General features: G+C 70.9%; 72 protein-coding genes, 2 tRNA genes and 2 pseudogenes. 51 read left to right on the plus strand and 25 right to left on the minus strand.

What is annotated here, in order from left to right; translation table 11 throughout:
* Window positions 1-219: 219 nt before the first annotated feature.
* From ACFY0P_RS45250 to ACFY0P_RS45265, 4 genes are all read right to left on the minus strand, one after another.
* Entirely contained in the window at window positions 220-1443 is a 1224-nt protein-coding gene (locus ACFY0P_RS45250; RefSeq protein WP_388927852.1) for an MFS transporter, read from the minus strand.
* 92 nt (window positions 1444-1535) lie between these two features.
* On the minus strand, window positions 1536-2324 hold the full coding sequence (locus ACFY0P_RS45255; RefSeq protein WP_388927855.1) for an SDR family NAD(P)-dependent oxidoreductase: 789 nt from the start codon (window positions 2322-2324) through the stop codon (window positions 1536-1538).
* 151 nt (window positions 2325-2475) lie between these two features.
* Complete coding sequence (locus ACFY0P_RS45260; RefSeq protein ID WP_388927857.1) at window positions 2476-3210, minus strand: HAD family hydrolase; 735 nt, start codon at window positions 3208-3210, stop codon at window positions 2476-2478.
* A 43-nt stretch (window positions 3211-3253) separates the two neighbouring features.
* Window positions 3254-3880 (minus strand): ScbR family autoregulator-binding transcription factor, encoded by a 627-nt coding sequence (locus ACFY0P_RS45265; protein WP_388927859.1) that lies wholly within the window; start codon window positions 3878-3880, stop codon window positions 3254-3256.
* 219 nt (window positions 3881-4099) lie between these two features.
* Between ACFY0P_RS45265 and ACFY0P_RS45270 the strand changes: the two genes are divergently transcribed.
* Complete coding sequence (locus ACFY0P_RS45270) at window positions 4100-5032, plus strand: ScbA/BarX family gamma-butyrolactone biosynthesis protein (RefSeq protein ID WP_388927862.1); 933 nt, start codon at window positions 4100-4102, stop codon at window positions 5030-5032.
* 90 nt (window positions 5033-5122) lie between these two features.
* On the opposite strand, the gene ACFY0P_RS45275 is transcribed toward ACFY0P_RS45270, so the two are convergent.
* A complete protein-coding gene (locus ACFY0P_RS45275) occupies window positions 5123-6154 on the minus strand; it encodes an aspartate-semialdehyde dehydrogenase (RefSeq protein ID WP_388927864.1) in 1032 nt (343 codons plus the stop codon).
* Window positions 6155-6471: 317 nt separating this feature from the next.
* Between ACFY0P_RS45275 and ACFY0P_RS45280 the strand changes: the two genes are divergently transcribed.
* Together ACFY0P_RS45280 and ACFY0P_RS45285 are read left to right on the plus strand one after the other, a co-directional pair.
* The gene (locus ACFY0P_RS45280) at window positions 6472-6999 is read left to right on the plus strand and encodes an RNA polymerase sigma factor (RefSeq protein WP_388927867.1); all 528 of its coding nucleotides are present in this window, start codon (window positions 6472-6474) and stop codon (window positions 6997-6999) included.
* 2 nt (window positions 7000-7001) lie between these two features.
* Window positions 7002-7760 carry a hypothetical protein gene (locus ACFY0P_RS45285; protein ID WP_388927869.1) on the plus strand — a complete coding sequence of 253 codons (759 nt, stop codon included), beginning with the start codon at window positions 7002-7004 and terminating at the stop codon, window positions 7758-7760.
* A 60-nt stretch (window positions 7761-7820) separates the two neighbouring features.
* Here the strand turns inward: ACFY0P_RS45285 and ACFY0P_RS45290 are convergent, their stop codons facing one another.
* Window positions 7821-11138 (minus strand): S8 family serine peptidase, encoded by a 3318-nt coding sequence (locus ACFY0P_RS45290; protein ID WP_388927871.1) that lies wholly within the window; start codon window positions 11136-11138, stop codon window positions 7821-7823.
* 211 nt (window positions 11139-11349) lie between these two features.
* Between ACFY0P_RS45290 and ACFY0P_RS45295 the strand changes: the two genes are divergently transcribed.
* The 5 genes and pseudogenes from ACFY0P_RS45295 to ACFY0P_RS45315 all read left to right on the plus strand — a co-directional run bounded on the left by ACFY0P_RS45295 (window position 11350) and on the right by ACFY0P_RS45315 (window position 15885).
* Window positions 11350-11814: an NUDIX hydrolase gene (locus tag ACFY0P_RS45295; RefSeq protein ID WP_388927873.1), complete on the plus strand. Its 465-nt coding sequence runs from the start codon at window positions 11350-11352 to the stop codon at window positions 11812-11814.
* A gap of 244 nt (window positions 11815-12058) precedes the next feature.
* The gene (locus ACFY0P_RS45300) at window positions 12059-13846 is read left to right on the plus strand and encodes a TIGR03767 family metallophosphoesterase (protein WP_388927876.1); all 1788 of its coding nucleotides are present in this window, start codon (window positions 12059-12061) and stop codon (window positions 13844-13846) included.
* 58 nt (window positions 13847-13904) lie between these two features.
* Window positions 13905-14150, plus strand: a pseudogene (locus ACFY0P_RS45305) (YciI family protein); the annotation flags it as partial.
* Window positions 14132-14355 (plus strand): annotated as a pseudogene (locus ACFY0P_RS45310) (RNA polymerase subunit sigma-24); the annotation flags it as partial. The pseudogenes ACFY0P_RS45305 and ACFY0P_RS45310, both read left to right, overlap by 19 nt.
* Before the next feature lie 369 nt (window positions 14356-14724).
* Window positions 14725-15885: a glycosyltransferase gene (locus tag ACFY0P_RS45315; RefSeq protein WP_388927878.1), complete on the plus strand. Its 1161-nt coding sequence runs from the start codon at window positions 14725-14727 to the stop codon at window positions 15883-15885.
* On the opposite strand, the gene ACFY0P_RS45320 is transcribed toward ACFY0P_RS45315, so the two are convergent.
* The 3 genes from ACFY0P_RS45320 to pepN form a co-directional block, all read right to left on the minus strand.
* A complete protein-coding gene (locus tag ACFY0P_RS45320) occupies window positions 15785-16486 on the minus strand; it encodes a GNAT family N-acetyltransferase (protein WP_388927881.1) in 702 nt (233 codons plus the stop codon). The two genes, ACFY0P_RS45315 and ACFY0P_RS45320, sit on opposite strands and share 101 nt — an antisense overlap.
* A gap of 86 nt (window positions 16487-16572) precedes the next feature.
* The gene (locus ACFY0P_RS45325) at window positions 16573-17622 is read right to left on the minus strand and encodes a hypothetical protein (protein WP_388927883.1); all 1050 of its coding nucleotides are present in this window, start codon (window positions 17620-17622) and stop codon (window positions 16573-16575) included.
* A gap of 207 nt (window positions 17623-17829) precedes the next feature.
* On the minus strand, window positions 17830-20415 hold the full coding sequence (gene pepN, locus ACFY0P_RS45330; RefSeq protein ID WP_388927886.1) for an aminopeptidase N: 2586 nt from the start codon (window positions 20413-20415) through the stop codon (window positions 17830-17832).
* A gap of 149 nt (window positions 20416-20564) precedes the next feature.
* On the opposite strand from pepN, the gene ACFY0P_RS45335 reads away from it, so the two are divergent.
* Window positions 20565-21227: a DsbA family protein gene (locus ACFY0P_RS45335; protein ID WP_351495350.1), complete on the plus strand. Its 663-nt coding sequence runs from the start codon at window positions 20565-20567 to the stop codon at window positions 21225-21227.
* A 236-nt stretch (window positions 21228-21463) separates the two neighbouring features.
* On the opposite strand, the gene ACFY0P_RS45340 is transcribed toward ACFY0P_RS45335, so the two are convergent.
* The 7 genes from ACFY0P_RS45340 to ACFY0P_RS45370 all read right to left on the minus strand — a co-directional run bounded on the left by ACFY0P_RS45340 (window position 21464) and on the right by ACFY0P_RS45370 (window position 28671).
* Window positions 21464-22144, minus strand: coding sequence for a superoxide dismutase (locus ACFY0P_RS45340; RefSeq protein ID WP_388927889.1), 681 nt, complete (start codon window positions 22142-22144; stop codon window positions 21464-21466).
* 148 nt (window positions 22145-22292) lie between these two features.
* Complete coding sequence (locus tag ACFY0P_RS45345; protein WP_388927892.1) at window positions 22293-23183, minus strand: TauD/TfdA dioxygenase family protein; 891 nt, start codon at window positions 23181-23183, stop codon at window positions 22293-22295.
* Window positions 23184-23197: 14 nt separating this feature from the next.
* Window positions 23198-24538, minus strand: a complete 1341-nt coding sequence (locus tag ACFY0P_RS45350) for an LLM class flavin-dependent oxidoreductase (RefSeq protein ID WP_388927895.1) — start codon at window positions 24536-24538, stop codon at window positions 23198-23200.
* Window positions 24539-24668: 130 nt separating this feature from the next.
* Complete coding sequence (locus tag ACFY0P_RS45355; protein WP_388927898.1) at window positions 24669-25382, minus strand: ABC transporter ATP-binding protein; 714 nt, start codon at window positions 25380-25382, stop codon at window positions 24669-24671.
* A complete protein-coding gene (locus ACFY0P_RS45360; RefSeq protein ID WP_388927901.1) occupies window positions 25358-26203 on the minus strand; it encodes an ABC transporter permease in 846 nt (281 codons plus the stop codon). Before ACFY0P_RS45360 ends, ACFY0P_RS45355 begins: the two co-directional genes overlap by 25 nt.
* Complete coding sequence (locus ACFY0P_RS45365) at window positions 26200-27267, minus strand: ABC transporter substrate-binding protein (RefSeq protein WP_388927905.1); 1068 nt, start codon at window positions 27265-27267, stop codon at window positions 26200-26202. The genes ACFY0P_RS45360 and ACFY0P_RS45365 overlap by 4 nt, the downstream gene beginning before the upstream one ends.
* A 195-nt stretch (window positions 27268-27462) precedes the next feature.
* Entirely contained in the window at window positions 27463-28671 is a 1209-nt protein-coding gene (locus ACFY0P_RS45370) for an ROK family protein (protein ID WP_388927908.1), read from the minus strand.
* Window positions 28672-29106: 435 nt separating this feature from the next.
* Between ACFY0P_RS45370 and ACFY0P_RS45375 the strand changes: the two genes are divergently transcribed.
* Complete coding sequence (locus ACFY0P_RS45375) at window positions 29107-29691, plus strand: biotin transporter BioY (protein ID WP_388927911.1); 585 nt, start codon at window positions 29107-29109, stop codon at window positions 29689-29691.
* 65 nt (window positions 29692-29756) lie between these two features.
* Here the strand turns inward: ACFY0P_RS45375 and ACFY0P_RS45380 are convergent, their stop codons facing one another.
* Window positions 29757-30488 carry an LPXTG cell wall anchor domain-containing protein gene (locus ACFY0P_RS45380; RefSeq protein ID WP_388927914.1) on the minus strand — a complete coding sequence of 244 codons (732 nt, stop codon included), beginning with the start codon at window positions 30486-30488 and terminating at the stop codon, window positions 29757-29759.
* A gap of 297 nt (window positions 30489-30785) precedes the next feature.
* On the opposite strand from ACFY0P_RS45380, the gene ACFY0P_RS45385 reads away from it, so the two are divergent.
* Window positions 30786-32477 carry a protein kinase gene (locus tag ACFY0P_RS45385; RefSeq protein WP_388928014.1) on the plus strand — a complete coding sequence of 564 codons (1692 nt, stop codon included), beginning with the start codon at window positions 30786-30788 and terminating at the stop codon, window positions 32475-32477.
* A 3-nt stretch (window positions 32478-32480) separates the two neighbouring features.
* Here ACFY0P_RS45385 and ACFY0P_RS45390 read toward each other — a convergent pair whose 3' ends face one another.
* Window positions 32481-33923 carry an amino acid permease gene (locus ACFY0P_RS45390; protein WP_388927917.1) on the minus strand — a complete coding sequence of 481 codons (1443 nt, stop codon included), beginning with the start codon at window positions 33921-33923 and terminating at the stop codon, window positions 32481-32483.
* Between the two features lie 204 nt (window positions 33924-34127).
* Between ACFY0P_RS45390 and ACFY0P_RS45395 the strand changes: the two genes are divergently transcribed.
* Window positions 34128-34622: a ribose-5-phosphate isomerase gene (locus tag ACFY0P_RS45395; RefSeq protein ID WP_388927920.1), complete on the plus strand. Its 495-nt coding sequence runs from the start codon at window positions 34128-34130 to the stop codon at window positions 34620-34622.
* 148 nt (window positions 34623-34770) lie between these two features.
* On the plus strand, window positions 34771-35574 hold the full coding sequence (locus ACFY0P_RS45400) for an Fpg/Nei family DNA glycosylase (RefSeq protein WP_388927922.1): 804 nt from the start codon (window positions 34771-34773) through the stop codon (window positions 35572-35574).
* On the opposite strand, the gene ACFY0P_RS45405 is transcribed toward ACFY0P_RS45400, so the two are convergent.
* A complete protein-coding gene (locus tag ACFY0P_RS45405) occupies window positions 35571-36812 on the minus strand; it encodes a GNAT family N-acetyltransferase (protein WP_388927925.1) in 1242 nt (413 codons plus the stop codon). The genes ACFY0P_RS45400 and ACFY0P_RS45405 overlap by 4 nt on opposite strands.
* A gap of 174 nt (window positions 36813-36986) precedes the next feature.
* Between ACFY0P_RS45405 and ACFY0P_RS45410 the strand changes: the two genes are divergently transcribed.
* Both ACFY0P_RS45410 and ACFY0P_RS45415 read left to right on the plus strand, forming a co-directional pair.
* Entirely contained in the window at window positions 36987-38150 is a 1164-nt protein-coding gene (locus ACFY0P_RS45410) for a PP2C family protein-serine/threonine phosphatase (RefSeq protein WP_388927927.1), read from the plus strand.
* A 274-nt stretch (window positions 38151-38424) separates the two neighbouring features.
* Entirely contained in the window at window positions 38425-38877 is a 453-nt protein-coding gene (locus ACFY0P_RS45415) for an HD domain-containing protein (RefSeq protein WP_388927929.1), read from the plus strand.
* A gap of 15 nt (window positions 38878-38892) precedes the next feature.
* Here the strand turns inward: ACFY0P_RS45415 and ACFY0P_RS45420 are convergent, their stop codons facing one another.
* Window positions 38893-40023 carry an acyltransferase family protein gene (locus ACFY0P_RS45420; RefSeq protein WP_388927931.1) on the minus strand — a complete coding sequence of 377 codons (1131 nt, stop codon included), beginning with the start codon at window positions 40021-40023 and terminating at the stop codon, window positions 38893-38895.
* Window positions 40024-40483: 460 nt separating this feature from the next.
* On the opposite strand from ACFY0P_RS45420, the gene ACFY0P_RS45425 reads away from it, so the two are divergent.
* Entirely contained in the window at window positions 40484-40678 is a 195-nt protein-coding gene (locus ACFY0P_RS45425; protein WP_089107496.1) for a hypothetical protein, read from the plus strand.
* Window positions 40679-40879: 201 nt separating this feature from the next.
* Here the strand turns inward: ACFY0P_RS45425 and ACFY0P_RS45430 are convergent.
* A tRNA-Gly gene (locus tag ACFY0P_RS45430) sits at window positions 40880-40950 on the minus strand.
* A gap of 186 nt (window positions 40951-41136) precedes the next feature.
* Here ACFY0P_RS45430 and ACFY0P_RS45435 point away from each other — a divergent pair.
* The 5 genes from ACFY0P_RS45435 to clpX all read left to right on the plus strand — a co-directional run bounded on the left by ACFY0P_RS45435 (window position 41137) and on the right by clpX (window position 45941).
* Window positions 41137-41213 (plus strand) — tRNA-Pro (locus ACFY0P_RS45435).
* 187 nt (window positions 41214-41400) lie between these two features.
* Window positions 41401-42795 (plus strand): trigger factor, encoded by a 1395-nt coding sequence (gene tig / locus ACFY0P_RS45440; protein WP_388927933.1) that lies wholly within the window; start codon window positions 41401-41403, stop codon window positions 42793-42795.
* 312 nt (window positions 42796-43107) lie between these two features.
* Entirely contained in the window at window positions 43108-43713 is a 606-nt protein-coding gene (locus ACFY0P_RS45445) for an ATP-dependent Clp protease proteolytic subunit (RefSeq protein WP_351500155.1), read from the plus strand.
* Between the two features lie 73 nt (window positions 43714-43786).
* On the plus strand, window positions 43787-44452 hold the full coding sequence (locus ACFY0P_RS45450) for an ATP-dependent Clp protease proteolytic subunit (RefSeq protein ID WP_189261441.1): 666 nt from the start codon (window positions 43787-43789) through the stop codon (window positions 44450-44452).
* Window positions 44453-44654: 202 nt separating this feature from the next.
* Complete coding sequence (gene clpX, locus ACFY0P_RS45455) at window positions 44655-45941, plus strand: ATP-dependent Clp protease ATP-binding subunit ClpX (protein WP_093503035.1); 1287 nt, start codon at window positions 44655-44657, stop codon at window positions 45939-45941.
* Between the two features lie 69 nt (window positions 45942-46010).
* On the opposite strand, the gene ACFY0P_RS45460 is transcribed toward clpX, so the two are convergent.
* Window positions 46011-47006 (minus strand): hypothetical protein, encoded by a 996-nt coding sequence (locus ACFY0P_RS45460; protein ID WP_388927937.1) that lies wholly within the window; start codon window positions 47004-47006, stop codon window positions 46011-46013.
* A gap of 139 nt (window positions 47007-47145) precedes the next feature.
* Here ACFY0P_RS45460 and ACFY0P_RS45465 point away from each other — a divergent pair, with 139 nt between their 5' ends.
* The 12 genes from ACFY0P_RS45465 (at window position 47146) to ACFY0P_RS45520 (ending at window position 65513) form a co-directional block, all read left to right on the plus strand.
* Window positions 47146-49776 carry a valine--tRNA ligase gene (locus ACFY0P_RS45465; protein ID WP_388927939.1) on the plus strand — a complete coding sequence of 877 codons (2631 nt, stop codon included), beginning with the start codon at window positions 47146-47148 and terminating at the stop codon, window positions 49774-49776.
* Between the two features lie 190 nt (window positions 49777-49966).
* Window positions 49967-52447, plus strand: a complete 2481-nt coding sequence (locus ACFY0P_RS45470) for a SpoIIE family protein phosphatase (protein WP_388927942.1) — start codon at window positions 49967-49969, stop codon at window positions 52445-52447.
* Window positions 52448-52456: 9 nt separating this feature from the next.
* Window positions 52457-53983 carry a bifunctional folylpolyglutamate synthase/dihydrofolate synthase gene (locus ACFY0P_RS45475; RefSeq protein ID WP_388927944.1) on the plus strand — a complete coding sequence of 509 codons (1527 nt, stop codon included), beginning with the start codon at window positions 52457-52459 and terminating at the stop codon, window positions 53981-53983.
* A gap of 2 nt (window positions 53984-53985) precedes the next feature.
* Window positions 53986-54342, plus strand: a complete 357-nt coding sequence (locus ACFY0P_RS45480) for a DUF4233 domain-containing protein (RefSeq protein WP_388927947.1) — start codon at window positions 53986-53988, stop codon at window positions 54340-54342.
* 276 nt (window positions 54343-54618) lie between these two features.
* On the plus strand, window positions 54619-55032 hold the full coding sequence (gene ndk, locus ACFY0P_RS45485) for a nucleoside-diphosphate kinase (RefSeq protein WP_351493051.1): 414 nt from the start codon (window positions 54619-54621) through the stop codon (window positions 55030-55032).
* 329 nt (window positions 55033-55361) lie between these two features.
* Entirely contained in the window at window positions 55362-56381 is a 1020-nt protein-coding gene (locus ACFY0P_RS45490) for a rod shape-determining protein (protein WP_099928866.1), read from the plus strand.
* A gap of 194 nt (window positions 56382-56575) precedes the next feature.
* Complete coding sequence (gene mreC / locus ACFY0P_RS45495; RefSeq protein ID WP_388927950.1) at window positions 56576-57523, plus strand: rod shape-determining protein MreC; 948 nt, start codon at window positions 56576-56578, stop codon at window positions 57521-57523.
* A gap of 20 nt (window positions 57524-57543) precedes the next feature.
* On the plus strand, window positions 57544-58221 hold the full coding sequence (gene mreD / locus ACFY0P_RS45500) for a rod shape-determining protein MreD (RefSeq protein WP_388927953.1): 678 nt from the start codon (window positions 57544-57546) through the stop codon (window positions 58219-58221).
* A gap of 115 nt (window positions 58222-58336) precedes the next feature.
* Window positions 58337-60592: a penicillin-binding protein 2 gene (mrdA, locus tag ACFY0P_RS45505; RefSeq protein WP_388927956.1), complete on the plus strand. Its 2256-nt coding sequence runs from the start codon at window positions 58337-58339 to the stop codon at window positions 60590-60592.
* A complete protein-coding gene (gene rodA, locus ACFY0P_RS45510; protein ID WP_388927958.1) occupies window positions 60589-61788 on the plus strand; it encodes a rod shape-determining protein RodA in 1200 nt (399 codons plus the stop codon). The genes mrdA and rodA overlap by 4 nt, the downstream gene beginning before the upstream one ends.
* 132 nt (window positions 61789-61920) lie before the next feature.
* Window positions 61921-63426 (plus strand): CHAD domain-containing protein, encoded by a 1506-nt coding sequence (locus tag ACFY0P_RS45515; RefSeq protein ID WP_388927961.1) that lies wholly within the window; start codon window positions 61921-61923, stop codon window positions 63424-63426.
* 104 nt (window positions 63427-63530) lie between these two features.
* A complete protein-coding gene (locus ACFY0P_RS45520; protein WP_388927964.1) occupies window positions 63531-65513 on the plus strand; it encodes a TIGR03960 family B12-binding radical SAM protein in 1983 nt (660 codons plus the stop codon).
* Between the two features lie 98 nt (window positions 65514-65611).
* On the opposite strand, the gene ACFY0P_RS45525 is transcribed toward ACFY0P_RS45520, so the two are convergent.
* Entirely contained in the window at window positions 65612-66421 is an 810-nt protein-coding gene (locus ACFY0P_RS45525) for a hypothetical protein (RefSeq protein ID WP_388927967.1), read from the minus strand.
* A 355-nt stretch (window positions 66422-66776) separates the two neighbouring features.
* Window positions 66777-67160 (minus strand): 4-oxalocrotonate tautomerase family protein, encoded by a 384-nt coding sequence (locus tag ACFY0P_RS45530; protein WP_388927970.1) that lies wholly within the window; start codon window positions 67158-67160, stop codon window positions 66777-66779.
* A gap of 102 nt (window positions 67161-67262) precedes the next feature.
* On the opposite strand from ACFY0P_RS45530, the gene ACFY0P_RS45535 reads away from it, so the two are divergent.
* The 8 genes from ACFY0P_RS45535 (at window position 67263) to ACFY0P_RS45570 (ending at window position 74842) form a co-directional block, all read left to right on the plus strand.
* Window positions 67263-67742, plus strand: a complete 480-nt coding sequence (locus ACFY0P_RS45535) for a MarR family winged helix-turn-helix transcriptional regulator (protein WP_388927973.1) — start codon at window positions 67263-67265, stop codon at window positions 67740-67742.
* A 393-nt stretch (window positions 67743-68135) separates the two neighbouring features.
* A complete protein-coding gene (locus ACFY0P_RS45540) occupies window positions 68136-68435 on the plus strand; it encodes a hypothetical protein (RefSeq protein WP_388928019.1) in 300 nt (99 codons plus the stop codon).
* 48 nt (window positions 68436-68483) lie between these two features.
* Entirely contained in the window at window positions 68484-69233 is a 750-nt protein-coding gene (locus tag ACFY0P_RS45545; protein WP_388927976.1) for an SDR family oxidoreductase, read from the plus strand.
* Window positions 69234-69287: 54 nt separating this feature from the next.
* A complete protein-coding gene (locus ACFY0P_RS45550) occupies window positions 69288-69896 on the plus strand; it encodes a VOC family protein (protein ID WP_388927979.1) in 609 nt (202 codons plus the stop codon).
* A 91-nt stretch (window positions 69897-69987) separates the two neighbouring features.
* On the plus strand, window positions 69988-70269 hold the full coding sequence (locus ACFY0P_RS45555) for a DUF6400 family protein (protein WP_388927981.1): 282 nt from the start codon (window positions 69988-69990) through the stop codon (window positions 70267-70269).
* Window positions 70270-70447: 178 nt separating this feature from the next.
* Window positions 70448-71464, plus strand: coding sequence for a polyphosphate kinase 2 family protein (locus ACFY0P_RS45560; protein WP_388927984.1), 1017 nt, complete (start codon window positions 70448-70450; stop codon window positions 71462-71464).
* A gap of 39 nt (window positions 71465-71503) precedes the next feature.
* The gene (locus ACFY0P_RS45565) at window positions 71504-74233 is read left to right on the plus strand and encodes a cation-translocating P-type ATPase (RefSeq protein ID WP_388927987.1); all 2730 of its coding nucleotides are present in this window, start codon (window positions 71504-71506) and stop codon (window positions 74231-74233) included.
* Between the two features lie 144 nt (window positions 74234-74377).
* On the plus strand, window positions 74378-74842 hold the full coding sequence (locus ACFY0P_RS45570) for a hypothetical protein (RefSeq protein ID WP_388927989.1): 465 nt from the start codon (window positions 74378-74380) through the stop codon (window positions 74840-74842).
* Between the two features lie 57 nt (window positions 74843-74899).
* Here ACFY0P_RS45570 and ACFY0P_RS45575 read toward each other — a convergent pair whose 3' ends face one another.
* Complete coding sequence (locus ACFY0P_RS45575; protein WP_089106823.1) at window positions 74900-75253, minus strand: DUF805 domain-containing protein; 354 nt, start codon at window positions 75251-75253, stop codon at window positions 74900-74902.
* A gap of 169 nt (window positions 75254-75422) precedes the next feature.
* Here ACFY0P_RS45575 and ACFY0P_RS45580 point away from each other — a divergent pair, with 169 nt between their 5' ends.
* The 10 genes from ACFY0P_RS45580 to ACFY0P_RS45625 all read left to right on the plus strand — a co-directional run bounded on the left by ACFY0P_RS45580 (window position 75423) and on the right by ACFY0P_RS45625 (window position 91289).
* A complete protein-coding gene (locus ACFY0P_RS45580; RefSeq protein ID WP_388927991.1) occupies window positions 75423-76283 on the plus strand; it encodes a hypothetical protein in 861 nt (286 codons plus the stop codon).
* 108 nt (window positions 76284-76391) lie between these two features.
* The gene (locus ACFY0P_RS45585; protein ID WP_388927993.1) at window positions 76392-77156 is read left to right on the plus strand and encodes a TIGR03936 family radical SAM-associated protein; all 765 of its coding nucleotides are present in this window, start codon (window positions 76392-76394) and stop codon (window positions 77154-77156) included.
* A 276-nt stretch (window positions 77157-77432) separates the two neighbouring features.
* On the plus strand, window positions 77433-81617 hold the full coding sequence (locus tag ACFY0P_RS45590) for an Rne/Rng family ribonuclease (protein ID WP_388927996.1): 4185 nt from the start codon (window positions 77433-77435) through the stop codon (window positions 81615-81617).
* Between the two features lie 270 nt (window positions 81618-81887).
* A complete protein-coding gene (gene rplU / locus ACFY0P_RS45595; protein ID WP_007381993.1) occupies window positions 81888-82208 on the plus strand; it encodes a 50S ribosomal protein L21 in 321 nt (106 codons plus the stop codon).
* 14 nt (window positions 82209-82222) lie between these two features.
* A complete protein-coding gene (gene rpmA / locus ACFY0P_RS45600) occupies window positions 82223-82477 on the plus strand; it encodes a 50S ribosomal protein L27 (RefSeq protein ID WP_023550764.1) in 255 nt (84 codons plus the stop codon).
* Between the two features lie 137 nt (window positions 82478-82614).
* Window positions 82615-84054 (plus strand): GTPase ObgE, encoded by a 1440-nt coding sequence (obgE, locus tag ACFY0P_RS45605; RefSeq protein WP_388927999.1) that lies wholly within the window; start codon window positions 82615-82617, stop codon window positions 84052-84054.
* 275 nt (window positions 84055-84329) lie between these two features.
* The gene (locus tag ACFY0P_RS45610; protein WP_388928002.1) at window positions 84330-85880 is read left to right on the plus strand and encodes an alkaline phosphatase D family protein; all 1551 of its coding nucleotides are present in this window, start codon (window positions 84330-84332) and stop codon (window positions 85878-85880) included.
* Between the two features lie 114 nt (window positions 85881-85994).
* On the plus strand, window positions 85995-87224 hold the full coding sequence (locus ACFY0P_RS45615; RefSeq protein WP_388928005.1) for a hypothetical protein: 1230 nt from the start codon (window positions 85995-85997) through the stop codon (window positions 87222-87224).
* Window positions 87225-87523: 299 nt separating this feature from the next.
* Window positions 87524-89023 carry a D-ribitol-5-phosphate cytidylyltransferase gene (locus tag ACFY0P_RS45620; protein WP_388928008.1) on the plus strand — a complete coding sequence of 500 codons (1500 nt, stop codon included), beginning with the start codon at window positions 87524-87526 and terminating at the stop codon, window positions 89021-89023.
* Between the two features lie 181 nt (window positions 89024-89204).
* Window positions 89205-91289: a hypothetical protein gene (locus tag ACFY0P_RS45625; protein WP_388928011.1), complete on the plus strand. Its 2085-nt coding sequence runs from the start codon at window positions 89205-89207 to the stop codon at window positions 91287-91289.
* Window positions 91290-91653 lie beyond the last annotated feature (364 nt).

The raw sequence follows: 91653 nt of genomic DNA on the forward strand, positions 1-91653 counted from the left end.
CGCCGCTGCCGAAGACGGTGTCCGGGAAGATCCGCCGGATCGAGCTGCGCGAGGCCACGGCCGCCGGCTCGGCCGCCGAGTACCGCGAGGAGGACCTCCGCTGACCGGAGCCCCCTGACGAAGAAGCAAGAAGAAGCAGCAAGAAGAAACAGGACGAAGAAGCAGGACGAAGAAGCGGCCGTCACCCACCGCGGGTGGCGGCCGCACTCGTCTCGTCGCTCACTCCGCTGTCGGCCGCACCCGCCGCAGCATCCACACCAGCGGCAGCGTCGCCGCGCAGATCACCGCACCGGCGAGCGGCAGCCCGGTGAACCCGTGCGCGGTGCTGTACCAGCCCGCGACGGCGGAGCCCGCCGCGATACCGGCGTTCCCGGCCGAGGCCCCCAGGGTGGCGGCCAGGTCGCCGCCGGGGCCCGCCAGTTCGATGGTCCGCAGTTGCAGCGCGGGGGCGAGCCCGAAACCGAACAGCCCGAACAGAGCCAGGGAGACGGCCACGGCCCAGGGACGGCTGCCGACGGCGTACAGCAGCGCGAGGTCCGCGGCCAGCACCACGCCGGCCACGCGCAGCGTCGTACCGGCGTCGCGGTCGGCGAACCGGCCGCCGGCCAGGGTGCCCACGGTCCCGGCGGCGCCGAACACCAGCAGATAGCCGCTTACCGCGCCGCCGGAGACCCCGGTGACCCGCTGGAGGTAGGTGCCGAGCAGTGTGAACACGGTGAACTGCCCGCAGAAGAGCAGGACCGCCGTGCCGAGGGCGAGGAGCGAGGGCCCGGACATGACGTACCGGGTCTGGGCGCGCAGGGCGCCCAGGCCGCTGCCGGCGACCGGCGGGACCGCGACGAGCGTCAGGGCCAGGGCGACGCAGGCCAGGACGGCGATCCCGGCGAACACCGACTGCCAGGGCAGCACATGGCCGGCGTAGGTGGCCAGGGGCACGCCGAGCAGGTTGGCGGCGGCGATGCCCCCGAAGACGACGGCCACCGCGCTTCCCTTGCGGTCGGGGCCGACCAGGCTCGCCGCGGCGGCCGACGCGACCCCGACGAACAGCCCGTGCACGGCCCCCGCGACCGCCCGGGCACCGAGCAGCACGGCGAACCCGGGAGCGAGCGCGGCCAGCGCGTTGGCGGCCGCGTACACCGCCAGCGCGCAGCACAGCAGCGGGCGGCGCGGCACCCGGATGGTCAGCGCGGTCAGCGAGGGCCCGCCGACGCACACCCCGAGCGCGTACGCGGTCACCAGCAGGCCGACGGTGCCGACGGAGACGTGCAGCCCGGCGGCGATCCGGTCCAGCACGCCGACGGCCACGAACTCGGCGGTGCCGACCACGAACGCGCTCAGCCCGAGCACGGCGAGGGCGGCCCGGTTCCGGTCGGCCGGCGGACGGTGCGGCGGGCGGACCCTGACGAGATGGGCGGTGGCGACGGACCGGGACGCGGCGGACACGGCTGACTCCTTCGTACGACGGGGAACGTGCCGCAAGGACATCAGCCGGGGTCCGGCATGTCGCCGCCAACCACCCCAAGTCGTACGGTGTTTCAGGCGGCCGTCGTGCCCCCGTCGACCGGGACGGCGGCGCCGGTGACGAAGGAGGACCGGTCGCTGCACAGCCAGAGCGCCGCCTGCGCCACCTCGACGGGGTCGGCCATCCGCTTCTGCAGCGTCTCTTCCTCGAACTGCTCGCCCAGCTCCGGCAGTTCGCGGACGACCTGGTCCATCATCTCGGTGCGGGTGCTGCCCACCACGAGCGCGTTGACGCGGATGCCGCGCTGCCCGTACTCGGCCGCGGCGGCCCGGGTGAGCCCGAGGACGGCGTGCTTCGCGGCCACGTACGCGGCCGACGCCCCGGTGGCCCGCTGCCCCGCGACGCTGGAGGTGTTGACGATCGCGCCGCCGCCGTTGCCGAGCAGCACGGGGAGCTGGGAGCGCAGGCAGTTCCAGACACCGCGCACGTTGACGTCCATGGTCTGCTCGTAGACGTCCTGGCCCGTCTCGTGCAGCTCGGTCCCGGCGGTCGCGAACCCGGCGTTGTTGAAGGCGCAGTCGAGCCGTCCGAAGGTGGAGACGGCGGCCCGGACCACCCGCTCGACGTCCTCGGCGGAGGCGATGTCCCCGGGGACGGCGAGCGCCCGCCCACCGGCTCGGCGAATCTCCTCGGCCAGCGCCTCCAACCGTTCCGCCCGCCGCGCGGTGACCACGACAGCGGCCCCCTCCCGGGCGAACAGCCGGGCGGCGGCGGCCCCGATCCCGCTGGAGGCCCCGGTGATCATCGCGACCTTGCCGTCGAGAGTGAGTGAAGTCCCGGATGCGGGCTGGATGTTGCTCATGGATGCAATGACTCCCCGTGACTGGTGATGAACGTGACTGTCAGCGCCCCTTTTGGGGGCGCTGGGGGTGACCCGGCCGAAGGCTGGGGGAGGAACTGCGCGACCGGCCACGACGAACCCGCAGCCGCCGACGGTCAATCCCCCCATCCCTCTAGGCGACCATCGACCCGCCCGACACCCAGAACTCCCCCAGCGCCAACTCCCCGTCCACGGCCTTCAACAGCCCCTCGTCCACCTCGTCCAGCGAAGACACCACGTGCCGCACCCCCGCCTCCCGCATCAGCTCCCGCTGGTGGCTGTGCACGAAGTCCGTCGGACGCCCGATGAACCCGGCCCCCAACTCCCGTGCCACCTCGGCCACCCGCGCCACGTCGTCGACGAACACCGCCTCGTCGTACCGCAGTCCGAACACCTCGGTGGTGATCTCGTGCACCCCCGGCCGGAAGCCGTTCGTGCACACGTAACCCGGCCCGTCGAACAAGCCGCCCCACTCCCCGAGGAACCGCTCGAAGTGCTCGGCGCCCAGCCCGCCGTAGCAGACCGTGCGCAGCCCCAGTGCCCGCAGCCGTTCCAGCAGGGCGACGGCGCCCGGTGTCACGGTGACCGGGTGGTCGGCGAGGTAGGCGTCCCGCTCCTCGAAGTACGCGGCCAGCGCCTCCTCCCCGGTCATGCCGCCCGGCAGCGCCGCCGCCATGTTGCGGCCGGCGACGTCCTGCCGCTGGGAGAAGACGGAGCGTTCGAGGTCGGCGGTGTAACGGCCGCCCCGGCCGGTGACGAACCGGTGGATGACGGGGCTGAACGTGTCGTTCAGCAGCACCCCGTCGATGTTGAGGGCCACGAGCCTGAGCCGGTCGAAACCGTGCGGGGCGGACAGGGAAGGGGACATGGAAAACCTCCGTGAGCGATCGGTCCGTCGAGCCGTCAGCCGGTCAGGCCGTCGCCCGGACCCGGTCGGGGCCGATCTCGGTGCGGGCGACGATCGACGGGACCGCGATGCCGGGCAGGAGCAGCCGCCACATCCTCGTGACGCGCTCCATCAGGTCGGTGCGGCCGCTGGCCACGGCCGAGAACATCTGCATGCCGGTACAGGCCTCGACGACGAACTCGCCCACTTCGTCCGGCTCCACCCCGGCCTGCAGTTCGCCGCGCTCGTGCGCGTCCCGCAGGCAGTCGGCCATGATCCCCGCCCATTCGCGGTACGGGGTGGCGTCCTGGAGCCCGAAGGAGGCCTGCTCGTTGGTGAGCCGGACGCCGGCCCGCAGCAGCGGGTCCTCCTGGAGCCGCCGGGCCCAGTTGAGGGTGATGTCCACGAGACGCTGGAGGCCGCGCGAGTCCAGCAGCGGGACGATGGTCTCGGGCTGGCTGTTCATCACCGCCCGGGCCAGGTCCTCCTTGGACTGGAAGTGGAAGTAGAGCGCTCCGGCGGTGAGCCCGGCCCGTTTGAGGATCCGGCTGATGCTCGCCCCGGAGTAGCCGAACTCGTCGAAGACCTCCGCCGCCGCCAGCAGGAGTGACTCCCGGGTCTGTACTGCACGCTCCTGCTTCGCGCCGGCCATCGGCTGCACCTCCCAAGAAGTAGAACGCTCTTTATGTTATCGGCGGCCGCCCCCAGCCTGGCAATCCCCCTGTCAGGGCAAATACGGCCCCCGCTCCCCTCTCTTGATCCAACACTGAAGAATCCTTTGCTCATGCTTGACCACCTAAAACAGAACGCTCTTTATGTTGTTGGGGGCGTCTGAAGACGTCTTCACACATCCGAACTTGTTGGGGGAATCATGTCCGGAGTGTTTCAGCAGCAGATATCCGGTCCCGTCATGGCCGTGCACCAGAACCACGTGCACAAGACGAACGGCGCCGAGGTACTGCTCTCGTCCTGGCGGGCTCTGGGCCGCGACTCCTACGCCGTCACCGCCCACTGGCCGAACGCGCACTCCTTCTACCGCCCGGTCCACGGGCTGTACGACCCGCTGCTGCTCGCCGAGTCCGTCCGCCAGGCCGTGCCGCTGCTCTCGCACGTCGCCTACGGCGTCCCGTTCGGCCACCGGCAGGCCTGGGAGAACCTGCGCTTCGACGTGAACTCGGTGGCGATGGTCGCCACCACCGCCCCGGCCGAACTCGGGCTGCGCATCCGCTGCTCGGACGTCGTCCGCCGCGGCGAGCGGCTGGCCGCGCTGACCATGTCCGTGGACGTCGCCCTGAACGGCCAGCGCCTCGGCACCGCCCGCACCCGCTTCAACAACCAGCCGCCCGCCGTCTACCGGCGGCTGCGCGGCGCATACGCCGACCTCGCCCGGGCCACCGCCCGCGCTCTGCCGCCCGGCCCGCCGATCGACCCCCGGCGGGTGGCCCGCACCCGCGCCGCGGACGTCGTGCTGTCCGACGGCGACCGGCCCGGCCGCTGGCTGCTGCGCGTCGACCCCGCCCACCCGGTCCTCTTCGACCACCCCGTGGACCACGCGCCGGGCATGCTCCTGCTGGAAGCCGCCCGGCAGGCCGCGCACGCTGCCGCCGACCGCCCCTCCGCGGTCGTCGCGATGGAGACCGAGTTCCTGCGGTACGCCGAGTTCGACGCACCCTGCTGGGTCTGGGCGGACCGGCTGCCCAGCGATCCGCAGGGCCGCCGCCGGACGCTGGTCACCCTGGAGCAGAACGGGCGGCGCATCTTCTCCGCCGACGTCACTCTGGAAGCCGCGCCGGATCTGATGTGACACCGAAGGGCGGTCACCCGGACCCACCCGGGTGACCGCCCTCCTCGGACCTTCTGAGACCTTCTGAGGCCTTCTCGGAGCCGGTACCGCCTACTCGGCGGAATCGCCGCCGGCCAGCTCCGCCGCCACCAGCTCCGCGATCTGCACGGCGTTCAGCGCGGCCCCCTTGCGGAGGTTGTCGTTGGAGACGAACAGCGCCAGCCCGTTCTCCACCGTCTCGTCGCGCCGGATCCGGCCGACGTACGACGGGTCCCGGCCGGCCGCCTGGAGCGGGGTCGGGATGTCCGACAGCTCGACACCCGGGGCGGCCGCGAGCAGCTCGGTCGCCCGCTCCGGGGAGATCGGGCGGGCGAAACGCGCGTTGACCTGCAGGGAGTGCCCGGAGAACACCGGGACGCGGACGCAGGTGCCGGAGACCTTGAGCTCGGGGAGCTCCAGGATCTTGCGGGACTCGTTGCGCAGCTTCTGCTCCTCGTCGGTCTCGTTCAGACCGTCGTCGACGAGGTTGCCGGCGAAGGGCAGCACGTTGAAGGCGATGGGCCGCTTGTAGACCTGCGGCTCGGGGAAGTCGACCGCTGCGCCGTCGTGCGTGAGCCGGTCCGCGTCGGCGGCCACCTTCTGCACCTGCCCGTGCAGCTCCGCGACGCCCGCGAGACCGGAGCCGGACACGGCCTGGTAGGTGGTGGCGACCAGCGCTTCGAGACCCGCCTCCGCGTCCAGCACCTTCAGGACCGGCATCGCCGCCATGGTCGTGCAGTTCGGGTTGGCGATGATGCCCTTGGGGCGGTCGGCGATCGCGTGCGGGTTCACCTCGGAGACGACCAGCGGGACCTCGGGGTCCTTGCGCCAGGCGGAGGAGTTGTCGATCACGACGGCACCCTGGGCGGCGACCTTCTCCGCGAGTGCCTTCGAGGTGGCCCCGCCCGCCGAGAACAGCACGATGTCCAGGCCGGCGTAGTCGGCGGTCGCCGCGTCCTCCACCGTCACACCGTCGAGCACGGTCCCGGCCGAGCGGGCCGAGGCGAACAGGCGCAGCTGGGTGACGGGGAAGTTACGCTCCGCGAGGATCCTGCGCATGACCGTGCCGACCTGACCGGTGGCTCCGACGATTCCGACCCTCACGGCGACTCCCTGTGCATACGTTGACGTGTCTGCGGCCTTTCCATCATGCGGCCGACCAGGGCCAGCCTGTCCAATTCTTTGCGCGCCATGCCCACCGACTGGACCACCCGGCCTGTGGAACTCCCGCCCGCACCGCCGCTGAGCTGCAGAAATTACCTCGTCTTGGCCGTCGTACCGCAAGCTGTGCTGCGCCGCGCGCCGGTGTGACGTACGCCTCGGAAGCCCCCCGGGACGCCGCCGAGAAGATTTCCGGGAACCGGGGCGAACGTTTCCGGGGGCTGCGGCGTCGTAGGAGAAACGCGGTGAGGGGGTGGGTTGTGCTGCGCAGAAAGGCCCGCCGCGACCGGGGGGACCAGCACGGTGATCCTCTGGACGCGGACCAGGAGCGCCGGGTGCGGGCGGTGCTCGCGCTGGGCGGCGTACCGCAGGCGGACCTGCTGGACGGGGTACAGCAGGTACGTCTGCGGTTGCTGGAGCGGGCCGCGAGCGGCCAGGAGGCGCCGCGGGACGTGTCGGCGTGGGCGGCGGTCGTCGCCTCCCACCTCGCCATGGACTGGCACCGCGCCAAGCGCCGCCAGGAACGCCTCGGCGAACGGCTGGCCTCCCTCCGCCCGCCCGATCACGCCCTGGGCGAGGACAGCAGACTGCTCTCCGTCGCCGTCGCCCGCGGTCTGGACGAACTGCCGGACGCCCAGCGTCAGATCCTCGTGCTGCGCTTCTACGCCGACCTGCCGGTCCGCGACATAGCCGGGGAACTCGGCATCCCCGAGGGCACGGTCAAGAGCCGGCTGCACACGGCGGTACGGGCCCTGCGCGCCCGCCTGCACGAGGACGAGGTGGTGTGACCATGCCCGCCGAACACGACGGCAACCCCGGTGCGCCGGGCGAGACCGACGCCCTGTTCGCCCTCCTCGCGGACGAGCCGCTCACCGGTGACCAGCGCGCCGACCCCGCCTTCATGGCCGAGCACCGGGCGGCCGCCGCCGATGTGGCGCTCCTGCGCGAGCACCTCGGGATCATCGGGGACACCCTTGCCGCGCCGCCCCCGCGGCCGGAGCCCCGCCCCCGCCCGGCCGGACGCCGCCGCCCCTGGCAGCACCCCGGAGTCCGCGCCCTCGGTCTCGCCGGTGCCCTCGCGGCCGCGTTCGCCGGGGCCGTGTTCGGCATCGGCTGGCTCGCGGCGAACAACGGTTCGGGCGCCATGTCGAACGGCGCCAGCGCGGACAAGGCCGCCGGCAGCACGGCGAGCTCGGCGGGCCAGGGCGGCAAGGAGCAGGCCGGCGGCCCCGGCTACCTCGCCTGCGCCCGGCTGGTCGTCGAGGGTACGGTCACCGGAGTGCGGCAGCTCGCGGGCTCCGGCCAGGAACGCGTCACCCTGCGCGTGACCCACGCCTACAAACCGGCGAAGACCGCCGAGGAGGTGCAGTTCCTCTTCGAGTCCGGCACCGACGCCCGGATCCGCACCGGCGCCCGCCTCCTGGTCGGCATCACGGGCGGTCGGCAGGTGCCCGACCGGTACGCGGTCGGGGAGGCGCAGATCGCGTCGGAGCGGTCCTGGATCGTCCGCGACCTGCCCGCGTCGCGCACGACGACCTGCGGAAAGTGAAGGAAGAGCGAAGGGGCGGGCGCCCCGCAGGACGCCCGCCCCCCTCCAGCACCGGACCTGCTACGGCGTGACCTTCTCGATCCGCACGCTGCCGACGCCCGCGACCGTGCCGCGCGCGTTGACCAGCTGCACCCGGCCGAAGAACTCACGTCCCTCGGGGGCCGCCGCGGCCGCCGTGACCTGGCCGGCCACCGTGGCCGAGGCGCCCGTGGCCAGCTGGACCGGCGCCGACCCGTCGACCGTGACGGAGCCGAGCGCGGCGGAGAAGAACACGTCCCGGTAGTCGTAGTCGGTGGAGCCGGCCGGGACCGAGTAGCCCACGACCTTGATCGTGTAGGTTCCGGCGGCCGGCGAGGCGATGGAGACCGCCTCCTCCGAGTCGCCGTCGGCGGACTGCGCGACCTGCTTGCCGGACGCGTCGTACACGGTCAGGTCCAGGTCGGCCGAGGCGTCCGACACGTTCCCGATCGCCACGTCCAGGGAGTTCGCGCCCGCCGGCACGGTCACCGTCGTGGTCTGGGTCTCGCCCTCCTTGATGGCCGGGCGGGTCGTCTTCGAGGAGCCGAGCGGGCCGCCGACCAGCTTGCCGTCGAGGGCGGCGAACTCGTTGGTCACCTTCCAGGAGGCGGTGACCGGGGTGCCGACCTTCGCCTCGGGCACGGTCACGGTCGCCGGGTCGAAGGCCGCGCCGAGCACAGTGACGCCCAGCTGGTACGGGTTGTCGAGCAGCGGCGAGGTGCGGCGCGCCTCGACCTCGATCTCCCAGACCCCGGCCTGCGGGTCGGCGTACGAACGGACGTCGGGCGTACAGCCGTTGCCGTTCAGGTAGTTGTTGTAGCAGTACGGGGTACCGGTGTTGTCGACCGGAGTGCCGTACGGGTGGATGGCGATGAACCGCGTCTGGCTCTTGTCGGCGAGCCCGCTCATCGCGACCTCGAGGGAGGTGGCGCCCTCGGGCACGGTCACGAAGTACGAGGTGGAGCTGTTGCGCTGCACCGAACCCGACGCCGAGTAGGCGTAGTGGACCGGGTCCGACACCACGACCGTGGTCAGGATCTGCTTGTCGACGCCTTCGGTCCGCGGGTCGTCGACCTCGAGGATCGCGGACTTGATGCCCGAAGTCTTCGGCTTGGCCTGCACCTTGACCGTCACCGGCTGGTTCAGCGGCAGCGTCACCTCGTCGGAACCGAGGATCTTGAAGGTGTGCCCGGCGTTGTTCGCCAGGTGCAGCTCGTGCCGGACCGCCTTGTCCGCGCCGGAGGTACGGGTGATCGTGACGTCGTACGTCTTCTTCTGCCCGGCCTTGAGACCACCTTCGCGGTCGTACAGCCCTGTGCCGTAGCCCGGGGTCTTCAGCGCGTAGTCGATCGCGGTGTCGACGGGCGCCTTCACCGTGTAGTCGTGCGCGGTGGCGTGGTCGCGGACGGACTCCCACGCGTCGACGATGTCGATGCGGCCCGCGCCCTCCTCGTACGCCTGAACGCCCTTGATGTGGTGGGCGGTCGAGGTCAGCGCGGTGCGCAGGTCGGCGGGGGAGAGGGCGATGCCCTTCTCCTTGGCGGCGCTCAGCAGCAGCGCGCTCGCGCCCGCCGCCTGCGGGGACGCCATCGAGGTGCCCTGGAGCATCGAGTAGCCGGCCGGGAGGGAGTAGCCCGCCTCGGCGACCGGGGAGCCCTTCAGCCAGGTCTGGGTGGAGTTGATCGCGGCGCCGGGCGCGACCAGCGTCGGCGTGAAGCCGCCGTCCTCGCGCGGGCCGCGCGAGGAGAAGGGCAGCAGCTGGTACTTGGTCGTCACCTGGGAGCCGTAGTTGGCGGCCCAGGTGTCCTTGGAGATGGCCGCGCCGACCGAGATGACCTTGTCGGCCAGCCCCGGGTCGCCGATGGTGTTCGCACCCGGGCCGGAGTTGCCGGCCGAGATCACCAGCTGCACGCCGTAGGTGTCGATGAGCCGCGTGTACAGCTCGGCGCGGGCGTTGTTGCCGTCGTTCAGCGCCGGGAGGCCGCCGATCGACATGTTGACGATGTCGACGCCCCGGTTGGCGACCAGGTCGATCATGCCCTCGGTGAGGGCGACGTTGGTGCAGCCGCCGGTCCAGGTGCAGGCGCGGGAGGAGACGATCTTCGCGCCGGGGGCCGCGCCGTTCATCTTCCCGCCGAACAGGCCGTTGGCGGCGGTGATGCCGGCGACGTGGGTGCCGTGCTCGGACTCGATGACGCCGATGTTGACGAAGTCGGCCTTCTTGCCGACCCAGTCCCCGCCGTACGGGTCCATGGGGACGTCCTTGCGGATCTGCACGACGAACGGCTGCCGTTCCACGACGTCGGTCGCGGGGTTGTCGGTGCCGAAGTAGCCGATCTGGTAGCCGTCCTTGTACGGCTTCATCGGCGTGTCGTCGGAGAAGTCGTTGTTGTTGTTCAGGTCGACCGTGACCGTGCCGGCCGCCGGGTCGTAGAGCACGCCCCAGCTGTCGGTGGTGTCCCCGTCCCGGTTGGCGTCACCGGCCGCGTCGCCGCCCGTGGTGTACGACTCCTTGAAGGTGCTGATCTCGTACGACCCGGCGGGCGCCGTCCAGCTCTTGCCCCCGTAGGTGAAGCTCGGCCCGGACACGGCCGTGACCATCGGCCGCCAGGTCTGGTCGCTGTCCACGATCGGGTCGGTCGACGTCACCCAGTCGACGATCTTCCGCTCGCCGGTGGTGGTCTTCTGCAGCGCCGGGTGGCCGAGGTCCACTCCGGAGTCCAGGATGCCGATGGTGATGCCCCGGCCGTCCGCCTTCGGGTGCTCCTTGACGAAGTCGACGGCGCCCGTCTCGAAGGAGGGGTTGTAGGGGTTCTCGGCGGGGGTGTTCTTGTTCGGCCCCGAGTAAGTGGTGGACTTGCCGGACTTGGCGGCCTTGCCGTCGGTCCCGCTCACCGTCGGGTCGTCGAGCTGGATCTCCTGGCGCAGGTCGATCGCGTGCACCGAGGACAGCTTCGCGGCGGCGGCGATCGCCGAGTCCGCCCGGCCGGTGGGGACGGTCGCCCGGACGTAACCGAGCTTGTCGTACGTACGGCCCACCGAGCCGCCCTTGACCCCGTCCAGCTCCTCGGCGACCTGCTCGGTCTGGCCCGGCGCGGTCGCGATCATCATCGTGACGTTCTTGGCGTTGTCGGCCTTGGCCTCGGCGAGCAGTTCGGCGTCGTCCGCACCGAGCTTGTCGTGGGCCGACTTGACGCCGGGGTCGGTGGTGCCGGCGGACGCGGCGGGGGCCGCGGCCGCGGCGGCGGCCAGGGGCACCGGCCCGGCCGCGGCGAGCGCGGCCACGACACCGACGGCGACGGCTATTCGGCCCAGGCGTCTGTGGCCCGGTATCGGGTCGTGCTGGGGGCTGAGGGTCATCTGCATCCCTTGTAGGTAAAGGAACGAGCATGGAGCTGCCGGAACTTGGTCAAGTAACGGCACGTAGGCGCACAGCTTCACCCAACGGAACGGCCTTTTGGGAACGTTGACCGAATCGATATGAACGGATGGGGAAAACCCCCTATCTGTGTCCCTGTCGTGGGAGGAAATCCCGTTGGCCGCCGGCCACCGCGGGCCCTACCGTGCCGATGTGCGCGAGAAGCTCAGGGTGGCGGCCTACGCCGTGTGCGTCCGTGACGGCCGGATCCTGCTCGCCCGGTCACCGGCCGACGACGGCACACCCGAGTGGGTCCTGCCCGGCGGCGGCATGGAGCACGGCGAGGACCCCTACGACACGGTCCGCCGCGAACTCATGGAGGAGACCGGCTACCGCATCGAGGTGACCGGGCTGCTGGGCATCGACTCCAACCGCCTCCGCCTCCCCCGCGCGGGGCTGCGTCGCCCCGCCACCGACCATCACGGTGTGCGGATCGTCTACTCCGGCGAGATCGTCGGCGGTGAACTGCGCAACGAGGTCGGCGGCTCCACCGACATGGCCGCCTGGCACGACCTTGACGCCGTACCGGACCTCCGGCACGTCCGGCTGGTCGACGTCGCGCTGCGCCTGTGGCGGGAGCGGCCGGCGGCGGGACGGTTTGCAGAAGAGCACTCGTAAGCGCTGGAGACCCTCCCCTACCCCGGCAGATGAACGCGGAGTGACCGGATCCCGGACGCCCGCAATCCGCTCCATGGCCGGTCCCCACCTCGCCTGATCCACGTACGGTGATCGGCGTTGCGCGTTGCCGCCGCGTTCACGCGCAGGTCACTCCCGGTGCCAACGATCCACAGTGAGCGGGAAGTTCGCGGAAGCGATCGCCCGCGACCACTGCCGACGCGTTCGTACTCGGGGAGATCGCGCCATGTCGCGCATACGCTCTGTCGCCACCTCCGCGGCCCACAAGGGCCGCGAGGCACTGGAGATCAACCGCCGTACCGTGCTCGCCGCCGCCGGAGCCGTCTCGCTCTCCGCGGGTGTCGGATTCGCGCTGCGTCCCACCGACAGCGAGGCCACCCCCGCATCCCCTGCCGCGGCCGAGGAGCAGCAGCCGGTCGCCGAGGGCCGCAAGGCCGCCGCGGCCCCCCTCGCCCCGTACACCAAGGGCACCACGCTCGCCTCCGTCGCTGCGCCCCGCAACAGCTCCGGCTACCGGCGGCTCGGTGACGGCGCCGGCTGGCCGCGCGTGCTGCGCTCCGACCTGGCCGCCGCCAAGTCCGGCCGGGCGAGCCGCCGTACCGCCCTCGCCGCGTTCGTGCAGTTCACCGACCTGCACCTGATGGACGTCCAGCACCCGCTGCGTCTCGAGTTCCTGCGCGCCCACGACCCGCACGCCTGGCGCCCGCACGAGGCGCTCACCGTGCCCGGCGCGATCTCGCTCGTCGAGCGGGTCAACGCGCTGCGCGGCGCCCCGGTCACCGGCTCGCCGCTGCACTTCGTGATGACGACCGGAGACAACACCGACAACAACGCCCACTCCGAACTGGAGTGGTTCATGAAGGTGATGAGCGGCGGCCGGATCACCCCCAACACCGGTGACCCCAGGCACTACGAGGGCGTCCAGAACAGCGGGACGAAGCTGTACTGGCAGGCCTCCTCCACCGTCCGCGACAACGACAAGGCGCTCGGCTTCCCGCACCTCGCCGGCTTCCTGGCCGCCGCGATCCGCGAGGTCAAGAGCCCCGGACTCAACCTCCCCTGGTACTCCACGGTCGGCAACCACGACGCCCTGCCGCTCGGCTGCTTCGGCTCGCACGCCGACCCGTACCTCGCCGCGGCCGCGATCGGCGGCAAGAAGCTGATGACGGTGACCGACGCCGAGGCGAAGAAGCTCCAGGACTCCATCCGCAAGGCCCAGGACCCGAAGGGCAGCGGCTACCGCGACTTCCTCAAGGCCCACGCCCGGTCGATGCGCTCGGTCACCGCCGACGAGAAGCGCGCCCCCTACACCGCCGCGGACTATCTCAAGGCCCACCTGGACCCGGCCTACCAGGGCCTCGGCCCGGTCGGGCACGGCTACTCGAGCGCCAACGTGGCCGCGGGCACCCAGTACTACGCCTTCCGCATCTCCGAGGACGTCATCGGCATCAGCCTCGACACGACGGACGCGGGCGGCCACTACGACGGATCGGTCGGCACGACCCAGCTGACCTGGCTGGAGAAGACCCTGAAGGAGAACAAGGACTCCTACGCGGTCGTCTTCAGCCACCACACCAGCCAGACGATGACCAACACCCGCCCCGACCCGGCCCACCCGAGCGACCGCCGCCACACCGGCGCCGAGCTGGTCACCCTGCTCAACCGCCACGCCAACGTGCTGGCCTGGGTGAACGGCCACATCCACCGCAACCTCATCACCCCGCACAAGGCCTCCAACGGCAACTCCTTCTGGGAGATCACCACCGCCTCGCACGTCGACCACCCGCAGCTCGCCCGGGTCGTCGAGCTGGTGGACAACAAGGACGGCACGGTCTCCCTCTTCACCACCCTGATCGAGTCCGCCGCCCCGCACCGCACCGACTTCTCCGACCTCTCCCAGACCGGCCTCGCCGCCCTCTACCGGGAACTGGCCTTCAACGCCCCCGGCTCCAGCAAGGCCCTCGGCGGCAGCACGACGGACCGGAACACGGAGCTGGTCCTGAAGAAGGCCTGAGAAATCCTCGGCGGCGATGTCGAGAACCCGTGGCCGGCTCCGTCCCCGGAGCGACGGCTCGGCCCACATCCGGTACATGAACGACTTCGCGGCCGGGCTGGAGAAGACCGGCGAGTTCGTCGACGGCCAGGCCCTCGCCCCCGACGGGATGTGGGTCCGGTACGACGGCGAGGGGCGCCCGCCGGCCACCGACGGCCCGTTTGCCTAGACCAAGGACGTCATCGCCGGCTGGACGGTGATCGACGTCGGCGGCCAGGAGCGCGCGGTGGAGGCGGCCGGTGAACCGTCGTCCGGCTCCACCGCGCGGTCGCCGTCGGCGAGGCCGACGGCCCCGGGCGGGCCTCGCCGTGCTCGCCGAGCTGGACCCCGCCCTGCCCCGGCACACCGCGGTCGCCGCCTACCTGCACGAACGCGACGGCGACCGGACGACCGCGGCACGGCTGTACGCCGAGGCCGCCCGCAGGGCCCCGAACCTCGCCGAGCGCGACCACCCGACCCGCCGGGCCGCCCACCGCGCCCGTGACATCGTCGCGCGTCCGGGTGCTTCACTTGCCGATTTTTTGCCGTCGGCCGCGCTCGTCCGGAGGGCGCGGGGGAGCCGAATGCGCTTGTAAAAGCGCAGGTCAGAAGGGTGGCGGCGGGGGAAGTGGAATGATGTTGGCGGCAGCGGGTCCGGTACTGATCCTGTAAACGCAGCCGACTTCGAGACGAGACACTCCGTTCATCCGAATGAAACGTCCGTACCGCCTCATATCGGCTAACCCGCGGTTAGCGGGGATGGCTCGATCTGGTGCAAGGCAGGTGGTCGTGTGGGCGCTCGGCTCGGACTTCGTGTGCTCTCGGTCTACGAGGGTTTTTTCTCCGGGGGAGCCCGGATCGTGCACAGCGATGTGCTGCTCGGCCTGGTAGAGGGCGGACAGCAGTGGCATCGGGTGCTCAGTCTGCACGGTGAGGTCCACCGAGAAGCCACCACGCAACGTATGGAGGACGACGCGTGTTACCGGGCCCTTACGGCCGGTGGCATCGAGGTCACGTCGCTCGGCCGTACCGCAGGACTCGTGGACGGCACCGTCGCGGCGTCGGTTTTCAGCGGCCCCGAGCTGGCCGACACGGCGCGTGCCATGGCCGGCGCCGACGTCATCCTGTCGCTGAAGGAGCAGCCGCTCGCGCTGCTCAACCAGGCCGGGCTGCCCCGTCGCCCCGTCGTCGTCTGTCTGCACCGGTCCGACCCGGAGAACCAGGGCCAGGCGCTGGACGAACTCAAGGCCGCCATCGCGGACGGCACGGTCGTCGCCTGCGTGTGCTGCGCCGAGTCCACGCGGGACGCGTACGAGGCCGCCGGGATCCCCGGCGAACTGCTGCACGTGATCCCGAACGGCGTCGACCTGCTCCGCTTCCGGCCGGACGCGGCGCTGCGGCTCGCCTTCCGCGAGTCCCTCGGCATCCCCGCCGGCGCTCCCGTCGTCGTGTTCGCCGCCCGGTACGCCGGGATGAAGAACGTGCCGCTCTTCCTGCGGGCGGCCAGGGCGTGGCTGGCCCGCGAGGGCGGCGGGCACGTCGTCATGTGCGGGGCCGGGATGACCGAGGACAACCCCGCCCTCTGGGCCGACATCGAGGTCGCCTTCGGCGCCGACCGGGCCGCCCTCGGCGACCGCGTGCACCTGCTCGGCGTACGGCACGACATGGAGACCGTCTACGCCGGCTCCGACGTCGTCGCCCTCACCTCCGCCTCCGGCGAGGCCGCTCCGCTCTGCCTCATCGAGGGCATGATGTGCGGCGCCGTCCCGGTCACGACGGACGTCGGCGACAGCGCGTCGATCGTCGAGGGGCACGGCTTCGTGACGCCCTTCGACCCCGACGCGATCGCCTTCGCCTGGTCGGCGGCGGTGGCCGACCGGGAGCTCTTCGCTCCGGCGCTGGCGGCGAGCCGCGAGCGGTTCAGCCGCACCCGGATGATCGCCGCCTACGACGACCTGCTCGCCCACGTCGTCGGCGACGACGTCCGCGACGAACTGCGTCCGGGTGTCGGCGGGCAGTAGCGTCAGCGGGCCGTGGCGCCCCGCCCGCCGTCATCGCGGCGGCCGGGGCGGACCGGCTCAGTCGGGCAGCGGGTCGTCGCGCAGGACGCCGTAGAGGACGCAGTCCCGCCACCGGCCGTCCCGGAACACCATGCCCCCGCATGACGCCCTCCCGGGTGAAACCGGCCTTCTCCAGGGCGCGTTGCTCGGCGATGTTCTCCGCGTCGGTGTCGGCCTGGATCCGTTGCACCGGGGTGTGGGCGAACAGGTAGCGGACGAGCCGGAGCTGGGCGCGGGTGCCGATGCCCCGGCCGCGGGCCTCCGGCGCCAGGGCGATGCCGACGCTCCAGCAGTACGAGGTGGGGCCGGTCGTCTGCTGGTGCCAGGAAACGAAGCCGAACGGGCCGCCGGCCGCGGCGCCGTCGGCGGCGTCGACGACCAACTGGCCGCCGTCGGGACCGAGCAGGCCATTCTCCGCGAAGCGGCGCCGGAAGCGGTCGGGGTCCCGCCAGCCGAACCACTGGAAGGGGCTCGCCGTCACCGGGTCGAAGAGGAACCGCTCCAGCAGGGGGAGGTCGTCCTCGCGGGCGGGGCGCAGTATCACGGAGGCTTCGTCGCTCATCGCCGTCACCCTAGCCGCCGTCGGGCGCGGCGGAAGGCCGTCGGTCCCCCTCCGAACCGGCGGCCCCTTCCCTGCGCGTTCCCCGTCTACCGGGGCAACACCACGACATACGCGGCCGGGTCGCGGTCGTCGGACGCCATCAGGGCCGTGCGGACCACCGCGGCCTGCTGCTCCATCGCGTCGCGGAGCTTCCTCGGCGTGAGGTACACGACCGTGATGCCGAGCCGCTCCAGGTGCTCCCGCTTGCGGGCGTACTCGGACCACAGGGCGTCGTCGTCCTGCCGATGGCCTTGACGCGGTGCGCGGGTGTCCAGTTCGACCGCGACCCCCTGCTCCGGCCAGTAGGCGTCGAGGCCGCCCAGGTGGGGGCCGCCCGGCAGCCTCAGGTCCACGTTCCAGACCGGGTCGGGAAGGCCGTACTCGTGGACCATCCGGTAGAGGCGGTCCTCCGCGATGGCCCGGCCCTCGGCGACCAGGGAGTCGACGGCGTCCACCACGTGGGGGCGGGAGAGCAGCTTGGCCTGGGTCAACTCCCGTACCACCGCCGCCGGTTCGCAGTGGCCGCCGCGCACCGCCTCGGTCAGCAGCCGCCGCACCGGCTCCGCGTCGGTCAGGTCCGCCACCGCGTCCGCGAGGGCGCGGGGGACCGGGGCGACCGGGAGGCCCGTCACCTGCTCCGGGGCGGGCAGGGCCGGGGTGCGGAGCACGCGGACGTAGGAGGTGGAGCGCAGTCGGCGCATGCGCGGGACCAGGACGTCCACGTGGTCCAGGGCGAGCAGCGGCGGGGTCGCGGAGAAGCCGTGCAGGGTCAGCGCCGCCAGGCCCGTGATCATCGCGTCCGCGTAGACCGGGCGGTGCGGGGAGTCCGGGGTCGGCTGCGCCGGGACGCCCGGGGCCGGTTCGCGGGCGGTGAACAGGAGGGCGCCGTGCAGGCGTTCCTCGCTGGTCGGCGGGCCGGGGTGGAGCAGGACCACGCCCGGGAGCAGCTGCTGCCAGGGGCCGCCCGGCCGGCACTGCTCGGCGATCTCGGTGGCCGGGACACCGTGCGAGCGGAGCTGGGCCGTCGTCAGCACCCGGCGGTGGACGTCGGACAGGTGGCGCAGAGGGCGGGGGGAGAGTGGGGTGTTGTGGGTCATGGCCTCGGGATTCCCGGGGCCGGCGGGGTCCTTAACCGGTGTTACGCGTTCGTCGATGAATGCGGACAAGCCGGGACTAAAGGACGGGTGTTCGGGTGCCGAATAGGCACCGAAAACCCCTGGTCCGGATGGGTGGGGACCAGGGGTTACGGCCATGATGGAATGAATTGCGTAACGGTCACCCGGAGGCTGACCTCTGGCCAAAGGTCAGCCGGCGGAGGCAGCCCCGGCCCGCGCGTCGCACTCCTGTCCGCGCAACGTCCGTGCCAGGTCGTCCCGGGCCTCCAGCACCAGCCGGCGCAGCGCCGGGGGCGCGTCGGCGTGCGCCGTCAGCCACGCGTCCGTCGCCTCCAGGGTCTCCGGGCGGTCCTGGAGGTCGGGGTACAGCCCCCGGACCACGTCCATGCCGATCTGGATCGAGCGGTCCTCCCAGATCCGGGCGATGACCTCGAAGTACTTCTCCGCGTACGGCGCCAGCAGCTCCCGCTGCGAGGGCTGGGCGAAGCCCGCGATCGTCGCCTCCACCAGGGCGTTGGACAGCGCCTGCGACTCCACGACCTGCGCCCACGCCTGCGCCTTCACGGCCGCCGACGGGCGGGCGGCCAGGCAGCGCACCTGGTGGCGCTTGCCGGACGCCGTGTCGTCCCGGGCCAGTTCGGCCGCGAGCGCGGACTCGTCGGCGGCGCCGTGCGCGGCGAGGGGTTCGAGGAACGCCCAGCGCAGCTCCTGGTCGACGTCCAGGCCGTCGATCGCGGTCGTGCCCGCCAGCAGCTCCTGGAGCAGCCGGAGGTCGGCGTCGGCCGTCGCGGTCGACGCGAAGAACCGCGCCCAGGCCAGCTGGTGCTCGCTGCCCGGCGCCGCCTGCCGCAGCTCCCGCAGGGCGCCCTCGGCGAGCAGCCGCCCGGCCGCCTCCCGCCCCTGCGGCGCCACGTAGTGCACCAGCGCCGACTCCGCCCACGCCTGGAGCATCTGGAGCACGCCGATGTCCGACTCGCGGCTCGCGAACCGCAGCACCAGGTCGACGAAGTCCCGGGCGGGCAGCAGCGCGTCCCGGGTCAGGTTCCACAGCGCCGACCAGCACAGCGCCCGGGCCAGCGGGTCGGTGAGCGAGCCGAGATGGCCGCGCAGGGTCGCCAGCGAGGTCTCGTCGAAGCGGATCTTGCAGTAGGTGAGGTCGTCGTCGTTGACCAGGACCAGCTCCGGGGCCTCGGCGCCGGCCAGGCCGGTGACGACCGTACGGGGGCCGTCGACATCCGCCTCGGCACGGGCGTACCGCACCAGCTCGCCGCCCTCCAGCCGGTACAGGCCGATCGCGACCCGGTGCGGACGCAGCTCCGGGTGCGACTCGGCCGCCTCCTGCAGCACGGCCAGCTCCGCGACCCGGCCCTCGCCGTCCAGCAGTACCTGCGGGGTCAGCGAGTTCACCCCCGCCGTCTGCAGCCACTTCCCGGCCCAGGCGCCCATGTCCCGGCCGCTGGTCTCCGCCAGGACCGACAGCAGGTCGCCGAGGCGCGTGTTGCCGTACGCGTTGCGCTTGAAGTAGCGCCGGGCACCCTCCAGGAACGCGTCCTGGCCGACGTACGCCACCAGCTGCTTGAGCACGGAGGCGCCCTTGGCGTAGGTGATGCCGTCGAAGTTGAGCTTGGCGTCCTGCAGGTCGCGGATGTCGGCCGTGATCGGATGCGTGGAGGGCAGCTGGTCGGCGCGGTACGCCCAGGCCTTGCGGCGGTTGGCGAAGGTGGTCCAGGCGTTCTCGAAACGGGTCGCGCCGACGTTCGCGAACGTGCCCATGAAGTCCGCGAAGGACTCCTTCAGCCACAGGTCGTCCCACCACACCATGGTGACCAGGTCGCCGAACCACATGTGCGCCATCTCGTGCAGGATCACGTTGGCGCGCGCCTCGTACGACGCCTGCGTCACCTTGCCCCGGAAGATGTACTCCTCCCGGAAGGTCACCAGACCCGGGTTCTCCATCGCGCCGAGGTTGTACTCGGGCACGAACGCCTGGTCGTACTTCCCGAACGGGTAGGGGTAGTCGAAGTGGTCGTGGAAGAAGTCCAGCCCCTGCTTGGTGATGAGGAAGACGTCGTCCGCGTCGAAGTAGGGGGCGAGGCCCTTGCGGCACATCGCGCCGAGCGGGATCTCCAGCGTCGAGCCGTCCGGCAGGGCGCGGGAGTACGAGTCCGTCACGTAGTGGTAGGGCCCCGCGACCACACACGTGATGTACGTCGAGATCGGCTTCGTCTCCGCGAACCGCCAGACGCCGTCGGCGAGTTCACCCGCCCCGTTGCTCCACACCGTCCACCCCTGCGGTGCCCGCACCTCGAAGCGGAACGGCGCCTTGAGGTCCGGCTGCTCGAAGTTCGCGAAGACCCGGCGGGAGTCGGCCGGCTCGTACTGCGTGTAGAGGTAGACCTCGCCGTCCTCGGGGTCGACGAAGCGGTGCAGGCCCTCGCCGGTGCGGGAGTACGCGCACCGGGCGTCCACCACCAGCTCGTTCTCCGCGGCCAGGTCCTCCAGGGCGATCCGGGTGCCGTCGAAGACCTCCCCGGGGTCGAGGTCCTTGCCGTTCAGGGTGACGGCGGTCACGCTCGGTGCGATCAGGTCGGCGAAGCTCGACGCGCCCGGCTCGTTGCAGCGGAAGCGGATCGTGGTCACCGAGCGGAACGTGCGCGGCTCGTCCTGGCCCTCCCCGACGGCGGACCGTACGTCCAGCGACACGTCGTACCCGTCGACCGACAGCAGGGCGGCCCGCTCCCGGGCCTCGTCGCGGGACAGATTCTCACCGGGCACGGGCGGCACTCCTTCGTGTCGATACGCATCGTTGTCGGTACGCCGAAACAGCACCGATCCTCCCACGTGCACCTGACGGCGGGCACCCGGGAATGGGGTGGCCGGTGACGGTGTTGCCGCTGGAAAAGGCCCGCATTCCGAGGAGAACCATGTCCGAGACCGTGACCAGCTCCGGCAAGACCCCCGTCGACTTCTGGTTCGACCCGCTGTGCCCCTGGGCCTGGATGACCTCCCGGTGGGTCCTGGAGGTGGAGAAGGTCCGCGACATCGAGGTCCGCTGGCACATCATGAGCCTCGCGGTCCTCAACGAGCCCAAGCTCGACGAGCTGCCCGAGGAGTACCGCGAGCTGCTGGAGACCAAGGCGTGGAAGCCGATCCGCGTCGTCACCGCGGCCTGGCAGAAGCACGGCTCCGACATCCTCGGCCCGCTGTACACCGCGCTCGGCACCCGTATCCACAACAACGGCGAGGGCCCGACCGTGGAGGCCATCGCGGGCGCGCTCGCGGACGTCGGCCTGCCCGCCGACCTGATCGACTACGCCGACCAGGAGGACTTCGAGTTCGACGCCGAGCTGCGCGCCTCCCACAAGGAGGGCATCGACAAGGTCGGCCAGGACGTCGGCACCCCGGTCATCGCGGTCCCCGGCTCCGACGGCGAGCAGATCGCCTTCTTCGGCCCGGTCGTCACCCCCGCCCCCAAGGGCGAGGAGGCGGCCCGCCTGTGGGACGGCACCCTCGCGGTCGCCTCCGTCCCCGGCTTCTACGAGATCAAGCGGACCCGCACCAAGGGCCCCGACTTCAGCAACCTGTAGGTCGTCCCGCCGCGCCCGGCCCCCCGCCGGGCGCGGATCTTCCGGCACTTCTCCTTCCCGACGGCCCCGCGCGGTGCCACCGTCGCGCCCCGAGGCGGGTACGGACCCGCGGCCGATCGGGCAGCACGGCGGCCGCGGCGGCAAGGCACAGCGCACCGCACGGGCAGCCCCCGCGAGTCACGTCCTCGCGGGGGCTCCCCTCTTTCCGCCCGCCCCTGTGAACGGTGAGAAGACGATCACGAGGCAGGACGTACCGGTGGCTCAGCGGCTCGGGGGGCGAGCAGCAGGCTGTCGCCGCGTTCCCTGGCGGCCGTGTGCCGCCGTGCCACGTCCTGCCAGTCGACGACCGCCCACATGGCGTCGATGAAGTCGGCCTTCTGGTTCCTGTACTGCAGGTAGAAGGCGTGTTCCCAGGCGTCGAAGACCAGGAGCGGGGTGGCGCCCTGCCCGACGTTGCCCTGGTGGTCGTAGACCTGTTCCACGACCAGCCGCCCGCTGACCGGCTCGTAGGCGAGGACGCCCCAGCCGGAGCCCTGGGTGGTCGCCGCCGCCTTGGTGAGCTGCGCCTTGAAGCCCGCGAAGGAACCGAAGGATTCGGCGATCGCGTCCGCCAGCCCGCCCACACCGTCCGCCGCGAGCGGCTCGCCGCCGCCGTCCTTCGGACCGGTCATGTTCTGCCAGTAGATGCTGTGCAGGATGTGGCCGGAGAGGTGGAAGGCCAGGTTCTTCTCCAGGGCGTTGAGGGACGCCCACTGCTCCTTGTCACGCGCCTCCGCCAGCTGCTCCAGGGTGTCGTTGGCGCCCTTCACATAGGCCGCGTGGTGCTTGTCGTGGTGCAGCTCGACGATCTCGGGGCTGATCACGGGCGCGAGCGCGGAGTAGTCGTAGGGCAGTTCAGGAAGCGTGTAGACGGGCATGGGCGTGGGTCCCCTCCGAACCTCTTATTGCAAAAGACTTGCAACTGCAGAATAGCAACAACAAGCCGGACGGGGGCAAGAAGCGAGGCCCCCACGTGTGGTCACGTGAGGGCCTCGCGGGAGCGGACGCGTCGTCAACGCACCGCGGTCACACGGCTACGGACGTGTAATGCGAGGCGTCGCCCTCGATCGAGTAGCTCTCCTTGCCCTCGATGCCGGCCGGGATGTCACCGGCGACGGTGACGCGGTTGAGGCGGCGCGGCAGGCCGTCGTAGTTGTCGACGGCGTAGTGCTGGGTGATGCGGTTGTCGAACAGGACCAGCTGGTTCGGGGACCAGCGGTGGCGCAGGATGTTCTCGGGGCGGGTGACGTACGCCTGGAGCAGATCGAGGATCCGGCGGGACTCGTCCTTCGACAGGCCGACGATCCGCTGCGCGAACCCGCCGATGAACAGGCCGCGCTCACCGGTCAGCGGGTGCACCCGGACGACCGGGTGGACCGTACGGAACTTGATCGACGTGAACTGGGCGCGCTGGGCGGCCTTCTCCGCGTCGATCTCCTCGTCCGGTACGGCGTAGTCGTAGTCGTTGGTGTGCTCCGCCCACAGCGTGTCGGCCAGCGCGCGCAGCGGCTCGGGAAGATCGCGGTAGGCGGCGGCCGAACTGGCGATCAGGGTCTCGCCGCCGTACGGCGGGACGGTGAGGGAGCGCAGGGTGCTGGCCTGGGGCGGGTTCAGGACGAACGTCACGTCGGTGTGCCAGTGGTTGGCCCGGCCGCGCTCGCTGTCGACCGGCAGCACGTTCGGGGCGCCGTCGACGGCGGGCACCGTCGGGTGGGCGGTGGTGAGGTCGCCGAAGTGCCGGGCGAAGGCCTCCTGGCCCTCGTCGTCGAGGTGGACGTCGTCGAAGACCAGGGCCTTGTGGACGTTCAGGGCCTCGCGGACCGCGGCGACCTGCTCCTCGTCGAGCGGCTTGGCGATGTCCACACCCAGGACCTGGGCGCCTATGTTCGCGGTGACCTTGCGGATCTCGATGGACATGCGGGGTGGTCCTTTCAGGCGGTGGCGAGTGCGGGAGTGACGTACTGGTTGGCGGGGCGGGGGAGGCCGTAGCGCTCCCGCAGGGTCCGGCGCGGGCCGTAGTCCGTGCGCAGCAGGCCGCGGGCGCGCAGGATCGGTACGACGTGGTCGACGAAGGTCTCCAGGCTGGAGGGCAGCACGGGCGGCATGATGTTGAAGCCGTCGGCGGCGCCCCGGGTGAACCAGGTCTCGATCGCGTCGGCGACCTGCTCGGGTGTTCCGGCGAAGGTCAGGTGCCCGCGGCCGCCGCCGAGCCGGCCGATCAGCTGCCGTACGGTGAGCCGCTCGCGGCGGGCGAGCCCGACGACCAGGGTGTAGCGGCTCTTGGCACCCTCGATGGCGTCCTCGGGCGGCAGATCGGCGGGGAGTTCGGCGTCCAGCTCCAGGGTGCCGACCGGGACGTGGAGCAGCCGTTCCAGGTTGGCGACCCCGTGCCGGTGCACGATGTGGTCCTCCAGGAGCTGTTCCTCCGCCCGCGCCTCGGCCTCGGTCGAGCCGATGACGGGGACGATGCCGGGCAGCACCTTGATGTGGTCGGGGTCGCGGCCCGCCGCGGCCGTTCGGGACTTCAGGTCGGCGTAGAACGCCCGCGCCTCCTCGAGGGTCTGCTGCGCGGTGAACACGGCCTCGGCGTACCGGGCCGCGAACGTCTTGCCGTCCTCGCTCGACCCGGCCTGCACCAGCAGCGGGTAACCCTGCGGGCTGCGGGGCACGTTGAGGGCGCCCTCGACGCGGAAGTACGTGCCCCGGTGCCGGGGCGGGTGGATCTTCGCGTCGTCGCCCCAGACGCCGGCCGCCTTGTCGGCGACGATCGCGTCGTCCTCCCAGCTGTCCCAGAGCTTCAGGGCCACGTCGAGGAACTCGGCGGCCCGCGCGTACCGCTCGGCGTGCGCGGGCTCCTCGTCGATACCGAAGTTGCGGGCCGCCTCCGCCCCCGCCGTGGTGACGATGTTCCAGCCCGCCCGGCCGCCGCTGATGATGTCCAGCGAGGCGAACTTGCGGGCCAGGTTGTAGGGGGAGTTGTAGGAGGTGGAGGCGGTGGCGATCAGGCCGATGTGCTCGGTGGCCGTGGCCAGCGCGGTGAGCAGGGTGAGCGGTTCCAGGGCCCCGGCGGGCCGCTGCCCGACGCTGCCCCACAGGTGCGGGCCGTCGGCGAGGAAGAGGGAGTCGAAGGTGCCGCGCTCGGCGGTCCGGGCGAGCCCGACGTAGTGCGCGAGGTCGACGTGCGCGTACGGGTCGCTCTCCGGGAGGCGCCAGGAGGCCTCGTGGTGACCGGTGTTCATGAGGAAGGCGTTGAGGTGGAGCCGGCGGGTCATACGGGGTCCTTTGCTGTTCAGCGCCGGTGGGTGTCTTTCAGCCCGTCCGGGGGTCCCCCTCCGGGGGAGTTCGAGGACGAGGCCGTTCAGGCCGAAGCGGGGGTCCGGGGGCGCGGCCCCCGGCGGACGGTCACGCGACGTCCTCCGTGACGCCCAGCGCCGCCAGCAGGCGGCCTCGGTACTCACCGCGCGGCCGGTCATGGTCCACGGTCAGGTCGAGACCGATCCGGCCCCGCTCCAGGACGAGCACCCGGTCGGCGAGGACGATCGCCTCCTCGACGTCGTGGGTGACGAGCAGCACGGACGGGCGGTGCCGCTTCCACAGCTCGCGCAGCAGGTGGTGCATCTTGATCCGGGTGAGCGCGTCCAGGGCGCCGAACGGCTCGTCGGCGAGGAGCAGTTCGGGCTCGCGCACCAGGGACCGGGCGAGCGCGGCCCGCTGCGCCTCACCGCCGGACAGCTCGCCCGGCCAGGCCCGCTCGCGGCCGCCGAGGCCGACCTCTTCGAGCGCGGCGCGGCCACGGTCGAGCGCGTCCTTGCCCTCCAGGCCCAGCACCACGTTGTCGAGGACCCGCCGCCAGGGCAGCAGCCGGGAGTCCTGGAAGACCACCGACACCCGTTCCGGCGCGGTGAGTTCCCCGCTGCCGGTGACCCCGTGGTCGAGCCCGGCGACCGCCCGCAGCAGGGTGCTCTTGCCGGAACCGCTGTGCCCGAGCAGGGCGGTGAACTGCCCGGCCGGCAGGTCGAGGTCGACGGAGTCGAGGACCGTACGGTCCCCGAACGACCGGGTCAGGCCCCGGAGTCGCACGGCGGGGCGGGTCAGCTGCTCAGTGTGCGGCGCCACGACAGCACCCTCCGTTCGATGATCCGGACCACGGTGTCGGAGACGAGGCCGAAGACGCCGTAGATCAGCAGGCCGACGAGGATGATGTCGCTGCGCCCGTAGTTCTGGGCCTGGAACATCATGTAGCCGAGGCCGCTGGTGGCGTTGATCTGCTCCAGGACGACCAGGCCGAGCCAGGAGCCGGTGACGCCGAGCCGGAGCCCCACGAAGAATCCGGGCAGCGCGCCGGGGATCACGACCTCCCGGATGAACCGGACCCTCGACAGGTCCAGCACCTCGGCGAGTTCGACGTACCGGCTGTCGATGGCGGACAGCGCGGCATGCGTGTTCAGGTAGATGGGGATGTAGACGACGATCGCGATGATGGCGATCTTGAAGGTCTCTCCGATGCCCAGCCAGAGGATGAACAGCGGGATCAGGCCGAGGGTGGGGATCGCCCGGTTGATCTGCACGGTCCCGTCGATCAGCGCCTCGCCGGTGCGGGTGAGCCCGGAGGCCAGGGCCAGCAGCACCCCGGCGGTCAGACCGATCGCGAAGCCGTACCCGGCCCGCTCCACGGAGGTCAGGATGTCGGTGCGCAGCGTCCCGGCCGTCCACAGGTGGACGGCGGTGTCCAGGACGGTCCAGGGCGCCGGGATCGCACCGGGGTCGAGCTGCCCGGCGGCGGAGGCGATCGCCCAGGCGGCGAGGACGACGAGCGGACCGGCCAGCCGGGCGGCGGGCAGCCGGCGGCCGGGGGAGAGCCGGCGGCGCGGCCGGACCCGGTGCGCCTCGTCCGCCGCGACGGGGACCGGCACGGTGCCGGTGGTCACGGCGGTCATTTCCGGTACTCCGCCGGTACGGCCTTGGCGGCGATGGACTCGAAGCGGTGGTCGAAGAGCGAGGAGACGTCGGTCTTCTTCACGAACCCGCCCTCCGCCAGCAGGTCGGCGGTCTCCTGCTCCCACTTGATGGCCTCGTCCCAACTGGGCGGGAACAGCGGCTTGTTGGCGAGCCTGCTGATGCCCTGGGCCTGGGCGAGGGTCAGGTTCTGGGTCTTGACGTAGAACTCCTCGTTCCAGGTGCCCGGGTTCTCCCACTGCCAGACCAGGCCCTTGGCCCACTGCGGGATGTACGCGGCGACCGCGGCCGCCTTGGCCTTGTCGTTCAGGACCGCCTGCGGCGCCCACAGCAGGTTGAGCAGGTCGACGACGTCGGTGGCGATGGTGTGCGCGCCCTTCGAGCCGTACTGCTGGAGGTAGGCCGGCGCCTGGGAGTTGGCCAGCGGGGCCACGTCCACCTGGCCGGACTGCAGGGCGGTGAGGAACTGGTTGCTGGTCAGCGGGACCAGTTTCACGTCGTCGTAGGCGAGCCCGGCCTCCTTGAGCGCCCGCAGCAGTACGACACCCTGCGCCTGCCCCTGCGAGAAGGCGAGCTTCTTTCCCTTGAATTCGGCGACCGTGCGTATGGCGCTGCCGGGCTTGGTGGCGAACAGGTAGTTCGGCTTGCGGGTCAGCTCGATCGCCACGATCTTTGCGGCGAAACCCTGGTAGTGCGCCTGGATCGGCGGAATTCCCGCGTTGTTGGCGAGGTCCAGGGACTTGGCGCGGAACGCGTTGATGACGTCGGGACCGGCCCCGATGTTCACCCAGCTCGACACGGTGAACGGCAGCGCGGGCAGCTTCGCCAGCTTGAACTGCAACTGCTGCTGGCCCAGATAGGAGGCGATCTTCAGGCTGGTGCCGGCCGGGACCTTGTCGGCCAGCGGAGCGGTCGAGGCGCCCGCGGTGTCGGCTGCGGCACTGCCGCCCGCGCAGCCGCTCAGCCCGGCCACGGCCGCCGAGGCGCCGAGCAGGGAGGTGAGGAAGAGCCGGCGGTCGATGCCGGAGGGGGACGCAGAAGGCATGGGAGTGCTCCGGGGAGAAAAGCAGCAGAAAGGCAGGGCGAATTCCCGGCGACAGAAGGCCGGAAAGAGAGATCTCACGCAGAGGGAAATGCGCGCCCGGGGCGCGTCAAGACGTCAGCAACAGAGGGTGCGACAGGTCATGAGAAGGATGTTCCTTGCCGTCGACGACGGCTGTCAATATTCCGAGTTTCTGAATTAAATAAGCTCTGGTGACAGGGTCGGAGCCGGGGCGTGCGAGGCGCTCAGCGGGTCCCGGTACAGCACGTCGAGGACCACCGAACCGCCCGCCACCGCCAGCACCGACTCCCGGAAGCTGGTCGGCGCGACCACGGCCGCCCGCTCCGCACCCACCGCCTCCCGCAGCGCGGCGAGACAGTCCTCGCGGTACAGCACCCCGACCTCGGTGACGACCACGCTCTCCGGGTTGAGGACGTCGAGCAGCAGCGCCGCCGCCCGCCCGGTCAGCCGCGCCCGCTCCACCAGCAGCTCTGCGGCCGCCGGATCACCGGCCCCGGCCGCCGCGAGGACGTCCATCGGATTGGCGCCGTCCGTCACCCCGGCCGCCCGGGCCCGCCGCACCAGCGTGCGCTCGCTGAGCTCCACCTGGAGGCAGCCGGTGCGTCCGCAGTCGCAGGGCTCGGTGCCGCCCGGCACCGGGAGATGGCTGATCGTGCCGGCCTGGGAGCGCGGGCCGTGGTGCACCTCCTCGCCGGTGGCGAAGGCCGCGTCGACCACGTTCCCGACGAACAGGTGCAGTACGCTCCGGCTGCCCCGGGCCCGCCCGAACAGCCGTTCCGCGTTGACCAACGCCCGCGCGTGCCCGTCCACATGGACCGGCAGCCCGGTGTGCGCGCCGAGCAGCTCGCGCACCGGCACCTCGCGCCAGCCCAGCAGGGGGTGCTCGACGACGCTCCCGGAGTCCCGGTCCACCCAGCCGCCGACGGCGACCCCGACGCCCAGCGGCCGGCTGCCGGGCACCTCGTCGAGCAGCGCGGCGAGCCCGGCGGCGGCCCGCGCCAGCACCCCGCGCGGGTCGGTGTCCCGGTGCTTCAGCTCCCGCCGTACGACGACCCGGCCGCGCAGGTCGAGCAGCGCGACCGTGGTGTACCGCACGGCCACATGCACCCCGCCGACCACGAACCGCGAGTCGTCCAGGTCGACCGGCACGTGCGGCCGGCCCACGCCCCGGCCGCGCTGCGGCGCCTCGGTCTCCCGGATCAGGCCGAGTTCGGTGAAGCGGGCGCAGTAGTCGGTGACGGACGCCGGGGACAGCCCGGTCAGCCGGGCGATGGTGGAGCGGGCGACCGGCCCGTGCTCGAGGACCGAACGGAGGACCACACTGGCGCTGGTCCGCCGCCGGTCGCGGGGCGCGGAGGTGAGCGGGGGTGCCGCGGTACGGGGCATGGGAAACCGTCCTCGGGAACGGGGCCGACACGTCTCGGACGTCGAGGCGCGCCGGACCGGTCTCCCGCCGCGCGGCCTCAGGGCGTACGGCGACAGGTGGCAGCTCCCTGGCGTCGCAGGTCGACATAGCGACGCGACGTGAGGTTCAGGGACTGGGCGACCATGTCCGGAAGCGTAGGCCAGAAACCTTGAATCCCACCAGACCGCTAGGGTTCGATTGGTGGAACTCCACAGGCCTGTTCAACGCCGTTGACGTGACTGAAACATCTCTGCCTCAGTGATCGGCGTCACCCCGTACCGCGTGTAACCCACACCCTTTGTGGGGAGCCCACCAAGCGCCGCTTCCGGCCTTTGTCGATCGCTGACGTGTCCGGCTCAGACGGCCCGGGATAGCGTCACGGTGTCCCTTGCCTGCCCCCACCCCGCGGAGTCCCCATGAGCACCGCCACCGCCGCCGCGTCGACCCGCACCGGCACCGTCCTCGCCGACCTCCTGCCCGCGTCCCGGGTGCGCGACGTGGCCCTCGTGGCCGGCGGCGCCGCGCTCACCGGCCTCGCCGCCCAGATCGCGGTCCCCGTGCCCGGCTCCCCGGTCCCGGTGACCGGCCAGACCTTCGCGGCCCTGCTCGTCGGCACCGCCCTCGGCGCCCGCCGCGGCCTGCTCTCCCTCGCCCTGTACGCGCTGGCCGGCCTGGCGGGCGTGCCGTGGTTCGCGAGCGGCACCTCCGGCGTCTCGGTCTCCTTCGGCTACATCCTCGGCATGATGCTCGCCTCCGCCGTCGTCGGCGCCCTGGCCCGGCGCGGCGCCGACCGCGGCGTACTGCGCATGGCGGGCACGATGCTGCTCGGCGAGGCGATCATCTACGCGATCGGCGTGCCGTACCTCGCCTACGCCGCCGGCATGTCCGCGTCCGCGGCGATCGCGGCCGGCCTCACCCCGTTCCTGATCGGCGACGCGGTGAAGGCGGCCCTGGCGATGGGCGCGGTGCCCACGGCGTGGAAGCTCGTCGACAAGCGCTGACCCCGCACCACCGCAGCGGGGCCCGGGATGCCTCGGCACCCGGGGCCCCACTGTCGTACGCGGTGCTACGACCGCTGCCGCGGCCGCCGCTGCGACCACCACACCCCCGCCGCCCCGGCCGCGATCAGCGCCGCGCCGGCCGCGCCGAGCGGCAGCACGTCACTCCCCGCGCCGGTCTTCGGCAGCTGGTCGCCGCTCGGCCCCACCGGCTTGTTGTCGGTGCCGAGCAGCAGTGGGGTGGCCGGGGCGTTCGGCGACGGGTTCGTCGTACCGAACGGCACCGGGCCCTGCTGCCAGAACGTCTTCTTCCCGTCCGCGCTCTGCACCGGCAGGCAGATCTTCCCGGTCTTTCCGAGGTCGAACGTGGCGTCGACCGCGTACGACTTCGACCTGCCCGCGCCGAGCGTGCCGACGGAGCAGCTGAAGGCGCTGTTCGAACCGGCCGGCAGATCCTTCTCGGCGACGGCGGCGCAGCCCTGCACGCCGGTGACCTTCAGGCCGTCGAAACCGACCACCAAAAGCCTGATGTCGTCGCTTTCCTTGGTTCCTTCGTTCTTGACGGTGGCGGTGATCGCCGTTTTCTGCGAACTGTTGTCGACCGAGATCTTCTCGGGCAGCGTGGTCGTCAGCCGTACACCGTCCGGTGCCTGGTCAACCGCCTTTCCCCCCTTGCTGCTTCCCGGTCCCTGGTCATCGGCGACGGCCGTGAACGGCAGGATCGTCACGGCCGAGAAAGCTGCCGTGACCAGCGATCCCGTGACCACGGCCAGTCGCCGGGCCGTACGACGAGAACTCATGTTCGTCCCCCTTGCAACCCCCTGGACCGCGCCTGAATTCGCGGTCACTTGAAGAGGTACCACAAGATTTCTCCGCACTATGCTGGTACGGCCGTAAGTGTGACCATTGCGTGTCAGCAGGGGCGGTCGTTGAGGGGGTGCAGCGAATTGCCGGGGAATTCAGGTAAATCAGAGAATTCGGAGAACGCAGGGAATTCGGTTGGCGCAGGGAGTTCGGAGAGCGCGGGGCAGGGTGGGGTTCCCGGGCTGCTGGTGACCGGCCGCTACCGGCTGGCCGAGAGCATCGGGCAGGGCGGCATGGGCCGGGTGTGGCGGGCCGCCGACGAGACGCTCGACCGGCAGGTCGCCGTCAAGGAGATGCGGATCGACGGCCTCGACGCCGAGGACACCCGCACCCGCCGCGAACGCACCCTGCGCGAGGCCAGGGCCACCGCCCGGATCGACCACCCCAACGTGGTACGGGTCTACGACGTCGTCGACGAGGGCGAACGCCTGTGGATCGTCATGGAGCTGGTCCACGGCCGCTCCCTGGAGTGGATCATGGCCGAGGAGGGGCCGCTGAGCCCGCGTGCGGCGGCCCGGATCGGCCTCGGCCTGGTCGCGGCGCTGCGCCAGGTGCACGCCGGGGGAGTGCTGCACCGGGACATCAAACCCGGGAACGTGCTCGTCGAGAACGCCGCGGGCCGGGTCGTCCTGACCGACTTCGGAATCGCGGCGATCCAGGACGCCAAGGCGCTCACCATGGTCGGCATGCTCGTCGGCTCCCCCGACTACATGGCGCCCGAACGCGTCTCCGGCCGCCCGCAGGGTCCGCCGTCCGACCTCTGGTCGCTCGGCGCGACCCTGTGCGCGGCCCTCGGCGGCCGCTCCCCCTTCTCCCGCGACACCACCCTGGCGACCCTGCACGCCGTCCTCTACGAGGAGCCCGAAATCCCGGCCACGGCAGGCCCCTTGCACGACCTGCTGGCAGCACTGCTGGAGAAGGAACCGACGGCACGTCCCGCACTGGCGGAGGTGGAGCAGGAACTGCACCCGGTGGCGTACCCGGCCCAGACCCCGACGGAGCGCCATCCCGCCCCGCGACCGCCGGAACGCCCGACCCCGGCGTACGTGGTGCACCTTCCGGCCCCCGAGGACGAGCGCCCGCAGCCGCTGCCGACGGAGATACAAGCAGCTCCGCCGGTCAGCGCGTCGACAGAGGCCCCCTCGGAACCCCGTGCGGAGGTCCGCTCGGAAACCCCGTCGAGCGATTCGACAGGCCCGACGCTCCCGACCCGTCCTCAGGTGGGCCCCGCATGGCAACGCCCCGAACCTCAGCGCCCCGTCAGGGGCGCGGGGAACGGCGCGACCAGCCACACCGCACCCGCGGCGACCCACCACCGCAAGGCCCCCAAACGCACAACTCTCCTCGCCGTACTGGGGATCGCCTCCGTGACCACCGCCCTCGTCATCCTCCTCACCACCACAGGCGGCGGCGACAAGGACACAGCGACCGGGACCTCTTCAACCCCCTCAGTCACAACCGACCCGTCGGCCACCGTGGCGGGCACCGCCCGCCCCCGCTCCCTCCCGCCCGGCACCCACGAGGAGGCCGGCGGCTTCGCCTGGGCGCCGCCCACCGGCTGGCGCAGGGACGTGAAGACGGGCGCCGAGGTCCACTACACCTCCCCCGACGGCCGCCAGGAACTCGTCGCCAGGTCCTCGCTCGCCCGCGGCAATCTCATGGACAGCTGGCGCGCCTCCGAACAGAGCGCCCACCAGGGCCAGGACTACACCAAGATCCGGCTGGCCGAGACGACCTTCCGCGGCCACCCGGCGGTGGTCTGGGAGTACACCTTCACCCTCAGGGGCACCGCCTGGCACGCACGGCTGCTGGGCTTCGACGCCGGCGGCAAGTCGTACCAGATCAACACCTGGTACCAGCCGGCCGTCGAAGCCCAGGCCGTGCGGACGTACGAGAAGGTGAAGGGGAGCTTCACCCTGCTGTGAGGATCAGCCGACGGACACCTGGTCGGCGGCCTCGGCGACCGCCTGCTCCGCCTGGTCCGCACGGCCACCGGCCACCTTCTGCTTCACCACCGCGACGACGATCACCGCCGCCGCGACCAGCAGCGAGAGCAGCACGGTCGTACGACCGCTGCTCTCGCCCTCCGTGTCGGTCAGCATGTAGCCCAGCACGAACACGATCAGGCCGGCCGTCGCCCAGGTCAGGTACGGGTACAGCCACATCTTCACGACGAGCTTCTCCGGCGCCTCGGCCTGGATGATCTTCCGCATGCGCAGCTGCGAGAAGCAGATGACGAGCCAGACGAACAGGGCCACCGCGCCGCTGGAGTTGACGAGGAAGAGGAAGACCGAGTCCGGGAACTTGTAGTTGAAGAAGACGGCGACGAACCCGAACAGCACGGACGCGAGGATCGCGGCCATCGGCACACCGCGGGCGGTGGTCCGTGCGAACGCCTTCGGGGCGTCGCCCCGCTGGCCGAGCGAGAAGGCCATCCGGGAGGCCGTGTACAGGCCGGAGTTGAGGCAGGACAGCACGGACGTCAGCACGATGAAGTTCATGATCTGACCGGCGTGCGCGATGCCGAGGGAGTCGAGGGCGGCGACGTACGAGCCCTTCTCCTTGATGGACGGGTCGTTCCACGGCAGCAGCGAGACGACGATGAGGATCGAGCCGAGGTAGAAGACGCCGATCCGCCAGATGATGCTGTTGGTGGACTTGGTGACCGCACGCTGCGGGTCCTCCGACTCGCCGGCGGCCAGGGTGGCGATCTCGCTGCCCATGAAGGAGAAGACGACGAGCAGGACGCCGGTGAGGATGGCGCCGGGCCCGTGCGGCAGGAAGCCGCCGTGGCCGGTGAGGTTGGAGAAGCCCGCCTTGCCGGCGTCCACGCCGGGCAGCACGCCGAGCACGGCCAGCAGGCCGACGACGATGAACGCCCCGATCGCGACGACCTTGATGCCGGCGAACCAGAACTCGAACTCGCCGTAGGAGCCGACGGAGACCAGGTTGGTGGCGGTGAGCACCGCCATCACGATGAGCGCCCAGCCCCACTGCGGTACGGCCGGGATCCAGCCTTCCAGGATCGTGGCACCGGCGGTCGCCTCGACCGCCAGCACCACCACCCAGAAGAACCAGTACAGCCAGCCGATGGAGAACCCGGCCCAGCGGCCGAGCGCGCGGTCCGCGTGCGCGGAGAACGATCCGGAGGTGGGGTTCGCGGCGGACATCTCGCCGAGCATCCGCATCACCAGCACCACGAGCGTGCCGACGAGTGCGTACGACAGCAGGATGCCGGGGCCTGCGGTGGCGATGCCGGTACTGGAGCCGACGAAGAGGCCGGCGCCGATGACGCCGCCGATGGCGATCATCGACAGATGGCGGTTCTTGAGTCCTGCGTGGAGACCGTCCTGGGGACCGGTGCCAGTCATGGGGGGAATCCTTTGCGCCGGGTGAGCGGGCTCTCGTACGAGCGGCGTACGAGTTGGTCCAGTGAAACGGAGGTGGACTGTTTCCTGAACCTTTGAATCCAGATCGTTACTTGAGGTTTTCCTGAGGTTCTGTAGTGTTGCTCACAATTTCCAGGGTTCGGCCCCGCCCCTGCCGCGCGCTCACGCCCATGTCACACTCATCCCATGCGCGTGTATCTCGGCTCCGACCATGCGGGCTTCGAACTCAAGAACCACCTCGTCGAGTGGCTGAAGGCGGCGGGCCACGACCCCGTGGACTGCGGCCCCCACATCTACGACGCCGACGACGACTACCCGCCCTTCTGCCTCCGCGCGGCCGAGCGGACCGCGGCGGACCCCGCCTCCCTCGGCATCGTGATCGGCGGCTCCGGCAACGGTGAGCAGATCGCCGCGAACAAGGTGAAGGGCGTGCGGGCGGCGCTCGCCTGGAGCGAGGAGACGGCGTCCCTCGGCCGGCAGCACAACAACGCGAACGTCGTGGCGGTGGGCGCGCGCATGCACACGCAGGACGAGGCGACGAAGTTCGTCGAGACCTTCCTGAACACGCCGTTCTCCGAGGGTGAGCGGCACATCCGCCGCATCGACATGCTGTCGGCGTACGAGACGACGGGCGACCTCCCGCCGATCCCGGCGCACCACCCGTCCGGGGACGACCAGTAGGCGACGGCCGGCAGGCGTTCGACCGCGGGCGCGCGGGGGCTGGTCGCACGGTTCCCCGCATGCCTACGGGCGCCGCCCGGTGGGGCCCTTCGACGTTCACCTCTCCACCGACCGAGTCGGGTGGGCGGATGGGAAAGGAATCACCTCAGTGCCAGAGGGGCACACGATCCACCGGCTCGCGCTGGACTACCGTCGGCTCTCCGGGCCCGTCAGGGCAACCAGCCCGCAGGGCAAGTTCTCCGACGCCGCCGAACTGATCGACGGCGCCCCCCTCACCCGTACCGAGGCCCACGGCAAGCACCTCTTCCTCGGCTTCCGCGACGGCGACTGGGTCCACATCCACCTCGGCCTCTTCGGCAAGGTCACCTTCGGCGACGCCCCCGCGCCCCCGGCCACCGACACCGTCCGCCTCCGCCTGGCGAACCCCACCGCCTACGTCGACCTGCGCGGCCCCACCACCTGCGCCCTGATCGCCGACGGCGACAAGAACGCCGTACACGCCCGCCTCGGCCCGGACCCGCTCCGCGACGACGCCGACCCGGACGCGGCGTACCGCAGGATCTCCCGCAGCCGTACGACGATCGCCGCCCTGCTGATGGACCAGAAGGTCATCGCCGGTGTCGGGAACGTCTACCGCGCCGAGGTCCTTTTCCGGCACGGGATCGATCCGTACCGCGCGGGCAGGGACATCACCCCGGCGGAGTGGGACAGCGTCTGGGCCGACCTCGTCGGACTCATGCACGAGGGCGTCCGGAACAACCGCATCGACACCGTCCGGCCCGAGCACACCCCGGAGGCGATGGGCCGCCCGCCGCGCGTGGACGACCACGGCGGCGAGGTGTACGTCTACCGCCGGGCCAACCTGCCCTGCCACCTCTGCGGCACCGGGATCCGCACCGCCGGCCTGGCCGCCCGCAACCTCTTCTGGTGCCCCACCTGCCAGCGCCGCTAGAAACCGTGCGGCAGCCAGGGCAGCACCGGTGAGCCGAACGCCACCGACGTCTCGGCCAGCGCCCCCGGCCGCAGTTCGTCCACCCGCCCGGCCCGCCCCAGCGACAGCAGGGACACGCCACCGAGGTACGCCGCCCCCAACTCCCGTACCGACAGCGTCAGCTCGGCCGTGTCCGTCGTCCGCTCGCAGGACGCCCCCTTGGCATCCCCGGTCAGCCGCCAACGCCCCGCGTTCCAGGGGCAGAAGGCGTCGGCCACCTCCAGCACCACGTCCACCGGCGCCTGGTACGTCCGCGCCGCGAGCGCCGCACCGACGTCGACGAGACGCACGTACCCCATGTCCCGCACCCGCGTCAGGCAGCGCCGGATGTCGGAGACCTGGTACTGCCAGGCGTCGTCGACCGGCCGCCCCCGTACCGTCAGCTTCGACATCAGGTCGATGCCGAACAGGAACCGCCACAGCGCCGCGTCGCTCGCCGGGTCGAGCGCGGCGAGGTCCTCCAGCGACACCGTGCCGTCGTGCCCGCTCGGCGACCAGCCCATCTTCGTACGGAACCTGGCGTACCCGGTGACCTTCCCGTCCCGCTCGGCGACCACGCACTGCAGCGCCGACGCCCCGCCCCGCTCGCTCTCCGGGTCCAGCAGCCCCGCCCGCTCCCAGCCGGGCTGCCGGGCCAGCATCCCGGGCCGCCGGGGCACCAGCTCCGCGTACACCGCCTCGCACGCGTCGAGGACGTCGGCCGGGTCGGCGTACCGCAGCCGTACGTCACCGGTGCCGGCCGGCACGTCCAGCGTCACCCGGCTCGTGTCGATCTCGGCGTGCAGTTGGAAGGTCGCGGCGCCGTACCCGAAGCGGCCGTAGATCGCCGGCTCGGAGGCGGTCAGCGCGGCCAGCGGCTCGCCCCACTCCCGTATGTCGTCCAGCTGTCGGCGCATCATCGACGTCAGCACCCCGCGCCGCCGGTGCGTCGCGGCCACGCTCACCATGGTGATCCCCGCGGTCGGCAGCACGGCACCGCCCGGCACGGTCATCCGGAACCGGAACGCCCCCGACGTCCCCACCAGTTCGGACCCGTCCCAGACGGCCAGCGAGCGTTCGAACTCCGTCAGGGACCGGTCCAGCGCACGCTCCTCGGCCGGAGCCGGACCGGCGCCGAAGGCCCGCACCAGGTGGTCCCACCACCCGTCGAACTCCTCGGGACGCAGCACCTTCAACTCGGTCGCACGCTCGGTCGCCATACGCCATGCCTACCAGGGCACTGCAGGCCGAGCCAGCGAATTTCTCCCGGACGGCGACGCGGGGGCGTCCGGTGAAGTTCACTGTGAAGTCGCACCCGAAGCTGAGCCTCGGACGGGGGACAAGTGGGACCTCCCGTGCCAAGCAGCTGGTCCGATGGATAGGGTCCCGAACTAATGGCAGTAGACCGAGAGCGGCGCGCGAAGGCCGAGACGTTCCCGGCCCGGTGGAAAGTGCAGTGGCACCGGGTCCGCGTCGGCGTGCGCAGAAGCGCCGTGGACTACTTCCGCGGCGACGGCTCCGACTGGATCGCCCTGATCGGCCTGCTCCTGACCGTCCCGGTCCTCGCGGCCATGACCCTCGCCAACTCGGTCTGGTTCTCACCGGCCGCGCTGGTCCTGCCGATCGTCGCGGGCGGCCTGCTGCTGCGCCCGGCGAGCCTGCTCGGCCTGTACGCGGCGGCGGCCACCGCCCTGATCGTGGAGTCGGTACGGCTCGGCCCCTACACCGAGGGCCCCTCCCGGGTCACCCCGGGCGTGGTCCTCGTCGTGGCCGCCTGCGGTTTCTTCGGTCTGCTCACCGCCCAGTTCCGCAGCCGGGTCGGCGTCCCCTGGCGGCGCGGCGGCACCATGCTCTTCGACCTGCGCGAGCGCATCCGGGTGCAGAGCAAGCTGCCGAAGCTGCCGCCCGGCTGGCACCGCGAGATGGCCCTGCGGCCGGCCGGCGGGCAGTCCTTCTCCGGCGACTTCGTGGTCGCGGCCCGCACGAACAACGGCCGCACGATGGAGGTCGTCCTCACCGACGTCTCCGGCAAGGGCATGGACGCGGCGTCCAGAGCGCTCCTGCTCTCCGGCGCCTTCGGTGGTCTCCTCGGCTCCCTCCCGCCGCACGCCTTCCTCCCCGCAGCCAACGGCTACCTGCTCCGCCAGGACTGGGACGAGGGCTTCGCGACCTCCATACACCTGGTCCTGGACCTCGACTCCGGCGACTACGAGCTGTACTCCGCGGGCCACCCGCCCGGTCTCCAGCTCAGCGCCGGCAGCGGCCGCTGGGAGGAGAAGGCCGCCGAAGGGCCCCTCCTCGGTGTCTACGACGGTGCCCAGTTCGACCCGGTCAAGGGCTCCCTGCGCCCCGGCGACGTTCTGATGATCTTCACGGACGGCCTGGTGGAGACGTCCGACCGCGACATCGTGGAAGGCATAGACCGCCTCACGGGCGAGGCCGACCGCTACGTCGCCGGCGGCTTCCACGGCGCCGCCTGGCACCTCATCGAGGCGGTGGCGAAGGACGTCAACGACGACAGGGCGCTGCTGCTGATCTGCCGGGAGGCGGCGAGATGAGCGGAGGGCCGGGGGCGGCACCGGAACGTCCTCGACTGCGGGCGCGCGGCGGCTGATCGCGCAGTTCCCCGCGCCCCTTGTGGGGCGCTGCCCCAGCCGCCCGGCGCCGGGGCGTTCTTGCCTGCGGGTGTGTGGGGGCTGATCGCGCAGTTCCTCGCGCCCCTTACGGGGGGCCGCCCCCGCCGCTTCCTGCATAGCCGCGGGTGCTCGTGGGCGGCACCCTGCCAACGCCGGTAAGTGGGACCCCCCGCCCCGGCCACGACATACTCGCACCGTGACCCGGACCCCGCTCTCCCTCGCCGACGTCGAGAAACTCGCCCGAGCCGCCCACGCGGCGCAGACCGACAAGGCCGGCCGACCCTACGCCGAGCACCTCGCCGCGGTCGCCCACGGCGTGGCCACCCGCGGCGGCGACCCGGACCAGATCGCCGCCGCCTGGCTGCACGACGCCGTCGAGGATCACGCCCTGACCGAGGAGTGGCTGGACACGGCCGCCCTCAGCTCCCGCACGAAGGCGATCGTGCGCGCCCTCACCAAACACCCCGGCGAGCCCCCCGAGTCCTACGCCCGCCGCATCCTCACCACCCCCGGCGCCCTCCTCGTCAAGGAAGCCGACCTCGCACACAACGCCGACCCCGGCCGTCTCGCCGTACTGGACGAGGACACCCGGAAACGGCTGACCGAGAAGTACGCCCGGATGCGCGCCCTCCTCGGTCTCCCCGCGTAAGCGGAACAAGCGGTGTCACGCGTTCGCCATCTCCCGGCCGCGCGGCTCCCGCTCCCGCCCCCGCTCCCGGGCCGGTTCCGCCGCCTCACGCCGGAACGCCCAGTCCATCCGCGGCTCCATGGAGAACCGGAACACCCGCTGCACGGGCCGGGTGCACAGCAGCGTCACGCACGCGCCCGCGAGCGCCGTGACGAGGATCTCGCCGAGCGGCCCGTGCAGCCACTTCGGGTCGAACCAGCCCGCGTGGACGCCGTACTTCACGACGAAGCCGTGCAGCAGGTAGCCGTACAGCGTGCCCGCGCCCAGCGCCGTGAACCACGTCCGCCGGCCCGGTACCCAGGAGAAGAAGCCGGCCGTCAGCACCATCGAGCAGCCGAACATGGCGAGCACCATCACCGGCCCGCACCACCACGGCGCACTCAGCTCCTGCGCGGAGTCCCGGTGGTAGAACCACGCGGTGTTCATCCGCGGCACCGACCACCACGCGAACGCCAGCGCGAGGGCGAACACCGGCACCGCGGCGATCCGCACCGGCCACCGGCGCACCAGCCGGAAGTGCTCGGGCCGCAGGCACAGGCCGAGCACGAAGTACGGCAGGAACTGCAGCACCCGCTGGAGGTCGAGGTCGTCACCGATGCTCGGCGACACGGACGCCAGCATCGCGATGCCGAAGGCGACCGGAAGCGGGTGGCGGACCGCCTTCCACAGGGGCGTGGTCAGACGCCAGACGAACAGCGCGCACAGGAACCAGGTCAGGTACCAGGGATCGAGCAGGCTGATGTCCTGGCCGGAGTCGCCGACCACGAAGCGCTGGAAGAGCGAGTAGGCCGTCTCGAACAGGACATAGGGGACGACGACCCCGGTGACCAGTCGCTTCAGCCGGTCCGGGCGCATGTCGAAGTTCCGGGAGAAGTAGCCGGAGACGATGATGAACGCCGGCATGTGGAAGGCGTACACGACGGAGTAGATCGCCTCCAGGACGCGGCTGTCGCCCTTCAGCGGCTCCCATGAGTGACCCATCGCGACGAGCACGATCGCCAGGTACTTGGCGTTGTCGAAGAACGCGTCGCGCGGTCTGCCCGCCGGCGGACGGGCCGGGGGACGCGGTGTTCGGTTCTGGCCGGGGAACGTGGCGGCGTCAGACATTTGAGGCACCCTAGCGTTGCCTGTGGGATTTCGTAAAACCGTCGATGTGAATCCTGGTAATCGACGCCAGTCGCCTGTTGATCGCCGGGTGATTTACCGAAGTCGATGCCTGTGCCTATGCGGTTCCATGCGGCACTTACACCCTTGATGTCCTCATTCATCCCTACTAATTGGGGCATAACGTCCGCAGGTCAGCGCTTCTTGCCGTGCCTGTGTCAATAATTCGAATTGGCTGCGCGCGAGTTGTGTGGACACGGAAACCATGTCCGTCAATTGCTGTGGATCTACGGGCGGGTGGCGTCTCGAATTGCAGTGCGGGCGGTTGTCGGTGTGCGGTGTGTTGTCGACGTTGTGTCACGAACCGCATAGTGCGGCCGGGTTGGTGGCACGATGGATCTGGCGGGGGTGCGGGGCCGTACCCCCGGGCCGGAGAGCGGACCGACCGAGGGTGTGATCAGTTGTGGCCATTTCACTGTCTGTGGTGTTGCTGTTGGCGATCATCCTTGTAGTGATGATGAGAGGGGGGAACATCAAGGCGGGCCCCGCCATCGTCGCCGTCCTCTTCGGCTTCTTCCTCGCGTCGACCGGGATGGCCCCCTCGATCCAGCGCTTCCTCGACTCGCTGGCGCAGACCATAAACTCGATCAACTTCTGACCACGGGGGGCGGCCGAGGCGCACGGCCCGTGCCGCAACGGCCGCGTACGCCACACCCTCGACGGCGACGCCCTGCGCCGCATCCCGTCACGTCACCGGATCGAGTGGCCGCACGCGCGAAAGACGTCGATCCGGCCCCGACGACGACTCAGGCCCAGGGCACCGGGTGATGTACCGGTGACCTGGGCCTGAGCGATGCAGAGCGGGCGACGGGAATCGAACCCGCGTAGTCAGTTTGGAAGACTGAAGCTCTACCATTGAGCTACGCCCGCACGACACGCGCCGCAGGTCGGTGACCGCGGCACAGGAGGCATCGTAGCGGGTCGCCCGCCGCGTAGGCCAACGTGATGGGGCCGCCGGGATGCGGCGGAGGCACGACGAGGATGCGACGCCGATGCGGGTGAACAAAGCGGCCGACGCAGGCAGCCCGGGCATGTACCCTACGTGTCGCACCGAAACGGGGTGTGGCGCAGCTTGGTAGCGCGTCCGCTTTGGGAGCGGAAGGCCGTGGGTTCAAATCCCGCCACCCCGACCACCACCTGACGGCGTCCGTCTTGATCGCCTTTTGGGGCGCTGAGCCGCTGCGGTTACTATGCAAGCTGCGCGCCCGTGTGTCCCGGCCCCCCTTCGGCGGCCTACGAACTCCTCCGGGCGGCGAAACTCCGCCGGGCCCCCTCTGGCACCGGCAGAACCCGAGAAGTCAGCCACAAGGAGACCGAACCGTGAAGAGCGCCGTGGAGACCCTGAACCCGACCCGGGTTCGGCTCACTGTCGAGGTGCCCTTCGAGGAGCTCAAGGACAGCCTCGACGCGGCGTACAAGAAGATCAACCAGCAGGTCACGGTGAAGGGCTTCCGCAAGGGCAAGATCCCGGCCCGCGTCATCGACCAGCGGTTCGGCCGCGGGGCGGTCCTGGAGGAGGCGGTCAACGACGCGCTTCCGAAGTTCTACACCGAAGCGGTCAACGAGGCCGAGCTGAACCCGCTGGGTCAGCCCGAGGTCGACATCACCGAGCTGAAGGACGGCGAGACGCTGAACTTCACCGCCGAGGTCGACGTCCGCCCGGCCCTCGAGATCCCGGACTACACGGGCATCGAGGTCGAGGTCGACGCCGTCGAGGTCACCGACGAGGACGTCGAGAAGTCGGTCGAGCAGCTCCGTGAGCGCTTCGCCTCCACCTCCCCGGTCGAGCGGGCCGCCGAGGACGGCGACGTCGTCACCATCGACCTGGAGGCCAAGGTCGACGGTGAGGTCCTGGAGGACGGCATCGCGAGCGGTGTCTCCTACACCATCGGCTCCGGCGAGCTGCTGGACGGCATCGACGACGCCGTGAAGGGCCTGGAGGCCGGTGGCGAGGCCACCTTCACCTCCGAGCTCAAGGGCGGCTCCGCGGCCGGCCGCGAGGCCGAGGTCACCGTCAAGGTCACCCAGGTCGCCGCCCGCGAACTCCCCGAGCTGGACGACGAGTTCGCGCAGCTCGCCTCCGAGTTCGACACCCTGGACGAGCTCAAGGAAGACAGCCGCAAGCGTCTCGCCAACATGAAGACGTACGACCAGGCCACGCAGGCCCAGGAGCGCGTCCTGGAGAAGCTCCTGGAGCTCGTCGAGGTGCCCGTCCCCGAGAAGCTGCTCGAGGACGAGATCAACACCCGCAAGCACAACCTGGAGCACCACCAGCTCGGCCAGATGGGTCTCGACCTGGAGAAGTACCTCGAGATCCAGGGCAAGACCGCCGAGGAGTTCGAGGCCGAGACCCGCGAGGCCGCGGTCAAGGGCATCAAGACCCAGTTCGTCCTCGACGAGCTGGTCAAGGTCGAGAAGCTGAACGTCAACCAGGAGGAGCTCACCGAGCACCTCATGCGGCGCGCGGCCTCCTCCGGCATGTCCCCCGACCAGTTCGCCCAGGCCGTCGTCGAGGGCGGCCAGGTCCCGCTCCTGGTCGGCGAGGTCGCCCGCGGCAAGGCCCTGGCCGTCGTGGTCGAGGCCGCCACGGTGAAGGACACCAACGGCGAGATCGTCGACCTGGACGACGAGGACGAGGACGAGACCGGGACGGAGGCCCCTGAGGCCGCCGCCGAGGCCGCCGACGCCACGGACGAGGACAAGACCGAGGGCTGAGCCCTACGGCGCCCACAACGGCGCACAGGGGCTCCTGGGACCATCCCGGGGGCCCCTTTGCCGTATGCGCCAGGGAAGCCCACCCAGGGGCGCGGGGAACTGCGCGAGCGGCCCCCACACAGCCGCACGCGCCCCCGTACCGCATCCCGAACGGCGCTACGCCCCCGGCGAACAGCCCTCTTACCGGGATTCCCCGAAGGGACCATCGCGTTAGGGTCCATGAGTACGAGGGCAGCCAAGCCCCCGGCTACGGAAACGTGAGACGGCCCGGCGCCGTCGTACAGACGAGCAGGTGGATACGTGACGAATCTGATGCCCTCCGCCGCCGGCGAGCCTTCCATCGGTGGTGGCCTCGGTGACCAGGTCTACAACCGGCTGCTCGGTGAGCGGATCATCTTCCTCGGCCAGCAGGTGGACGACGACATCGCGAACAAGATCACCGCGCAGCTGCTGCTGCTCGCGGCCGATCCCGCCAAGGACATCTACCTCTACATCAACAGCCCCGGTGGCTCGGTGACCGCCGGCATGGCGATCTACGACACCATGCAGTACATCCCGAACGACGTGGTGACCATCGCCATGGGCATGGCGGCCTCGATGGGCCAGTTCCTGCTCACCGGCGGTGCCGCGGGCAAGCGCTTCGCGCTGCCGCACGCCGACATCATGATGCACCAGGGCTCCGCGGGCCTCGGCGGTACCGTCTCGGACATCAAGATCCAGGCCGAGTACCTGCTGCGCACCAAGAAGCGCATGTCCGAGCTGACCGCGCAGCACTCCGGCCAGACCGTCGAGGCGATCATCCGCGACGGCGACCGCGACCGCTGGTTCACCCCGGAAGAGGCCAAGGAGTACGGTCTCATTGACGAGATCATCACGCATGCCTCCGGTGTTCCGGGAGGCGGTGGCACCGGCGCCTGACCCCAGGCCCGGCCACGCCACGCTCCGCCGAGACTCCAGCCCCCCGAACGCCACCAGGACGGTGAACACCCTCATGAGCAACATTCCCGGCGCCGCTGACGCCCGCTACGACGGGCCCCGGCCCGACGCCCGCTACGTCATCCCGCGCTTCGTCGAGCGCACCTCCCAGGGCATCCGCGAGTACGACCCGTACGCGAAGCTCTTCGAGGAGCGCGTGATCTTCCTCGGCGTCCAGATCGACGACGCCTCCGCCAACGACGTCATGGCGCAGCTGCTGTGCCTGGAGTCGATGGACCCGGACCGGGACATCTCGATCTACATCAACAGCCCGGGCGGCGACATGACCGCCCTCACGGCGATCTACGACACGATGCAGTTCGTGAAGCCCGACATCCAGACGGTCTGCATGGGCCAGGCGGCCTCCGCCGCGGCCATCCTGCTGGCCGCGGGCACGCCCGGCAAGCGCATGGCGCTGCCGAACTCCCGCGTGCTGATCCACCAGCCGGCCGGTTCCACCGGCCGCGGCCAGCTCTCCGACCTGGAGATCATCGCCAAGGAGTTCACGCGGATGCGTGACCAGCTGGAGACGATGCTGGCCAAGCACTCCAACCGGCCGATCGAGCAGGTCCGCGAGGACATCGAGCGCGACAAGATCCTCACGGCCGAGGAAGCGCTGGACTACGGCATCGTCGACCAGATCATCTCCACCCGGAAGATGAACAACGCCGACGTCCGCTGACAGAGGCCGCGGGCAGAGAATGTATTCTCTGCCGCCCTTGGCACGGTTTGACCGCGCGCACGGCAAGGTGCACGTCAAAGTGAACCGTGCCAAGGGGGGCCCGTACGGGGGGCCCGGCAAGGTACCGTCGACATAAGGCAGCACCAGGAGCCGCTGGATTCGAAAGAGTCCAGGCGTCTCCCAGGCGAAGGGGAAGCACACCGTGGCACGCATCGGTGACGGCGGCGATCTGCTCAAGTGCTCGTTCTGCGGCAAGAGCCAGAAGCAGGTCAAGAAGCTCATCGCAGGGCCCGGTGTGTACATCTGCGACGAGTGCATCGATCTCTGCAACGAGATCATCGAGGAGGAGCTCGCCGAGACGAGCGAGGTGCGCTGGGAGGAACTCCCGAAGCCCCGCGAGATCTACGAGTTCCTGGAGGGCTACGTGGTGGGCCAGGAGCCCGCCAAGAAGGCCCTCTCGGTCGCGGTGTACAACCACTACAAGCGCGTCCAGGCAGGGGAGAACGGCGGCGCCCAAGGCCGTGACGACGCCATCGAGTTGGCGAAGTCCAACATCCTCCTGCTGGGCCCCACCGGCTCCGGCAAGACGCTCCTCGCGCAGACCCTGGCCCGCATGCTCAACGTCCCGTTCGCGATCGCCGACGCCACCGCGCTGACGGAGGCCGGCTACGTGGGCGAGGACGTGGAGAACATCCTCCTCAAGCTGATCCAGGCCGCCGACTACGACGTCAAGAAGGCCGAGACCGGGATCATCTACATCGACGAGATCGACAAGGTCGCGCGGAAGAGTGAAAATCCGTCGATCACGCGGGACGTCTCCGGCGAGGGCGTGCAGCAGGCCCTGCTGAAGATCCTGGAGGGCACCACGGCCTCCGTGCCGCCGCAGGGCGGCCGCAAGCACCCGCACCAGGAGTTCATCCAGATCGACACGACGAACGTGCTGTTCATCGTGGGCGGTGCGTTCGCCGGCCTGGAGAAGATCATCGAGTCCCGGGCGGGCGCCAAGGGCATCGGCTTCGGCGCCACCATCCGCTCCAAGCGCGAGCTGCAGTCCAAGGACCAGTTCGAGGACGTCATGCCCGAGGACCTGGTCAAGTTCGGCATGATCCCGGAGTTCATCGGCCGCCTCCCGGTCATCACCTCGGTCCACAACCTGGACCGCGAGGCCCTGCTCCAGATCCTCATCGAGCCGCGCAACGCGCTCGTCAAGCAGTACCAGCGCCTCTTCGAACTCGACGGCGTGGAGCTGGACTTCGAGCGCGAGGCCCTGGAGGCCATCGCCGACCAGGCCATCCTCCGCCAGACCGGCGCGCGTGGCCTGCGGGCCATCATGGAAGAGGTCCTCATGTCGGTGATGTACGAGGTCCCGTCCCGCAAGGACGTGGCTCGCGTCGTCATCACGGCCGACGTCGTCCACTCCAACGTCAACCCGACCCTGATCCCGCGCGACGCGCGCGGCCGGGGCGCGGGGGAGCAGAAGTCGGCGTAACCCCGTCAACACCGAAGCGCCGGGCCCTCCTCGGAGGAACCCGGCGCTTTCGCGTGTGCCGGCGGGCGGCTACTTGGCGACGCGCACCTCACCCCGTACGTCGGCCGCGATCTTCGCCGAGTCGTCGAGGCCGTACGTCTTCACCGCCGCCGTCGGCTCCACCATGCCGATGGTGCTGTAGTCCGCCCAGATGCACAGGTAGGCCGTCTGGGCCTTGCCGGTGAGCTGGTTCTTGCCCTTCGCCTGCTGGCACTTCATCACCGCGCCGTCCAGCCCGGCGGGCGAGACGGACTGGGCGTCTCCCACCAACTGCACGCTGTCGCCCGAGGCGCCCTCCTTCTTCATGTTGGCGAAGGTGGCGTCGAGTGCGGCCTGCGGGTCCTTCACCGTGCCGTACACCCCGAAGAGGGTGACGTTCTCGGCGGTCTCCGCCTTGGCCACGTCCGCCGGGTTGCTGGTATCAAGCGATTCCAGGTCGATGGTCGAGTAGATCGCGGTCACCGAGGTGGCGTCGGTGACACCGGACTTGGCGAGGTCCTTCGCGTCGCTCGAACTTGCCTTCTGCTCGCTGGAGTCGCCCACCCGCTTGTACTTGGCGGACAGGATCGAGGCGGGCGCGGTCAGCTTGTGCGGCCCGTCGTCCGTGAGCCCGCCGCCGCCTTGGGCGAGCAGGAAGTACGCGCCGACCGCGACGGCGGCGACCACCGCCACCGCCCCGATGATCAGCCCCGTCTTCTTCTTGCCGCCGCCCGGGGCAGGGGGCTGCGGAACGCCGTAGGGCTGCTGGCCGTACGGGGGCTGGCCGTAGGGCGGCTGCTGCTGGCCGTACGGGTTGTCCTGCGGGGGAACGCCCTGCGCCGGGTAGCCGTAGCCCGGCTGCGGGGGCTGCGGAGGCTGGCCGTAGGGTCCCGGCTGCGGCGGGGCCGCCGGCGGAGCCTGCTGCGGGTAGCCGTAGCCGGGCTGGGGCGCCTGCGGCGGCCCGCCGTACGGACCCGGCTGCTGTCCGTACGGTCCCGGCTGCTGCGGCGGCGGCCCCCCGTACGGGCCCGGCTGGTTGTAGCTCATCTCTGGGTTCCCCTCCAGATGCTTATGTGTTCCTGACACATCCTGGCTCAGCCACAGGGGACTCATGGCGCGAGGGTGCCCACCGTTACAGAACAAACGCGTTTCGGGACAGTGCCGGGACACCTCTAAACTGAGCCCCGTGACCGAGAATGCTCAGCAGCAGCCCACAGCGCCCAGCACCGAACTGCCGACCCAGTACGCGCCGGCCGACGTAGAGGGGCCGCTGTACGAGCGCTGGGTAGAGCGCGGTTACTTCGCGGCCGACGCCAAGAGCGACAAGCCCGCGTACACCATCGTCATCCCGCCGCCCAACGTCACCGGTTCGCTGCACCTGGGCCACGCCTTCCAGCACACGCTGATGGACGCGCTGACCCGCCGCAAGCGCATGCAGGGCTTCGAGTCGCTGTGGCTGCCCGGCATGGACCACGCCGGCATCGCCACCCAGAACAAGGTTGAGCAGCAGCTCGCCGAGGAGGGCAAGTCCCGTCAGGACCTCGGCCGGGAGGCGTTCGTCGAGCGCGTCTGGCAGTGGAAGGAAGAGTACGGCGGGAAGATCCTCGGCCAGATGCGCCGGCTCGGCGACGGCGTCGACTGGGACCGCGAGCGCTTCACCATGGACGAGGGTCTGTCCAAGGCCGTCCAGACCATCTTCAAGAAGCTCTACGACGACGAGCTGATCTACCGTGCCGAGCGCATCATCAACTGGTGCCCGCGCTGTCTGACGGCCATCTCGGACATCGAGGTGGAGTACCAGGAGGACGACGGCGAGCTGGTCTCCATCAAGTACGGCGAGGGCGACGAGACGCTGGTCGTCGCCACCACGCGTGCGGAGACGATGCTCGGCGACACCGCCGTCGCCGTCCACCCCGACGACGAGCGGTACAGGCACCTGGTCGGCAAGCGCATCAAGCTCCCGCTGACCGACCGCACCATCCCCGTCGTCGCGGACACGCACGTCGACCCGGAGTTCGGCACGGGTGCCGTCAAGGTCACCCCGGCCCACGACCCGAACGACTTCGCGATCGGCCAGCGCCACGGCCTGGAGTCGATCACGGTCATGGACGAGCGGGCCGTCATCACCGCGCACGGTCCCTTCCAGGGCCTGGACCGCTTCGAGGCGCGCTCCGCCATCGTCGCCGCGCTCCGTTCCCAGGGCCGGATCGTCGCCGAGAAGCGGCCGTACGTCCACAGCGTCGGCCACTGCTCGCGCTGCAAGACCACCATCGAGCCGCGGCTGTCCATGCAGTGGTGGGTCAAGGTCGGCCCGCTGGCGAAGGCGGCCGGTGACGCGGTCCGCGACGGGCGGGTGAAGATCCACCCCGAGGACATGTCGAAGCGGTACTTCGACTGGGTCGACAACATGCACGACTGGTGCATCTCGCGCCAGCTGTGGTGGGGCCACCGCATCCCGGTCTGGTACGGCCCGGAGGGCGAGGTCGTCTGCGTCGGCCCCGACGAGGAGCCGCCCGGCACCGAGGCGGAGGGCTGGAAGCAGGACACCGACGTCCTCGACACCTGGTTCTCCTCCGGCCTGTGGCCGTTCTCCACCCTCGGCTGGCCCGAACAGACCGCGGACCTGCGGAAGTTCTACCCGACCGACGTCCTGCTCACCGGCCACGACATCATCTTCTTCTGGGTCGCCCGGATGATGATGTTCGGCCTCTACGCCATGGACGGCGAGGTCCCCTTCCGCACCATCGCGCTGACCGGTCTGGTCCGCGACGAGCGCGGCAAGAAGATGTCGAAGTCCTTCGGCAACGTCGTCGACCCGCTGGACTGGATGGACAAGTACGGCTCCGACGCCGTCCGCTTCACCCTGGCCCGCGGCGCCAACCCCGGCACCGACGTCCCGATCGGCGAGGACTGGGTCCAGGCGTCCCGGAACTTCGCCAACAAGATCTGGAACGCGACCCGCTTCGCGCTGATGAACGGCGCGACGGTCGAGGGCCCGCTGCCGGACCCGTCGGAGATGTCGGCGACGGACCGCTGGATCCTCTCCCGCCTCAACAAGACGGTCGCCGAGGTCGACGCGTTCTACGACGACTTCCAGTTCGCCAAGCTCTCCGACGCCCTCTACCACTTCGCGTGGGACGAGGTCTTCGACTGGTACGTCGAGCTGTCCAAGACCACGTTCCAGGCGGGCGGCCGCGGCGCCGAGGTCTCCCAGCGGGTCCTCGGCGAGGTCCTGGACGTCACCCTGAAGCTCCTCCACCCGGTCGTCCCGTTCGTCACGGACACCCTGTGGACGACGCTGACCGGCGGCGAGTCGGTCGTGATCGCCGGCTGGCCGGCCGACAGCGGCTTCCGGGACGAGGCGGCGGAGCGGGAGATCGAGACCCTCCAGTCCGTCATCACCGAGGTCCGCCGCTTCCGCGCCGACCAGGGCCTGCAGCCCGGCCAGCGGGTTCCGGCCCGCCTCACCCTGGACGGTACGGCCCTCGCCCCGCACGAGGCGGCCATCCGCCAGCTGCTGCGCCTCCAGCCGGAGGGCGACGCCTTCGCGGCGACGGCGACCCTCCCGGTGGCCGGTGCCGCGGTCGCCCTCGACCTCTCCGGCACCATCGACGTCGCCGCCGAGCGCAAGCGCCTCGCGAAGGACCTCGCGGCCGCCGAGAAGGAGAAGGCCCAGGCGACCGGCAAGCTCGGCAACGAGGCGTTCCTGGCGAAGGCCCCGGACAACGTCGTGGAGAAGATCCGCACCCGGCTCGCCAAGGCCGACGAGGACATCGCCCGCATCCAGGCCCAGCTGGACCGCCTTCCGCAGGCGTAGCCGCAGGGCCCGCAAGGCCACGGACGAGGCGTCCCCGCAGGCGTCCGGCAGCCCTTCCCGAAGGGCTGCCGGACGCCTGCGCGCGTTTCCCGGGTCACAAAGCGCCACCCGCCCGCCGCCCTACAATCCAAAAGTAGGAACATGACCCTAATGTTCCGTTTTGTTGCCAGGCGGCGGAGGGAACGCCCACATGCAGCGCAGGGGCCGAACGAGGACGCCTCCGCACCGGGGACTGGTCTTCCTGACGGCCGGGGCGGGCGGCCTGCTCGCCGTGCTCATGGGCCTCGTCCTCCTCATGCTGGTGCTGGCGATCGAGGACGCCCAGCACTCCCTGCTCTCCGCGAGGAGCGGCCGGCCGGCCCTGGAACAGGTCGGAGTGGTCCAGGGGACCGTCCTCGACGTGGAGGGCGGTCAGCGCAGCTACGTCATCACCCGGCAGGACGCGTTCCTCGAACCCTGGCGGGCCGCCCGGGCCGCGTTCCCCGCACAGGCGCAGCGGCTCGTGGACGTCAGCACGTCCCCCGCCCAGCGGCAGCTCGCCCGGCAGATCCAGCGCTCCGGCCAGTCCTTCGTCGACGACTACTCGGTCCCGCTCGTGGCCGAGGCCCGGCGCGGCGACCCCGACGCGAGCAGCACGGCGCGGACGCTGGAGGGCAAGGAGCGGCTCGACGCACTCCGGGCCCAGTTCTCCCGCTACCTCCACGACGAGCGCGCCGCGATCAGCCGGCGCGAGAACGCGCTGGAGGCCCGGATGCGCATGCTGACGATCGCCGCGTCCGCCGGCGTCGGCGCGGCGGTCCTCCTGATCGTCGCCTACGGCGCCTACGTGACCCGGGTGATCGTCTGGCCGGTGCGCAGGATGGCCGGCGTCGCGACCCGGCTCGCCGCCGGGGACCTGGGCGCACGGGTGCCGCTCTCCGGGCGCCGGGAGATCGGGCAGCTGGAGACCGCGTTCAACACCATGGCGGGCTCGCTGGAGAAGAGCCACCGGCGGCTGCGGCTGCTCTACGACGCCGGCACCGCCGTCGGCAACACCCTGGACGTGGGGCGGACCGCCGACGAGCTGGTGCGGGTGGCAGTCCCCCGCTTCGCCGACTTCGTCACCGTCGACCTGGAGGAGTCCGTGCTGCACGGCGGGGAGCCGACGGCCGCCGAGACGGTCCTGCGGCGCGTCGCCCGGCGCGGTGTCCGCGACGACTCCCCGCTGGACCCGGTCGGTGCCCTCATCGCCGTGAGCCCGCCGCCCGGAGCCGACCGGCCCGGCGGCCCCGGCGCGGCCTTCGTAGCCGATCTGCGGGACACCCGGAACGCGGGGTTTCCCGACGCGCGGCACCTGGACCGGCTCCTCGACTACGGCATGCGCTCGCTGATCACCGTGCCGCTGTCGGTACAGGGCGTCCTGATGGGGGTGATCGTCTTCTGGCGCACCCGGGACTCCCCGCCGTTCGAGAAGGACGACCTGTCCGACGCCGAGGAACTCGCCGCGAAGTCCGCGACCGCCATCGACAACGCCCGCCGGTACACCCGGGAGCGGGAGACCGCGCTCGCGCTCCAGCGCAGCCTGCTCCCGCACGTCCTGCCCGACTGCCCGAGCGTCGACTTCGCCTTCCGCTACCTCCCCACCGGAACCCGGGCCGGCGTCGGCGGCGACTGGCTCGACGTGATCCCGCTGTCGGGCACCCGGGTGGCCCTGGTCGTCGGGGACGTCGTCGGCCACGGCATCCAGGCCTCCGCCACCATGGGGCGGCTGCGCACGGCGGTCCGCACCCTCGCGGACGTCGACCTGCCCCCCGACGAACTCCTCACCCACCTCGACGACCTCGTCCTGCACCTGGACGACGGCGCCGGGGAACAGGCCGGTGAGGTGGGTTCGACCTGCCTGTACGCCGTCTACGACCCGATCTCGCGGCACTGCTCCCTGGCCAGCGCGGGCCATCCGATGCCCTTCGTGATCACTCCCCAGGGGGCGGTGGAACCGGCCCCCGGCCAGGCCGGCCCGCCGCTCGGGCTCGGCGGGCTGCCGTTCGAGACCACCGACGTGGACCTCACCCCGGGCTCCACCCTCGCACTGTTCAGCAACGGCCTGGTGCACTCCCGCAACCTCGACATGGGCCACGGCCTGGACCGGCTGCGCCGCGCGCTCACGTCCGCCGGGGAGGGGGAGGCGCTGGAGGCGGCCTGCGACCGGGTGGTGGCCGCGCTGCGCACCGGCGAACCCGCCGACGACGTCACCCTGCTGCTCGCCCGCACCCGCGCCCTGCCCTGCGACCAGGTGGCCGCCTGGGAGGTCCCCGCGGACCCCGAGCAGGTGGCAGGGGCCCGGGCCCTGGCCACCGACCAGCTCGCCGCCTGGAAGCTGGACGACCTGTCCTTCACCACCGAACTGGTGGTCAGCGAACTCGTCACGAACGCCGTCCGCTACGGCGGCTCCCCGATCCAGCTGCGGCTCATCCGCGACACCAGGATGCTGATCTGCGAGGTCTCCGACGGCAGCAGCACCGCCCCGCACCTGCGGCGGGCCCGGGTCTTCGACGAGGGCGGCCGGGGCCTGCTGCTGGTCGCCCAGCTCACCCAGCGGTGGGGGACCAGGCAGACCGCCGCCGGCAAGACGATCTGGTGCGAGCAGGCGCTCCCGGCGACCGACGCGTCCACGGCCCGCGGGGCTCCGTAGACTGGTGCCGTGAGTGATCTGCCTCCGCGCGACCCCCATGAGAGCTTCGACGACGACTTCGAAGGCGACTTCGACGAGCTCGTCGCGGCCGAGACGGACCGTGACCCCGATCTCGCGGTGATCGAGGCCGGCAGCCGGACCCTGCGTACCCAGGGCGGCCCGCAGCAGGCCGACGTCCCGGGCCGCCCCGAGGACCCCGAGGTCGACCGGGCCCTGCGGGAGGTGGAGACGGAGCTCGCCACCCGCTGGGGCGAGACCAAGCTGGAGCCGTCGGTCACCAGGATCGCCGCCCTCATGGACGTGCTGGGCGAGCCGCAGCGGGCGTACCCCTCGATCCACATCACCGGCACCAACGGCAAGACGTCCACGGCCCGCATGATCGAGGCCCTGCTCGGCGCCTTCGACCTGCGCACCGGCCGTTACACCAGCCCGCACGTGCAGTCGATCACCGAGCGCATCAGCCTCGACGGCGCCCCCATCTCCGCCGAGCGGTTCATCGAGACGTACAACGACATCAAGCCCTACGTCGAGATGGTCGACTCGCGGCAGGAGTACCGGCTCTCCTTCTTCGAGGTGCTCACCGGCATGGCGTACGCGGCCTTCGCGGACGCCCCCGTGGACGTCGCCGTCGTCGAGGTCGGCATGGGCGGCTCCTGGGACGCCACCAACGTCATCGACGGGGACGTCGCCGTCGTCACCCCCATCGACCTCGACCACACCGACCGGCTCGGGGAGACCACCGCCGAGATCGCCGCCGAGAAGGCCGGGATCATCAAGCAGGACGCCACCGTCATCCTGGCCCAGCAGCCGGTCGACGCGGCGCAGGTGCTCCTCAAGAAGGCCGTCGAGGTGGACGCCACCGTCGCCCGCGAGGGTCTCGAGTTCGGTGTCGTCGCCCGCCAGGTCGCCGTGGGCGGCCAGCTGCTCACCCTGCGCGGCCTCGGCGGCGAGTACGGCGAGGTCTACCTCCCCCTGCACGGCCCCTACCAGGCCCACAACGCGGCCGTCGCCCTGGCGGCGGTGGAGGCGTTCTTCGGCGTCGGCTCCCAGCGCCCGGAGCCCCTCGACATCGACACGGTCCGCAAGGCCTTCGCGGCCGTCTCGTCCCCGGGCCGCCTGGAGGTCGTACGGCGCTCTCCCACCGTCGTCCTCGACGCCGCCCACAACCCGGCCGGCGCCCGCGCCACCGCCGAGGCCGTCGGCGAGGCCTTCGACTTCAGCCGGCTGATCGGCGTGGTCGGGGCCAGCGGCGACAAGAACGTCCGCGGCCTCCTGGAGGCCTTCGAGCCGATCCTCGCGGAGGTCGTCGTCACCCAGAACTCCAGCCACCGCGCGATGGACGCGGACGAGCTGGCCGCGGTCGCCGTCGAGGTGTTCGGCGAGGACCGCGTCCAGGTCGAGCCGCGGCTGCCCGACGCCCTGGAGGCCGCGATCACGCTGGCCGAGGAGGAGGGCGAGTTCGCGGGCGGCGGCGTGCTGGTCACCGGCTCCGTCATCACCGTGGGCGAGGCCCGACTGCTCCTCGGGAGGGGCTGACCATGCGTACGCTCTGTTCCTCCACCCTGATCGGCGAGTTCTTCGTCATCGGCTTCGCCGCCCTGGTCGCCATGAAGGACCCCGACCTGTCCACCTCCACGGTCTGGCTGGTCAGCGGCATCGCCATGTTCCTGTGCGTGGCCCTGTGCGGAGTGATCACCCGCCCGGGCGGCGTGGCCCTCGGCTGGGCCCTGCAGATCGCCCTGGTCGCGTCCGGCGTGTTCGTTCCGACGATGTACTTCCTGGGCGCGGTCTTCGCGGCTCTGTGGTGGGCGTCCGTGCACTACGGCAGGAAGATCGACGAGGCCAAGGCCCGTTTCGCGGCACAGACCACCGAAAACAGCCCGTCGGGTGCGTGAGGACGAAAGCCGGCCGGTACCACATCTCAGCGCGTCCGGCGCGTCCGGCGCGTGCGGGCGGAGGCCGGTCCGGGGTGTGAGGACGAAGGCCGCTCGGTACCACATCCCAGCCCGTCCGGCGTCCGAGGACGAGGCCGTTGAGGCCGAAGCGGGGGGCCGGGGGCGGCGGCCCCCGAAAAGGGCCGCCAGCCCGACCCGCACACTGTGTAACGGACGCTCAGACCAGCCCTGTAGCCTCTCCTCACCGCACCCGGCCAGTATCGAAGGAGCCCTCCCGTGACCCAGCGCACCCTCGTCCTGCTCAAGCCCGACGCCGTCCGTCGGGGCCTGACCGGCGAGATCATCAGCCGTATCGAGCGCAAGGCCGGCTGGCAGATCACCGCGCTGGAGCTGCGCACCCTGGAGCGCGCCACGCTGGAGCAGCACTACGCCGAGCACGTCGGCAAGCCGTTCTACGAGCCGCTGGTCGAGTTCATGTCCTCCGGCCCGTCCGTCGCCCTGATCGTCGAGGGCGAGCGGGTCATCGAGGGCATCCGCGCGCTGGCCGGCCCCACCGACCCGATCGCCGCGGCGCCCGGCTCCATCCGCGGCGACTTCGGCGTGATCGTCCGCGAGAACCTGATCCACGCGTCCGACTCGGAGGAGTCCGCCGAGCGCGAGGTCAAGATCTTCTTCCCCGGCCGCGCGTAACCGTCAGGGTCCCGCAAAGGGCCCGTACGGAGTTTTCGTGCAAGTTTTTGACGAGGCGTCAGCCCATTGAGCTGCATGACCTGGGGGCGGCCGAACGATTTCGGCCGTCCCTCGGCATATGCGTGCCGATCGGGGGAACGAGTGGCCCCGTCGGACCGTCTCCACAAGCGAGGCGGCCGTACACGTGCTGACAATGGCGAAGACCCTCGCGCAGTGTTCGTGCAGGCGCGTCTACCATGGAAGCCTTCACGTCACAGCACCCACTTCGCCGACCTGATATGCCCTCAAAAGCTCCCGGGAAGGCCAGACGAATCCTGATGGGGAACTCAATGTCGTTCATCGGCCGTGACATGGCTGTCGACCTCGGGACCGCCAACACGCTGGTGTACGTCAGGGGTCGCGGGATCGTACTCAACGAGCCGTCCGTTGTCGCGATCAATACGAACACCGGTGGAATTCTCGCGGTCGGCGCGGAGGCGAAGAAGATGATCGGGCGCACGCCCGGCAACATCGTCGCCGTCCGGCCGCTGAAGGACGGCGTGATCGCCGACTTCGAGATCACCGAGCGGATGCTCCGCTACTTCATCCTGAAGATCCACAAGCGGCGGTATCTCGCGCGGCCGCGCGTGGTCGTGTGCGTGCCCTCCGGTATCACGGGTGTCGAGCGCCGTGCGGTCATCGAGGCGTCGTCGCAGGCCGGTGCCCGCCAGGTGCACATCATCGAGGAGCCCATGGCGGCCGCCATCGGCTCCGGACTGCCGGTCCACGAGGCCACGGGCAACATGGTGGTGGACATCGGCGGCGGCACCACGGAGGTCGCGGTCATCTCGCTCGGCGGCATCGTCACCGCCCAGTCCATCCGCGTCGCCGGCGACGAACTGGACAACGCGATCATCCAGCACATCAAGAAGGAGTACTCGCTCCTCCTCGGTGAGCGGACGGCCGAACAGATCAAGATCACGATCGGTTCGGCCTACGACCTCGACGACGACCAGCACACCGAGATCCGCGGCCGGGACCTGGTGTCCGGCCTGCCGAAGACCGTGGTCATCTCGGCCGCCGAGGTCCGCAAGGCGATCGAGGAGCCGGTCAACGCGATCGTCGACGCCGTCAAGACCACGCTCGACAAGTGCCCGCCGGAGCTGTCCGGCGACATCATGGACAGGGGAATCGTTCTGACCGGCGGCGGAGCCCTGCTGCGCGGTCTGGACGAGCGGCTGCGCCGGGAGACCGGCATGCCGATCCACATCGCCGAGGACCCGCTGGACAGCGTGGCGCTCGGCTCCGGCAAGTGCGTCGAGGAGTTCGAGGCGCTCCAGCAGGTCCTGGACGCCCAGCCGCGCAGATGACGTAACTCTTCGATTCCGCCGTACGAGATGACCCCCTCTCGTGCGGCGGATCGTTGATATGGAGGCATAGGCTCGCAGGCAGCGAGTCCCACCCCCACAAGCCTCCGCAACTCCCCCCACATGCCCCACATGTTCCACAAGCTTCCGCAACCAAGCCCCGCAAGTTCCTATTGAGGAAGGCACGGCCGCCGCACGTGAGGGACACGAAAGAGAGCCGGCTGCTCCTGGTGCTGCTGATCGCCATCGCGTTCGCGCTGATCACGGTGGACATCCGAGGTGGCAGGAACTCCCCGGTCGACGGCGCCCGGCAGGCCGCGGCCGCGGTCTTCGGCCCGATCGAGAACGGCATGTCGACGGTGGTGGACCCGGTCGGAAACGCCGTCTCCGCCGTCCGCGACTCCGGCGACCGGCACGACCGGCTGGCCCGGCTGGAGAAGCAGAACGCGACCCTCAAGGCGAAGCTCGGCAGCGACGACCGCAACCGCAGCCGCCTCAGCCAGCTCGAGAAGATGCTCAACGTCGCCGCCGAGGGCCAGTACGGCATCAAGGGCGCCCAGGTCATCGCCATAGGGTCGGCGCAGGGCTTCTCCTGGACCGTCACCATCGACGTCGGCTACAACGACGGCATCAAGCGGGACATGACCGTCCTCAACGGCAACGGCCTGGTAGGCCGCGTGACCACGGTCGGCCCGGACGCCTCCACCGTGCTGCTCGCCAACGACCCCGACTTCACCGTCGGCACCCGCATGGAGGGCAGCGACGAACTCGGCTTCGCCTCCGGACAGGGCGACCGCCCGCTGCGCGTCGAACTCCTCGACAGCAAGGCCGAGGTGAAGAAGGGCGACCGGCTCGTCACCTTCGGCTCCCAGGGCGACAAGCCGTTCGTGCCCGGCGTCCCGGTCGGCACGGTCTCCAGCGTCGACCCGTCCAACGGCGGCCTCACCCGCACCCTGTACGTCACGCCGTTCGTGTCCTTCACCAAGCTCGACATCGTCGGCGTGGTCGTCCAGGCACCGAAGAAGGACCCGCGCGACGAGGTGCTCCCGGCCAAGCCCAAGCCGACCCCGACCCCGACGGTGACCGTCACGGTCACCCCGTCCGCGGACGCGAGCACCAATGCGTCCGACACCACCGGCCAGTAGCAGTAGGAGCTGAATCCCCCATGCGTGTCAACCGGATCCTGCTCTCCTCCGCCCTGGTCGTCGTCGCCCTGGTGATCCAGGTGAGCGTCCTCGCCCGCCTCCACCTGCCCGGCGCCGTCCCCGACCTCATGCTGCTCACCGTCCTCGGCCTCGCCATGGTGTACGGCCATGTCGGCGGCGCCCTCGTCGGCTTCGGCGCCGGACTCCTCGCCGACCTCGCCCCGCCCGCCGACCACGCGGCCGGCCGCTACGCCCTGGTGCTGTGCGTCGTCGGCTACTTCGCCGGCCTCATCAAGCCGGAGAACGGCCGCCTGAAGTCCGCGACCGGCCCGATGCTCGTCGTGGTCGCCGCCGCCGTCGGCTCCACCCTGCTGTACGCCGGCGTCGGCGCCCTCGTCGGCGACACCGCCGCCCGGCACGTCGGCATGACCAGCCTGCTGATCACGGCCGCCCTGTACGACCTGCTGCTCGCCCCGTTCGTGGTCCCCGGCGTCATGGCCCTGGCCCGCCGCGCCGACAACGACCCGCTCACCGAGGCCAACTCCGGCGGCAAGGCGGGCGACATCTCCTCCGGCTGGATCTCCTCCGGCACCGGAATGCGCATCGGCGGCCAGCGCGGCGGCCTCGGCGGCCTCAAGGCCAGGGCCCGCACCCGCACGGTCCGCGTCGGCCGTATCAAGGGAGTCAAGCGCCTGTGAACGCGGGGGAGTTCACCCGAACGGGTGCGCGGGGGCGGAACGCGGCCTCACAGGTAGATCGTTCATCATTCGTACGCGCACGCGCATTTGTGCCGGGAGAGGGGGAGACAGCCCAGTGACCAACATTCCCGAGACCGGTCGGACCCCACGCGTCCAGATCCGTCTCGTCGTCATCCAGATCCTCGTCCTCTCCCTGCTCGGCACCCTCGGCGGCCGCCTGTGGTACCTGCAGATCCGGGAGGGCTCCGCGTACCAGAAGGAGGCCTCCGGCAACCACGTCCAGCAGGTCGTCGACCCCGCCGTGCGCGGCTCGATCCTGGACGCCCGCGGAGTCCCGCTCGCGGACAACGAGACCCGGCTGGTGGTCTCCGCCTCCCGCACCGACCTGCTCAAGCAGAAGGACGACGGCAAGTCGGTCCTGACCAAGCTCGCGGGTGTCCTCGGGATGAGCCCCACGGAGGTCATGCAGAAGGTCCGCCTCTGCGACGCCAAGACCCCCCAGCCCTGCTGGAACGGCTCGCCGTACCAGCCGATCCCGATCACCGACGAGGCCACCGCCAAGCAGGCCCTGCAGATCCGCGAGCGCTCCGAGGACTTCCCCGGCATCACCGCCGAGCCCGAGGCCGTCCGCCGCTACGCGAGCCCCGGCAAGTCCAACACCGCCCAGGTCCTCGGCTACCTCTCCCCGGTCACCGACGACGAGATCCAGCAGGCCAAGGACACCTCCTCCCCGTACCTGCGCTCCGACCAGGTCGGCCGGTCGGGCCTGGAGCGCGAGTACGACAAGGAGCTGCGCGGCAAGGCCGGCGTCACCCGCTACGAGGTCGACAACCTCGGCCGCGTCATCGGCAAGGCCAAGTCCGACTCCGCCGAGCCCGGTTCCAACCTGGTCACCAGCATCGACTCCCGCGTCCAGCGGGTCGCCGAGAACGAGCTGGACAAGGCGATGAAGGCCGCCCGCCAGCAGTACGACAGCATCACCCACGAGAACTACAAGGCCGACTCCGGCGCCGTCATCGTGATGGAGGCCAAGACCGGCCGGATCGTCGCCATGGCCTCCGCCCCGACCTACGACCCGAACGTGTGGGTCGGCGGCATCTCCGCCAAGGACTACAAGGCACTCACCGGCAAGGACTCCGACTACCCGCTGCTCAACAGGGCCATACAGGGTCAGGCGGCCCCCGGTTCGACGTTCAAGGTGGTCTCCACCGCCGCCGCGGTCAACGCCGGCTACGCCTGGGACGGCGGCTACCCCTGCACCAGCTCCTACTCGGTGGGCGGCCAGGTCTTCAAGAACTTCGAGGGCGAGAACTTCGGCGACATCTCCCTGGGCCGCGCCCTGGAGGTCTCCTGCGACACCGTCTTCTACGGACTCGCCGACCGCGAGTGGAAGAAGGACGGCGGCATCAACCCGAAGCCGGGTGAGCCGAAGGACTACTTCTTCAAGACCGCCCACCAGTTCGGCCTAGGCAAGGAGACCGGCATCGACCTGCCCAACGAGGTCACCGGCCGCGTCCCCGACCGCCAGTGGAAGATCGACTACTGGAAGGCCAACAAGGACGCCTGGTGCAAGTCCGGCAAGAAGGACGGCACCTACGTCGAGAAGATCGAGTACGAGAACTGCCTCGAAGGCAACAAGATGCGCGAGGGCGACGAGATCAACTACTCCATCGGCCAGGGCGACACCCTCGTCACGCCGATACAGGAGGCGATGATCTACGGCGCCGTGGCCAACGGCGGCACCGAGTACCAGCCGACCATCGGCAAGGCGATCATCAGCGCCGACGGCAAGAGCGTCCAGGAGATCAAGCCCAAGGTGCTCCGCAAGCTGCCGGTCACCCAGGCCACCCTCAAGGGCATGGACGACGCCTTCGCGGGCGTCATCACCCGCGGTACGGCGGCCTGGAAGTTCGGCGGCTGGCCGCAGGACAAGATCGCCCTGCACGGCAAGACCGGTACCGCCGAGGTCTACGGCAAGCAGACCACGTCCTGGCTGGCCACCTACAGCAAGGACTACACGGTCATCATGACCATCTCCCAGGCCGGTACCGGTTCCGGTGCCTCCGGTGAGGCGGTCCGCAACATCTACAGCGCGCTGTACGGCGTCTCGGCCGACGGCTCCATCGACAAGAACAAGGCGCTGCTCTACACCCCGCAGAAGGGCCTGCCGAAGGTCCGCACGGACGGCACGATCGCCTCCCCGAAGATCTCCAAGGACCCGGCGAAGGACTTCCAGGTCTACTCCCAGCAGGGCGACAAGAACACCGACAACGGGCAGACCCCGGCCGCCACCACGGCCTCACCGTCCACGGGCAACCGCGACACCCGCAGACGAGCCCGCAAGCGGGGAAGCCGGAGGATGCTCACATGACCGGAGTCAACAGCTTCTCCGTCTCCGGGTACGGCCCGGCACGGGCCGGCTGGACCCGGATCTTCGCCCGGGACTCGCTGACCCGCCGCCTGGACTGGCCGATGCTGCTGGCGTCGGTCGCCCTGTCCCTGCTCGGCTCGGTACTGGTCTACTCGGCGACCCGCAACCGCACCGAGATCAACCAGGGCGACCAGTACTACTTCCTGGTCCGGCACCTGATGAACACCGGCATCGGGCTCGCCCTGATGATCGGCACCATCTGGGTCGGCCACCGCCAGCTCCGCAACGCCGTACCGATCCTCTACGGCCTCTCCCTGCTGGGCATCCTCGCGGTGCTCACCCCGCTGGGCGCCACCATCAACGGCAGCCGCAACTGGATCGTCTTCGGCGGCGGCTTCTCGCTGCAGCCCGCCGAGTTCGTGAAGATCACCATCATTCTGGGCATGGCGATGATACTGGCGGCGCGGGTCGACGCCGGTGACAAGAAGTACCCCGACCACCGCACCGTCCTGCAGTCCCTGGGCCTGGCCGCCGTCCCGATCCTGATCGTGCTGCTCATGCCCGACCTCGGCACGGTCCTGGTGATGGTGACCATCATCCTCGGCGTGCTACTGGCCTCCGGCGCCTCCAACCGCTGGGTCTTCGGCCTGCTCACCGCCGGCGTGATCGGCTGCGTCGCCATCTGGCAGCTGCACATCCTGGACGAGTACCAGATCGCCCGCTTCGCCGCCTTCGCCAACCCGAGCCTCGACCCGGCCGGCGTCGGCTACAACACCAACCAGGCCCGGATCGCCATCGGCTCCGGCGGTCTGACCGGCGCGGGCCTCTTCCACGGTTCGCAGACCACCGGCCAGTTCGTGCCCGAGCAGCAGACCGACTTCGTCTTCACGGTCGCGGGCGAGGAGCTGGGCTTCGTCGGCGCGGGCCTGATCATCGTGCTCCTCGGGGTCATCCTGTGGCGCGCCTGCCGTATCGCCCGCGAGGCGACCGAGCTGTACGGCACGATCGTCGCGGCGGGGATCGTGGCGTGGTTCGCGTTCCAGGCGTTCGAGAACATCGGCATGACCCTCGGCATCATGCCGGTCACCGGTCTGCCGCTGCCGTTCGTGTCGTACGGCGGTTCCTCGATGTTCGCGGTGTGGGTGGCGGTGGGTCTGCTCCAGTCGATCAGGGTGCAGCGGCCGATGTCGGCATAGCCGGCACCGCCCGGGGAACCCAGGGAGGTGAACACCGAACCGCGTGTTCACCTCCCGTACCAATTCAGTCTTCCTCCGATTTACCCACTTCGGCCTCTGCCTCTGCGGCGGCCCGACCACTAGATTCAACTCATGGCGGATACGAAGCGTGAAATCGAGCGCAAATACGAATCCGATGACAGCGGCCTGCCCGATCTGACCGGCGTCGCAGGAGTGGCGAACGTCGTGGACAAGGGCACCGCCGACCTTGACGCGACCTACCACGACACCTCCGACCTGCGCCTGGCCTCGGCCAAGGTCACCCTGCGCCGCCGCAGCGGAGGCAGCGACGCCGGCTGGCACCTCAAACTCCCCGTCGCCCCCGGCGTCCGGGACGAGATCCACGCCCCCCTCTCCGACACCCTCCCCGACGAACTCGCCGCCCTGACCCGCTCCCGCGTCCGCGAGGGCCGGCTGGTCCCCGTGATCAGGCTGCGCACCACCCGCGACGTCCAGCACCTCGTCGACGCCGTCGGCGCCCTGCTCGCCGAGGTGAGCGTGGACCGCGTCCGGGCCGACCGGCTCTTCGGCGGCGACGGCAAGGCGCAGTGGACCGAGATCGAGGTGGAACTCGCCGACGGCGGCGACCCCGCCTTCCTCGACAAGGTGGAGAAACGGCTGGGCAAGGCGGGCGTACGCCCCTCGAAGTCCGCGTCGAAGCTCGCCCGCGCCCTGGCCGAGACGAAGGGCGGCAAACCGCACCCGCCGAAGAGCGAGCCCACCGCGCCGGTCACCGCGGGCGACCACGTCATGGCCTACGTCCGCGACCAGCGCGACGCGATCGTCGAACTCGACCCCGCCGTCCGCCTGGACACCGAGGAGGGCGTGCACGACATGCGGGTCGCCACCCGCCGGCTGCGCAGCACCTTCCGCACCTTCGGAAAAGTCCTCGACCGCCAGGTCACCGACCCGATCGCCGACGAGCTGAAATGGCTGGCCGGCGAACTGGGCGTGGGCCGCGACCAGGAGGTCCTGGCCGAACGCCTGATGTCGGCCCTCGCCGACGTGCCCCCCACCCTCGTCCACGGCCCCGTCCACGACCGCATCCACCACTGGGCCGAGGCGAGCGAACGCGGCTCCCGCAGCCGGCTCCTCGGCGTCCTGGACTCGGCCCGCTACCTGGCGCTCCTGGACACCCTCGACGCCCTCGCCGCCGACCCGCCCCTGCTGAAGACGGCCGCCAAGGACCCGGAGAAGGTCCTCACCAAGGCCGTCCACAAGGACTTCGCCAAGGTCACCGACCTGATCGAGACCGCCATGGCCGAGCCCCCCGGCCACGACCGCGACCTCGGCCTGCACGAGGCCCGCAAGAAGGCCAAGCGCACCCGCTACGCGGCCGAGGCCGCCCGCCCCGCCCTCGGCAAACCGGCCAAGACCATGGTCAAGTCCATGAAGTCCCTGCAGACCATGCTCGGCGAGCACCAGGACAGCGTGATGGCCCGCGAGACCCTGCGCGAGCTGTCCGCGGTGGCCCACGCGGCCGGGGAGAGCGCGTTCACCTACGGGCTGCTGTACGGCCGCGAGGAACAGCGGGCGGCGGCGGTGGAGGCGGAGGCGCCCAAGGCCTGGAAGGACATCAAGACCGAGGCTCCGGTGTGATCCGGACGTACGGGGGAGTCCGCCGACCGGGTTAGGCTTGATGGTCACCCTTCCCGGCCACCGGCCGGAGGGCGCCCCCCAGCCACCTCACAAAGGTCCGCGAGATGCCTGCCGAAGCCGCCGCTCAGGTCGCCGAGTCTGTGTTCCCGCAGCTCGAAGCTCTGCTCCCGCATGTGCAGAAGCCGATCCAGTACGTCGGCGGAGAGCTCAACTCCACGGTCAAGCCGTGGGAGACCTGCGACGTCCGCTGGGCACTCATGTACCCGGACGCCTACGAGGTCGGCCTGCCCAACCAGGGCGTCATGATCCTCTACGAGGTCCTCAACGAGCAGGACGGCGTCCTCGCCGAGCGCACCTACAGCGTGTGGCCGGACCTCGAGGCCCTGATGCGCGAGCACCGCGTCCCGCAGTTCACGGTGGACAGCCACCGCCCGGTCAAGGCCTTCGACGTGTTCGGCCTGTCCTTCTCCACCGAGCTGGGCTACACGAACATGCTCACGGCCCTGGACCTGGCCGGCATCCCCCTGGAGTCGAAGAACCGCACGCTCGACGACCCGATCGTCCTCGCGGGCGGCCACGCGGCCTTCAACCCCGAACCGATCGCGGACTTCATCGACGCGGCGATCATCGGCGACGGCGAGCAGGCCGTCCTCGACATGACGAAGATCATCCGCGACTGGAAGGCGGAGGGCCGCCCCGGCGGCCGCGAGGAGGTCCTCCTCCGCCTGGCGAAGACCGGCTCCGTCTACATCCCGGCCTTCTACGACGTCGAGTACCTCCCCGACGGCCGGATCGCCCGCGTGGTCCCCAACAGGTCGGGCGTCCCGTGGCGCGTCTCCAAGCACACCGTCATGGACCTGGACGAGTGGCCGTACCCCAAGCAGCCCCTCGTCCCGCTCGCCGAGACGGTCCACGAGCGCATGTCCGTCGAGATCTTCCGCGGCTGCACGCGCGGCTGCCGTTTCTGCCAGGCCGGCATGATCACCCGCCCGGTGCGCGAACGCTCCATCACCGGCATCGGCGAGATGGTCGACAAGGGCCTGAAGGCGACGGGCTTCGAGGAGGTCGGCCTCCTCTCCCTCTCCTCCGCGGACCACTCGGAGATCGGCGACATCGCCAAGGGCCTGGCCGACCGCTACGAGGAGGACAAGATCGGCCTGTCCCTCCCCTCCACCCGCGTCGACGCCTTCAACATCGACCTGGCCAACGAACTGACCCGCAACGGCCGCCGCTCCGGCCTCACCTTCGCCCCCGAGGGCGGCTCGGAACGCATCCGCAAGGTCATCAACAAGATGGTCTCGGAGGACGACCTCATCCGTACGGTCTCCACGGCCTACGGCAACGGCTGGCGCCAGGTGAAGCTGTACTTCATGTGCGGCCTGCCCACCGAGACCGACGACGACGTCCTCCAGATCGCCGACATGGCGACGAAGGTCATCGCCAAGGGCCGCGAGGTCTCCCGCTCCAACGACATCCGCTGCACGGTCTCCATCGGCGGCTTCGTCCCCAAGCCCCACACCCCCTTCCAGTGGGCCCCGCAGCTCTCCGCCGAGGAGACGGACGCGCGCCTGGAGAAGCTCCGCGACAAGATCCGCGGCGACAAGAAGTACGGCCGCTCGATCGGCTTCCGCTACCACGACGGCAAGCCCGGCATCGTCGAGGGCCTGCTCTCCCGCGGCGACCGCCGCATCGGCGCCGTCATCCGCGCCGTCTACGAGGACGGCGGCCGCTTCGACGGCTGGCGCGAGCACTTCTCCTACGACCGCTGGATGGCCTGCGCCGACAAGGCCCTGGCCCCCTTCGGCGTGGACGTCGACTGGTACACCACCCGCGAGCGCACCTACGAGGAGGTCCTCCCCTGGGACCACCTCGACTCGGGCCTGGACAAGGACTGGCTCTGGGAGGACTGGCAGGACGCCCTCGACGAGACAGAGGTCGAGGACTGCCGCTGGACCCCGTGCTTCGACTGCGGGGTGTGCCCGCAGATGGACACCAGCATCCAGATCGGCCCGACGGGCAAGAAGCTGCTGCCGCTGACGGTCAAGAACGCGGGGGCGGCGCCGGCTTCGAGCGGGCATACGCACTGACGTGGACGAGGGGGAACCGACTGCGGCGCCGGCTGCGGTCGGGGCCTCACGCCCTCACCGGCCGACGCCGTCGGCAAGCGGCCCGGCTGCTTGATCGACTACACAAGCTCCGCGGACATCTTCCACAGGCCTTCGAAGAACTCTGCGCTGTCCCTGACGAAGCGCTTCGACTCGGCGTTTCCGTTTTTGGAGCTCCAGCCGTGAATGCTGGTCAGCGGGCCTTTCGGGTTCAGCAGGGTGCGGTTCGGGTCATGGATGGGGAAGCCCGACGTCCAGGCGACGTCGTAGAACCCGGCGAAAGCCATGTCCTCGTTGAAGATGTAGAGCTTGAAGACCGGAATTCCGGGATAGGTTCGAAACTCGACGACGACATCGACCCCGGCTTCCTGTAGTCGCAGCGCGAGCCCGGACAGGTGATGGGAGTAATCCCTGGTTCTGCGGGTCTGGTATGCGCGGAATTCGGGATCGTCGGACGTCGAGCCGTCCTGATGGAGCGTGCAGGGGAGCCCGACGGGTCCCGACAGGTCGGGAACCAGGATCCGGACCGTGACCGAACGGGTGCGCCCCGGCGTGGTGAGGACGTCCAGCAGAAGGCGTTGCAGGTGCAGGAAGAGGGTTTCTCCCGTGTAGCCGATGAAGCGGATGTTCACCGTGCGAGCGGTGAAGGCTTCGTCGATGTAGGGGCCCAAGGAGTGCGGATTGGTGACCCGCGGTGTGTGGCGGCCGTTCGATGGCGCGTCCGCCAGGTCTTTCAATGCCTCGTACAGGATGTAGGCGACCGCGCTGAGCAGTGCCCCGCCAAGAGAGATGTTTCCCTCGAGAAGGTCGTTCAGCGGTTTGACGAACTGCGCCAGGATCCCGAGAGCGACGATGCCCAACAGCACGGATCGCGTGACGACCGGCTCCACACGGGACCGGAAAACATGTATACGTGCGCGAATCCGCGCAGCGGATGAATCCGCCATGACGCCCCCCCACGTCATCCGACCTGCAGGACGTCCGCCGTATGCCGAAACGGACGCACCCTGCACTCGTGGCGATCTGTGACCGTTACGTCACTGCCGGTCTTCTGTGCGCCCTGATGGTACGCGTATGAGGCGTTGTCGCGGGGGGATTTGTGTGGTTGCGGCCGGTGCTGCGGGATTCGCTCGTGCTGAGCGCCGTTGCCTCTTCAGGTGTCGGGGAGTTCGGGGGTGAAGGCGTCCTCGCCGGTCGTCCTGCCGGCCGGGTCCTGCGGTTTCCCGGTCCCGGCCGGGGTGTTCGTCAGGCGACCCGGCCGCCGACGCCGGAACGCCCTTCGGGGACGGCCAGGAGAGCGACCGTCACCTGGCCGCGGACGTGTTCGCCGAGGGCGCGGACCACGGCGTCGGTGATCGCGGCGATCAGGCGCGCGGGGGCGTCCGGCACCTCGGGGTGCCGGTAGGCCGCCTCGCGCAGGCTCAGGGTGACGTTCGGGGCGGTGTCGGCGGTCGGCTTCCCGCCGATGCCGCGCCGACGCTGGGGGATGCCGACGAGGTCGACCGCCACCAGGCGGCCGAACGGCTCGCCGTAGACGGATCCGACGGCCTCCGCGAGCCCACGGATCAGGCCCTGCTCGGCCGGCTCGTCGAGGGCGGTGTCGCTGATGTGCACGGTGAAGTGGGGCATGGTGGAATCTCCGTCCGGGTCCGCGGTGGCGGGCTGGGCGATCGTCGATGACTTTGCCAGCAAAGCATCTTTGTCTCCAAAGGTAAATGGTGGGGGTGCACGATGACCGGACACGCGCGGCACGAGGCCGGGAAGGGGGACGTGGACTCGGCTGTGCGTGAGCTGCTGCTGCTCATGCCGCGGATGGCCGGCCGGGTGAAGCGCATCCCCGTGCCCGAGGTCCTGCAGTCGCAGTCGCTGGCACCCCGTCATCTCTCGCTGCTGTCCTACCTGTTGCTGGACGGGCCCATGACCGTCAACGACCTGGCCGCACGTCTGGAGGTGGCACCCACCACGGTCAGCCTGATGGTGGGGGACCTGAGCGGGAAGGGCATCCTGGACCGGCGCGAGGACCCGTCCGACCGCCGGCGCCGGATCGTGGCCATCGCTCCCGAGCAGCACGACGCCATCGCCGCGTGGCTCGCCCCCGGCGCCGAGGCCTGGCGCCGCGTGCTCACTCCGCTGTCTCCGGCGCAGCGGCGCCTCTTCGTCGACACCCTGCACGCCTATGAGGCGGCGGTGGCGGAAGAACGCGAACGCTGAGCTCCGCCGGGGGACGGGAAGGGGACGGTTCGGTGCCCGTGCTTGTGCCCGTGGCCACTGCGCAGCACGTCGTACGGCGGCCAGGCCGGAGTGAGCGTCTGCTCGGTCCAGATGGTCTTGCCGTCGGCCGAGTGGCGGGCATCCCGGGCCCCTTTCCGGCGCGGCGAGCGGGTTCCCCAGCGCCCGGCGCCCGGCGCCCGGTGTGCGGGGGTGGGGTGGTGGTGGGTTCGCCGACGGGGCCGGGGAGTGCCGGTGGGCCCGGATGCCGTTCCACCGGGTGGGTGACAGACTGAGGTTCCGGAGTCGGGTGGCCGTGGCGGACAGCCAGGGACGGCCTCGACCGTCCCCGCTCTGTGCGTTGCCGCGGCGATCGGTCCGTTCGCCGACAAGATACTGCTCGTCGGCATGCGGGCCGGCATCTGCGTCGACGCCACCGCACGCTCCGGGCCGGAGTTCGGCCACCCCATGCCCCTCGTGCGCGACGCCATCGGCTCCTTCAGCAGGGAGGAGATGACAGCGGCGTTCTACCTCGACGCGCCCCCTGTACGCCCACGCCGTCCACGCCGTGCTCACCACCGGCGAGTTCGTCGGCGGCGTGGACGGCTGGACGGCGTGGCCGCGTGGACGGTGGGGCGGCAGGTACGGGGAGACGGCGGGACGGCGGGACGGCGGGACGGCGAGGGTTCGCGGTGAGGGTCGGCAGAGTCCACGAAGTGGGCGGCGGCGGACGTGGAGGCGGTCATGGCCGGTGGGTCCAGCGGAGCGCACGGAGAACTGGCCGGGCAGACGGTCGTCGTGGTGGGCGGCAGCGCCGGCATCGGTCTGGAGACGGCGCGGCAGGTGCGGGCGGCCGACGGCGACCTGGTGCTGGTGGCGCGCAACGCCGAGCGCCTGCGGCGGGCCGCCGACGAACTGCACCCGCTGAGCACGGCCGTGCTCGACGCCCAGGACACCGCACACCTGGAGCGCTTCCTCGGGGAGCTGCCCGGCCGGGTCGACCACGTGCTGGTGACGGCGGGCAGCCCGTCGTACACCCCGCTCGGCGAACTCGATCCGGCCGACGCCGCCCGGGACTTCGGCGCGCGGATGGCCATGGTGCTGGCGGTGGCGCGGGCGGGCCGGGAGAAGGTCAGGGCCGGGGGAACGCTGCTGTTCATCGGCGGCACCGGCGGCCGGCGGCCCGCGCCCGGGATGGCCGTGGTGGGCGCGGTCACCGCGGCGCTGCCGGCGCTCACCGCCAACCTGGCACTGGAGGTCGCCCCGGTCCGGGTCAACCTCATCGCGGCCGGGTTCGTGGACACACCGCTGTCCGCCGCCCTCCTCGGTGACCGACTGGAGGAGCGGCGCGAGGAGTTGCGCAGGACGCTGCCCATCGGCCGGGTGGTCGGCCCGGCGGACGTCGCCGCTCTCGCCCTGCACATCATGGTCAACGACGCCCTTACCGGCGCCACTTACGACATCGACGGCGGCCAGCAACTGCTCGCACACTGACCGCCCGTCCTCGCCCGCATCCCCCACGCCCCTACGAGACGGGAGGCGCAAGCCATGGACATGAAACTGGAGGTCGTCGTGGTCCCGGTGACCGACGTCGACCGCGCCAAGGACTTCTACACCGCGCTGGGCTGGCGGCTCGACGCGGACGTCGCCGGCGACGGGGACTTCCGGGTGGTGCAGGTGACCCCGCCGGGCTCCCCGGCGTCGGTCATCTTCGGCTCCTCCGTCACCGACCAGGCTCCGGGCTCGGCCCAGGGACTGCATCTGATCGTCGACGACATCAAGGCCGCCCACGACGAGCTGGCCCGGCACGGCGCCGGCCCGAGCGACGTGTTCCACGACGCCGGCGGCGTCTTCCACCACGCCGGAACCGACGCCCGGGTGGCCGGCCCCGACGGCAGCTACGGCTCCTTCCTGTCGTTCAGCGACCCGGACGGCAACGGCTGGCTCCTCCAGGAGGTCACCACCCGGCTCCCGGGACGGCTCGACCCCGCGGCCACCGCGTTCTCCTCGGCCGACGACCTGGCCGGCGCCCTGCGCCGGGCCGCGGCGGCGCACGGCGAGCACGAGGCCCGCATCGGCCGCGAGGACCCGGACTGGCCGGACTGGTACGCGCGGTACCTGGTGAGCGAGCAGGCCGGGACCGAACCGCCCTCGTGAACCGGCCGAGCCTTCCCCTCGCCTCCGACCTGCTGTGATGTGTCCCACGGGCCCTTGCCGTCACCCGGAAGGCTTACCTAAATTCGGTTATATGTCCGATAAAGATGCCTCCCGTCCCGCCGAACCGGTCGAGTTCTCCGTCGACCTCACCGGTCACGAGATGACCCGCCGGGCCCACGTCATGGCGGCGCTCGGCGACGGCTGGGACCCCGTCGAGATGGTGCGGGGCGAGGAGGAGGCGTACGACCTGCTGTACTCCGGCCTCGACCCGGAACAGCAGCGGCTGTACGACACCCTCGTCGCGGCCGGCGTCCTTCCGCGCCGCGGGGACGGCGGACGTCCTGGCGGCGCCGGAGACGACACGGCTGCCTGATCCGCGGACCGCGCACGCGGACGCGGACGCGGGGCCGTCGACGGTGCACGCGCACGCGCGCGTGCACCGTCGACGTGCCTGCGCAGCCCGCCGCCGTACGACGTGAACCACCCGGGAGGGGTGAGGAGGTCCCGGGCGGCCGGCGGGAAGCTGGACCCGCCGGAAGGGCGGGTGGGCCATGAGCGACGACAGAGCCGACCGCATCGCGGAGTTCATCGAGCCGCTGCGGGTCGAGCCCGGCAGCACGGTGCGGCTGGCCGAGGACTTCGACCCCGGTTTCAGGGCCGGCATCCGCAAGAAGAAGGACGGCGTCGAACTGCTCCGCGGCGGTATCGAGCAGCTGGCCGACTACCAGCGGCGGCTGGCCGCCCAGGACACCTACGGAGTGCTGCTGTGCCTGCAGGCGCTGGACGCCGGCGGCAAGGACGGCACCATCCGCCACGTCATGAGCGGGGTGAACCCGCAGGGCGTGCGCGTGGTCGGCTTCAAGGTCCCCTCGAACGAGGAACTCGACCACGACTTCCTGTGGCGCTACGCCCGGAATCTGCCGGCCAGGGGTGAGATCGGCATCTTCAACCGCTCCCACTACGAGGAAGTGCTCGTGGTCCGGGTGCACCCGGACAACCTGCGCCGCCAGAAGCTGCCCGACACGGCCCGCGGCCCGGGCGTGTGGGAGCGGCGCTACCGCGAGATCAACGACTGGGAGCGTTATCTGACCGACAACGGCTTCAGGATCGTGAAAATCTTCCTGAACCTGTCGAAGGAAGAACAGCGCACCCGTTTCCTCAAACGCATCGACGTACCCGAGCGGAACTGGAAGTTCTCGTCGGCCGACGTGCGCGAACGGGCCTACTGGGACGACTATCAGCGGGCGTTCTCGCAGATGTTGTCCGCCACCAGTACGCCGTGGGCGCCCTGGTACGTCGTTCCCGCCGACCACAAGTGGTTCGCCCGGGTGTGCGCGGCCGCCGTCCTGGTGCACACCCTGATGGCCATCGACCCGCAGTACCCGCAGGTCAGCGACGAGACCCGGCGTGAACTGGCCGAGGTCAGGAAGAAACTGGAGGCGGAGGCGCCCCCGGGGGCGAACAGCAAGAAAGCCGGCAAGAAGACCGACAGGAAGGCCAACAAGAAGAACGGCGGGAAAAACAGCAGGAAAAACGGGGAGGGGAAGCAGCGCAAGAAGCAGCCGTGACCGGGGGGTGGGGGAGAAGGCCGGATCGGAGGCACCTTCATGACCGCGCAGACAGACGCCCCGCAGGACCGGGCGGCCGACCGCAGGCCGTGGTACGCGTGTCCGCCCGAACAGGTGGCCGCCGCCTTCGAGGTGGATCCGGCCGCCGGTCTGTCCACCGCCCGCGCCGCGGAACTGCTGCGGACCCACGGCCCGAACGCGCTGCCGCAGGAGAAGCCGCTTCCGGGCTGGCGCCGTTACCTCGCCCAGTACCGCAGCTACATGCAACTGGTCCTGGTGAGCGCCGCCGTCGTCTCGCTCGTCATCAAGGAGTGGAGCACGGGGATCCTGCTGCTCGTCCTGACCGTCGTCAACGCGGTCGCCGGGATGCGCCAGGAGGGCAAGGCGGACAGCGCCATGAACGCGCTGAAGTCGATGATGAAGGCCACCGCCCGGGTACGCAGGGACGGAACCGAATCGAAGATCCCGGCCGAAGAGGTCGTACCGGGTGACGTGGTGCTGCTCGCGGCCGGCGACGAGGTGCCGGCGGACGGCCGGATCGTCACGGCGAACGCCCTGCAGATCGACGAGTCGGCGCTGACCGGGGAGAGCGTGCCGGCCGCGAAGGAGGCGGGCACGCTCACCGACGGCGACCTGCCGCCGGGGGAGCGCCGGAACATGGCGTTCATGAACACCCCCGTCACCCACGGCAGCGGCACGGTGGTGGTCACCGCCACCGGCGCGGACACCGAACTCGGCCGTATCTCGGGCATGCTGTCGACCACCCGCCGGGAGGCCTCGCCGCTGACCCGGGAGATGGACCGGCTCACCCTGTGGATCACGGGCACGGCCGGGGTGACGATGATCCTGATGTTCGTGCTCGGCCGCAGCCGGGGTACGGCGTGGGACGCGCTGTTCGTCAGCGCCGTCTCGCTGGCCATCGCCGCCATCCCGGAGGCCCTGCCCACCGTCTCCCAGACGATCCTGTCCATCGGCGCCGTCGACCTGTCGAGGCGCCAGGCGATCGTGAAGGACCTGCCGTCGGTGGAGGCGCTGGGCTTCACCTCGGCGATCAACTCCGACAAGACCGGCACGCTCACCATGAACCAGATGACGGCCGTGGAGGTCGTCGACGCCGGCGACCGCTACACCGTCTCCGGCACCGGCTACGGCCTGGAGGGCCGGATCCGGCACCCGGTGGGCAGCGCCGCGGACATGACGGACGCGATCCTGCCCTACCTGGTCGCCAACGACGCCCGGCTGGTCGACGGCAAGGTCGTCGGCGACCCCACCGAGGGCGCCCTGCTGGTCCTCGGCCACAAGGCCGGCCTGGACGTCGACGCCACCCGGGAACGGCTGCCCAGGCTCGCCGTACTGCCCTTCGACCCCTCCTACAAGCTGATGGCCACCTTCAACGAGGCCACCGACGAGACGGGCCGCCCTGTTGTGCGCTGCTTCGTGAAGGGCGCGGCGCCCGCCATGATGGACCGGGCCGCCACGGCACTCCGGCAGGGCGCCTCCGTCCCGTGGGACGAGGGGCTGCGGCAGCGGGCGCAGGAGCACGTCGAACGGATGGGCGGCGAGGGCCTGAGGGTGATGGCCGCGGCGCGCCGCGACCTCGACCCGGCGGCCTTCGACCCGGACGGCGACCTGCTCGGCTACGTCACCGGCCTGCAGATGACCAGCCTGGTCGGCATGGTCGACCCGCCGCGCGCCGAGTCGAGGGCCGCGGTCGCCGACGCGCAGGCCGCGCACATCAGGGTCCGCATGGTGACCGGCGACGACGTCGTCACCGGCGCCGCCATCGCCCGGCAGCTCGGCATCGAGGGCGAGGCCATGCTCGGCGCGGACTTCGCCGCCCTGCCGGAGAGCGAACGGCTCGCCCGGATCGACGGCATCGGGGTCGTCGGCCGGGTCGCGCCCGAGCACAAGGTGCTGCTCGCCGAGACGCTCAGGAAGAAGGGCGGCGTCGTCGCCATGACCGGCGACGGCGTCAACGACGCGCCCGCCATCAAGGCGGCCGACGTCGGCATCGCCATGGGTTCCGGCACCGAGGTCGCCAAGAACGCCGGCCGCATGGTCCTCGCCGACGACAATTTCGCCACGATCGTCTTCGCCGTCGAACAGGGCCGGAAGATCTACGACAACCTCACCAAGTACATCCGGTTCGTGCTCGTCCTGCTCGTGGTGTTCGTGCTGACGTTCCTCGGCGCGACCCTGTTCGACATCGCCGCCGGGGAGCCGTTCACCCCGGCGCAGGTCCTGTGGATCCACTTCTTCGTCAACGCGGCCTTCGGCTTCGCGCTCGGCTTCGACCGGCAGAGCCCCGGCCTGATGGCGCGCCGCCCGCGACCGCGCGGCGCGCACGTGCTGACCCGGGGCGTCATGCTCACCGTCGGGCTGTCCGGCCTGGTGATCACCATCGGCCTGCTCTGCCTGATCGACCTCGGCACCAACCGCTACGGCAGCGTCGCGATCGGCCAGTCGATGGCGTTCACGTCCTTCGCGCTCTGCCTGATCGTGGCCGCGCTGGAGTGCCGCAGCGAACGCGACACCGTGCTCACCACCGCCAGCTTCGACAGCAAGCAGATGAACCGGGCCATGCTGATCGAGTTCGTTCTCGCGGTCCTGGTCACCCAGACGGACGCCTTCCGCAGGCTCCTCGGCACCACCCAGCTGAACCTGGCCCAGTTCGCCTGGACGCTGCTCCCGGCGCTCGCGCTGCTGGCGCTGTGGGAGATCGGCAAGTTCCTCGCCCGCTGGAACGGCAGGCCGGCCCCGCGGACCTGACGCGTCCGCGGACCGGCTCCTGCGGACGCCGACGAAACCGTGACACGACCGCCATGGAAGCCGCACCGAACCGGCCGCACAATCAGGAAAACCGAACACGGGCGCGCGGCCGAACACCGGCGGACAGCGGGGGAGCTGGCGGACATGGAACTGGAACTGGGATACGACCTGCTGGGCAGCCGGCTGCGCAGCATCGGGGAGGTCGAGCTCACCTACGGCCGGTGGGGCGGCCGGCCCCGCGCGCTCGGGCCGCATCCGCTGGAGTACGACCTGCTCGGCAGCCGGCTGCGCCGGATCGGCGACGTCGAGATCGGCTACGGCCGCCTGGGCAGCGTCCCCCGAACGTTCGGGACCTGGGACGTCGACTGCGCCGCCTGGTCCGGGATCCCGCGCCGGATCGGGCCGTACCCGATCGACCACCCCAGGTTCAGCGGCCGGGTACGCGGGATCGGCCCGCTCTCCGTGGGGTACGACCTGCTGGGCGGGCGGCCCCGCCGCGTCGTCCTGCCCGCCGGCCTGCACGCCCTGCCCGACGACCTCCTGCGCGTCCTCTTCCTGGTCCTGCACCTCCAGACCGAACGCAACAAGAGTTCGTCCTCCGCCGCGTAGCAGAAAACGGCGAAGGCCCGCCGGACGGTTCCGGCGGGCCTTCGGGGTGTCGGCGGGTCAGACGGCGGCCGCGTACTTCGGGTTGGCGCCGTACTGGTTCTCCTCCGGCTTGCCGTCGGACGCGAGCCAGACGAGCACGAAGATCCAACCGACCAGCGGGATGATGCCGACCAGGATCAACCAGCCCGAGCGGCCGGTGTCGTGCAGCCGGCGGACCGCGACACCGAGGCCGGGCAGCAGGACCGCGAGGTTGTAGATCGCGGCGAGGGCGGCGAAGTGGATGGCGTTGCCGACCACGGCAAGCACGATCGCGATGATCACGTTGATCAGCGTGAACATCCAGTACTCCTTGCGGCGCGCGCGTCCGCTGAACACCGCGTACTTCTTCAGTACGTCCACGTACCAGTTCATTACTCGTCCCCCCGGGGATCGGCTTGATTGTGCGCACAGCAAATCAAGCCGGGATGGCCGGTTCCAACCAGATTGGCGTGTGCGGGTCAACCGTTACCGTCTCGCCGCCGATCGGTGATCAAGGGGGCCCGATCGCATCCGCGCGGTACGCGATAACGTCTCTCCGGCCATGGACATGCAGAAACGATCCCGACAGCCGTCACCACGACCGCCACAGGCCCACCAACCGGAGGGATGCCTGGTCGTCGCGGTACGAATCCCCGTGCGGATCTTCGTGTTCCTGGTGGTGCTGCCGGTACGCCTGCTCTGGGACGCGCTCGCCGCCGCCGCCCGGTTCCTGTGGCAGTACGTCCTCGCCCCGGTGGGACGCGCGCTCGGCCGGGTGCTCCACGGACTCGTCGTCGTACCGCTGATCTGGCTGTACCGCTACGTGCTCACTCCCCTCGGTCACGCCCTGGTATGGCTCTGCGCGCATGTGTTCCCCCCGATCGGCCACGCGCTCATGTGGCTCTACGCGCGCGTGCTCACCCCGATCGGTCACGCGGTCGTACGGCTCCTCACGCCCGTCGTGAAGGCCGCGGCCTGGGTGGTCGACATGCTCGGCACCGCCCTGTACCGGATCGCGCGCGTGCTCCTCGTCCTGCCCGCCGTCGCCCTGTGGCGCTGGATCCTCGCCCCGGCCGGCCGCGTCCTCGGAATCGTCCTCAAGGAGATCGGGGAGGCCCTCGGCCACGCCTGGCGGGCCGCCGGGTACGTCGCACGGGCCGCCGGACGGGTGCTCGGCACCCTCTTCCGGTGGATCTTCCTGGAGCCCGCGCGGTGGGTGTACCGCACCGTCCTCACCCCGGTCGGGCACGTCGTCCGCGACCTCGTGCTGCACCCGGTGGCCGAGGCCGCACGCGCCGTCGGCCGTGCCGTACGCCAGGCCCGCGCCGACCTCCGCCGCGCCCTCCTCGGCGAGCCGAGGCGGCCCGAGCCCGTGGACCGCCGGGAACCCAGAGGCCGCGACACACGTACTCTTGATAGGTAGCAGTACACAGCCGTACGGCCGACAGCGGTACGGCCCTCGCACCAGAACCACGAAGGACTGACGACACTGGGCAAGCGACAGCCCGAAGGCCCGCCGCCCGCACCCGCGGTGCAGCGCATCCGACTGCGTTACACCAAGCGCGGCCGCCTCCGGTTCACCAGCCACCGTGACTTCCAGCGCGCCTTCGAGCGTGCGTTGCGCCGCGCCGAGGTGCCGATGGCGTACTCGGCGGGGTTCACACCGCACCCGAAGGTGTCGTACGCCAATGCCGCACCCACCGGCACGGGCAGCGAGGCCGAGTACCTGGAGATCGCGCTCACCGCACACCGCGACCCGGAGCAGCTGCGCGCCCTCCTCGACGAGTCCCTGCCCCCCGGGCTCGACATCGTCGACGCGGTCGAGGCACACACGTCCGGACTGGCCGACCGGCTCACCGCCTCCGTGTGGGAGCTGCGGCTGCCCGGCCAGGACCCGGCGGAGGCCGAGAAGGCCGTCGCGGCGTTCAACGCCGCCGAGTCCGTCGAGGTCCGGCGCACCACCAAGAACGGCGTCCGCACCTTCGACGCCCGCCCCGCCGTCGTACAACTTGAAACACAGAGTGAAACGGCTGATAGGCCGACCGACCAGCCCTGTGCGATACTGCGGCTGGTTGTTCGGCACGTGACGCCTGCCGTACGACCCGACGACGTCCTGTCCGGTCTCCGCGCCGTGGCCGACCTGGCGCCGCCGGTCCCCGCAGCGGTGACCAGGCTGGCGCAGGGGCTGCTCGATGAAGAGACCGGCACGGTGACCGACCCGCTCGCGCCCGACCGCGAGGCAGCCGAGGCCCTCTCGAAGGCCGAACCGACTGCCGCCGCGACGGTGCCGGCGTAAGGAAGGTCCCGCGAAGGACGGACGTCGTAGCGCAGCCCTCGTACTCGGGAGCCACCTGGGTCGGGCAGCGCACCGACCAGAAGACTTTCGCCAGGCCGTCCGCGACAAGGCGTACGGAACCGGCGAGACAGGACACAGAGAGCTCCTGTGCGGCGCCCGCGCCCCACACGGCGGCACCGCGCATCGCGCGAGCCGTGGACGTCACCGGCGGTCGCTCGAACCGATCGACGCCGGACCAGGCGCGGCGCCCGGGAGCCTGACGGGAGAAACGCCCGCATGCTCGAACCGACCGAGCCCACCGAGGGCTCCGAACTGAACACCCCCAGCGACACCCTGCCGCCGCGCAGGCGTCGCCGTGCCGCGTCCCGCCCCGCGGGACCGCCCGCCGGGACCGAGACCGTGGCCGAGACCACGGTGCCGGCCATACCGGCCGCCGAGACCTTCGAGTCCGCCGCCGAAGCGACGGAAGAGGTTGCCGAGGCTCCTGAGACGGCCGAAGTGGCAGAGGCCGCACAAGCCGCCGAGGAGGCCGCGCCCGCTCCACGGACGCGTCGCCGTGCGACCCGCCGGGTCTCCGCGCCCGCCGGCACCCCCGCAGCCGAGGCCGCGGAAACCGTCGTGCCTGCTGCTGTCGCCGCCGATGCCGGTGCCGTGACCGAGCCCGCCGCGAGCAAGGCCGCGGTCGAGGCCGCCACCGACACCGACGAGGAGGCCGCGCCCGCGCCGCGGACGCGTCGCCGTGCGACCCGCCGGGTCTCCGCGCCCGCCGCATCCCCCGTCGCGGTGGAGGAGCCGTCCGCCGTGACGGCGGCGGAGCAGGCACAGCCGCAGGAGACCGCCGAGGCGGTCGAGACCCCTGAACTGACCGAGACCGCCGAGGTCGTCGAGGAGGCCGCGCCCGCCCCGCGGACGCGTCGCCGTGCGTCCCGTCGGGCGTCCGCACCCGCCGGTGCCCCGGTGCCTGCCGAGGCCGGCGAAGAGACCGAGGCCGCAGCCGAGGCCGGTACGCAGACCATCGCGTCCGCCGAGGTGGCCGAGGCGCCCGAGGAGGCTGAGGCGTCCGACGAGGCCGCGTCCGTCCCGCGGACCCGCCGCCGCGCCACCCGCCGGGTGGCCGCGCCCGCCGGTGCGCCCGAGGCCGCTGCCGCCGAGACGGCCGCCGCCGAGGAGCCGCAGGCGGTCGTCGCCGAGACCCCGGCCGCCGAGCCCGTCGAGGCCGAGGCGCCGCGCCGCAGGCGTCGCGTCGTGCGGCAGGCCGCCACCGGCTTCTCCGAGCCCGCCGCCCGGGTCGGCGCCGAGGAGGAGCCGCAGCGCCGCCCGGCCCGGCCCGCCGTCGCCGTCTTCCAGGCGCCCGTGTTCACCGAGCCGAAGTTCCAGACCCCGGAGCGCGCCGCCGCCGAGGCGGCCGCCTCGGCCGCGGGCGCCGAGGAGCCGGAGGAGCCCGCGGCCGCCCCGGCAGCCCCGGTGTCCTCCGCCCCCTCCGCGTCGTCTTCCGCTGCCACGGCCTTCGCCGCCGAGCCGGCCGAGCAGGCCGACGCCGGTTCGCGCCGTCGGCGCCGCCGCCGGGGCGCCGTCGAGGACACCACGGTCGCCGAGCCCGTCGCCGAGGACGAGACCGAGGAGCCGGAGGAGTCCGTCGAGGACATCGCCGACGGCGAGGACGAGGCCGAGGAGTCCGGCTCCCGCCGGCGCCGCCGTCGCGGTGGCCGGCGCCGCCGCCGCGGTGACGCCGCCGACGGCGAGGGCGCCGACGACGGCACCGACGAGCTCGCCGCCGAACAGGCCGAGCAGGACGCCGAGGACACGGCCGAGCAGGAGGAAGAGGACGACGAGGAGGCCCACGACGAGGCCGGCATGTCCTCCTCCAGCAGCCGCCGTCGCCGGCGCCGCCGCAGGCGTGCCGGGGACACCCCCGACACCGAGCCCGGCGAGAACGACCCGGAGCGCACGGTCGTCAAGGTCCGCGAGCCCCGCAAGCCCTCCGAGCCGTCCGACGAGGTCCAGTCCATCAAGGGCTCGACCCGCCTGGAGGCCAAGAAGCAGCGCCGCCGCGAGGGCCGCGAGCAGGGCCGCCGACGCGTCCCGATCATCACCGAGGCCGAGTTCCTCGCCCGCCGCGAGGCCGTCGAGCGCGTGATGGTCGTACGCCAGCACGGCGACCGCACCCAGATCGGCGTCCTGGAGGACGGCGTGCTCGTCGAGCACTACGTCAACAAGGAGCAGTCGACCTCGTACGTCGGCAACGTCTACCTGGGCAAGGTCCAGAACGTGCTGCCGTCGATGGAGGCCGCCTTCATCGACATCGGCAAGGGCCGCAACGCCGTCCTCTACGCCGGTGAGGTCAACTTCGAGGCGCTGGGCATGGCCAACGGCCCGCGCCGAATCGAGTCCGCCCTGAAGTCCGGCCAGTCCGTGCTCGTCCAGGTGACGAAGGACCCGATCGGCCACAAGGGCGCCCGCCTCACCAGCCAGGTCTCCCTCCCCGGCCGCTACCTCGTGTACGTCCCCGAGGGCTCGATGACCGGCATCAGCCGCAAGCTGCCCGACACCGAGCGCGCGCGTCTGAAGACCATCCTCAAGAAGATCGTCCCCGAGGACGCGGGTGTCATCGTGCGCACCGCCGCCGAGGGCGCGAGCGAGGACGAGCTGCGCCGCGACGTCGAACGGCTCCAGGCGCAGTGGGAGGACATCCAGAAGAAGTCGAAGAACGGCAACGCCCCGACGCTGCTGTACGGCGAGCCGGACATGACCGTCCGGGTCGTCCGCGACATCTTCAACGAGGACTTCTCCAAGGTCGTCGTCAGCGGTGACGAGGCCTGGGAGACCGTCCACGGCTACGTCTCGCACGTCGCGCCCGACCTCGCGGAGCGGCTGTCGAAGTGGACCTCCGAGGTCGACGTCTTCGCCACGTACCGGATCGACGAGCAGCTGTCCAAGGCGCTGGACCGCAAGGTCTGGCTGCCGAGCGGTGGTTCGCTGGTCATCGACCGGACCGAGGCGATGGTCGTCGTCGACGTCAACACCGGCAAGTTCACCGGCCAGGGCGGCAACCTCGAAGAGACCGTCACCCGCAACAACCTGGAGGCGGCCGAGGAGATCGTCCGCCAGCTCCGGCTGCGCGACCTCGGCGGCATCATCGTCATCGACTTCATCGACATGGTCCTGGAGTCCAACCGGGACCTGGTGCTGCGCCGCCTGCTCGAATGCCTCGGGCGGGACCGTACGAAGCACCAGGTGGCCGAGGTGACCTCGCTGGGGCTCGTCCAGATGACCCGCAAGCGCGTCGGACAGGGCCTCCTGGAGTCCTTCTCCGAGACCTGCGTGCACTGCAACGGCCGAGGCGTCATCGTCCACATGGAGCAGCCCAGCTCCGGCGGCGGTGGCGGCGGCAAGCGCAAGAAGCGCGGGCGCGGCGGCGACGGGCACGAGCACGACCACGACGTCCACGAGACGCACGAGGTCGTGGCCGACGGGGCCGTCGAGCACGCCGAGGCCGTCCACGCGGTCGAGACGGCGGCGGAGGTCGCGGCCGCGGCCGCCGAGCCCGTCGCGCTGCCCGCGCCCGACTTCGCGCCGGACGAGGAGCTGTACAGCAGCGTCGCCGAGGCGGAGGCCGCGGCCGGCCGCGGCCGTACCCGCCGCCGGGCGAGCCGCAGGGCCTCGGCTCCGGCCGGCGCGCCCAAGGGCCGTACGGCACGCACCGAGACCGCGGGGACGGCCGCCGGGGCTGTCGGGGCCGAGGCGCCGACCGCGCAGGACGTACCGGCCGCCGTCGAGGCGGAGCGTCCGGTGCTGCCGGAGCCGGCCGCCGTGGCGCACGCCGAGCCGTTCGCCGTGGAGGACCCGACGGTCGAGGCCCCGCAGGCGCCGGCCGCCGAGGAGACCGCTCCCAAGGGCCGTACGCGTCGGCGTGCCACCCGGAAGGTGTCGGCGCCCGCCGGTTCCCCGGCCGGGGCCGAGGCGACCGTGGTGACCGTCACCGCCGAGACCGCCCCGGCGGTCGGGACGGTGGCGGAGACGGCCGTGGAGACGGCGCCGGAACCGGTCGCGGAGCCCGAGGCGGCCGCGCCCGCCGAGAGCGCCGCTCCGGCCCGCCCGCGTCGCCGTGCGGTGCGCAAGGCCACCGCGCCGACCGCGTCCGAGGAGGCGGCCGTCATGGTCGTACCGTCGGCGGAGGCGCCGGCGGCGGCCGAGGAGGTCCCCGCCGAGGCCGCTGGGTCCGCCGAGGCCGTCGAGGAGGTCGTCGAGGAGGCCGCGCCGGCCAAGAAGACGGCCCGCAAGACGGCCGCCAAGAAGACCGCGGCGAAGAAGACGGCCGCCAAGAAGACCGCCGCCAAGAAGACGGCGGCTGCGAAGAAGACGACGACGGCCAAGAAGGCGGCCAAGACCGCCAAGACGGCCGCCGCCAAGTCGACGGCGAAGAAGACCACCACGGTCGCCACCGCCTCCGACGAGGGCTGACGCCCGGGCGCGGGGCCGGTCCACGTGACCGGCCCCGCGCTGTACGGGACCTGTTCCGAGTGACCGGCCCCACACCCACCGGGGCCCGGTTTGACCCCCTCGGCCACCGCCCCGTAACCTTGACCGTCGGCGTGTCCATGGATATGAGGACGCGCCACATCCCCGTAAACCTCTTCCTCGGGAGCACAGCGTGTTCCGGAGAGGCCGCCCGCGTTCGCCGGACGGCTGGACTGCGGGGGTGCCGTTCCCGAGCGAGAGAGTGAGATCCGCGTGTACGCCATCGTGCGCAGCGGTGGTCGCCAGCACAAGGTTGCTGTCGGCGACATCGTTGAGGTTGACAAGATTTCCACTGCCAAGGTTGGCGACACGGTCGAGCTCTCGACCCTGCTCGTTGTCGACGGCGACGCTGTGACCAGCGACCCGTGGGTGCTGGCCGGCATCAAGGTCCAGGCCGAGGTCGTGGACCACCACAAGGGCGTCAAGATCGACATCCTTCGCTACAAGAACAAGACCGGCTACCGCCGTCGTCAGGGCCACCGCCAGCAGTACACGGCGATCAAGGTCACTGAGATCCCCGCGGCTGCGAAGTAAGGGACTGAGGAGAGATGGCACACAAGAAGGGCGCATCGTCCACCCGTAACGGTCGTGACTCCAACGCTCAGCGCCTCGGCGTGAAGCGCTTCGGCGGTCAGGTCGTCAACGCGGGCGAGATCCTGGTCCGTCAGCGCGGCACCCACTTCCACCCGGGTGCGGGCGTCGGCCGCGGCGGCGACGACACGCTGTTCGCGCTGCAGGCCGGTGCGGTGGAGTTCGGCACCCACCGTGGCCGCAAGGTCGTGAACATCGTTCCGGTCGCCTGAGCTCGATCCAGATCCTTGATCTAGGGCTTCAGACCGAACGTTTCGCGAGGCGGACCTCACTTCCCGATCGGGAAGGCGGGTCCGCCTTTCGCGTGTTGACATTGGTATTACCCCGCAACAACTGGAGGCACTGCACCATGACCACCTTCGTGGACCGCGTCGAGCTGCACATCGCCGCGGGTAACGGAGGCCACGGCTGCGCCTCCGTACACCGGGAGAAGTTCAAGCCGCTCGGCGGCCCCGACGGCGGCAACGGCGGCCGCGGCGGCGACGTCACCCTGACCGTCGACCAGTCGGTGACGACTCTCCTCGACTACCACCACTCCCCGCACCGCAAGGCCACCAACGGCAAGCCCGGCGAGGGCGGCAACCGGGCCGGCAAGGACGGCCAGGACCTCGTCCTGCCGGTGCCCGACGGCACCGTGGTCCTGGACAAGGCCGGCAATGTCCTCGCCGACCTCGTCGGCCACGGCACCTCCTACGTCGCCGCCCAGGGCGGCCGCGGCGGCCTCGGCAACGCGGCCCTCGCCAGCGCCCGCCGCAAGGCACCCGGATTCGCGCTGCTCGGTGAGCCCGGCGACATCGAGGACATCGTCCTCGAACTGAAGACCGTCGCCGACGTGGCCCTGGTCGGCTACCCGAGCGCCGGCAAGTCCTCGCTGATCTCGGTGCTGTCCGCCGCCAAGCCGAAGATCGCCGACTACCCGTTCACCACCCTGGTCCCCAACCTCGGCGTGGTGACCGCCGGCTCCACCGTCTACACCATCGCCGACGTGCCCGGCCTCATCCCCGGCGCCAGCCAGGGCAGGGGCCTCGGCCTGGAGTTCCTGCGCCACGTCGAGCGGTGCAGCGTCCTCGTCCACGTCCTCGACACCGCCACCCTGGAGTCCGAGCGCGACCCCGTCTCCGACCTCGACGTCATCGAGGAGGAGCTCAAGCAGTACGGCGGGCTCGGCGACCGGCCCCGGATCGTCGTCCTCAACAAGATCGACGTCCCCGACGGCAAGGACCTCGCCGAGATGGTCCGCCCCGACCTGGAGGCCCGCGGCTACCGCGTCTTCGAGGTGTCCGCGGTCGCCCACCTGGGCCTGCGCGAGCTGACGTTCGCACTCGGCGAGCTGGTCGCAAAGGCCCGCGCCGCCAAGCCGAAGGAGGAGGCGACCCGGATCGTCATCCGGCCCAAGGCCGTCGACGACGCCGGCTTCACCGTCACCCAGGAGGACGACGGCCTCTTCCGGGTGCGAGGCGAGAAGCCCGAACGCTGGGTCCGCCAGACCGACTTCAACAACGACGAAGCGGTCGGCTACCTCGCCGACCGCCTCAACCGCCTCGGCGTCGAGGAGCAGCTGATGAAGGCGGGCGCCCGGGCGGGCGACGGCGTCGCCATCGGCCCCGAGGACAACGCCGTCGTCTTCGACTGGGAACCGTCCATGATGTCCGGCGCCGAGATGCTCGGCCGCCGCGGTGAGGACCACCGCTTCGAGGAGCAGCGGCCCGCAGTGCAGCGCCGCCGCGACCGGCAGGCGGAACGGGACGAGTCCCTTCAGGAGTACGGCGACTTCGACCCGTTCGAGTAGGACCGCTGGCTGAGCGAGGCGCCCGTGTGAGCAGGGCGCCTGTGCGATCAAGGCGACTGTGCGCGTAAGTCTGTCGGCCTCCCCGGTTCCCGAGGCTCGCTGATCAACCGTCAAGCCCGTTGCGGCCAGGACCTGTTTCCGGCCGCAACGGGTTTTCCGTTGTCTCCTAGTTGTCATGCGCACGCATACCTGTGTTCAGCGGACCGACCGTCCGGCCGTGGGAGCTTCCGAAGGTCAGACCGTCCAAGAGGCCTCTGTGGCAAGGGAGTCCGCGCATGACCGGAGCACCATCGCCTGACCGCCGCCGCTTTCTGACCGCCGGTGCCGCCGTCCTCGGAGCCGCCGCATCCGCCCAGCTCTGGCTGCCCTCCGCCGCCCGGGCCGCCGAGGCCCCGCTGCCCGACGGCGTGTTCAGCCTCGGCATCGCCTCCGGCGACCCGCTCCCCGACGGCATCGTGCTGTGGACCCGGCTCGCCCCCGACCCCCTGAACGGCGGCGGCATGCCCGACGAGACCGTCCCCGTCGAATGGGAGATCGCCGAGGACGAGCGCCTCCGCAAGGTCGTCCGCCGCGGCACCGCCGACGCCCGGCCCGAGTACGGGCACAGCGTTCATGTGGACGTACGAGGACTGCGCCCCGGCCGCTCCTACTGGTACCGCTTCCGCGCCGGCGGCCGGATCTCCCCGACCGGCCGCACCCGCACCGCCCCCCGCCCGCACGCCAAGGGCGGCTCCCTGCGCGTGGCCCTCGCCTCCTGCCAGAACTGGCAGCATGGCTACTTCACCCCGTACGCCGACATGCTCGCCCAGGACCCCGACGTCGTCCTCTTCGTCGGCGACTACATCTACGAGTCCACGCCGTCCGCCGCGGGCCCCCGCCGGCACGAGGGCACCGGAGAGCCGTACACCCTGGTGCAGTACCGCAACCGCTACGCCCAGTACCGCAGCGACCCCGACCTCGCCGCCATGCACGCGAACGCGCCCTGGGTGGTCACCTTCGACGACCACGAGGTCGACAACGACTGGGCCGGCGAGGTCCCCCAGGACCCCGGCAAGCAGTCCCACGACGCGTTCGTCGCCCGGCTCACCGCCGCCTTCCAGGCCTACTACGAGCACATGCCGGTCCGGGCCACCGCGATCCCCACGGGTCCGCACATCCAGATGTACCGCCGCCTGGAGTTCGGCCGCCTCGTCCGGCTCAACGTCCTCGACACCCGCCAGTTCCGCAGCGACCAGGTCACCAGCCAGGCCGCCGCCGAGGACCCCTCGCTCACCATGCTCGGCGCCGGACAGAAGCAGTGGCTGCTCGACGGACTGCACGACTCGCCGGCCCGCTGGAACCTCGTCGCCTCGCAGATCATGATGGCCGAGACCGACATCCTGCCCGGCGCCGGAAAACTCTGGTACTACGACGCCTGGGACGGCTACCAGGCCGAACGCAACGCCCTGCTCGACGAGTTCGCCTCCGTCCGCAACCCCGTCGTGCTCAGCGGCGACCGCCACCTCACGATGATCAGCGACCTGAAGAAGGACTTCGCCAACCCGTCGTCGGACGTCGTCGGCGCCGAGTTCGTCGGCACCTCCATCTCCAGCAACGGCGACCAGGACCAGGCCGCCTTCCATGCCCAGTGGGACCCGCTGAAGGCCGACAACCCGCACTGGAAGGTCGTCGACGCCCACCGCGGCTACCACCTCTTCGACATCCGCCGCGACGGCATCGACGCGCGCGTGCGCGTCGTCGACACCGTCGTCGAGCCGCAGGCCACGGCGAGCACGCTCGCCACCCTGCGCGTCGAGTCGGACGAACAGGGCGTCCAGGTCGTGTGACGCACAAAGCGGGCGCGCCAAAAGTCAAGTCTGTGTAACAGGAGCCTGGGACTCATCTGCGTCCCAGGCTCCTCTCAGGTGAACCTAAGGTGAACGTCTTACCTTCCGTTAACCATGGAGACGGACTGTACGAGAGGCCAAGCCCCGGTGAACAACGCTGCCACAGGCCCCATGGGCCCCACCGGTCCCCTTGCCGCCCTGCCCGCCGGCACCCGCCTGCTGCACATAGGCCCGCACAAGACGGGGACCACGGCCATCCAGGGCGCCCTGTTCGCCGCGAAGGGCAAGCTGCCCGAACACGGTGTGGAGTTCCCGGCGACCACCCGGCACCCGATGGAAGCCGCCCTCGCCGCCTGCGCCCGGCCGGCGATGATGGGCGACGTCGTGCCCACCGAGAAACACTGGACGCGGCTGCTCGAGCAGGTCGAGGCCACCGGCACCCGCACCTCGGCGATCAGCAGCGAGTTCTTCGCCGACGCCCCCGACGACGAGACCGTCGCCCGCATCGTCGAGCAGCTCGGCGGCGAACGCGTCCACGTCCTCGTCACCCTCCGCCCGCTCGCCAGGATCATGCCCTCCCAGTGGCAGCAGTACGTGCAGAACGGACTGCGCATGGGCTACGAGGACTGGCTGGACCACATGCTCCGCAAGGCCCCCTACGAGAAGCCCAACCCCAGCTTCTGGCGCCGGCACCGGCACGACCGGCTCGTCGAACGCTGGATCCGCGCGGTCGGCGCCGACCGGATCACCGTCGTGGTGGTCGACGACCGGGACCGCGACGGCCTGATGCGCACCTTCGAGGCCCTCCTCGGACTCCCCGGAAACCTCCTCCAGTCCGTCCCGGACACGGCGAACCGCTCGCTCACCCTCGCCGAGACCGAAATGCTGCGAAATCTCAACGTGGAATTCCGCGGCAATGGACTCCCCGACGAGCTGTATTCCAAGCTCGTCCGCAACGGCGCCGTCATGCATATGAAGAACTCGTGCAGCCCCACCGCCGCCGACGTGAAGATCTCCACCCCCGCCTGGGCCGTCGAGGCCGCCGGGCGCATCGGCGCCGAGATGGCGGAACGCATCGGCGCCACGGGCGTCCGCGTCATCGGCGACCCGGCCCTGCTCTCCAGCCTGCCCGCCGTCCCCGCGCAGCCCGGACCGCCCGCCGCCGAGGCCCGCATCGCCCCCGAGGTCGCCGCCCAGGCGCTCTACGGCGCGCTCGCCGCGGCGGCCGCGGCTCCCGTGCGCCACACCGCGGAGCCGAAGTCCCGCACCGTGCACCAGACGTCCTCGAAGGAGCTGGTGCGGGTCCTGGGGCACCGATGTCTGAAGAGGCTGCGACGGCGTTGAGGTGCCGAGAGGTCGCGCCCGAGGGGACGGCTTAGCTCTGCTAAGCCGTCCCCCTGGCACGGCGTAGCGCTGCTGAGACGTGTATCGGGTCACGCACAGCAATCGGAATGACCTGTGTAGTTACTCACAGCAAATTCACGGAACTCTTCCAGTGGTCCCGTGGGCGGCGCCCATCACCAGCGACGCAAGGTGAATGAAAGGTTGCGGGCACATATGCAGTGGACAGCGCTCACCTTGCACAGCGGTTACCGGAAGTGGGACCATTTCCAGGTTCCCTGATGCCCCAAGGTAGGTCACCTGTGTCCCAGCGCATAGCCAAGCCCCGAACCACCGCAGTGATCCTGGCCGGTGGCACCGGCCAGCGGGTGGGTCTGTCGATCCCCAAGCAGCTGCTGAAGATCGCCGGCAAGGCCGTCATCGAGCACACCCTGGCCACCTTCGAGAAGGCCGACTCGATCGACGACATCATCGTGCTGATGGCACCGGGCTACGTCGCGGACATCGAGAAGATCGTCACCAAGGCCGGGTTCACGAAGGTCAAGAAGATCATCGAGGGCGGCAGCACGCGGAACGAGACCACCGAGCGCGCCATCGAGGCGCTCGGCGAGGGCCTGGCCGAGGGCGAGGACCTCAACGTCCTCTTCCACGACGCCGTACGCCCCCTGCTGTCGCGGCGCGTCATCGACGACTGCGTGACCGCGCTGGAGCGCTACCAGGCCGTCGACGTCGCCATCCCGTCTGCCGACACCATCATCGTCACGCGGACCCACGGCGGGGACGGCGAGTTCATCACCGAGATCCCGGACCGCTCCCGGCTGCGCCGCGGCCAGACCCCGCAGGCGTTCAAGCTGTCCACGATCAAGCGGGCCTACGAGGTCGCCGCCGGCGACCCCAACTTCCAGGCCACCGACGACTGCACCGTCGTCCTCAAGTACCTGCCCGACGTGCCGATCCACGTGGTCGCCGGCGACGAGTACAACATGAAGGTCACCCAGCCCGTCGACGTCTTCATCGCCGACAAGCTCTTCCAGCTCGCCTCCACCGCCGCCCCCGAGCAGAACAACGAGGACGACTACCGGGCGCTCCTCACCGGCAAGACCGCGGTCATCTTCGGCGGCTCGTACGGCATCGGCAAGGACATCGCGGAACTCGCCGAGTCCTACGGGGCGAACGTCTACGCCCTCGGCCGCTCCACCACCGGCACCCACGTGGAGAACCCGGAGGAGGTCGACGACGCGCTCTCCAAGGCATACGCCGAGACCGGCCGCATCGACTACGTCGTCAATACCGCGGGCGTGCTGCGCATCGGCAAGCTCGCCGAGACCGACAACGCCACCATCGAAGAGGCGCTGAAGGTCAACTACCTGGCCCCGGTGCAGATCGCCCGGTCCAGCTACAAGTACCTCGCCGAGACCCAGGGCCAGCTGCTGCTCTACACCTCCAGCAGCTACACCCGCGGCCGCGCCGAGTACAGCCTCTACTCCTCGACCAAGGCCGCCATGGTGAACCTCACCCAGGCCCTGTCCGACGAGTGGGCCGGCGACTCCGTCCGCGTCAACTGCATCAACCCCGAGCGCACCGCCACCCCCATGCGTACCAAGGCGTTCGGTCAGGAGCCGACGGGCTCGCTGCTCTCCTCCGAGGCCGTCGCCCGCACCTCCCTCGACGTGCTGCTCTCCGAACTCACCGGCCATGTCATCGACGTCCGCCAGCAGGATCCGACGGCGGCCGCCGGCCAGGCCTCCGGCTTCGAGCAGGCCCTGGCCAGTGTCCTGGACCGACAGGACGGCGTGGCATAATCGGCAGCCATTAGTCATCTGTCATTCAGGCCTCTGTGGTTTCGCGTTCGCGGAGCATTCGCAGGGGCCTGAACCCGTAGAACCCGGATCGACCACCTCCAGATTGTCCGCAAGGTCAAATTCAGGCCTTTTTGTCAGCAAAAGGTTCTCCGTGATATCCACCGCTATTCGCGTCGCCCGAGTGGGCAGCGCAGCCGAGCTGGCCGCGGCGGCACTCATGATGCTGGGCTTCCCGGTCCTCATGGTCGCCGCGCTCGTCCCGAGCGTTTACGCCTTCGCGGCCGCGGCCGCCGTCACGTACCTGGCGGACCACTACCTGCACCGCAAGGGCAGCTATCTCGTCAACCGCCTGAGCAAGGTCCGGGCCGGTCTGTCGATCCGCTTCCTGATCCGGCAGCTGCTGCTGATCCTGCTGCTGGCCAGGATGGACCTCTCGAACGGCCTGATCTTCTACGGCGCGATCGCCTGCTTCATCGCCTTCTACGGCCTGCAGGCCCCGCACGGCGCGCTGGTCACCCTGATCCGCAACCGCCGCCGGATGCCGGTCGCCACCCGCAACGTCGACCTGAAGTCCCGCATCAGCATCCCGGACGCCCCGCCGCGCGGCCTGCTCGACCGCTCCGCCGAGAAGATGCTCCACCTCGACCTCGCGGCCGTCGTCGGCCTGCTGGTCTCGGCGACGACGGACAGCGCGGTCGCCGGGTTCGTCGGCATCGGCATCACCCTCGCCCTGGGGTGCCTGTACGTCCTGGTGCTGATGCCGTACGTGCGCGGCCGCAAGACCCCGCCCGACGCCGACACCGTACTGGCCGCCGTCGACGACTGGCTGGCCCAGTACCAGCCCGGGACCGTGCTGTACTTCTCCGGCTCCAAGGACTCCGCCTACCAGCTCAACATGTGGCTGGAGACCATGGAACAGCTGGAGTCCCGCCCGCTGATCCTGCTGCGCGAACGGGTCATCCTGCAGAACCTCTCCCCGACCACCGTCCCCGTCATCTGCGTGCCCGGCGGCGTGCACCTGATGAACATGGACCTCTCCACGGTCCGCGTCGCCCTCTACGCGGCCAACGTCGGCAAGAACATCCACCTGCTGCGCGTCCCCACGATGAAGCACGTCTTCATCGGCCACGGCGACAGCGACAAACTGGCCAGCGTCAACCCGTTCAGCAAGGTGTACGACGAGGTGTGGACCGCGGGCCGCGCGGGCCGCGACCGCTACGCCATCGCCGACGTCGGCGTCCGCGACGACGACATCGTCGAGGTCGGCCGCCCCCAGCTGGCCCCCATCCAGACCTGGCAGGGCGTCCCCGACGGCCGCATCCCCACCGTGCTCTACGCGCCCACATGGGAGGGCTGGGACGGGGACCCCGGCAACACCTCCCTGGTGCTCGCCGGCGAGAACATCGTGAAGAAGCTGGTCAAGGCCGACCCGCCGGTCCGTGTCCTCTACAAGCCGCACCCCTTCACCGGCACCGTCAGCGCCGAGGCCGGCGCCGCCCACCGGCGCGTCACCGCCCTCGTCCAGAAGGCCGCCACCGCCCGCGCCACCGATGCCCGCTTCACCGCCGACCCGGCCGCCCAGGCGGCGGCACAGGCCGAACTGTCCCGCATCGAGACCCGCCTGGCCGAATTGGCCGGCACCGGCGACGACAGGCGCGACGAGGCCGAGGCCAGCCGGGACGACGTCGTCGACCTGAAGAAACACGAGGAGATCGCCCGGCTGCGCACGGCCTGGAACGACTCCTACTGGCAGGCCCTGCCGTCGTACCAGCACGCCGTCATCACGGGCGCCGAACCCCGCCTGTACGACTGCTTCAACGTCTCCGACGCGATGGTCTCCGACATCTCCAGCGTGGTCTCCGACTTCATCGCGAGCGGCAAGCCGTACGCCGTCACCGACTCCGCCGGCCTCGGCGTGGAGGAGTTCAAGAGGGCGAACACCGCCGTGCGCGCCGCCGTGATCCTCTCCAACAGCGCCAAGGAACTCGACGCCCTGCTGGACGCCGTACGCGACCCGTCGGCCGATCCGCTGGCCGCGGACCGGGACGAACTCAAGCACTACCTGCTCGGTCCGGACGAGCCGACCTCCATCGAGCGGTTCAACGACGCGGTGGCCGCGCTCGCCCGCAAGGCCGAGACCCGCAACCTGGGCCAGGAGGCCCGGATCGCGGCCGGCGACCCCGAGGCGGCCGAACTCGCCGAGGCGGTGCCCGGCGCAAAGCCGCGGACGACCGCCGGCGAGGCAGAGGGCGCGACCGCCGGCTGACGCCAGCCAGGACGCAGAACGGGCCCGGTCCCGGGGACATCTCCCCGGGACCGGGCCCGTTCGGCGTTCTCGCGCCGCGTTCTCTTACCCCTGCTTAGTAATGCACGGATGTCTTCTTACCGATGCTTCGCCGTTCCCGTTGAGCGGCTCTTACCGCACGTCCGTACTGTCCGGTGTAACCCGCTGTACACCACCAGGCTGTCCGTTCGTCATGTGAGCTGGGCCACTGAGCGCGCGTTCCGAGGCAACCTGTCGCACCGATCGGTCATCTAAGACGCAGTCTCATTTGGCGAGTCTGCGGTAGCAGATGAGGCTGCAGGCGATGGCGGTGAATGCCAGGAAGTGGTCGGCCTTGCGTTCGTAG

The sequence above is a fragment of the Streptomyces sp. NPDC001714 genome (assembly GCF_042892755.1).
GTDB lineage: Bacteria > Actinomycetota > Actinomycetes > Streptomycetales > Streptomycetaceae > Streptomyces.

Coding starts and splice junctions, on each gene's coding strand:
- rodA (WP_388927958.1), top strand. CDS start 60,589: ATGACCGGAGTCAACAGCTTCTCCGTCTCCGGGTACGGCCCGGCACGG.
- ACFY0P_RS45370 (WP_388927908.1), bottom strand. CDS start 28,671: ATGCCCCGTACCGCGGCACCCCCGCTCACCTCCGCGCCCCGCGACCGG.
- ACFY0P_RS45615 (WP_388928005.1), top strand. CDS start 85,995: ATGGAGACGGACTGTACGAGAGGCCAAGCCCCGGTGAACAACGCTGCC.
- ACFY0P_RS45260 (WP_388927857.1), bottom strand. CDS start 3,210: ATGTCCCCTTCCCTGTCCGCCCCGCACGGTTTCGACCGGCTCAGGCTC.
- ACFY0P_RS45450 (WP_189261441.1), top strand. CDS start 43,787: ATGAGCAACATTCCCGGCGCCGCTGACGCCCGCTACGACGGGCCCCGG.
- ACFY0P_RS45490 (WP_099928866.1), top strand. CDS start 55,362: ATGTCGTTCATCGGCCGTGACATGGCTGTCGACCTCGGGACCGCCAAC.
- ACFY0P_RS45390 (WP_388927917.1), bottom strand. CDS start 33,923: ATGACTGGCACCGGTCCCCAGGACGGTCTCCACGCAGGACTCAAGAAC.
- ACFY0P_RS45350 (WP_388927895.1), bottom strand. CDS start 24,538: ATGACCCGCCGGCTCCACCTCAACGCCTTCCTCATGAACACCGGTCAC.
- ACFY0P_RS45380 (WP_388927914.1), bottom strand. CDS start 30,488: ATGAGTTCTCGTCGTACGGCCCGGCGACTGGCCGTGGTCACGGGATCG.
- ACFY0P_RS45335 (WP_351495350.1), top strand. CDS start 20,565: ATGTCCGAGACCGTGACCAGCTCCGGCAAGACCCCCGTCGACTTCTGG.
- ACFY0P_RS45480 (WP_388927947.1), top strand. CDS start 53,986: ATGCGTACGCTCTGTTCCTCCACCCTGATCGGCGAGTTCTTCGTCATC.
- ACFY0P_RS45575 (WP_089106823.1), bottom strand. CDS start 75,253: ATGAACTGGTACGTGGACGTACTGAAGAAGTACGCGGTGTTCAGCGGA.
- ACFY0P_RS45405 (WP_388927925.1), bottom strand. CDS start 36,812: ATGGCGACCGAGCGTGCGACCGAGTTGAAGGTGCTGCGTCCCGAGGAG.
- ACFY0P_RS45445 (WP_351500155.1), top strand. CDS start 43,108: ATGCCCTCCGCCGCCGGCGAGCCTTCCATCGGTGGTGGCCTCGGTGAC.
- ACFY0P_RS45590 (WP_388927996.1), top strand. CDS start 77,433: ATGCTCGAACCGACCGAGCCCACCGAGGGCTCCGAACTGAACACCCCC.
- ACFY0P_RS45270 (WP_388927862.1), top strand. CDS start 4,100: ATGTCCGGAGTGTTTCAGCAGCAGATATCCGGTCCCGTCATGGCCGTG.
- ACFY0P_RS45580 (WP_388927991.1), top strand. CDS start 75,423: ATGGACATGCAGAAACGATCCCGACAGCCGTCACCACGACCGCCACAG.
- ACFY0P_RS45545 (WP_388927976.1), top strand. CDS start 68,484: ATGGCCGGTGGGTCCAGCGGAGCGCACGGAGAACTGGCCGGGCAGACG.
- ACFY0P_RS45410 (WP_388927927.1), top strand. CDS start 36,987: ATGGCAGTAGACCGAGAGCGGCGCGCGAAGGCCGAGACGTTCCCGGCC.
- ACFY0P_RS45555 (WP_388927981.1), top strand. CDS start 69,988: ATGTCCGATAAAGATGCCTCCCGTCCCGCCGAACCGGTCGAGTTCTCC.
- ACFY0P_RS45395 (WP_388927920.1), top strand. CDS start 34,128: ATGCGCGTGTATCTCGGCTCCGACCATGCGGGCTTCGAACTCAAGAAC.
- ACFY0P_RS45535 (WP_388927973.1), top strand. CDS start 67,263: ATGACCGGACACGCGCGGCACGAGGCCGGGAAGGGGGACGTGGACTCG.
- ACFY0P_RS45460 (WP_388927937.1), bottom strand. CDS start 47,006: ATGAGCTACAACCAGCCGGGCCCGTACGGGGGGCCGCCGCCGCAGCAG.
- ACFY0P_RS45345 (WP_388927892.1), bottom strand. CDS start 23,183: ATGTCCATCGAGATCCGCAAGGTCACCGCGAACATAGGCGCCCAGGTC.
- ACFY0P_RS45365 (WP_388927905.1), bottom strand. CDS start 27,267: ATGCCTTCTGCGTCCCCCTCCGGCATCGACCGCCGGCTCTTCCTCACC.
- ACFY0P_RS45375 (WP_388927911.1), top strand. CDS start 29,107: ATGAGCACCGCCACCGCCGCCGCGTCGACCCGCACCGGCACCGTCCTC.
- ACFY0P_RS45550 (WP_388927979.1), top strand. CDS start 69,288: ATGGACATGAAACTGGAGGTCGTCGTGGTCCCGGTGACCGACGTCGAC.
- ACFY0P_RS45515 (WP_388927961.1), top strand. CDS start 61,921: ATGGCGGATACGAAGCGTGAAATCGAGCGCAAATACGAATCCGATGAC.
- ACFY0P_RS45530 (WP_388927970.1), bottom strand. CDS start 67,160: ATGCCCCACTTCACCGTGCACATCAGCGACACCGCCCTCGACGAGCCG.
- ACFY0P_RS45325 (WP_388927883.1), bottom strand. CDS start 17,622: ATGACCCACAACACCCCACTCTCCCCCCGCCCTCTGCGCCACCTGTCC.
- ACFY0P_RS45290 (WP_388927871.1), bottom strand. CDS start 11,138: ATGACCCTCAGCCCCCAGCACGACCCGATACCGGGCCACAGACGCCTG.
- ACFY0P_RS45520 (WP_388927964.1), top strand. CDS start 63,531: ATGCCTGCCGAAGCCGCCGCTCAGGTCGCCGAGTCTGTGTTCCCGCAG.
- obgE (WP_388927999.1), top strand. CDS start 82,615: ATGACCACCTTCGTGGACCGCGTCGAGCTGCACATCGCCGCGGGTAAC.
- ACFY0P_RS45565 (WP_388927987.1), top strand. CDS start 71,504: ATGACCGCGCAGACAGACGCCCCGCAGGACCGGGCGGCCGACCGCAGG.
- ACFY0P_RS45255 (WP_388927855.1), bottom strand. CDS start 2,324: ATGAGCAACATCCAGCCCGCATCCGGGACTTCACTCACTCTCGACGGC.
- ACFY0P_RS45360 (WP_388927901.1), bottom strand. CDS start 26,203: ATGACCGCCGTGACCACCGGCACCGTGCCGGTCCCCGTCGCGGCGGAC.
- ACFY0P_RS45385 (WP_388928014.1), top strand. CDS start 30,786: ATGGGCCGGGTGTGGCGGGCCGCCGACGAGACGCTCGACCGGCAGGTC.
- ACFY0P_RS45300 (WP_388927876.1), top strand. CDS start 12,059: ATGTCGCGCATACGCTCTGTCGCCACCTCCGCGGCCCACAAGGGCCGC.
- ACFY0P_RS45265 (WP_388927859.1), bottom strand. CDS start 3,880: ATGGCCGGCGCGAAGCAGGAGCGTGCAGTACAGACCCGGGAGTCACTC.
- mreD (WP_388927953.1), top strand. CDS start 57,544: ATGCGTGTCAACCGGATCCTGCTCTCCTCCGCCCTGGTCGTCGTCGCC.
- ACFY0P_RS45285 (WP_388927869.1), top strand. CDS start 7,002: ATGCCCGCCGAACACGACGGCAACCCCGGTGCGCCGGGCGAGACCGAC.
- ACFY0P_RS45340 (WP_388927889.1), bottom strand. CDS start 22,144: ATGCCCGTCTACACGCTTCCTGAACTGCCCTACGACTACTCCGCGCTC.
- ACFY0P_RS45470 (WP_388927942.1), top strand. CDS start 49,967: ATGCAGCGCAGGGGCCGAACGAGGACGCCTCCGCACCGGGGACTGGTC.
- rpmA (WP_023550764.1), top strand. CDS start 82,223: ATGGCACACAAGAAGGGCGCATCGTCCACCCGTAACGGTCGTGACTCC.
- ACFY0P_RS45420 (WP_388927931.1), bottom strand. CDS start 40,023: ATGTCTGACGCCGCCACGTTCCCCGGCCAGAACCGAACACCGCGTCCC.
- ACFY0P_RS45570 (WP_388927989.1), top strand. CDS start 74,378: ATGGAACTGGAACTGGGATACGACCTGCTGGGCAGCCGGCTGCGCAGC.
- ACFY0P_RS45560 (WP_388927984.1), top strand. CDS start 70,448: ATGAGCGACGACAGAGCCGACCGCATCGCGGAGTTCATCGAGCCGCTG.
- ACFY0P_RS45320 (WP_388927881.1), bottom strand. CDS start 16,486: ATGAGCGACGAAGCCTCCGTGATACTGCGCCCCGCCCGCGAGGACGAC.
- ACFY0P_RS45610 (WP_388928002.1), top strand. CDS start 84,330: ATGACCGGAGCACCATCGCCTGACCGCCGCCGCTTTCTGACCGCCGGT.